This window comes from Belnapia sp. AC561, from assembly GCF_979252845.1.
Genome location: NZ_CEEDBP010000006.1, coordinates 111,226 through 221,794, shown reverse-complemented (window position 1 = coordinate 221,794; position 110,569 = coordinate 111,226). Strand labels below are relative to the sequence as shown.

The 110,569-nt window shown below is 71.0% G+C and carries 108 protein-coding genes and 1 tRNA gene (2 of these 109 running past the window's edge); 63 read left to right on the top strand and 46 right to left on the bottom strand.

Going from position 1 to position 110,569, the window contains the following annotated elements; all coding sequences use genetic code 11:
- Positions 1 to 13: the 5' portion of a TRAP transporter permease gene (locus tag AC0IW9_RS07675; RefSeq protein ID WP_471647631.1), read on the bottom strand. The gene continues 2,030 nt to the left of window position 1, outside the view; 13 of the gene's 2,043 nt are visible here — the first part of the coding sequence; the start codon lies at positions 11 to 13; its stop codon lies beyond the left edge, outside the window.
- Positions 14 to 179: 166 nt separating this feature from the next.
- Here AC0IW9_RS07675 and AC0IW9_RS07670 point away from each other — a divergent pair, with 166 nt between their 5' ends.
- The 3 genes from AC0IW9_RS07670 (at position 180) to AC0IW9_RS07660 (ending at position 1,957) form a co-directional block, all read left to right on the top strand.
- Complete coding sequence (locus AC0IW9_RS07670; protein WP_471647630.1) at positions 180 to 785, top strand: HdeD family acid-resistance protein; 606 nt, start codon at positions 180 to 182, stop codon at positions 783 to 785.
- 72 nt (positions 786 to 857) lie between these two features.
- On the top strand, positions 858 to 1,436 hold the full coding sequence (locus tag AC0IW9_RS07665; protein WP_471647629.1) for a chromate transporter: 579 nt from the start codon (positions 858 to 860) through the stop codon (positions 1,434 to 1,436).
- On the top strand, positions 1,433 to 1,957 hold the full coding sequence (locus AC0IW9_RS07660; RefSeq protein ID WP_471647628.1) for a chromate transporter: 525 nt from the start codon (positions 1,433 to 1,435) through the stop codon (positions 1,955 to 1,957). The genes AC0IW9_RS07665 and AC0IW9_RS07660 overlap by 4 nt, the downstream gene beginning before the upstream one ends.
- A gap of 7 nt (positions 1,958 to 1,964) precedes the next feature.
- Here AC0IW9_RS07660 and AC0IW9_RS07655 read toward each other — a convergent pair whose 3' ends face one another.
- The 6 genes from AC0IW9_RS07655 to hisB are packed head-to-tail and all read right to left on the bottom strand — an operon-like array spanning position 1,965 to position 5,832.
- The gene (locus AC0IW9_RS07655; RefSeq protein ID WP_471647627.1) at positions 1,965 to 2,747 is read right to left on the bottom strand and encodes a substrate-binding domain-containing protein; all 783 of its coding nucleotides are present in this window, start codon (positions 2,745 to 2,747) and stop codon (positions 1,965 to 1,967) included.
- A gap of 59 nt (positions 2,748 to 2,806) precedes the next feature.
- Positions 2,807 to 3,565 carry a 1-(5-phosphoribosyl)-5-[(5-phosphoribosylamino)methylideneamino]imidazole-4-carboxamide isomerase gene (hisA, locus tag AC0IW9_RS07650; RefSeq protein ID WP_471647626.1) on the bottom strand — a complete coding sequence of 253 codons (759 nt, stop codon included), beginning with the start codon at positions 3,563 to 3,565 and terminating at the stop codon, positions 2,807 to 2,809.
- Positions 3,565 to 4,158, bottom strand: a complete 594-nt coding sequence (locus AC0IW9_RS07645; RefSeq protein WP_471647625.1) for a GNAT family N-acetyltransferase — start codon at positions 4,156 to 4,158, stop codon at positions 3,565 to 3,567. Before AC0IW9_RS07645 ends, hisA begins: the two co-directional genes overlap by 1 nt.
- Positions 4,155 to 4,823, bottom strand: a complete 669-nt coding sequence (hisH, locus tag AC0IW9_RS07640) for an imidazole glycerol phosphate synthase subunit HisH (RefSeq protein WP_471647624.1) — start codon at positions 4,821 to 4,823, stop codon at positions 4,155 to 4,157. Before hisH ends, AC0IW9_RS07645 begins: the two co-directional genes overlap by 4 nt.
- A complete protein-coding gene (locus tag AC0IW9_RS07635; protein WP_471647623.1) occupies positions 4,820 to 5,227 on the bottom strand; it encodes a DUF2628 domain-containing protein in 408 nt (135 codons plus the stop codon). The genes hisH and AC0IW9_RS07635 overlap by 4 nt, the downstream gene beginning before the upstream one ends.
- Positions 5,227 to 5,832, bottom strand: coding sequence for an imidazoleglycerol-phosphate dehydratase HisB (hisB, locus tag AC0IW9_RS07630; RefSeq protein WP_471647622.1), 606 nt, complete (start codon positions 5,830 to 5,832; stop codon positions 5,227 to 5,229). Before hisB ends, AC0IW9_RS07635 begins: the two co-directional genes overlap by 1 nt.
- A gap of 237 nt (positions 5,833 to 6,069) precedes the next feature.
- On the opposite strand from hisB, the gene hslV reads away from it, so the two are divergent.
- The 4 genes from hslV (at position 6,070) to AC0IW9_RS07610 (ending at position 11,411) form a co-directional block, all read left to right on the top strand.
- Positions 6,070 to 6,633 carry an ATP-dependent protease subunit HslV gene (gene hslV, locus AC0IW9_RS07625; protein ID WP_471647621.1) on the top strand — a complete coding sequence of 188 codons (564 nt, stop codon included), beginning with the start codon at positions 6,070 to 6,072 and terminating at the stop codon, positions 6,631 to 6,633.
- Positions 6,633 to 7,952: an ATP-dependent protease ATPase subunit HslU gene (hslU, locus tag AC0IW9_RS07620; protein WP_471647620.1), complete on the top strand. Its 1,320-nt coding sequence runs from the start codon at positions 6,633 to 6,635 to the stop codon at positions 7,950 to 7,952. Before hslV ends, hslU begins: the two co-directional genes overlap by 1 nt.
- Positions 7,953 to 9,704 carry an ABC transporter transmembrane domain-containing protein gene (locus AC0IW9_RS07615; RefSeq protein WP_471647619.1) on the top strand — a complete coding sequence of 584 codons (1,752 nt, stop codon included), beginning with the start codon at positions 7,953 to 7,955 and terminating at the stop codon, positions 9,702 to 9,704.
- A 219-nt stretch (positions 9,705 to 9,923) separates the two neighbouring features.
- Positions 9,924 to 11,411, top strand: a complete 1,488-nt coding sequence (locus AC0IW9_RS07610) for a Dyp-type peroxidase (RefSeq protein WP_471647618.1) — start codon at positions 9,924 to 9,926, stop codon at positions 11,409 to 11,411.
- Between the two features lie 42 nt (positions 11,412 to 11,453).
- Here AC0IW9_RS07610 and AC0IW9_RS07605 read toward each other — a convergent pair whose 3' ends face one another.
- The 3 genes from AC0IW9_RS07605 to AC0IW9_RS07595 all read right to left on the bottom strand — a co-directional run bounded on the left by AC0IW9_RS07605 (position 11,454) and on the right by AC0IW9_RS07595 (position 14,287).
- Positions 11,454 to 11,972 (bottom strand): DUF421 domain-containing protein, encoded by a 519-nt coding sequence (locus AC0IW9_RS07605; protein WP_471647617.1) that lies wholly within the window; start codon positions 11,970 to 11,972, stop codon positions 11,454 to 11,456.
- A 118-nt stretch (positions 11,973 to 12,090) separates the two neighbouring features.
- The gene (locus tag AC0IW9_RS07600) at positions 12,091 to 13,533 is read right to left on the bottom strand and encodes an NAD(P)-binding domain-containing protein (RefSeq protein WP_471647616.1); all 1,443 of its coding nucleotides are present in this window, start codon (positions 13,531 to 13,533) and stop codon (positions 12,091 to 12,093) included.
- Between the two features lie 52 nt (positions 13,534 to 13,585).
- Positions 13,586 to 14,287, bottom strand: a complete 702-nt coding sequence (locus AC0IW9_RS07595; RefSeq protein ID WP_471647615.1) for an alpha/beta fold hydrolase — start codon at positions 14,285 to 14,287, stop codon at positions 13,586 to 13,588.
- A gap of 101 nt (positions 14,288 to 14,388) precedes the next feature.
- On the opposite strand from AC0IW9_RS07595, the gene AC0IW9_RS07590 reads away from it, so the two are divergent.
- Together AC0IW9_RS07590 and AC0IW9_RS07585 are read left to right on the top strand one after the other, a co-directional pair.
- Positions 14,389 to 16,089: an N-acyl-D-amino-acid deacylase family protein gene (locus tag AC0IW9_RS07590; RefSeq protein ID WP_471647614.1), complete on the top strand. Its 1,701-nt coding sequence runs from the start codon at positions 14,389 to 14,391 to the stop codon at positions 16,087 to 16,089.
- A gap of 89 nt (positions 16,090 to 16,178) precedes the next feature.
- Positions 16,179 to 16,694, top strand: coding sequence for a DUF4142 domain-containing protein (locus AC0IW9_RS07585; RefSeq protein ID WP_471647613.1), 516 nt, complete (start codon positions 16,179 to 16,181; stop codon positions 16,692 to 16,694).
- 1 nt (position 16,695) lies between these two features.
- Here the strand turns inward: AC0IW9_RS07585 and AC0IW9_RS07580 are convergent, their stop codons facing one another.
- From AC0IW9_RS07580 to AC0IW9_RS07570, 3 genes are read right to left on the bottom strand one after another with little or no spacing between them, the layout of a single operon-like run.
- Positions 16,696 to 17,946, bottom strand: a complete 1,251-nt coding sequence (locus tag AC0IW9_RS07580) for a cytochrome P450 (protein WP_471647612.1) — start codon at positions 17,944 to 17,946, stop codon at positions 16,696 to 16,698.
- 30 nt (positions 17,947 to 17,976) lie between these two features.
- A complete protein-coding gene (locus tag AC0IW9_RS07575) occupies positions 17,977 to 18,297 on the bottom strand; it encodes a 2Fe-2S iron-sulfur cluster-binding protein (RefSeq protein ID WP_471647611.1) in 321 nt (106 codons plus the stop codon).
- Between the two features lie 16 nt (positions 18,298 to 18,313).
- A complete protein-coding gene (locus tag AC0IW9_RS07570) occupies positions 18,314 to 19,546 on the bottom strand; it encodes an NAD(P)/FAD-dependent oxidoreductase (protein ID WP_471647610.1) in 1,233 nt (410 codons plus the stop codon).
- Between the two features lie 312 nt (positions 19,547 to 19,858).
- Between AC0IW9_RS07570 and AC0IW9_RS07565 the strand changes: the two genes are divergently transcribed.
- From AC0IW9_RS07565 to AC0IW9_RS07555, 3 genes are all read left to right on the top strand, one after another.
- Complete coding sequence (locus AC0IW9_RS07565; protein WP_471647609.1) at positions 19,859 to 20,218, top strand: response regulator; 360 nt, start codon at positions 19,859 to 19,861, stop codon at positions 20,216 to 20,218.
- Positions 20,219 to 20,353: 135 nt separating this feature from the next.
- Positions 20,354 to 22,219, top strand: coding sequence for a PAS domain-containing protein (locus tag AC0IW9_RS07560; RefSeq protein WP_471647608.1), 1,866 nt, complete (start codon positions 20,354 to 20,356; stop codon positions 22,217 to 22,219).
- Positions 22,220 to 22,291: 72 nt separating this feature from the next.
- Positions 22,292 to 24,010, top strand: coding sequence for an ABC transporter ATP-binding protein (locus tag AC0IW9_RS07555; protein ID WP_471647607.1), 1,719 nt, complete (start codon positions 22,292 to 22,294; stop codon positions 24,008 to 24,010).
- Here the strand turns inward: AC0IW9_RS07555 and AC0IW9_RS07550 are convergent.
- Genes AC0IW9_RS07550 through AC0IW9_RS07515 form a run of 8 tightly spaced genes read right to left on the bottom strand, consistent with a single transcriptional unit; the run spans position 24,007 to position 33,168 of the window.
- Positions 24,007 to 25,011 (bottom strand): alpha/beta fold hydrolase, encoded by a 1,005-nt coding sequence (locus AC0IW9_RS07550; RefSeq protein ID WP_471647606.1) that lies wholly within the window; start codon positions 25,009 to 25,011, stop codon positions 24,007 to 24,009. The genes AC0IW9_RS07555 and AC0IW9_RS07550 overlap by 4 nt on opposite strands.
- Positions 25,008 to 25,871, bottom strand: a complete 864-nt coding sequence (locus AC0IW9_RS07545; protein WP_471647605.1) for a fatty acid desaturase — start codon at positions 25,869 to 25,871, stop codon at positions 25,008 to 25,010. Before AC0IW9_RS07545 ends, AC0IW9_RS07550 begins: the two co-directional genes overlap by 4 nt.
- Positions 25,872 to 25,896: 25 nt before the next feature.
- The gene (gene allE, locus AC0IW9_RS07540) at positions 25,897 to 26,664 is read right to left on the bottom strand and encodes a (S)-ureidoglycine aminohydrolase (RefSeq protein WP_471647604.1); all 768 of its coding nucleotides are present in this window, start codon (positions 26,662 to 26,664) and stop codon (positions 25,897 to 25,899) included.
- 1 nt (position 26,665) lies between these two features.
- A complete protein-coding gene (locus AC0IW9_RS07535; protein WP_471647603.1) occupies positions 26,666 to 28,282 on the bottom strand; it encodes an amidase in 1,617 nt (538 codons plus the stop codon).
- A 5-nt stretch (positions 28,283 to 28,287) separates the two neighbouring features.
- Positions 28,288 to 29,913 (bottom strand): amidase, encoded by a 1,626-nt coding sequence (locus AC0IW9_RS07530; protein ID WP_471647602.1) that lies wholly within the window; start codon positions 29,911 to 29,913, stop codon positions 28,288 to 28,290.
- On the bottom strand, positions 29,910 to 31,313 hold the full coding sequence (locus tag AC0IW9_RS07525; protein ID WP_471647601.1) for an amidase: 1,404 nt from the start codon (positions 31,311 to 31,313) through the stop codon (positions 29,910 to 29,912). The genes AC0IW9_RS07530 and AC0IW9_RS07525 overlap by 4 nt, the downstream gene beginning before the upstream one ends.
- Positions 31,310 to 31,531: a hypothetical protein gene (locus AC0IW9_RS07520; RefSeq protein WP_471647600.1), complete on the bottom strand. Its 222-nt coding sequence runs from the start codon at positions 31,529 to 31,531 to the stop codon at positions 31,310 to 31,312. Before AC0IW9_RS07520 ends, AC0IW9_RS07525 begins: the two co-directional genes overlap by 4 nt.
- A 14-nt stretch (positions 31,532 to 31,545) precedes the next feature.
- On the bottom strand, positions 31,546 to 33,168 hold the full coding sequence (locus AC0IW9_RS07515) for an ABC transporter substrate-binding protein (RefSeq protein WP_471647599.1): 1,623 nt from the start codon (positions 33,166 to 33,168) through the stop codon (positions 31,546 to 31,548).
- Between the two features lie 233 nt (positions 33,169 to 33,401).
- On the opposite strand from AC0IW9_RS07515, the gene AC0IW9_RS07510 reads away from it, so the two are divergent.
- From AC0IW9_RS07510 to AC0IW9_RS07485, 6 genes are all read left to right on the top strand, one after another.
- On the top strand, positions 33,402 to 35,072 hold the full coding sequence (locus AC0IW9_RS07510; RefSeq protein ID WP_471647598.1) for an L-lactate permease: 1,671 nt from the start codon (positions 33,402 to 33,404) through the stop codon (positions 35,070 to 35,072).
- Positions 35,073 to 35,146: 74 nt separating this feature from the next.
- Positions 35,147 to 36,109: a Bug family tripartite tricarboxylate transporter substrate binding protein gene (locus tag AC0IW9_RS07505; RefSeq protein ID WP_471647597.1), complete on the top strand. Its 963-nt coding sequence runs from the start codon at positions 35,147 to 35,149 to the stop codon at positions 36,107 to 36,109.
- Between the two features lie 52 nt (positions 36,110 to 36,161).
- Positions 36,162 to 37,796, top strand: coding sequence for a GMC family oxidoreductase (locus AC0IW9_RS07500; protein ID WP_471647596.1), 1,635 nt, complete (start codon positions 36,162 to 36,164; stop codon positions 37,794 to 37,796).
- A 320-nt stretch (positions 37,797 to 38,116) separates the two neighbouring features.
- On the top strand, positions 38,117 to 39,757 hold the full coding sequence (locus tag AC0IW9_RS07495; RefSeq protein ID WP_471647595.1) for a long-chain fatty acid--CoA ligase: 1,641 nt from the start codon (positions 38,117 to 38,119) through the stop codon (positions 39,755 to 39,757).
- A complete protein-coding gene (locus AC0IW9_RS07490; protein WP_471647594.1) occupies positions 39,754 to 40,146 on the top strand; it encodes a VOC family protein in 393 nt (130 codons plus the stop codon). Before AC0IW9_RS07495 ends, AC0IW9_RS07490 begins: the two co-directional genes overlap by 4 nt.
- 30 nt (positions 40,147 to 40,176) lie before the next feature.
- Positions 40,177 to 41,793 (top strand): ABC transporter substrate-binding protein, encoded by a 1,617-nt coding sequence (locus AC0IW9_RS07485; RefSeq protein WP_471647593.1) that lies wholly within the window; start codon positions 40,177 to 40,179, stop codon positions 41,791 to 41,793.
- 65 nt (positions 41,794 to 41,858) lie between these two features.
- Here AC0IW9_RS07485 and AC0IW9_RS07480 read toward each other — a convergent pair whose 3' ends face one another.
- Entirely contained in the window at positions 41,859 to 42,623 is a 765-nt protein-coding gene (locus AC0IW9_RS07480) for an EAL domain-containing protein (protein WP_471647592.1), read from the bottom strand.
- 222 nt (positions 42,624 to 42,845) lie between these two features.
- On the opposite strand from AC0IW9_RS07480, the gene AC0IW9_RS07475 reads away from it, so the two are divergent.
- The 7 genes from AC0IW9_RS07475 (at position 42,846) to AC0IW9_RS07445 (ending at position 48,310) form a co-directional block, all read left to right on the top strand.
- The gene (locus AC0IW9_RS07475; protein WP_471647591.1) at positions 42,846 to 44,465 is read left to right on the top strand and encodes an ABC transporter substrate-binding protein; all 1,620 of its coding nucleotides are present in this window, start codon (positions 42,846 to 42,848) and stop codon (positions 44,463 to 44,465) included.
- A gap of 39 nt (positions 44,466 to 44,504) precedes the next feature.
- A complete protein-coding gene (locus AC0IW9_RS07470) occupies positions 44,505 to 44,840 on the top strand; it encodes an NIPSNAP family protein (RefSeq protein ID WP_471647590.1) in 336 nt (111 codons plus the stop codon).
- Positions 44,837 to 45,181, top strand: coding sequence for a CidA/LrgA family protein (locus tag AC0IW9_RS07465; RefSeq protein WP_471647589.1), 345 nt, complete (start codon positions 44,837 to 44,839; stop codon positions 45,179 to 45,181). The genes AC0IW9_RS07470 and AC0IW9_RS07465 overlap by 4 nt, the downstream gene beginning before the upstream one ends.
- On the top strand, positions 45,178 to 45,897 hold the full coding sequence (locus AC0IW9_RS07460) for an LrgB family protein (RefSeq protein ID WP_471647588.1): 720 nt from the start codon (positions 45,178 to 45,180) through the stop codon (positions 45,895 to 45,897). Before AC0IW9_RS07465 ends, AC0IW9_RS07460 begins: the two co-directional genes overlap by 4 nt.
- Before the next feature lie 214 nt (positions 45,898 to 46,111).
- Positions 46,112 to 46,573 (top strand): GcrA family cell cycle regulator, encoded by a 462-nt coding sequence (locus AC0IW9_RS07455; protein ID WP_471647587.1) that lies wholly within the window; start codon positions 46,112 to 46,114, stop codon positions 46,571 to 46,573.
- Between the two features lie 83 nt (positions 46,574 to 46,656).
- On the top strand, positions 46,657 to 47,535 hold the full coding sequence (locus AC0IW9_RS07450; protein WP_471647586.1) for a DMT family transporter: 879 nt from the start codon (positions 46,657 to 46,659) through the stop codon (positions 47,533 to 47,535).
- Between the two features lie 7 nt (positions 47,536 to 47,542).
- Positions 47,543 to 48,310 carry a class I SAM-dependent methyltransferase gene (locus tag AC0IW9_RS07445; RefSeq protein WP_471647585.1) on the top strand — a complete coding sequence of 256 codons (768 nt, stop codon included), beginning with the start codon at positions 47,543 to 47,545 and terminating at the stop codon, positions 48,308 to 48,310.
- On the opposite strand, the gene AC0IW9_RS07440 is transcribed toward AC0IW9_RS07445, so the two are convergent.
- Positions 48,273 to 49,016 carry a transglycosylase SLT domain-containing protein gene (locus AC0IW9_RS07440; RefSeq protein WP_471647584.1) on the bottom strand — a complete coding sequence of 248 codons (744 nt, stop codon included), beginning with the start codon at positions 49,014 to 49,016 and terminating at the stop codon, positions 48,273 to 48,275. The two genes, AC0IW9_RS07445 and AC0IW9_RS07440, sit on opposite strands and share 38 nt — an antisense overlap.
- A gap of 511 nt (positions 49,017 to 49,527) precedes the next feature.
- Positions 49,528 to 50,904, bottom strand: coding sequence for an Nramp family divalent metal transporter (locus AC0IW9_RS07435; RefSeq protein ID WP_471647583.1), 1,377 nt, complete (start codon positions 50,902 to 50,904; stop codon positions 49,528 to 49,530).
- 136 nt (positions 50,905 to 51,040) lie between these two features.
- On the opposite strand from AC0IW9_RS07435, the gene AC0IW9_RS07430 reads away from it, so the two are divergent.
- The 12 genes from AC0IW9_RS07430 to AC0IW9_RS07375 all read left to right on the top strand — a co-directional run bounded on the left by AC0IW9_RS07430 (position 51,041) and on the right by AC0IW9_RS07375 (position 61,500).
- Positions 51,041 to 51,367 (top strand): ArsR/SmtB family transcription factor, encoded by a 327-nt coding sequence (locus tag AC0IW9_RS07430; RefSeq protein WP_471647582.1) that lies wholly within the window; start codon positions 51,041 to 51,043, stop codon positions 51,365 to 51,367.
- A 194-nt stretch (positions 51,368 to 51,561) separates the two neighbouring features.
- Positions 51,562 to 52,461 (top strand): cytochrome c oxidase subunit II, encoded by a 900-nt coding sequence (coxB, locus tag AC0IW9_RS07425; protein ID WP_471647581.1) that lies wholly within the window; start codon positions 51,562 to 51,564, stop codon positions 52,459 to 52,461.
- 44 nt (positions 52,462 to 52,505) lie between these two features.
- Positions 52,506 to 54,113, top strand: a complete 1,608-nt coding sequence (gene ctaD / locus AC0IW9_RS07420) for a cytochrome c oxidase subunit I (protein ID WP_471647580.1) — start codon at positions 52,506 to 52,508, stop codon at positions 54,111 to 54,113.
- A gap of 82 nt (positions 54,114 to 54,195) precedes the next feature.
- Entirely contained in the window at positions 54,196 to 55,122 is a 927-nt protein-coding gene (locus AC0IW9_RS07415; RefSeq protein WP_471647579.1) for a heme o synthase, read from the top strand.
- A complete protein-coding gene (locus AC0IW9_RS07410) occupies positions 55,119 to 55,271 on the top strand; it encodes a hypothetical protein (protein WP_471647578.1) in 153 nt (50 codons plus the stop codon). The genes AC0IW9_RS07415 and AC0IW9_RS07410 overlap by 4 nt, the downstream gene beginning before the upstream one ends.
- A 40-nt stretch (positions 55,272 to 55,311) precedes the next feature.
- Positions 55,312 to 55,941, top strand: a complete 630-nt coding sequence (locus tag AC0IW9_RS07405) for a cytochrome c oxidase assembly protein (RefSeq protein WP_471647577.1) — start codon at positions 55,312 to 55,314, stop codon at positions 55,939 to 55,941.
- 98 nt (positions 55,942 to 56,039) lie between these two features.
- Positions 56,040 to 56,891 carry a cytochrome c oxidase subunit 3 gene (locus tag AC0IW9_RS07400; RefSeq protein ID WP_471647576.1) on the top strand — a complete coding sequence of 284 codons (852 nt, stop codon included), beginning with the start codon at positions 56,040 to 56,042 and terminating at the stop codon, positions 56,889 to 56,891.
- Between the two features lie 5 nt (positions 56,892 to 56,896).
- Entirely contained in the window at positions 56,897 to 57,247 is a 351-nt protein-coding gene (locus AC0IW9_RS07395) for a DUF983 domain-containing protein (RefSeq protein ID WP_471647575.1), read from the top strand.
- Positions 57,247 to 57,933, top strand: coding sequence for an SURF1 family protein (locus AC0IW9_RS07390; protein WP_471647574.1), 687 nt, complete (start codon positions 57,247 to 57,249; stop codon positions 57,931 to 57,933). The genes AC0IW9_RS07395 and AC0IW9_RS07390 overlap by 1 nt, the downstream gene beginning before the upstream one ends.
- The gene (locus AC0IW9_RS07385; RefSeq protein WP_471647573.1) at positions 57,930 to 59,408 is read left to right on the top strand and encodes a carboxypeptidase M32; all 1,479 of its coding nucleotides are present in this window, start codon (positions 57,930 to 57,932) and stop codon (positions 59,406 to 59,408) included. The genes AC0IW9_RS07390 and AC0IW9_RS07385 overlap by 4 nt, the downstream gene beginning before the upstream one ends.
- A 42-nt stretch (positions 59,409 to 59,450) precedes the next feature.
- Positions 59,451 to 60,227 carry a hypothetical protein gene (locus AC0IW9_RS07380; RefSeq protein WP_471647572.1) on the top strand — a complete coding sequence of 259 codons (777 nt, stop codon included), beginning with the start codon at positions 59,451 to 59,453 and terminating at the stop codon, positions 60,225 to 60,227.
- Between the two features lie 100 nt (positions 60,228 to 60,327).
- Entirely contained in the window at positions 60,328 to 61,500 is a 1,173-nt protein-coding gene (locus AC0IW9_RS07375) for a hypothetical protein (protein WP_471647571.1), read from the top strand.
- A 10-nt stretch (positions 61,501 to 61,510) separates the two neighbouring features.
- Here AC0IW9_RS07375 and AC0IW9_RS07370 read toward each other — a convergent pair whose 3' ends face one another.
- The 5 genes from AC0IW9_RS07370 to AC0IW9_RS07350 all read right to left on the bottom strand — a co-directional run bounded on the left by AC0IW9_RS07370 (position 61,511) and on the right by AC0IW9_RS07350 (position 65,178).
- On the bottom strand, positions 61,511 to 62,260 hold the full coding sequence (locus AC0IW9_RS07370; protein ID WP_471647570.1) for an SIR2 family NAD-dependent protein deacylase: 750 nt from the start codon (positions 62,258 to 62,260) through the stop codon (positions 61,511 to 61,513).
- A gap of 87 nt (positions 62,261 to 62,347) precedes the next feature.
- Positions 62,348 to 63,937, bottom strand: coding sequence for a GMC family oxidoreductase (locus AC0IW9_RS07365; protein WP_471647569.1), 1,590 nt, complete (start codon positions 63,935 to 63,937; stop codon positions 62,348 to 62,350).
- A gap of 34 nt (positions 63,938 to 63,971) precedes the next feature.
- Entirely contained in the window at positions 63,972 to 64,580 is a 609-nt protein-coding gene (locus AC0IW9_RS07360) for a DUF938 domain-containing protein (RefSeq protein WP_471647568.1), read from the bottom strand.
- A complete protein-coding gene (locus AC0IW9_RS07355) occupies positions 64,577 to 64,933 on the bottom strand; it encodes a type II toxin-antitoxin system PemK/MazF family toxin (protein WP_471647567.1) in 357 nt (118 codons plus the stop codon). The genes AC0IW9_RS07360 and AC0IW9_RS07355 overlap by 4 nt, the downstream gene beginning before the upstream one ends.
- On the bottom strand, positions 64,930 to 65,178 hold the full coding sequence (locus AC0IW9_RS07350; RefSeq protein WP_471647566.1) for a type II toxin-antitoxin system TacA family antitoxin: 249 nt from the start codon (positions 65,176 to 65,178) through the stop codon (positions 64,930 to 64,932). Before AC0IW9_RS07350 ends, AC0IW9_RS07355 begins: the two co-directional genes overlap by 4 nt.
- 125 nt (positions 65,179 to 65,303) lie before the next feature.
- Between AC0IW9_RS07350 and thrC the strand changes: the two genes are divergently transcribed.
- The 15 genes from thrC to AC0IW9_RS07275 all read left to right on the top strand — a co-directional run bounded on the left by thrC (position 65,304) and on the right by AC0IW9_RS07275 (position 80,121).
- Positions 65,304 to 66,707, top strand: a complete 1,404-nt coding sequence (gene thrC / locus AC0IW9_RS07345; protein WP_471647565.1) for a threonine synthase — start codon at positions 65,304 to 65,306, stop codon at positions 66,705 to 66,707.
- Positions 66,708 to 66,790: 83 nt separating this feature from the next.
- A complete protein-coding gene (locus AC0IW9_RS07340) occupies positions 66,791 to 68,062 on the top strand; it encodes a M16 family metallopeptidase (protein WP_471647564.1) in 1,272 nt (423 codons plus the stop codon).
- A complete protein-coding gene (locus tag AC0IW9_RS07335; RefSeq protein ID WP_471647563.1) occupies positions 68,059 to 69,387 on the top strand; it encodes a TldD/PmbA family protein in 1,329 nt (442 codons plus the stop codon). The genes AC0IW9_RS07340 and AC0IW9_RS07335 overlap by 4 nt, the downstream gene beginning before the upstream one ends.
- Positions 69,388 to 69,556: 169 nt before the next feature.
- Entirely contained in the window at positions 69,557 to 70,516 is a 960-nt protein-coding gene (locus AC0IW9_RS07330) for a Tim44 domain-containing protein (protein ID WP_471647562.1), read from the top strand.
- A 160-nt stretch (positions 70,517 to 70,676) separates the two neighbouring features.
- The gene (locus tag AC0IW9_RS07325; protein ID WP_471647561.1) at positions 70,677 to 70,841 is read left to right on the top strand and encodes a hypothetical protein; all 165 of its coding nucleotides are present in this window, start codon (positions 70,677 to 70,679) and stop codon (positions 70,839 to 70,841) included.
- 317 nt (positions 70,842 to 71,158) lie between these two features.
- Entirely contained in the window at positions 71,159 to 71,848 is a 690-nt protein-coding gene (locus tag AC0IW9_RS07320) for a lysophospholipid acyltransferase family protein (RefSeq protein ID WP_471647560.1), read from the top strand.
- Positions 71,845 to 73,158, top strand: coding sequence for a 3-deoxy-D-manno-octulosonic acid transferase (locus AC0IW9_RS07315; protein WP_471647559.1), 1,314 nt, complete (start codon positions 71,845 to 71,847; stop codon positions 73,156 to 73,158). Before AC0IW9_RS07320 ends, AC0IW9_RS07315 begins: the two co-directional genes overlap by 4 nt.
- 104 nt (positions 73,159 to 73,262) lie before the next feature.
- The gene (gene lpxK / locus AC0IW9_RS07310; RefSeq protein WP_471647558.1) at positions 73,263 to 74,252 is read left to right on the top strand and encodes a tetraacyldisaccharide 4'-kinase; all 990 of its coding nucleotides are present in this window, start codon (positions 73,263 to 73,265) and stop codon (positions 74,250 to 74,252) included.
- A gap of 5 nt (positions 74,253 to 74,257) precedes the next feature.
- Entirely contained in the window at positions 74,258 to 75,121 is an 864-nt protein-coding gene (locus AC0IW9_RS07305; RefSeq protein ID WP_471647557.1) for a lysophospholipid acyltransferase family protein, read from the top strand.
- An 89-nt stretch (positions 75,122 to 75,210) separates the two neighbouring features.
- On the top strand, positions 75,211 to 75,765 hold the full coding sequence (locus AC0IW9_RS07300) for a TetR/AcrR family transcriptional regulator (RefSeq protein WP_471647556.1): 555 nt from the start codon (positions 75,211 to 75,213) through the stop codon (positions 75,763 to 75,765).
- Between the two features lie 2 nt (positions 75,766 to 75,767).
- Positions 75,768 to 75,998 (top strand): hypothetical protein, encoded by a 231-nt coding sequence (locus AC0IW9_RS07295; RefSeq protein ID WP_471647555.1) that lies wholly within the window; start codon positions 75,768 to 75,770, stop codon positions 75,996 to 75,998.
- Entirely contained in the window at positions 75,995 to 77,029 is a 1,035-nt protein-coding gene (locus AC0IW9_RS07290) for a hypothetical protein (RefSeq protein WP_471647554.1), read from the top strand. Before AC0IW9_RS07295 ends, AC0IW9_RS07290 begins: the two co-directional genes overlap by 4 nt.
- The gene (gene devC / locus AC0IW9_RS07285; protein ID WP_471647553.1) at positions 77,026 to 78,309 is read left to right on the top strand and encodes an ABC transporter permease DevC; all 1,284 of its coding nucleotides are present in this window, start codon (positions 77,026 to 77,028) and stop codon (positions 78,307 to 78,309) included. Before AC0IW9_RS07290 ends, devC begins: the two co-directional genes overlap by 4 nt.
- Positions 78,309 to 79,013 (top strand): ATP-binding cassette domain-containing protein, encoded by a 705-nt coding sequence (locus tag AC0IW9_RS07280; protein ID WP_471647552.1) that lies wholly within the window; start codon positions 78,309 to 78,311, stop codon positions 79,011 to 79,013. The genes devC and AC0IW9_RS07280 overlap by 1 nt, the downstream gene beginning before the upstream one ends.
- An 85-nt stretch (positions 79,014 to 79,098) precedes the next feature.
- Positions 79,099 to 80,121 carry an amino acid ABC transporter substrate-binding protein gene (locus AC0IW9_RS07275; protein WP_471647551.1) on the top strand — a complete coding sequence of 341 codons (1,023 nt, stop codon included), beginning with the start codon at positions 79,099 to 79,101 and terminating at the stop codon, positions 80,119 to 80,121.
- Positions 80,122 to 80,148: 27 nt separating this feature from the next.
- Here AC0IW9_RS07275 and AC0IW9_RS07270 read toward each other — a convergent pair whose 3' ends face one another.
- The 4 genes from AC0IW9_RS07270 to xseA form a co-directional block, all read right to left on the bottom strand.
- The gene (locus AC0IW9_RS07270) at positions 80,149 to 81,156 is read right to left on the bottom strand and encodes an isopenicillin N synthase family dioxygenase (RefSeq protein ID WP_471647550.1); all 1,008 of its coding nucleotides are present in this window, start codon (positions 81,154 to 81,156) and stop codon (positions 80,149 to 80,151) included.
- A gap of 70 nt (positions 81,157 to 81,226) precedes the next feature.
- The gene (locus tag AC0IW9_RS07265; RefSeq protein ID WP_471647549.1) at positions 81,227 to 81,985 is read right to left on the bottom strand and encodes an SDR family NAD(P)-dependent oxidoreductase; all 759 of its coding nucleotides are present in this window, start codon (positions 81,983 to 81,985) and stop codon (positions 81,227 to 81,229) included.
- 61 nt (positions 81,986 to 82,046) lie between these two features.
- Positions 82,047 to 82,856 (bottom strand): M23 family metallopeptidase, encoded by an 810-nt coding sequence (locus AC0IW9_RS07260; protein WP_471647548.1) that lies wholly within the window; start codon positions 82,854 to 82,856, stop codon positions 82,047 to 82,049.
- Complete coding sequence (gene xseA, locus AC0IW9_RS07255) at positions 82,853 to 84,304, bottom strand: exodeoxyribonuclease VII large subunit (protein ID WP_471647547.1); 1,452 nt, start codon at positions 84,302 to 84,304, stop codon at positions 82,853 to 82,855. The genes AC0IW9_RS07260 and xseA overlap by 4 nt, the downstream gene beginning before the upstream one ends.
- Before the next feature lie 74 nt (positions 84,305 to 84,378).
- Between xseA and purD the strand changes: the two genes are divergently transcribed.
- Positions 84,379 to 85,647, top strand: a complete 1,269-nt coding sequence (purD, locus tag AC0IW9_RS07250; RefSeq protein WP_471647546.1) for a phosphoribosylamine--glycine ligase — start codon at positions 84,379 to 84,381, stop codon at positions 85,645 to 85,647.
- Here purD and AC0IW9_RS07245 read toward each other — a convergent pair.
- Positions 85,644 to 86,369, bottom strand: a complete 726-nt coding sequence (locus tag AC0IW9_RS07245) for an ABC transporter ATP-binding protein (RefSeq protein WP_471647545.1) — start codon at positions 86,367 to 86,369, stop codon at positions 85,644 to 85,646. The two genes, purD and AC0IW9_RS07245, sit on opposite strands and share 4 nt — an antisense overlap.
- Positions 86,370 to 86,374: 5 nt before the next feature.
- A complete protein-coding gene (locus AC0IW9_RS07240; protein ID WP_471647544.1) occupies positions 86,375 to 87,244 on the bottom strand; it encodes an ABC transporter permease in 870 nt (289 codons plus the stop codon).
- 101 nt (positions 87,245 to 87,345) lie between these two features.
- On the opposite strand from AC0IW9_RS07240, the gene AC0IW9_RS07235 reads away from it, so the two are divergent.
- Together AC0IW9_RS07235 and AC0IW9_RS07230 are read left to right on the top strand one after the other, a co-directional pair.
- Positions 87,346 to 87,422: transfer RNA gene (locus tag AC0IW9_RS07235), tRNA-Met, on the top strand.
- Positions 87,423 to 87,489: 67 nt separating this feature from the next.
- Complete coding sequence (locus AC0IW9_RS07230; RefSeq protein ID WP_471647543.1) at positions 87,490 to 89,013, top strand: MDR family MFS transporter; 1,524 nt, start codon at positions 87,490 to 87,492, stop codon at positions 89,011 to 89,013.
- A 9-nt stretch (positions 89,014 to 89,022) separates the two neighbouring features.
- Here the strand turns inward: AC0IW9_RS07230 and AC0IW9_RS07225 are convergent, their stop codons facing one another.
- On the bottom strand, positions 89,023 to 89,412 hold the full coding sequence (locus AC0IW9_RS07225) for a carboxymuconolactone decarboxylase family protein (RefSeq protein ID WP_471647542.1): 390 nt from the start codon (positions 89,410 to 89,412) through the stop codon (positions 89,023 to 89,025).
- Positions 89,413 to 89,572: 160 nt separating this feature from the next.
- Between AC0IW9_RS07225 and AC0IW9_RS07220 the strand changes: the two genes are divergently transcribed.
- The 5 genes from AC0IW9_RS07220 to AC0IW9_RS07200 all read left to right on the top strand — a co-directional run bounded on the left by AC0IW9_RS07220 (position 89,573) and on the right by AC0IW9_RS07200 (position 95,353).
- Positions 89,573 to 90,493 (top strand): LysR family transcriptional regulator, encoded by a 921-nt coding sequence (locus AC0IW9_RS07220; RefSeq protein ID WP_471647541.1) that lies wholly within the window; start codon positions 89,573 to 89,575, stop codon positions 90,491 to 90,493.
- Between the two features lie 61 nt (positions 90,494 to 90,554).
- On the top strand, positions 90,555 to 91,481 hold the full coding sequence (locus tag AC0IW9_RS07215) for an NAD(P)-dependent oxidoreductase (protein WP_471647540.1): 927 nt from the start codon (positions 90,555 to 90,557) through the stop codon (positions 91,479 to 91,481).
- Between the two features lie 213 nt (positions 91,482 to 91,694).
- Positions 91,695 to 93,794 carry an HWE histidine kinase domain-containing protein gene (locus AC0IW9_RS07210; protein ID WP_471647539.1) on the top strand — a complete coding sequence of 700 codons (2,100 nt, stop codon included), beginning with the start codon at positions 91,695 to 91,697 and terminating at the stop codon, positions 93,792 to 93,794.
- A gap of 195 nt (positions 93,795 to 93,989) precedes the next feature.
- Complete coding sequence (locus tag AC0IW9_RS07205; protein WP_471647538.1) at positions 93,990 to 94,460, top strand: MaoC family dehydratase; 471 nt, start codon at positions 93,990 to 93,992, stop codon at positions 94,458 to 94,460.
- On the top strand, positions 94,457 to 95,353 hold the full coding sequence (locus AC0IW9_RS07200; protein WP_471647537.1) for an HpcH/HpaI aldolase/citrate lyase family protein: 897 nt from the start codon (positions 94,457 to 94,459) through the stop codon (positions 95,351 to 95,353). The genes AC0IW9_RS07205 and AC0IW9_RS07200 overlap by 4 nt, the downstream gene beginning before the upstream one ends.
- Here AC0IW9_RS07200 and AC0IW9_RS07195 read toward each other — a convergent pair.
- On the bottom strand, positions 95,350 to 96,324 hold the full coding sequence (locus tag AC0IW9_RS07195) for a Bug family tripartite tricarboxylate transporter substrate binding protein (protein ID WP_471647536.1): 975 nt from the start codon (positions 96,322 to 96,324) through the stop codon (positions 95,350 to 95,352). The genes AC0IW9_RS07200 and AC0IW9_RS07195 overlap by 4 nt on opposite strands.
- Positions 96,325 to 96,447: 123 nt before the next feature.
- Positions 96,448 to 97,440, bottom strand: a complete 993-nt coding sequence (locus AC0IW9_RS07190) for a Bug family tripartite tricarboxylate transporter substrate binding protein (RefSeq protein ID WP_471647535.1) — start codon at positions 97,438 to 97,440, stop codon at positions 96,448 to 96,450.
- A gap of 80 nt (positions 97,441 to 97,520) precedes the next feature.
- On the opposite strand from AC0IW9_RS07190, the gene AC0IW9_RS07185 reads away from it, so the two are divergent.
- Both AC0IW9_RS07185 and AC0IW9_RS07180 read left to right on the top strand, forming a co-directional pair.
- Positions 97,521 to 99,173: a hypothetical protein gene (locus tag AC0IW9_RS07185; protein ID WP_471647534.1), complete on the top strand. Its 1,653-nt coding sequence runs from the start codon at positions 97,521 to 97,523 to the stop codon at positions 99,171 to 99,173.
- A complete protein-coding gene (locus AC0IW9_RS07180; RefSeq protein WP_471647533.1) occupies positions 99,166 to 100,455 on the top strand; it encodes a glycosyltransferase in 1,290 nt (429 codons plus the stop codon). The genes AC0IW9_RS07185 and AC0IW9_RS07180 overlap by 8 nt, the downstream gene beginning before the upstream one ends.
- Here AC0IW9_RS07180 and AC0IW9_RS07175 read toward each other — a convergent pair.
- The 7 genes from AC0IW9_RS07175 to AC0IW9_RS07145 form a co-directional block, all read right to left on the bottom strand.
- Complete coding sequence (locus tag AC0IW9_RS07175) at positions 100,385 to 100,708, bottom strand: gamma-glutamylcyclotransferase family protein (RefSeq protein ID WP_471647532.1); 324 nt, start codon at positions 100,706 to 100,708, stop codon at positions 100,385 to 100,387. The two genes, AC0IW9_RS07180 and AC0IW9_RS07175, sit on opposite strands and share 71 nt — an antisense overlap.
- Positions 100,709 to 100,711: 3 nt before the next feature.
- Positions 100,712 to 101,686, bottom strand: coding sequence for a Bug family tripartite tricarboxylate transporter substrate binding protein (locus AC0IW9_RS07170; RefSeq protein WP_471647531.1), 975 nt, complete (start codon positions 101,684 to 101,686; stop codon positions 100,712 to 100,714).
- Between the two features lie 27 nt (positions 101,687 to 101,713).
- Positions 101,714 to 103,918, bottom strand: a complete 2,205-nt coding sequence (locus AC0IW9_RS07165) for a sensor histidine kinase (RefSeq protein WP_471647530.1) — start codon at positions 103,916 to 103,918, stop codon at positions 101,714 to 101,716.
- Positions 103,919 to 104,003: 85 nt separating this feature from the next.
- Positions 104,004 to 105,419, bottom strand: a complete 1,416-nt coding sequence (gene pgmG / locus AC0IW9_RS07160; RefSeq protein WP_471647529.1) for a phosphoglucomutase/phosphomannomutase PgmG — start codon at positions 105,417 to 105,419, stop codon at positions 104,004 to 104,006.
- A 74-nt stretch (positions 105,420 to 105,493) separates the two neighbouring features.
- A complete protein-coding gene (locus AC0IW9_RS07155; protein WP_471647528.1) occupies positions 105,494 to 106,369 on the bottom strand; it encodes a UTP--glucose-1-phosphate uridylyltransferase in 876 nt (291 codons plus the stop codon).
- A 115-nt stretch (positions 106,370 to 106,484) separates the two neighbouring features.
- Positions 106,485 to 107,162: a J domain-containing protein gene (locus AC0IW9_RS07150; RefSeq protein ID WP_471647527.1), complete on the bottom strand. Its 678-nt coding sequence runs from the start codon at positions 107,160 to 107,162 to the stop codon at positions 106,485 to 106,487.
- A 6-nt stretch (positions 107,163 to 107,168) separates the two neighbouring features.
- Positions 107,169 to 107,906, bottom strand: coding sequence for a vWA domain-containing protein (locus AC0IW9_RS07145; protein ID WP_471647526.1), 738 nt, complete (start codon positions 107,904 to 107,906; stop codon positions 107,169 to 107,171).
- 146 nt (positions 107,907 to 108,052) lie between these two features.
- Between AC0IW9_RS07145 and AC0IW9_RS07140 the strand changes: the two genes are divergently transcribed.
- Positions 108,053 to 109,675, top strand: a complete 1,623-nt coding sequence (locus tag AC0IW9_RS07140; RefSeq protein WP_471647525.1) for a hypothetical protein — start codon at positions 108,053 to 108,055, stop codon at positions 109,673 to 109,675.
- Here AC0IW9_RS07140 and AC0IW9_RS07135 read toward each other — a convergent pair.
- Positions 109,656 to 110,569 carry the end of an NADP-dependent malic enzyme gene (locus AC0IW9_RS07135; protein WP_471647524.1) on the bottom strand. It continues 1,387 nt past the right edge of the window, so only the last 914 of its 2,301 coding nucleotides appear in the window; its start codon lies beyond the right edge, outside the window; it ends in the stop codon at positions 109,656 to 109,658. The genes AC0IW9_RS07140 and AC0IW9_RS07135 overlap by 20 nt on opposite strands.

Genomic DNA, 110,569 nt, shown 5'->3' with positions numbered 1-110,569 from the left:
TCGTGCTGCTCATTTCCGGAGGGTCCCTGCCAAACTTCGGGGGCGCCGCCCCGTTTGGCGATCCCTGTAGCGGGCTGCGCGACCGGCGCCCATCCCCCTACGGATTTGTCACCCCGCCGGGCATGGCCGCAGGATGGCCCCGGGCGTAATGCCGATGCGCAACCGGAGGAGCCTCCCCGATGTCCGATCTGCAGCCGATGCCGGCCGGCCCCGCCAGCCTGACCGGCCGTTTCCACCTGGTGCGGCTGATGGCCCGCGGCTGGTGGATGTTCCTGCTGCGCGGCCTCGCCGGGATCCTGTTCGGCCTGCTGGCCTTCCTGGTCCCCGGGCTGGGGCTGGCGGTGATGCTGGGCTTCCTCGCCGCCTGGATGGCCCTCGACGGGATCGGCACCCTGTACCAGGCGGTGAAGGGGCCGCCGGAGAAGCACGGGGTCTGGTTCTGGGTGGACGGGATCGTCTCGCTGGGCGCCGCGGTCGCGCTGCTGGTGGCGCCCGTCGCCTCGGCCCTGATGCTGGTCTTCATCACGGGGTTCTGGTCGATCGCGGTCGGCGTCATCCGGCTGGTGATGGCCTTCCGGCTCGGCAGCGTGCTGATGGGCCTGGCCGGGGCGATCGCGGTCTTCATCGGCGCCTGGCTGATCGCGGCGCCGGGACCGGGGCTGCTGGCGCTGATCTGGGTGGTGGGCATCCAGGCGCTGCTGGCCGGCGGGCTGCTGTGCTGGCTCGGCTGGCGGCTGCGCCGGGTGGCGCACGACCCGCACGGGCCGGCGATGGGGCGGGGCTGACCCGCAACCGGGGGGCATGGACCGCCCCCCGCATCCCGGCCACCATGGCGCCCCACCCGAGGAGCGCCCGCCTTGCCCGAAGCCCCGCCACCGACCCTCATTCCCACCCGGGCGGCGCTGTTCACCGGCTACCTTAAGATCGGCATGTTCGGCTTCGGCGGGGTCGCCGCCTGGGCGCGGCGGGTCATCGTCGAGGAACGCCACTGGCTGACCGAGCGCGAATACGCCGAGGTCCTGGGCCTCGGCCAGATCCTGCCCGGCCCCAACGTGGGCAATGCGGCGGTGATGATCGGCCGGCGCTTCCATGGGCTGGCGGGGGCGCTGCTGGCGACCGGCGGGCTCTATTTCGCCCCGCTCCTCATCCTGATCGGGCTCTGTCTCTTCTATGACCGCTACGGGCAGCTGCCGGCCGTCGCGCCGGTGATGAACGGCATCGCCGCCGGGGCGGCGGGCATGGTCATCGGCACCGCCTTCAAGATGGCGGGCAAGCTGAAGCTGCGCTGGGATGCGCTGGCGATCCTGCTGCTGGCGACGCTGGCGGCGGCGGTGCTGCGGGTGCCGCTGCTGCTGATCGTGCTGGTGCTGGCGCCGGTCTCCATCGCGCTGTCGCTGCGGCGGGCCGGGCTGCTCGGCGGGGCGGTCGCGCGATGACCCTCATCCTGCAGATCCTGCTGACCTTCTCCATCCTGTCGCTGGTCGCGGTCGGCGGCGCCAATGCGGTGCTGCCGGAGATGCACCGGCAGCTGGTCGAGCTGCATGGCTGGCTGGACGACGCGACCTTCTCCCAGCTCTATGCGCTGGCCCAGGCGGCGCCGGGGCCGAATATCCTGGTCGCCAGCGTCATGGGCTGGCGCATCGCCGGGTCGGGCGGCATGGCGGCGGCGACCTTCGGGATGCTGGTGCCCTCCGCGGTGCTGGCCTGGGGCATGGCCGGGCTGACCCACCGGCTGCGCGGCGCGCCCTGGCTGAAGCCGGCCCAGGGCGGGCTGGTGCCGGTGGCGATCGGGCTGATCCTGGCGGCCGGGATCACCATGGCCCAGGCCTCCTATACCCATGGCGCCATGCCGCTGGTGGTGGTCGCCGCTTCCACGCTTCTCGTCTGGCGGACCGATTATAATCCGCTCTGGGTGCTGGCCGGGGGCGGGGTGCTGGGGGCGCTCTTCCTGACCTGAGGCGGCGCTACCGCAGGGGCTCCACGCCGGTCTTGCGCAGCACCTCGCGCGCCTCGGGCGAGGCGAGGAAGGCGATCAGCGCCCGCGCCGCCTCGGGCTGGCGCGAATTGGCGGCGATGCCGGCGGAGAAGACCGTCACCTGCTGGATCTCCCGCGGGATGGGGCCGATGTAGTCGATCCCCTGGATCGGCAGCAGCTCGCTCACCTGCTGGAAGCCGATCTCGGCCTCGCCGCGGGCGACGACGCTGCCGACCCGCTCGCTGAAGATCTTGCGGCTCTTGGGCGCCAGCTCGGCCTCGAGGCCCATGCGGCGGTACATCTCGCCCTCGATGTAGACGCCGCTGGCGCTGGCCGAATAGGCGATCGACTTCGCCTCCAGCAGGGTCCGGCGGAAGCCCTCCATGGTGCCGATGTCCGGCCTCGGCGCGCCGCTTCGCACCGCCATGCCGATCAGCGATTCGGCGATATCCACCCGGCTGCCGGCCACCGCCTTGCCCGTGGCGATCAGCGCATCCAGCCCATTGGCGGCCAGCAGCAGCACGTCGGCGGGCTCGTTGCGGGCCAGGCGCTGCGGGATGGCATCCGGCGCCGTGCCCATGGAGGCGCCCTGGGCGGTGACGAGCCTATGCCCCGTCGCCTTCTCGAATTCCGGGCCGAGGATGCGGTAGGCCGCGGTCAGCCCGCCCGAGGTCAGCACATGGAGCTCGACGCCGGCCGCCCGGGCCATGCCGCCCATCGCCAGCAATGCCGCGCCCAATACCCCGCGGCGGCCGAGATGCACGATTGGCATGGTCCTGTTTCCTCCTGGCGGGTGCCGCCCGCCAGTCTGGACCGGCCGGCAGCGCCAGCCTAGACCCTGGCGGCGCTGCCCGTTGCCGCCGCCACCAGCGCCAGGGCCTTGGCCGGGTCGATCCGGCCATCGTAGAGCGCCCGGCCGATGATCACGCCCTCGATCCCCTCGGCGGCGACGGCCGCCAGCGAGACCAGGTCGTTCAGCGAGGCGACGCCGCCCGAGGCGATGACCGGCAGCCGCACCGCCCGCGCCAGGGCCAGGGTCTGTTCCAGGTTCACCCCGCCCAGCATCCCGTCGCGGTCGATGTCGGTATAGATGATGGCCGCCGCGCCGGCGTCCTCGAAGCGCAGCGCCAGCTCCTGCGCCGGCATGGTGCTGACATCGGCCCAGCCCTCGGTCGCCACCATGCCGCCGCGGGCATCGATGCCGACCGCGACCCGGCCGGGAAAGGCCTTGCAGGCTTCCAGCGCGAAGGCCGGGTCCTTCAGCGCGGCGGAGCCGAGGATGACGCGCCGCACCCCGCGGTCCAGCCAGGCCTCGACCGTGGCCATGCTGCGGATGCCTCCCCCCAGCTGCACCGGCACGCCGGGAATGGCGGCGAGGATGCTCTGCACCGCCGCCGCATTGGCCGGCTTGCCGGCGAAGGCGCCGTCGAGGTCCACCACATGCAGCCAGCCGAAGCCCGCGGCGGCGAATTGCCGCGCCTGGGAGGCGGGGTCGGCCGAATAGACCGTCGCCTGGGCCATGTCGCCCCGCTTCAGCCGGACCACCTGGCCGCCCTTGAGGTCGATCGCGGGATACAGAGTCAATACCATTAAGGAACCACCTGGCCGGTTTTGCGCCCGCGCCCGGGCTCGATCAGCTTGGTGTAGTATTCGCCCGCCACGGTCTGCCCACGCACCCGCGCATAGGCGGGGTGGACTCCCCAGCGGACATAGCCGAGCGCCCGGAACAGCGAGATGGCGGTCGTCTGCGTCTCCCGCACGTCCAGGTTGAGCACCCGGTGGCCCAGCGAGGCGGCGCGTTCCTCGACCCGCTGGATCAGCAGCCGGGCCAGTCCATGCCCGCGGCCATAGGGCGCGATATAGGCATGGGTGAGCTGGGCGGCGAAGGCCTGGGCTTCATTGTTCCGGTGCGGGCGCACGAGCTGGGCGCTGCCGACCACCATGCCGTCCAGCCGGGCGATGAACAGCTCCCGCTCCGGCACCAGCATCACGCCGCGGAAATGCCGCTCCAGCGCGGCGCGGCCCTGCGGCTCGATCCAGCCGAAGCCGCCGCCCTCGATGATGGCCGCATCCGTCGCCTCGCACAGCTCGGCGATGTCGTGGTCGTCGAGGTCGGTGACCCGCTCCACCAGGAGATGCGCCTTGGCGGCGGCCGCGGGCAGGGCGACGGTCGGCTCGCTCATGGTTCCCACCGGAGGAAATTGGCCAGGATGCGCAGCCCCACGGTGGCGCTCTTCTCCACGTGGAACTGGGTGCCGGCGATATTGCCACGGGCGACGATGGCGACGACCGGCCCGCCGTAATCCGTGGTTGCCGCCACCTCGTCGGGCGCGGCGCCACGCAATGCGTAGGAATGGACGAAATAGGCATGCTCGCCGGGGCGGATGCCGTCCAGCAGCGGGTGCTCGCCCGGGGTGAAGTCCAGCGTGTTCCAGCCCATCTGCGGCAGCGGCAGGGGGGCGCCGTCGGGGCCGCGGGGGGCCATCGGCGCCATCTCCCCGGCGATCCAGCCGAGGCCCGGGGTCACCCCGTGCTCCAGCCCGCGCTCCACCAGGATCTGCATGCCGACGCAGATGCCGAGCAAGGGCACGCCGCGGCCGCGCACCCGGTCCTCCAGGGTTTCGACCATGCCGGGCAGGGCCTGGAGGCCGCGCATGCAGGCGGCGAAGGCGCCCTGGCCGGGCAGGACGATGCGGTCGGCCGCGGCGACCTCCGCGGCATCCCGGGTGATGGCGGCCCGGATCGGCACGCCGGTGGTCTCCGAGGCACGGTCGAGCGCCCGCAGGACCGAGGCGAGGTTGCCCGAGCCGGGATCGACGATGGCGATGGTGATGGGGGCGCTCGTCATGCCGGGCGTGCCCGCGTCGTGGGGACCAGCTCGGGCTGCATCGCCAGCACCCGGGCCAGCGCCCGGTCGGCATCCTGCTCGGCCACCACATGCGCCTGGCGGAAGCCGCGCCGGGCCAGGGCGGCGCGGCGGAGGTCCTGGGCCTCGGCCCCCAGCAGCCATTGCACCGCCAGGGCGGCGACGGGCAGCAGCTTCACCGGCAGCAGCGCCGCGAGGATGGCCAGCAGCCCGACATAGATCACCGCTTCCAGCCAGAGCCGGTGCCACAGCAGCCAGGGCAGGCCGAAGAGGAAGGCCAGCCAGGCGAAGCCCTCGGGCACCAGGGCCGGCAGGCGGCCTTCAATGCGGCGTGCCCGCCGGAGGCGGCTGGCCTCGGGCGGGGTGTGAACGGTCCAGACGCGCATCAGGCCTCCAGCACCCCCTTGGTGGAGGGTATGGACTCGGGCGAACGCGGGTCGGTCTCCACGGCCATCCGCAGCGACCTTGCCACCGCCTTGAAGCAAGCCTCAGCGACATGGTGCGCGTTGGTGCCCGCCTTCAAGGTCAGGTGCAGGGTAACGCCCGCGTTGAACGCGAGGGCGCGGAAGAACTCCTCGAACAGCTCGGTATCCATCTCGCCGATCTTGTCGCGGGCGAAAGGCACGCTCCAGGCGAGGAAGGGCCGGCCGGAGATATCCACCGCCGCCTCCGCCAGGGCCTCGTCCATCGGCAGCAGGGCATGGCCGTAGCGGCGGATGCCGCGCTTGTCGCCCAGCGCCTGGCGCAACGCCTGGCCGAGGACGATGCCGACATCCTCCGTCGTGTGGTGGAAATCGATGTGCAGGTCGCCCTTGGCCTCGACGCCGAGGTCGAAGAGCGCATGCCGGCCGAGGGCGGTCAGCATGTGGTCGAGGAAGCCGATCCCGGTCGCGACATCCACCTGGCCGGTGCCGTCGAGCGACAGCCGGACGGTGATGGCGGTCTCGGCCGTGGTGCGGGTGATCTCGGCGGTGCGGGGGCGGCTGGTCATGGGGGGCATCGTCTACTCGCCGGTCGCCGCCGGGGCAACGCCGCCCGTCGGATCATTCGGCGGCCGAGGCGCCCGGTGCCATGGCATGCCGCCATCGGGCGGGATCGCCGGTGCCGGCCGGTCCCGGGCTTGCCGGTTCGCCCGCCGCGGCGACTCCGGCCGGCAGCCCCGGCCGTGCCGACTAGCCATACGGCCAGGGGTGTTGCCGCCGCCCGGGGAAAGCGCCACATCGGGCGAATGAACACCGAACCGCACGATCCCCTGGGCTGGCACGGCACCACCATCCTCTCGGTCCGCAAGGGCGGCCTGGTCGCCATGGCGGGCGATGGCCAGGTCTCGCTGGGCCAGACCGTGGTCAAGGGCAATGCCCGCAAGGTCCGCCGCATCGCCAATGGCCGGGTGCTGGCCGGCTTCGCCGGCGCGACCGCCGATGCCTTCACCCTGCTGGAACGGCTGGAGGCGAAGCTGGAACGCTTCCCCGACCAGCTCGAGCGGGCCTGCGTCGAGCTCGCCAAGGACTGGCGCTCGGACCGCTACCTGCGCCGGCTGGAGGCCCTGCTCTCGGTCGCCGACGGCAAGCGCAGCCTGCTGCTGACCGGCCAGGGCGACGTGCTGGAGCCGGAGGATGCGGTCATCGGAATCGGCTCGGGCGGCAATTTCGCCCTCGCCGCCGCCCGCGCCCTGCTGCCCGTCGAAGGCCTGACCGCCGAGGACATCGTCCGCCGCGCCATGAAGATCGCCGGTGACATCTGCGTCTATACCAACGGCAACATCATCGTCGAAACCCTGGAGGCCGCGTGATGGACACCGTCAACCTTTCCCCGCGCGAGATCGTCTCCGAGCTCGACCGCTACATCATCGGCCAAAACGACGCCAAGCGCGCCGTCGCCATCGCGCTGCGCAACCGCTGGCGCCGCCAGCAGCTGCCGGAGGGCATCCGCGAGGAGGTGGTGCCGAAGAACATCCTGATGATCGGCCCGACCGGCTGCGGCAAGACCGAGATCGCCCGCCGCCTGGCCAAGCTGGCGAACGCGCCCTTCCTCAAGGTGGAGGCGACCAAGTTCACCGAGGTCGGCTACGTCGGCCGCGACGTGGACAGCATCATCCGCGACCTGATCGAGGTCTCCATCACCCAGACCCGGGAGGCCAGCCGCAAGGGCGTCGAGGCCAAGGCCGAGCTGGCCGCCGAGGAGCGGCTGGTGACCGCGCTGGTGGGCGAGGGCGCCTCCGGCGAGACGCGCCTCAAGTTCCGCCGCATGCTGCGCGAGGGCCAGCTCGAGGCCCGCGAGGTCGAGGTCCAGGTGACCGATACCGGCGGCGGCATGCCGCTCGGCATGATGGACATGCCGGGCGCCCAGGGCATGCAGATGCAGGGCATGCAGGACATGCTCGGCAAGATGTTCGGCGGCCGCACCAAGCCGCGCAAGATGATCATCGCCGAGGCCCGCACCGTCCTGCTGAAGGACGAGGCCGACAAGCTGGTGGACCAGGAGGCGCTGACCCGCGCCGCCATCGCCAATGCCGAGAACAACGGGATCGTCTTCCTCGACGAGATCGACAAGGTTGCCCGCAGCACCGACAGCGGCGCCAAGGGCGGCGACGTCTCCCGCGAAGGCGTGCAGCGCGACCTGCTGCCGCTGATCGAGGGCACCACGGTCACGACCAAGCATGGGCCGGTGAAGACCGACCACATCCTCTTCATCGCCTCCGGCGCCTTCCACCTCTCGAAGCCCTCGGACCTGCTGCCCGAGCTGCAGGGCCGGCTGCCGATCCGGGTCGAGCTGACCGCGCTGACCCGCGACGACATGCGCCGCATCCTGACCGAACCGGAGCATTCCCTCATCAAGCAGTATACCGCGCTGCTGGGGACCGAGGGGCTGACGCTCGACATCACCGCCGATGCGGTGGATGCGATCGCCGACTTGGCGACCGACATCAACGCCAAGGTCGAGAACATCGGCGCGCGGCGGCTGGCGACGGTGCTGGAGCGGCTGCTGGAGGAGATCTCCTTCACCGCCTCCGACCGCGGCGGCGAAAGCGTCGCGGTCGATGCGGGCTACGTCCAGGAAAAGGTGGCGCCGCTGGCCAGCAGCACCGACCTCAGCCGCTACATCCTCTAGGTGGCGGCTCGCCAGAAGGTCGCCTCGCTCGGCCTGCTGCTGCCCTACCTCAAGCCCTACATCGGGCGGGTGGTGCTGGCCGGGGTGGCGCTGGTCGCGGCCTCCGGTCTCGTGCTCGGCCTCGGCCAGGGCGTGCGGCACCTGGTCGACGAGGGTTTCGGCGGCGGCAGCGCCGCGGCGCTGGACCGCACCGCGCTGGTGATGTTCGGGCTGGTCGCGGCGCTGGCGGCTGCCACCTGCGGCCGCTTCTTCCTGATGGCCTGGCTGGGGGAGCGGGTCGCCGCCGACCTCCGGCGCAACGTCTTCGACCACCTGCTGACCCTCTCGCCGGCCTATTACGAGACGACGCGCACCGGCGACATCCTCTCCCGCCTCACCGCCGATATCGCGCTGCTGCAGTCGCTGACCGGCTCCGCCATCTCCATGGGGCTGCGCAACATCCTCACCGGCGGCGGCGCCTTCGCCATGCTGCTGTTCACCAGCCCGAAGCTGGCCGGCATCATCGCCGTGGTGGTGCCCATGGTGGTGGTGCCGATGATCGCCTTCGGCCGGCGGGAGAAGCGGCTGTCGCGCACCGCGCAGGAACGCATCGCCGACCTCAGCGACACCGCGGAGGAAACGATCAACGGCCTCCGCGCCGTGCAGGCCTTCACCCATGAGGCGGTGGACCGCGCCCGCTACAGCGTCCAGGTCGAAAGCTCGGTCGCCGCCGCGCTGCGCCGCATCGGCACGCGGGCGCTACTGATCCTGGCGGTCATCCTGCTCGGCTTCGGTGCCGTCACCTTCAGCCTCTGGGTCGGCGGGCGGGACGTGATCGAGGGGCGGATGACCGGCGGTGAGCTCTCGGCCTTCGTGCTCTACGCCGTCATGCTGGCGACCTCCGGCGCCAGCCTGTCCGAGGTCTGGGGCGAGGTGCAGCGCGCCGCCGGCGCGGCCGAGCGGCTGCTGGAATTGCTGGCCCAGCGCCCCGGCATCGCCGCCCCCGCCGCACCCCTGCCGCTGCCCAGCCCGACCCGCGGCCGCATCGCCTTCGAGGAGGTCACCTTCCGCTACCCGACCCGGCCGGACCACCCGGCGCTCGATGGCTTCTCCCTGGTGGTGGAGCCGGGTGAAACGGTGGCGCTGGTCGGCCCCTCCGGCGCCGGCAAGACCACCGTGCTGCAGTTGCTGATGCGCTTCTACGACCCGCAGGCGGGCCGGGTGCGGCTGGACGGCATCGACATCGCCCAGGTGGACCCGAGCGCGCTGCGGACACGGCTGGGCCTGGTGCCGCAGGACCCCGTCATCTTCAGCGCCACCGCGCGGGAGAACATCCGCTTCGGCCGGCCGGACGCGACCGATGCCGAGATCGACGCCGCCGTCCGCGCCGCCGCCGCCGATTTCCTCGGGGCGCTGCCGCAGGGGCTGGATACGCATCTCGGCACCAAGGGGGTGATGCTGTCGGGCGGCCAGCGGCAACGCGTCGCCATCGCGCGGGCCATCCTGCGCGACCCGGCGGTGCTGCTGCTCGATGAGGCGACGAGCGCGCTGGACGCGGAATCCGAGCAGGCGGTGCAGCATGCGCTGACGGTGCTGGCGAAGGACCGCACCACCCTGGTGGTCGCGCACCGGCTGGCGACGGTCCGGCGGGCGGACCGGATCATCGTGCTGGAAGCCGGGCGGATCGTCGCCACCGGGACGCATGAGGCGCTGGTCAGGGAAGGCGGGCTGTACGGGCGGCTGGCGGCGCTGCAATTCGGTGCGGTGGCCTGAGGCCGGCACGCCCTTACGCTGGACGAGACTCATCCCGCGGCCCGGCGTTTCGCGTCATCGCCCGGGCGCCGTTGCGTCATTCCCCGCTGCCTGGGCCACGAAAAACTCACGCCTGGGTGTAGCCGGAATAATTCGTATACATTCCGTAGCTGCCATCGCGACAGTCCCGCCGCCGATCCCCTGCCGACAATCCCGGGGGCTGCATGACGGGAGGCATCGATGACCGATCTCAAGACATTGCTGCAGAAGCCCATCGCCTGGACCGAGGAGTGCAGGGACGCCGACCTGCGCGCCTTCCTCGATGACCTGCAGGCCAATATCCTCAAGGGCCATGGCCGGCATTTCACCGGCAATATCTTCATCAGCGTCGCCGGCATGGCCGGGGCGGATGTCGCGCACCTGCTGCGCAACCTCTCCGGCTATGTCACCTCCGCGCTGCACCAGCTGCGCACCGCGCGCAGCAGCGCCGGGCCGCTGTTCGACGGCGGCCCGGTCCGCTGCCTGCTGCTCGGCGCCGGTGCCTACCGGGCACTGGGCAAGCTGGCGACGATGCCGGCCGACCCTGCCTTCCAGGCGGGGATGCGCGCGAGCGGACCGGCGCTGGCCGACCCGGCCCCGAGCCAGTGGGGGGAGGGGGCCTGGCGCCCCGGCAACCCGCCGCCCGATGCGATGCTGCTGCTCGCCGACAGCAGCTTCGATGCCGTCACCCGCGACCTCGAGGCCGCGCAGGGCTGGCTGAACGGCACCGGGGCGCGGGTGCTGGGCGTGGAGCGCGGGCGGGCCCAGTTCCGCACCTTCAAGCCCGGCGCCGCGCCGGAGGGCGTCGAGCATTTCGGCTATGTCGACGGCCGCAGCCAGCCGCTGTTCCTCGCCGAGGATCTGGCGAAGGAGAAGGCGTCCTATGCGCATGAGCCGCCGCCGGTCCCGCCCGATGCCGGCTTCGATCCGGGCTTCCCGCCCTCCCAGTTCATCCTGCCGGATCCCAATGCCCGGCAGCATCCCATGGCCGCCGGCAGCTACTTCGTCTTCCGCAAGCTCGAGCAGAAGGTGCGCGGCTTCAAGCAGCGGGAGAAGGATCTGGCCAAGGCGCTCGGCCTGACCGGCGAGGATGCGGAGCGGGCCGGCGCCATGGTGGTCGGCCGCTTCGAGGATGGCACGCCGCTGACCCTGCACTGCGATGCCACCCAGGCGCCGCCGCCGAACAACTTCAGTTACGCGAACGATGCGCAGGGGCTGCGGTGCCCCTTCCAGGGCCATATCCGCAAGACCAACCCGCGCGGCGAATCCCAGCCCAAGCTGCCGCCCGGCTTTCCCGCCGAGCGCAGCCACATCATGGCCCGGCGCGGCATCCCCTTCGGCGACGTCGACCGCGACTTCGAGGACGAGGGGCATGAGCCGGAAGGCGACGTGGGCCTGCTGTTCATGGCCTACATGGCGGATATCGCGGGGCAGTTCGAGTTCACCCAGGCGAGCTGGGCGAACAACCCGAAGTTCCTCCGCGGCTTGGCGCCGGGCGAGAAGCCGACCGGCATCGACCCCGTCATCGGCCAGGGCACCGATGCGGCGGCGAAGCAGCAACTCTGGCAGGATGGCTGCACGCCGGGGTCGCAGGAGGTCGCCTTCTCCTTCGCCGACTTCGTGCGGCTACGGGGCGGCGAGTACTTCTTCGCCCCCTCGCGCTCCTTCCTGCGGCAGGTCGGGCTGTAGCGGCCGGCCCGGGCGCGGGATCGGCTGTGGCGGTCCCGCGCTCTACCGACCTTCGCCGGCAGTGCCTTCCAGCGTGCCGATGGGCCCAGCCTTGCCCGAATCCGGGATGACGCTGAGGCTGCCGTCCGTCTCCAGCACCACCGCCGCGGCCTGCCCCGGCTCGGCGATGCCGGAACTCCGCAGGGCGGCGATGACCTCCGCCCGGGTTACCCGCTGGGCCCGCATCGCGCCATCGAGGAAGCTGCTGCGATGGAGCAGCAGCGTCGGCTCCGACTTCACCAGGTCGCTGAAGCGCGGGGAGCGGACGGAAAGCCAGGCGACCAGGTATTGCAGGCCGGAGAGCAGGACGAAGGCGGCCAGCCCCTCGACCAGGGCCACCGACTTGCTGAGCAGCACCGTGGCCAGGGTCGAGCCCAGCGCCACGGTGACGATGAGGTCGAAGGCATTCAGCTTCGCCAGCGTGCGCTTGCCCGAGACGCGCAGCAGCACGACCAGGGCGACATAGGCGAGGGTGCCGACGACCAGCACCCGGAGCAGGCCGAACCAACTATCGAAGAACATCAGGGGGCCCTTGCTGCCGCATCCGCCGGGTGCAAGGCCAAGTCCATGGCGCCCCGGTCGGCTGCCAACGCGGCGGCGGGCAGGATCGATCCCGGCCCATGCGGGACCGGGCCGGCGTCTAGTCCGCCGCGATCCGGGCGGCATCCAGCGTCACCTGCGGCACGTCATAGGCGAGCAGATCGGCGTAGAGCCGCGGCATGTCGGCCTCGAACAACCCCCGCGTCACCCCCGCCGCCACCCGCGGCGCGGCGATGCTCATCGCATTGATCGAGCTGCCGGCCGGCCCGAAGGACAGGCTGGTGCCGATCCCGAAGAGGTGGAGGTCGCGGATCCAGGGCGTCTCGCCCGGCCGCTTCTCGAGGAAGCTGCTGTCGGGGGCGAGATAGGGGAAGCAGCCCAGCCGCTCGGTGATCTCGGGCGCCGTCTCGCCGGGCGGCGGTGCGTAGCGGTCCCGCCACTGCGCGACATTGCCGGCGCAATGCGCCAGCTCCGGCACCGCGCCCGGGTCCATCCGCGCCCCGGTGCCGCAGATCAGGTAATCCGCCGCGAAATCCCCCCGCGCCGTCTCCACCACCGGCCGGCCGCCGTCCATCCGCGCCCCGGTCCAGGGCCGGCCGACATGCATGGTGAAGTTCGGGAAGGCCAGCACCCGGCTGTAGGTATCCTGCGGGAAGCCCTCCCGCAGGCCGAGCACATAGGCCATGAAGCGCCAGCGCCACGCGTCCGGCATCTCCCCCATGTGCCGCAGGAAGCCGGCGAAGGTCAGCCAGCGATAGGGCTGGATGATCATCGGCGCCGCCCGGCGGCAGAAGAGCTGGACCTCCGCCGCCCCCGCCTCCAGCGCCGTCGCCGCATTGTCGAAGGCCGAGGCCCCGGCGCCCAGCACCGCCACGACCTTGCCCCGCAGCGCGGCGAAGTCGATCTCCTCCGAGGCATGGGCGCGCACCGCCGATGGCAGCGCCGCGACATACTCCGGCATCCACCAGGCGCCGACGCCCTCCTGCCCCGTGGCGATCACCACCTTGCGGGCCAGCATCGGTCCCGCGGAGGTCTCGATCCGCAGGCAGGGCAGGTCGTCGTCGGTCCGCGCCGGGCTGATCGCCCCGGCCGCGACGCCGTTCCGCACCGGTATGCCGGTGACGCGGCGGAACCACAGCAGGTAGTCCTGCCAGTTCTCCTTCGGGATCCAGGTCATCGCCTCGAAATGCGCCGCGCCGAATTGCGCCTCGTGCCAGGCCTGGTAGGTGAGGGAGGGCTGCTTCAGGTCGGGACCGATCTGGGTCTTCCAGCTCCGCAGCGTCCGCATGCGGGCATAGGTCACCCAGGGGCCCTCGCGGCCGAAGGGGGCGCGGTCCACCACCAGGATGTTGTCGACCTTGTCCCGCTTCAGCGCATGCGCGACGGCCAGGCCGCATTGCCCGCCGCCGATGATCAGGCAGTCCAGCACCGGCGCCCCGCCGCAGGTCTTGGCGACCAGCCAGGGTGCCCGCGGATGCGCGACAAGCTCCAGGTCGCGGGCCACGTCCAGTTCCAACTCGGCAAGGCTGCGCGGTGCGGGCATCGGGCTCTCCTGATGCAGCGCAACATAAGCCCAAGCCGGTGGGCCGCAACGATCAGCCCGGGATGATCGCCGCCAGTTCCGCATCGGCGGTCAGCATCGGGTAGTGGCCGGTATCCAGCTCATGCCAGCTTGCCCCCAGCGTGTCCCGGGCGCGCTGCTGATGCGCCAGCGGCGGGTTCTGGCTGCGGCGGCACCAGATCACCGCGGCGCGGCCCGGCTCCCGCCAGCGCGGCGCGGACCAGAAGTGCGGCAGGCTGATGGGCGCCACCATGGTGGCGATCGGCTGCTGGGTGATCCGCGCCAGGGTCCAGGCCCGCAGTTCGGGGTCGAGGTCGGCAAACAGCCGCCCCTCCGCATCCGCCTTCGACGGCCCGCTGGTCAGCGCGGTATTCACCGCGGTCGGCCGGTCGACGATATCCGGCAGCGCCTCCCCGTCGCGCAACGCCAGCGCATCGGCGAAGACCTCCCGGGCGATGCGCTCGGGCGCCAGCTCGGCCAGCCGCGCCATCACCATCCCGCCGGTGGAGGTCCCGGCCACCACCACCTCACCCAGGTCCTCATGGAAGAGCAGCCCGGCCAGTTCCGCCGCCTGGCTTTCGGTGGTGATCCCCGGCCGGACCAGATGCGCCCGCTCCCCGCAGCCATCGAGGCTGGGGGCCAGCACGAGATGCCCCGCCGCGCGCAGCCGGGCGGCGACGCGGGTCCAGATCCAGCCGCCCTGATAGGCGCCGTGGATCAGCAGGATCGTGGCCATGGCTTCCTCCCTTTTCCGGCATCATGGACCGGGTCCAGAAAGGTTGACAGGGGCGGTCGGTCGACCAACCCTGCCGCCAACGCCATCAGGGAAACGCACCGATGCCCAGCCTCGTGATCCGCAACGGCACCATCGTCGACGGCAGCGGCGGCAAGCCCTTCCAGGCCGATATCGCCATCGAGGACGGGAAGATCACCCAGGTCGGGGTGGTGACGGCCCGCGGCGCGGAGGAGATCGATGCCAAGGGCATGATCGTCACCCCCGGCTTCGTCGATATCCATACCCATTACGACGCCCAGGCGACCTGGAGCAGCCACCTCGACAGCTCCTCGCTCAACGGCGTCACCACCGTGCTGATCGGCAATTGCGGCGTCGGCTTCGCCCCCTGCCGCCCCGGCGCCCGCGACGCGCTGGTCAAGCTGATGGAAGGCGTCGAGGACCTGCCGGAAGTGGTGCTGACCGAGGGCCTGCCCTGGAACTGGGAGAGCTTCCCCCAATTCCTCGACGTGCTGGGCGCCCGCAACTACGACATGGACATCGCCACCCAGGTCACCCATGCCCCGCTGCGCGTCCATGTCATGGGCGACCGCGCCGCCGCCTATGCCGAGGCGACGCCCGCCGAATGCGAGGAAATGGCCCGCCTCGCCGCCGAGGGCATCCGCGCCGGCGCGCTCGGCTTCTCCACGTCGCGGGCCATCGCCCACAAGACCCTCGACGGCACCCATACCCCGACCCTCGGCACGCCGGAGATCGAGCTCGAGACCATTGGCCGCGCGGTGGGCGAGGCCGGGGCGAGCTGGCTGCAGGTGATCTCCGACTTTGACGAGCCGGAGGACGAATTCGCCCGCCTGCAGCGCATCGCCGCCGCCTCCGGCAAGCCGATGACCTTCTCCCTGCTGCAGCGGGAAAGCCGCCCCTGGCTCTGGCGCTTCCTGCTGGAGAAGGTGGAGGCGGCGAATGCCGCCGGCATCCCGATGACCGGGCAGGTGATGGGCCGCCCGGTCGGGCTGATGTTCGGCTTCGAGCTGTCCCAGCATCCCTTCGTCGCCCGCCCCGCCTGGCAGGAAGTGGCGCACCTGCCCTTCGCCGAGAAGATGGCGGCGATCAGCGCCCCCGGCTTCAAGGAGCGGATTCTCGCCGAGGATGTCCCCGACCCGGCGCTGCGGGCCCGGATGAACACCTGGTCCATGATCTTCAAGCTCGGCGACCCGCCGGACTACGAGCCGCCGGCCGAGACCAGCGTCGGCGCCATCGCCGCGGCGACCGGCCGCGACCCGGCCGCGCTCTGCTGGGAGTGGATGATGGAGAAGGGCGGCAAGGCCATCCTGAACCGCCCGATCATCAACTACGCCGACCACGACCTGGAGGCGGTGCGGGAGATGGTGGTGCATCCGCAGACCCTGCTCGGCCTGGGCGACGGCGGCGCCCATGTCGGCATCATCTGCGACAGCTCCTCGACCACCCACATGCTCTCCTACTGGACCCGCGACCGCACCCGCGGCGCGAAGCTGCCGCTGGAATACGCGGTCAAGCGGCTGACGCGGGACAACGCGCTGGCGCTGGGCCTGGCCGACCGCGGGCTGATCGCCGCGGGCAAGAAGGCCGACCTCAACATCATCGACTACGAACGCCTGCAGATCCGGGTGCCGGAGATGCGCTACGACCTGCCGGCCGGCGGCAAGCGGCTGATCCAGGAGGCCGACGGCTACGTCGCCACCATCGTCGCCGGCGAGGTGGTGACGCGGGAGGGCAAGCCGACCGGTGCACTGCCGGGTCGTCTCGTGCGCGGCGCCCAGGTGTGAATCCTTGGTTCGGTCGGCCTGCCGACTGAACCGCGGCGAAGTCCGCCCGTTTCCCGAGGGACTACCTCCTCGGGAAACGGAACCCCTTCATGCTGCATCGTCGCCTTGCCCTGCTGGGCCTTGCCACCGCCGCCACCGCCAGCCTGACGCCGCAACTGGTGCGGGCGCAGGCCGTCCAGCGCCTCTCCCCCACCGAACATGCCGCAATGACCCTGATGGCGGGCAGCCTGTCCAAGCAGACCAGCGAGCTGGCGCAGGAGCGCGCCCAGAACCGCAACGTGAAGCTTTTCGCCGGCTTCGAGGTCGCCGAGCAGGCCGCCATCGCCCAGGTGCTGACCAATGCCGCCAACCCGCCCGACGTGCCGCTGGATGCCGAGCATGCCGCGGTGCTGAAGAACCTGCAGGGCCTCACCGGCGCCGCCTTCGACGGCGCCTATGTCCAGGCGCAGCTGCTGGGGCATGAGAAGCTGCTGGCGATCCAGCAGGGCTATCTCGACAACCCCGCCCGCACGCCGGATGGCCAGCACATCGCCGTGCTAGCCCGCGCCAATATCCAGCAGCACCTGGTGATGCTGAAGGAGCTGCAGCGCACCCTGGCCGGCTGAGCTAGCCGGGGATCCGCACCGGCAGGTCGCTGATCCCATGGACGAAGGCTGAGAAGACCCGTTGCGGCTTCCCCACCACCTCGATGGTGGGGAAGCGCTTCAGGATCTCCTCCCACAGGATGGTGAGCTGCATCTCGGCCAGGCGGTTGCCGACGCAGCGATGGATGCCGAAGCCGAAGGACAGGTGCTGGCGCGGCCGCTTGCGGTCGATGATGAAGCGGTCCGGCTCCTCGATCGCCGCCGGGTCGCGGTTGCCCGAGATGTACCACATCACCACCTTCTCGCCGGCGCGGATGGTCTTGCCGCCGACCTCGAAATCCGCCGTCGCGGTGCGCCGCATATGCGCCAGCGGCGTCTGGTAGCGGATGATCTCCGGCACCATGCTTCCGATCAGCGCCGGATTGGCGCGCAGCTTGGCGTATTCCTCCGGATTCTCGTTGAGGAAGAGCACGCCGCCGCTGATCGAATTCCGCGTGGTGTCGTTGCCGCCGACGATCAGCAACACGAGGTTGCCCATGAACTCGCGCGGCGTCATGTTCCGCGTCGCCGCACCATGCGCCAGCATCGAGATCAGGTCCGGCTGCGGTGCCGCGTTCACCCGCTCGTTCCAGAGCTTGGTGAAGGCGCCCAGCATCTCGGCGAAGGCCGCCTCCCGCTGCTGCTCGTTCTCGATCAGCCCGCCCGGCATCGGCAGCGCCGTGGCGCAATCCGACCAGTGCGACAGCTTCCGCCGGTCCGCCTGCGGGAAGTCGAACAGCGTCGCCAGCATGGAGACCGTCAGCTCGATCGAGACCCGGTCCACCCAGTTGAAGGTCTCGTTGCGTGGCAGGCCCTCGAGGATCTCGATCGCCCGGGTCCGGATGATGGCTTCCATCTTCGCCAGGTTGTCCGGCGCGACGATGGGCTGCACCACCTTGCGCTGGTCGTCGTGCTGCGGCGGGTCCATGGCGATGAACATCGGCAGCCGCAGCGCCTTGTCGCGGTCGCGGATGGAGATGCCGCCATGCAGGCTGTCGCTGGACAGCACCTTGTGCGCCAGCTCGCAGTGCATGATGTCCTTGTAGGTCGTCACCGACCAATAGGGGCCGAACATGCTCTCGGCGCAGTAGTGCACCGGCGCCTCCGCCCGCAGCCGGGCGAAATAGGGCTGCCAGGCATCGTCCCGGAAGATCGCGGGGTTGCTGGGATCCAGCCGGTCCAGCGGCGTGGTGGCGGCGATGCGGGCATGGTCCATATCGACGGGGGCATTCATGGCCTTCTCCTCCCTATGGGTAAGCGCTGCTCAGTGCTGGGCCTCCGGCATATGCACGACGAGGCCGTCGAGGGCCTCCGACATCGCGATCTGGCAGGCGAGCCGCGAATTCGGCTGCGCCGTCGCGGCGAAGCCCAGCATGCTTGCCTCCTGCTCCCCCGGCGTGCCGGTCAACGCCCGCCAATCTTCCGGCACGAAGACATGGCAGGTGGCGCAGGCGCATTCGCCGCCGCAGTCGCCGTCGATGCCGGGGATCATGTTCTCGATCGCCCCCTGCATGACGGAGGTGCCGGTCTCCAGCTCGATCGTGTGTTCCCGGCCGTTGTGCTCGACATAGGTCACCCGCGGCATCGCATCCCTCCCATCCTCACGCGGCGACATCCTTCAGCGACTGCGACAGGTCGCGCAGCACCGCCGGGGCCACCTGCATCTGCTTCGTCACCAGGCTGCGCCCGGCCATGAAATCCGCCGGCGCATTCACCGCCTCCACCGCCAGCACCCGCGCCGCCGCATCCAGGTGGAAGACGGTGAAGCTGCCAGCCGCGGGGTCGCCGCGCACCACCGCCTCGGCGGGGTCGAAGGCGAGGCCGGCCATCTGCAGCCGCAGGTCGTACTGGTCGGACCAGAACCACGGCACCTCCGGCAGCGGCGGCGGCCGGCCGCAGATATCGGCCGCGGCCTGCTTCGCCTGCTCGATCGCGTTCGGCACGCTTTCCAGCCGCACCTCCCGCCCGTACAGCGGCAGCGGCCGGCGGGTGCAGTCGCCGATGGCATAGATCAGCGGGTCGTCGGTCCGCGCCGCGAGGTCCACCGTGATCCCGCCGCCGGCATCGAGCCCGGCCGCCAGTGCCAGCGCCTCGTTCGGCACCGCGCCGACGCCGACCAGCACCGCGTCGCACTCCAGAAGCCGGCCGTCGCGCAGCCGCAGGCCGGTGGCCAGCCCGTCGCGCCCCTCGATGGCATCGACGCCGGTTTCGGTCAGGATCTCGACCCCCTGCGCCCGGTGATAGGCGGCCAGGAACTCCGACAGCGCCAGCCCCGCCACCCGCGCCAGCACCCGCGCCTCGCGCTCGACCACCACCGCCGCGCCGCCCAGCGCCCGGGCCGAGGCGGCGACCTCCAGCCCGATGTAGCCACCGCCGATGATCGCCAGCCGGCGGCCGGGCCCGAGCACCCGGGCCAGCGCATCCGCATCCGCGGCGCTGCGCAGCGCCAGGACATTGCCGAGATCCTCCCCCGGCAGCCCCAACCGGCGCGGCGATGCGCCCGTCGCCAGGATCAGCCGCGCATAGGGCAGGGCGGTGCCATCGGCGAGGCGCACCTGCTGCGCCGCCCGGTCGATGCCGGCGACCACGGTGCCGAGCCGGGTCTCGATGGTGTACTGGGCATAGAAGCGGGCCGGGCGCAGCAGCAGGCTCTCGGCCGTCGCCTCCCCCTTCAGCCAGGCCTTCGACAGCGGCGGCCGCTGGTAGGGCAGGCCGGGTTCCTCGCCCAGCAGGGTGATCGCGCCCTTCCAGCCGTATTGCCGCAGGAAGGCGGCGGCGGAGCCGCCCGCATGGCCGGCACCGATGATGACGATCCCTGGCTCGGCCGATATCACCTGTGCGAGGCCTCCCTTTGGCGCAGCATCCCACACAAGCCCGCCGGCGGCGTCAAGCAAAGCGGCCCTTCGCCGCCAGCGACCTGGCCGCCCTCGGGGCCGCGGGCTTCCTCCGCGCCGGTGCCGCCGGGGTTCGGCTGATTCGGCTTGCCCTGGCGGCGGCGCAATCCCTGCGCGAAACCCGCCGGACCACGCTGCCGGTCTGAGTGAGGAATTCCGGTCACATGACCGTCATCTGCTGCGTCCCTCTCGTTGCGATGCGTTTAGGGCGCCAGAAGCCCTCGGGTTGCACGGGGCAAATCGGGACCCATCATGGACACGCGTCGCATACTGATCGTTGAAGATGACCCCATGGTCGCCCTCGACCTTGAGGGGATCGTCCTCGGCGCGGCAGAGGGACAGGCCCAGGTGGCCGTGGCCTCCTCGGTGTCCGAAGCCCGCCAGGTGCTGGCTGCACTGGCTTTTGATGCAGCCTTTCTCGATATTGACGTGCTAGATGGCAAAACCTTTGAGGTTGCGGAACTGTTGCACGAGAGGGGCACGCCCTTCGCCTTCGTCTCCGGCTCCCGCCCCGAGGATGTGCCGCCGCCGTTGCGCAGTGCCCCTTTCCTGCCCAAGCCCTACGACCCCGGCGATATCGAACGCATGTTGCGATTGCGGTTGTCGCGCTGAGGATTGGAATGCGAGACCTGAACTTTGCCGCCTGAATCCTCCGCCAGCGATAACCTTGCGGCCGCTCCCGAAGTCGCGTCGCTTCTGCAAGCCTGCGCCCCCAACCTGCCCGCCACCCCGCTGAGCTGTGCCCCCTTGCCCTGGGACGAGATGCGGCGGCTCGCCGCCCTCGATGGCTATGCCATCCTCGATACCCCGGCCGAGCGCGCCTTCGACGACGTGGTGCAACTCGCCGCCCAGATCTGCGGAACCCCCGTCGCCGTGGTCAGCCTGGTCGCCGAGGAACGGCAATTCTTCAAGGCGGAGATCGGCCTCGGCGTGCGCGGCACGGCGCGCGATATCTCCATCTGCGGCCATGCCATCCTGCAATCCGGGCTCTTCGTGGTGCCGGATACCATGCTCGACCCGCGTTTCGCCCAGAATCCCCTGGTCACCGGCGGGCCGGGGCTGCGCTTCTATGCCGGCGCCCCGCTCGAGACCCCGAATGGCCTGCCGCTCGGCACCCTCTGCGTGCTGGACCGTGTGCCGCGGCCGGAGGGGCTGACGCCGCAGCAGCAATTCGCCCTCCAGGTCCTCGCCAAGCAGGTGATGACCCAGCTCGAGCTGCGCCGCGCCCTGACGGCCAAGGACGCCAGCGAGCGCCGCTTCCGCGAGCTGGCCGATGCCATGCCGCAGATGGTCTGGTCCACGCTGCCGGATGGCTTCCACGACTACTACAACGCGCGCTGGTACGAGTTCACCGGCGTCCCCGAGGGCACCACCGACGGGGAGGGCTGGAACGGCGTCTTCCACCCCGCCGACCAGGACCGCGCCTGGGACCGCTGGCGCCAGTCCCTCGCCACCGGCGAGCCCTATGAGATCGAGTACCGGCTGCGCCGCGCCGATGGCGTCTACCGCTGGACCCTGGGTCGCGCCATGCCGATCCGCGATGCGGATGGCAAGATCGAGCGCTGGTTCGGCACCTGCACCGATATCGAGGACATCAAGGCGACCGAGGACAAGCTGCGCCTCAGCGAGGAACGCCTGCGCCTCGCCCTCAGCGCCGCCGAGATGGTCGGCACCTTCGTCTGGGACGTGCCTTCGGACCGGATCACCGCGGATGCCGGCTATGCCCGGCTGTTCTCGGTGGATCCGGCGCTGCTCGCCGCCGGCGTGCCGATCTCGACCCTGCTGCCGGCCATTCACCCCGATGACAGGGCAAAGGTCGAGGTGGCCATCGACCTCGGCCTGAAGGGCGGGCCCTTCGAGGCCGAGTATCGCCTGCCCCAGGCCGACGGCAGCCTGCGCTGGGTGATCGCCCGCGGCCGCTGCGAGCACGATGCCGAGGGCCGGCCGCTGCGCTTCCCGGGCGTGGTGGTCGACATCACCGAGCGCAAGCGGGCCGAGGAAGGCCAGGAGCTGCTGGCGCAGGAGTTGTCGCACCGGATCAAGAACATCTTCACCGTGGTGGGCGGCATGGTCTCGCTTTCCGCCATGGGTGGCTCGGGCGAGGTGCGCGACTTCGCCGGCGTGCTGCGGCGGCGGCTGATGGCGCTGGCCTCCGCCCATGAATACGTCCGCCCGCATAGTCCCGAGAGCCGTCGCGCCACCACGGAGACCTCGCTCCGCGGCCTGCTCGAAGCCCTGCTGGCACCCTATGGCGCGGCGGAGGCCGGGCGGCTGGTGCTGGAGGGGGACGACGTGCCGATCGGGGTCAAGGCCGCGACCTCGCTCGCGCTCATCCTGCATGAGCTGGCGACCAATGCCGCCAAATACGGCGCGCTCTCCTCCAGCGAGGGCTCGGTCGCCATCGACGGCAGCCTGAAGGGCGACCGCTTCGCCCTGGTCTGGCGCGAGCGGGGCGGCCCCGAGATCGCCGGCGTGCCGACGCGGCGGGGCTTCGGCACCATCCTGGCCGAACGCGGCGCCATCACCCAGCTTGGCGGCAGCATCATGCATGACTGGGCGCCCGAGGGACTGACCCTGCGGCTGGAAGTGCCGCTGGCCCGGCTGGCGCATTAGGGCTTTGGCGGCGGGGCCCGATTCCTGCCAGAACCGGGATGCCGCCGCGCATCCCGGAAGCCGCCCCGCCCCATGCTGAAGCAATTCCTCGCCTTCTACCGCCCGCACAAGCGGCTGCTGCTGCTCGACTTCGGCTGCGCCGCGCTGTCGGGCATGCTCGAGCTCGGCTTCCCCATGGCGGTGCGGGTCTTCATCGACCGCCTGCTGCCGCAGCAGGACATGCAGCTCATCGGCATCGCCGTCGCCGGGCTGCTGTTCGTCTACCTCGCCAATGCCGGGCTGATGGCCATCGTCACCTACTGGGGCCATGTGCTCGGCATCGCCATCGAGACCGAGCTGCGCCGCCGCGCCTTCGACCACCTGCTGAAGCTGTCCTTCCGCTTCTACGACAACCAGAAGACCGGCCACCTGGTCGGCCGGGTGACGAAGAACCTGGAGGACATCGGCGAGGTCGCCCACCACGGGCCGGAGGACCTGCTGATCGCGCTGCTGACCTTCCTCGGCGCCTTCGCCCTGATGCTGCTGGTCAGCCCCGGCCTCGCCCTGCTGACGCTGCTGGTGGTGCCCGCCGTCGGCTGGGTGGTGGCGCATTACGGCGGCCGGATGACGCAGAACTGGCAGGCGCAATTCGGCCGGGTCGGCGCCTTCAACGCCCGCATCGAGGAGGCCGTCGGCGGCATCCGCGTGGTCAAGGCCTTCGCCAACGAGGCGCATGAGCGCGGATTGTTCGCCGAGGACAATGCCCGCTACCAGCGCACCAAGCTCGATGCCTATCGCCTGATGGCGGTCAGCCAGACCTTGAACTACCTCGGCATGCGGCTGGTGCAGGTGGTGGTGATGCTGGCCGGCAGCATCATGATCGTCGGCGGCACGCTGTCCATCGGCGATTTCGTCGCCTTCCTGCTGCTGGTCGGCGTCTTCTACCGGCCGCTCGACAAGATCGGCGCGGTGATCGAGACCTATCCCCGCGGCATCGCCGGCTTCCGCAGCTACCTCGACCTGCTGGCGACCGAGCCCGATATCGTGGACCGCCCCGGCGCCCGCGCCGTCACCGCGCTGCGCGGCGAGGTCCGCTTCGAGGGCGTGACCTTCGGCTACACGCCGGGAAGGCCGGTGCTGCGCGACCTCGACCTCAGCATCGAGGCCGGGCGCACCATCGCGCTGGTCGGCCCCTCCGGCGCCGGCAAGACCACCATCTGCTCCCTGCTGCCGCGCTTCTACGAGGTCGAGGCCGGGCGCATCACCATCGACGGCATCGACATCCGCGACATGACCCTCGACAGCCTGCGCGGCCAGATCGGCATCGTGCAGCAGGATGTCTTCCTCTTCGCCGGGACGCTCCGCGCCAACATCGCCTATGGCAGGCTCGGCGCGACCGAGGCCGAGATCCTGGCCGCCGCCCGGCGCGCCCGGCTGGATGCGGTGATCGCCGACCTGCCGCAGGGCCTCGATACGCTGATCGGTGAGCGCGGCGTGAAGCTCTCCGGCGGGCAGAAGCAGCGGCTGGCCATCGCCCGCATCTTCCTGAAGAACCCGCCGATCCTGATCCTGGACGAGGCCACCTCGGCGCTCGACACCGTCACCGAGGGCGCCATCCAGCAGGCGCTGGCGGAACTGGCCGCCGGGCGGACCACGCTGGTCATCGCCCATCGGCTCGGCACCATCCGCAACGCTGACCGCATCCTGGTGGTGACGGAGGAGGGGATCGTCGAGCAGGGCTCGCACCGGGAGCTGGTGGCCGCGGGCGGGGCCTACCAGCGGCTGCATGCGGCGCAGGCGGTGGGCGTCTAGCTCTCCAGCAGTTCCCGCACCGCCGCCTTGATGAAGGCGGCATCCGGCGGGTTCGGCTGCGGATTGCCGGCGCGATGGCCCCAGATGCTGGGGATGGGCAGCAATTGCGCATCCTTCAGGAAGGGCAGTTCCGCCTCGTTGTCCGCCACCCGGAAATAGAGGTCGGTCGCCGAGGGCAGCAGCAGCACCCGGGCCCGGATCGCCCCGAGCGCCTTGGCCAAGTCGCCGCCGTAGCGCGCGTCGGCGCTGATATCCCCCGCATCCCAGGTGCGAAGCTGCCCGAGCAGGTCGGCTGCCGGCCGCCGGCCGAAGCGCTCCTCCCAATCCGTCCGCAGGAAGGTCTCCAGGTCCGGCGCGCCGAGCGCCGTCAGGTGCAGGTTCGCCCGGTAGAAATCCTGGCTCAGCGCCCAGCTCGCATAGACCCGGCCGAAGGCCCGCAATGCGGCCACCGGCTGGGCCGAGAACTGCCCGCGCCCGTCGTATTCCGGCGCCGCCTCCAGCACCGCCATCTGGCTCTGCAGGAAGATCCGGTTGTGCACCGCGGTCCGCGCGCTGCCGCAATTGACGACGATGCGCTGCACCGCCTCGGGGAAGGCCGCGGCCCAGTGATAGGCCTGCTGCGCCCCCATGGACCAGCCATAGACGGCATGCAGCCTCTCCACCCCGAAGACCTCCGCCAGCAGCCGCCGCTGCGCCCGGACATTGTCCCAGGCGGTCACCAGCGCCGGCCAGTCCGCGCAGTTGGAGGGCGAGGTCGAGAGCCCGTTGCTGAACATGTTGGGGATGACGATGAACCAGCGCCCCGGGTCCAGCACCCCCTCCGGCCCGATCAGCCATTCGAGGTCCGGGTGCTGCGCGCCGTAGCTAGTGGGGTACAGCACCACGTTGTCCCGCGCGGCATTCAGCGTGCCATGCGTCTTCCAGACCAGCTTGGCCCCCGGCAGCACGCCGCCCTTGTGCAGCGGCAGGTCGCCGAGTTCGAAGATGCCCTCGTTGGTCATGCCCGCATGCCTTTCAGATGGTCCGCGTGCCAACGGGCATAGCCCGGATGCACATGCGCCAGCCGCTCGCGCAGCACCGCATGCGCCTCCCCCAGCCGGTGGAAGGGGATGAAGGGATAGAGGTGATGCTCGGCGTGGTAGGGCATGTTCCACATCAGCAGCCGCATCGCCCGCGTGGTCAGCATGGTGCGGGTATTGGTCAGCCCGTTGCGGTCCTCCGAGCAGCCGGTGTGCTCGGTGAACAGGTACATCCGCAGCGCCGCCTGGCCGACGAGCTGCGGCAGCACCCAGAACAGCAGCAGCGCCCGCCCGCCGAAGACCAGGCCGACCAGCAGCAGCAGCGCCACCGTCACCGCGAGCTGCACCCGCATGGAGCGCACCACCCGCGCCGCCGCCGCTGGATGGATATAGGAATAGCCGGAGAAGTCGCCCCGCAGCGCATCCCGCATGAAGCGGAAACGCGAGGTCCAGTACCCCACCCCCAGCATCCGCGCGAGATAGCCCTTGAACCGCGTCGGGATCGGCGCCGCCAGCAGCTCCGGATCCTTCGCCGGGTCCTGGGTATGGCGGTGATGCGCCAGGTGGAACTGCTGGTAGAAGTGCCAGTTGAACAGGGACGGCAGCCCGGCCAGCCAGCCCACCACCGCGTTCAGCCGCCGGGTGGCGAAGGCGGTCTGGTGCATCGTCTCGTGCAAGGGCGCGAAGAGCGCCGCCTGCACCAGCCCCAGCAGCACCACGGCAGGTATCAGCCACACCCCCTCGGCCACCGCCACCAGCGCCCCGCTGCCGAGCAGCAGCGCGACATGGAGGACGAGCTGCACGAGACCCCGCCGGTCCGACCGGCCGGCGAGATGCATCATGGTCGAGGGAGCCGGTGCCTGCATGTCAGAAGGTGACCTCGCGGTTGACGTCCTTGTAGAGCAGGTAGGCGGCGCCGCCCCAGCCGGTGCAATAGAACTGCTGCGGCACGAAGGGGCCCATCCAGGCGAAGTCGCCGGTCCAGAGCTCGTGCCAGTCGCGGTCTAGCAGCTGCAGCCCCTGGCCCTCCAGCATCAGCAGCCCATGCTCCATGATGTGGGTCTCGACGCAGTGGAAATGGGTGCCGCGGTCGAAGCCCATGATGTTCATCTCGAAGTCCATGGACATGTCGAGATTGCCCAGCAGGTATTGCCGCCAGCGGCCGCTGTCGTCGACGCGGGTCACCGGCGTATCCTCCCGCGTGCCGAAACGGGCGCGGGGCGGATCGATGCCCTCGGCCGGGACATAGGGCCGGCTGATCCAGACCGCCTTGGCCAGCACCGCGCCCGAATTCAGCAGGCTGTAGCTGGACCCCGCCGGGATGAAGGCGAAGCCGCCCGGCTCCAGCGCCGCGCTGGCATCGTCGGCCGCGACCTCCAGCGTGCCTTCCAGCACATACAGGAAATGCTCCAGCCCGTCGTTCCGCGGCGCCGTGGTGCCGCCGCCCGGCGCCGCCTCCAGCCGGCCCTGCGCGAAGCTGGCGCCCATCTTCGGCGTGGTCTGGTAGAAGACGGAGGCCTTGTGCAGCCAGGGCACGAAGCTGGGGAACATGCCGTCCGGCGGCAGGACGGCATAGTTGCGCGTGACCAGGCTGCGGTTGTGGCCGATGACACCGGGAGGAACAGGCGCGGGCATATCAGGCTCCGAAGGTGAAGACGCTCGCCGGCTCCTCGGTGAAGCGGCGCTCCCTCCGCAGCCGGCCGGCCATCTGTTCCACATAGGGCGCGGCGGCGCAAAGCAGTTCGAACTGCCGGGCATTCAGGGTGAGGCCCGCCCGCCGGGCGATCAGCGCGATCGCGTCCCGCTCGGCAAGCGTCACGTCGGCCGGGGTCGGGTCCGGCACCGGGGGGAGGGGCGGCGCCACCGCCCCCGCGACCAGCGCCGGCCGCCGGTCCCGCCAGGGCGTCGCCCGTTCATAGGCATGGGCCAGGCGCAGCACGGTCGCATCGTCGAAGGGCCGGCCCGCCACCTGCATGGACAAGGGCAGCCCTTCCGGCGTGAAGCCTATGCACTGGCTCATCGCCGGGCCGCCGCTGACGTTGAAGGGCGTGGTCAGCGAGCCCTTCTGCCAGAAGTGGATGGTCCGCCAGGCCTCGAACCGCGAGGCGGGGCCGGGTGCCGCGGTCACCAGCGCATCGTACTTGGCATAGAGCGGCTCGAATTCCGCCAGCATGACGCGGCGCTCCCGCTGCGCCTGCATGTAGTCCTCGGCGCGGATCAGGATGGCGGCGAGCGAGCGCCCCAGGAAATCCTCCCCGAACTTCTCCGGGTTCTCCCGCAGCCCCTTCTCGTGCACGGCATAGAGCTCGGCTTCCGCCGTCAGCACCTTCACCGCGTAGTAGTCGGCGGCCGGGCGGATGCGCACATCCTCCAGCACCGCGCCGAGACCCTTCAGTACCGCAAGCGCCGCATCCATCGCCGCGCGGGCGACAGCGGGCACCGGCACATCCGTCTCGTACAGCTCCCGCAGCACACCGATCCGCAGGCCGCGGATGTCGCCGGTCAAGGCGGCGTGGTACGATTCCTTCGGCCGGTTCGCGCTGGCCGGATCGCCCGGGTCATGCCCCGCCAGGGCATCGAGCAACAGGGAACAATCCTCGGCGGTCCAGGCCATCGGCCCGGCATGGTCGTAGCTGAAGGAATTGGTCCAGACCCCGCGGCGCGAGAGCAAGCCATAGGTCGGCTTCAACCCGGAGATGCCGCACAGCGCCGCCGGGTTGCGGATCGAGCCACCGGTATCCGAGCCCATCGCCCCCAGCACCAGCCCCGCCGCGACCGCCGCGCCCGAGCCCGAGGACGACCCGCCGGTGATATGCGCAGTGTTCCACGGGTTGCGCGCCGGCGGCCAGGGCAGGTCGAAGCTCGGCCCGCCATGGGCGAATTCATGCGTCGCCAGCTTGCCCATCAGCACGCCGCCGGCCTCGTAGAGCTTCGAGACGGTGACCGCATCCTCGGTGGGCACATGGTCCTCGGCGCTGCGGGAATGGCCGGTGGTCGGGATGCCCTTCGTCCCGAAGATATCCTTCAGCCCGAAGGGAATGCCATGCAGCGGCCCGCGCGGGCCGGAGGCGGCGATCTCCGCCTCCGCCGCCTTCGCCTGCCGCATCGCCAGCTCCGGCGTCGGCCGGATGAAGGCATTGAGCTGCGGCTCGAAAGCCTCGACCTTGCCCAGCAGCTCGGTCGTCAGCTCGACCGGCGACAGCGCCCGTGCGGCAATCCGGCGGGAGGCCTCGGCGATGGTCCAATCCGTCATCGCCGTCACTCCGCCCGCAGATGGGTTGCATTGGCCGGCTCCGCCCCGAAGGGCAGGTCGCGCGGCAGCGCCGCCAGCATCGCATCGAGGTGCGGCAGGGCTTCCGCCATCTGGTTGAACTGCGGCGAATCCAGCCGCAGCGCGGCATGCCGCGCCAGCGCCGAGACCTCCGCGCCCCAGGCGGCGGCCGGGGGCGGGGCCTCCTGGCTCACCGGGTATTCCAGCGGTCCCGCGGCCGGCACCACTGGCCGCCGGCCGCGCCAGGGCGTCGCCGCCTCATAGGCCTGGCCGAGCCGCAGCAGGGTCGCCTCGTCGAAGGGGCGCGTCGCAAATTGCAGCGACAGCGGCAGCCCATTGGGGCCGAAGCCGTTGCACAGCGACAGGCACGGCAATTGCGCCACGTTCCACGGATTGGTCAGCGGCGGCGCGGCGAAATTCGCCTCCGCCCGCATCTCCGCCATGACCGGCGCCTCGCCCCAGGTGGTCGCGGTCAGCAGCGCATCCACGTCGCGCAGCGCCGCCCGCATCTCATCGGCCAGCACGCGCTGGAAGCGCTGGGCCTGGACATACTCGGGGCCGGTGATCATCGCGCCGGGCAAGATGCGGTAGCGGAAGACCTCGCCGTAATCCTGCGGCCGGCTGCGGAGCCAGTCGGCATGGATGGCGAAGCTCTCGGCCGCGCCGGTGACGCGCATCGTCGCCTGGTAGGCGGCCAGCGGATGCAGGGTCACCTCCCGCACCTCGGCGCCCAGGCCGCGCAGCACCGCGACGGCATCCTCCATGGCGGCGATCACCGGGTCGCTGGCGCGGCGGTCCGTCTCGTACCAGTGCCGCACCAGGCCGATCTTCATGCCCTTGATGCCGGCGTGTAGCCCAGCGCGGTAATCCGGCACCGGCACATCGGCGCTGGCCGGATCGCGCGGGTCGTGGCCGGCGATGGCCTGCAGCAACAGGGAACAGTCCTCGACCGTCCAGGCCAGCGGCCCGGCATTGTCGAGCGTGTAGCTCAGCGGCAGCACGCCACGCTTGCTGACGCGGCCATAGGTCGGCTTCAGCCCCGCCGTGCCGCAGAAGGCCGCCGGCAGCCGGATCGAGCCGCCGGTGTCCGACCCCATCGCCCCCGGCACCAGCCCCGCCGCGACCGCGACCCCCGAGCCGGACGACGACCCGCCCGGAAACCGCGTGAGGTCCCAGGGATTGCGCGCCGGCGGGAAGGGCAGGTCCCAGGAGGGACCGCCGGTGGCGAATTCATGCGTCGCCAACTTGCCCAGCAGCACCCCGCCGGCGGCCTTCAGGCTGGCGGTGGTCGCCGCATCCTCCCCGGCGATGTTGTCGACGCAGCGTTGCGAATGCCCCGTCGTCGGCAGGCCCTCGCTGGCAAAGATGTCCTTCAGCGCGAAGGGCACGCCATGCAGCGGGGACCGTGGCCCACTGGCCATGATCTCCGCCTCGGCGCGCCTGGCTGCCGCCATCGCCTCCTCCGCCGTGACGCGGATGAAGCTGCGGAGGACGCCGTCCATCGCCTCGATCCGCGCAAGGTAGGCCGCGGTCAGCTCGACGGGCGACAGCGTGCGGGCGGCGATCCGCCGGCCCGCCTCGGCAATGCCGAGGAAGCAGAGCTCCTCGCTCATGCGTAGGTCTCCGGCGGCCGCTTCGTGTGCCACTCCGTCGCCTGCTCATAGGCCTGGCCGATCCGCAGCACCGTCGCCTCGTCGAAGTTGCGGCCGACGATCTGCAGGGACAGCGGCAGCCCATTCGCCGCGAAGCCCGCGGGCAGGCACAGCGCCGGGTGGCCGGTCACGTTGAAGGCCGCGGTGATCGGCTGCGCCCGGCGCCAGGGCCCGTCGTCGGATTCGGCGGCCAGCGGCGCCGCCCCATGCGCCGGCGCGCAGAGGATCGCATCCACCTCGCCGAACAGCGCATCCACCTCCCGCATCAGGCTGTGGCGCAGCCGCTGCGCCTGGACATACTGCGGCCCGGTGACGAAGGCGCCGAGCATGATCCGCTCCCGCGTCGTCCGCCCATAGGCCTCCGGCCGCTGCCGCAGGTCCTGCTGGTGGATGGCGAAGGATTCCGCGTGGATGATGGTCCAGACCGCCGCCTCGAAGCGCTTGAGCGAGGGCATCGCCACCGCGACGATCTCGGCGCCGAGCTTCGCCAGCACCTCCACCGCCGCGTCATTGGCGGCCAGCGCCTCGGCATCCACGCCCGCCTCGATGTTGTAGTCCCGGGCATAGCCGAAGCGGAGGCCCTTCACCCCGTCCCGCAGCCCGGACATGTAGTCGCCGGCCGGCACCGGGGCCGAGCCGGGATCGTCCGGGTCATGCCCGGCCAGTACCTGCATCGCCAGGGCGCAATCCTCGACCGTGCGGGTCAGCGGCCCGGTATGGTCCATCCCGAAGGACAGCGGCACCACGCCCCGCCGGCTCAGCCGCCCATAGGTCGGCTTCAGCCCGACGCAGCCGGAGAAGGCCGCCGGCAGCCGGATCGAGCCGCCGGTATCCGAGCCCATCGCCAGCGCCATCATGCCGGACGACACGCCCGCCCCCGAACCCGAAGACGACCCCCCGGCGAAATGCAACGGGTTCCAGGGATTCTTGGCGCGGGGGAAGGGCAGGTCGTCGTCGCGCACGCCGCCGCGGGCGAATTCATGCGTCGCCAGCTTGCCGAGCAGCACCATCCCCGCCGCTTCCAGCCGTGCCGCCGCGTCGCTGTCGGCGACCGGCGTGTTCCGCCCGATCAGCACCCGCGAATGCGCCGTCGTCGGCAGGCCGGCGACGTCGTAGATATCCTTCAGCGCATAGGGGATGCCGTGCAGCGGCCCGCGCGGGCCCTTCTCCTTGATCTCCGCCTCGGCCGCCGCCGCGGCGGCGCGCGCCCGGTCGGCGGTCAGCAGGATGAAGGCATTGAGCTTCGGCTCCAGCGCGGCGATCCGCGCCAGGGCCTGCTCGCAGAGCGCGACCGGCGAGAGCGTGCCATTGGCGATGCCGGCGGAGGCTTCCGCGAGGCTTGGGACCGGGGGCGCGCTCATCGAGTCGCGCCCCCGGGGCGCGCGGAGCGCACCGGGCTCGCGGCCAGGTGCGGCGCCGCGGCCGGCTCGTCCGCATAGGGCGTCGGCTGGTCCAGCACCTCCACCAGCTTGCGGTACTGGTGATAGGCATCGAGCATGATGGCGTAGCGATCCTCCGGGATGCTGATCCCGGCGACGCGCAGCGCCGATTGGAAATCCAGCTCCATCTCGTCCGGCATGTCGTGTCCCTCCCTTAAGCCAGGCTGATCGGTGTCAGGTCCTGCGACCAGTTGCGCGCCTGCACGAAGCCGCGGACCTTGCGGCTCATCGCCCGCGGATTGAGGTCATGGGCGACGAAGAGGAACAGCGCCTCATCCACCACCCGCGTATGGATCTTCGCCAGGATGGCATCCTGCGCCGCCGGCTCCATCGCGTTGTAGGCAGCGGTGAACATCGGCTCCAGCACCGGGTCGGCCAGGTTGCCCCAGTTGCCGCCCGCCGGCGCCGCCATGTCGGCCTTCATGATGCGCATGAAGCCGCTGAAGGGATCGCCCGCGCCGTAGGAGACGTTGATGGCGGTGACGCCGCGCGCCTGCGCCTTGGCCGCGCCCTCCCGCCGTATCACCAGCAGGGCGTTCCATTCCACCACCTCGAAATCGACCTCGATGCCGATCTCCTTGAGGTTCTGCTGCACCACCTCGTTCATCGTCAGCGGCTGCATCTGGCCGGACCCGCCGGCCGAGATCGCCACCCTGGTCCGCAGCGGGCGGCCCGGCCCGAAGCCGGCCTCGGCCAGCAGCGCGCGGGCCTTGTCCGGCGCATACTCCAGCTTGAACGACGGCGTGCCGTACCAGGGGCTGTCCGGCGTGACGATCCCCGCGCCCTCCAGCATCGTCCCGCCCAGCATGGTCTTCATCCCCGACCGGTCGATCGCCAGGTTGGCCGCCTTCCGCACCCTGACGTCGCGCCAGGGCGAGCCCTCCAGCATCGAGAAATGCCAGGTCCAGTTGTGCGGATACTGGTTCACCACCGTGGTGAAGCCCGCCGCCCGCAGGCTGGCCAGCGCATCCGGCGGCGGCGCCTCGATGAAGTCCACCTGGCCGCTGCGCAGCGCGGCGACGCGGGTATTGGCATCGGGCAGCGGCAGCAGCACCAGCCGGGCGCATTTCGGGATGCGCGCGGCTTCCCAATGGTCCGGGTTCCGCACCAGCACCGCGCGTTCCCGGATGGCGAAGCTTTCCAGCTTCCAGGGCCCGGTGCCGACCGCCTTGTTCAGGTAGGCGTCCCAGGATTTCCCCGCCGCCTCCCAGGCGCCGCGATGGGTGATGCCGATGTAGACCGTGCCGAAGGGCACCGTGCTGTCCGGATAGATGGTCTCGAGCCAGAAGCGGTCGTCGCCCTCGGCGCCCCAGTCGGCGATGGTCGGCATCCGCAGGGCGACCTGGGCATTGGCGCGGCTGTCGAACCAGGCGGCATCCTTGCGGAAGGCGCGGTCGAAGCTGAAGGCCACGTCCTCGGCGGTCAGCCGCTTGCCGTCGTGGAAGCGCACGCCCTGGCGGATGTCGAACCACCAGCGCTTCGGATTGGCGGGGTCGATCTTCCAGCCCGTCGCCAGCCCGGGCTTGAGCGCGGAAGGGCGGTCGGCCTGGGTCAGGTCCCATTCGACCAGGAAGTTGTACAGCGTGATGCCCATGAAGCGCTGGCCCTCGCCGCCCTGGTCCGGGCAGCCGTTGGACAACGGAATGGCCGCCAGGGTCATGCCGACGCGCAATGTTCCGCCATCGGCCTGGGCCAGCGCCGGATCCCAGGCGCCCAGGGCGCCGGTGGCGAGGGCCGTGCCGAACAGGCCACGGCGGGTCAGGTTGGTATCGGGCATGCGCAAGCCTCCGGCATATGGCCGTTTGCCCTGCGAGCAGCGTGTTCTCCCGGAACGGCCGGATGGTGGCCCCGGCCCCGCGCGGCCGTCAACCCGGCATGTACTCTCGGTAATGCCACAGACTTGGGAATTACCGCTGGGTGAATAATGCGCTAGCCGGGCGCATCCGCCGGCAGAACGGCCGGCAACCGAGCCCATCAACCCAGCCCATCAACCCAGGATAAGAGCACCGCATGACCTGGACCCAGGTTTACGACCCGATGGGCAGCATCGCCCTCTCGACCGTCTTCGCCGCCCTGCCCGTCGTCGTCATGCTGGTGCTGCTGGCCTTCTTCCGCGTCGCCGCGCATTGGGCCGCCATCGCCGCCCTGGTCGTCGCCGTGGTCTGCGCCAGCTTCGTCTTCGGCATGCCGGGCGGGATGGCGGTGCGCGCCGCCGGCCTCGGCATCCTTTCCGGCCTGTTCCCGATCGGCTGGATCGTGCTGAACATCATCTTCCTCTACCGGCTGACGGTGGCGAACGGCAGCTTCACCACCCTGCAGCAGGCGATCGCCGGGGTGACGCCGGACCGCCGGCTGCAGCTGCTGCTGATCGCCTTCGCCTTCGGCGCCTTCTTCGAGGGCGCGGCCGGCTTCGGCACCCCGGTCGCGGTCACCGCCGCCATCCTCATCGGCCTCGGCTTCTCGCCGCTCGCCGCCTCGGGCCTCTCGCTGATCGCCAATACCGCCCCCGTGGCCTTCGGCGCGCTGGGCTCGCCGGTGATCGCGCTCTCCTCGGTGACGGGCATCGACCTCAACCTGCTCTCGGCGATGATCGGCCGGCAGCTGCCCTTCTTCAGCCTGATCGTGCCCTTCTGGTTGATCTGGGCCTTCGCCGGCTTCCGCGCGATGAAGGACGTTTGGCCCGCCATCCTGGTCACCGGCGTCAGCTTCGCCATCCCGCAGTTCCTCGTCAGCAACTACATCGGCCCGATGCTGGTCGACGTCATCTCCGCCCTGGTCTGCATGGCCTGCCTGGTCGGCTTCCTCCGGGTCTGGCAGCCGCGTGAGATCTGGACCAACGCCGGCCTGCGCAGCAAGGACCCGAGCGCCGATCTGGTGCAGGCCAAGCCGGTGGTGGGCGGCGCGGCGATGGACCGCGGCGCGCTGGTCCGCGCCTGGATGCCCTGGCTGATCCTGACGGTCTTCGTCTTCGCCTGGGGCCTGCCCAGCATCCGCGCCATGCTGAACGGCATCTTCACCACCAGCTTCCCGATCGACGGGCTGCACAACGCCATCATCAAGGCGCCGCCGGTGGTCGAACGCCCGATCCCCGAGCCCGCCGTCTGGGCCTTCAACATCCTGTCGATGACCGGGACGGGCATCCTGTTCGCCGCCGTCGTCTCCGGCCTGCTGATGAAGTTCTCGCCCGTCGCGCTCATCGCCGAATACGGCCGGACCATCTGGAAGGTGCGGCTCAGCCTGGTCACCATCGGCGCCATGCTCGGGCTCGGCACCCTCACGCGCTATTCCGGGCTGGATGCGACCATGGGCCTGGCCTTCGCCTCGACTGGGTTCCTGTTCCCGCTGTTCGGGACCATGCTCGGCTGGCTGGGCGTGGCGCTGACCGGCTCGGATACCGCCTCCAACGTGCTGTTCGGCGGGTTGCAGAAGATCACCGCGCAGCAGCTCGGCCTCTCGCCGGTGCTGATGGCGGCGGCGAACTCCTCCGGCGGCGTCATGGGCAAGATGATCGACGCGCAGTCCATCGTCGTCGCCTCCACCGCGACCAACTGGTTCGGCCAGGAAGGCACCATCCTGCGCTTCGTCTTCTTCCACTCCCTGGCGCTGGCCTTCCTCGTCGGCGTGCTGGTGATGCTGCAGGCCTATGTCTGGCCCTTCACCGCCATGGTGGTGGCAGGCTGACGAAATGGTGGGCGGGGCTTGCCCCCGCCCGCCGCAGCGGTCAGCTTCCGGCAAAATCCCGGAGGACCCGCTCAATGCTGACCCGTCGCGCCGCTTTCGCTCTCCCGCTGCTCGCCCCCGCCATGGCGAGCGCCCAGGAGGCCTATCCCAGCCGCGCCATCAGCGTCGTCTCCGGCTATGCCCCGGGCGGCGTCACCGACGTCACCTCCCGCGCCGTGGCCGAGCGCATCGGCCGCGAGCTGGCCGTCCCCATGGTGGTCGAGAACCGGGTCGGCGCCGCGACCGCCGTCGCCAATACCGCCGTCGCCCAGGCCCGGCCCGATGGCTACACCCTGCTGATGGGCACCTCCACGCTCGCCATCAACCCCGGCCTGCAGCCGAGCCTGACCCCGAAGGAGCCGCTGAAGGATCTCGCCCCCATCGGCATGGTCTTCCGCACCGCCTTCGTCCTGCATGTCCACCCGGACGTGCCCGCCCGCACCACCGCGGAGCTGATCGCGTATTGCAAGGCGAACCCCGGCAAGCTGAATTTCGGCAGCAGCGGCACCGGCGCGGTCAACCACCTGGCGCTGGCGCTGTTCGCCCAGGCGGCCGGGATCGAGGTGACCCACATCCCCTATCGCGGCGGCTCCCCCGCCCTGCTCGACCTCCGCGCCGGCCGCATCCAGGCGATGTTCCAGGCGGTGCTCGAGGCCCTGCCGAGCCTTGGCGACAACGCCACGCGCGGTCTCGCCATCTCCTCCGCCGAGCGCTCCACCCTGCTGCCGGACATCCCGCCCGTCGCGGATACGCTGCCCGGCTTCGACGTGGTCTTCTGGCAGGGCCTGTTCGCCCCCGCCGGTACCCCCGCGCCGATCCTGGCGAAGCTCGGCACCGCCCTGCGCACGGCGACGGAGGACACGGTGCTGCGCGCCCGCATGGCCGAGCAGGGCGTCACCATCACCACCGGCGACGCGGCCATGCTGCACCGGACCCTGGCCGACGAGACCGCCATGTGGGGCAAGCTGATCCGCGAGGCCAGCATCCGGCCGGAATAGGCGCGCCCCCGTACCGCATGCCACACTCCGGCAAAACAACCGGAGGGATCCCATGCCAGAAGGCACGACCAGGGACGGCGGCGCCGTTGCCGCCGTCCACACCACAGACGTGCTGGTGCTCGGCGCCGGCTCGGCCGGCTGCGTCATCGCCGCCCGGCTGTCGGAGGACGGCGCCACCCAGGTCGCCCTCATCGAGGCCGGCCCCGCCGCCTGGCGCGACCCCTGGATCCGCATCCCCGCCGGCTTCGCCCGGCTCTATGCCTCCGGCAAGTACGACTGGCGCTACCACACCGAGGCCGAGCCGGGCCTCGACGGCCGCAGCATCCACTGGCCGCGCGGCAAGGTGGTCGGCGGCTCGGGCGCGGTGAACGGTCTGGTCTTCCTGCGCGGCTCGCCGCGCGACTACGACCGCTGGGCGCAGTCCGGCGCGCGCGGCTGGGCCTATGACGACGTGCTGCCCTATTTCAAGCGGCTGGAGACCTGGTCGGGCGAGCCCTCGGAGGAGCGCGGCACCGACGGCCCGATCCACGCCTCCGAGGCCCGCCACAGCTCCCCCGGCGCCCAGGCCTTCGTCGCGGCGGCGCTGGCCATGGGGCAGAAGCGGGTGAAGGATTTCAACGGCGCCTGGCACGAGGGCGCCGGGCCGATGCAGATGAACGTCAAGGGCGGCTTCCGCAGCCATTCCGGCGACATGTTCCTCAAGCCCGCCCGCAACCGGCCGAACCTGCGGATCATGCCGGAGCGCAGCATCCAGCGGCTGCTGTTCGAGGGCAGCCGGTGCATCGGCGCCCTGGTGCGCGGCCCGGCGGGGCTCGAGCGCTGGGAGGTGCGGCGGCATGTGGTGCTGAGCGCAGGCGCCATCGGCACGCCGCAGATCCTGATGCTGTCCGGCATCGGCGACGGCGCGCAGCTGCAGGAGCACGGCATCGAGACGCGCCTCCACAGCCCCGGCGTGGGCCAGAACCTGCAGGACCATTTCCTGCAGCGCATGCGCTACCGGGTGAAGCCCTGCGGCACGGTGAACGAGCTGGTCCGCGGCCCCTTCGGCAAGCTGCGCATGGCCGCCCGCTACGCCTTCGACCGCCGCGGCCCGATGTCCATCGGCGCGGCGGAGGCCAACCTCTTCGCCCGCGTGCTGTCCGGCGCCGAGGAGCCGGACATGCAGTACCTCTTCGTGAATTTCACCGTCACCACCTACGAGGATGGCCCGGACCCCTGGCCCGGCTTCATGTTCAGCGCCTGCCAGTGCCGCCCCGACAGCCGCGGCACCATCTCCCTCCGCAGCGCCGACCCCGACGACAAGCCGGTGATCCGCGCCAACTACCTGGAAGCCGCGCATGACCAGCACCTGATGGTGGAGGGCGTGAAATACGCCCGCCGCCTGGCCGCGCAGGGCCCGCTGGCGGCGCTGATCGAGGAGGAGCTGACCCCCGGCCCGCAGGCCCATACGGACGAGGAGATCCTCGCCCATATCCGCCGCGACGGCGGCACCGTCTACCACCCCTGCGGCACCGCCCGGATGGGCGACGACGCCCTGGCCCCGGTCGACCCGCGGCTGCGGCTGAAGGGGATCGAGGGGCTGATGGTGGCGGATGCCAGCGTCATGCCGCTGGTGCCGTCGTCCAACATCCAGCCGGCGGCGCTGATGATCGGCGAAAGGGCGGCGGGCTTCCTGCGCGCGGCCTGAGGCGGGGAGGGGGGTTAGGATAATAATCTGGTATCCAGCCCCCCGGCTTGCTATCATTGGCTTGTCGAACTTCCCGCCTCGGCATCCTGCCGCGCAAGCGCTGGAATTCTAAATTTTCTCCCTGTAAACCCAACGAAAACAAATACTTAAGCCCAAAAATTTATTGAATTTGAGGCGAATTTTATGGAATTGAGGGAAATTTAGCCGAATTTAGTCAGATTTAGGGGAATTGAGCCGAATTTATCCGGCCCCGCAGCGCCCTTGCCGCCACCCCGGGCCACCCCCAAACTCCGGCCAACACCAACGGGGAGACAACCAAGATGCTGGGCCTGATGCAGGACCGACCGCTGCTGATCTCCAGCCTCCTGGATCACGCCGCCCGCAACCACGCCGGCGCCAAGATCGTCTCCGCCCGCCCCGATGGCAGCCTGGTGCGCCACACCTGGCCCGAGATCGCCGCCCGCGCCGCCCAGCTCGCCCATGCCCTGACCGCCCGCGGCGTCCAGCGCGGCGAACGCATCGCAACGCTGGCCTGGAACGAGCACCACCACCTCGAGGCCTACTACGGCATCTCCGCCATGGGCGCGGTGCTGCATACCGTGAACCCGCGGCTCTTCCCCGGCCAGATCGCCTATATCCTGGCCGATGCCGCCGATACCCACCTGCTGGTCGACCCGACCCTGCTCGCCGGCGCCGAGGCCCTGGTGGACAAGCTGCCGCCCAGCCTCCGCGCCATCATCGTCATGGGGACCGAGGCCGATATCCCGGCCGACTGCCCGCTGCGCGGCCGCTTCGAGCTGCTGGCCCAGGAAAGCCTCATCGCCGGGCAGCCCACGCAGTTCGACTGGCCCGAGCTCGACGAGCGCAGCGCCTCCTCGCTCTGCTACACCTCCGGCACCACCGGTGAGCCGAAGGGCGTGCTCTACAGCCACCGCAGCACCGTCATCCACGCCATCAGCACCCTGCAGAAGGATTGCTTCGCCATCGGCGCCGCCGACGTGGTGATGCCGGTGGTGCCGATGTTCCATGTGAATGCCTGGGGCATCCCCTACTCGGCCGCCGCCGCCGGCGCCTCCCTCGTGCTGCCGGGCCCGAAGCTCGACCCCGCCAGCCTGCACCGGCTGATCGAGGAGGAGGGCGTCACCTTCTCCGCCGGCGTCCCCACCCTCTGGACCGCGCTGCTGAACTGGCTGCGGGCCGAGCCCGGCCGCCGTTTCGCCGCGCCGCCGCGGCTGGTGGTCGGCGGCACCGCCCTGCCGACGGCGATCAACGCCGGCTTCCTCAAGGAATACGGCGTCTCCATCCTGCATGCCTGGGGCATGACCGAGATCAGCCCGCTCGGCACCACCAATGCCCGCAAGCCGGAGAATGCGGATTGGGACGCCGATCGCTTCCTCGACTATGCCCGCAAGCAGGGCCGCCCGCTCTTCGGCGTGGAGCTCCGCATCCGCGACGGTGCCGGGGCCGAAATCCCCCATGACGGCGTGGCCTTCGGCGAGCTGGAGGTCCGCGGCCCCTGGGCGGCGGCGGCCTACTTCAACCGCCCCGACGATGCCGCCTTCACCGCGGATGGCTGGTTCCGCACCGGCGACGTCGTCACGATGGACGACCTCGGCTGCATCGAGATCGTCGATCGCGCCAAGGATGTCATCAAATCGGGGGGCGAGTGGATCAGCTCCATCACCCTCGAGAACCTCATCATGGGCCACCCGGCGGTGCAGGAAGCCGCCGTCATCGCCATCGCCCACCCCAAGTGGGACGAGCGCCCGCTGCTGCTGGTCCAGCCGAAGCCCGGCATGACGCCGAGCGCCGCCGAGATCCTCGCCTATTACGACGGCAAGGTGGCCAAGTGGTGGATCCCGGATGCCGTCGAATTCGTCGAGAGCCTGCCGCATACCGCGACCGGCAAGCTGTGGAAGGCCGATCTCAAGACCCGCTACCAGGGGCGCGTGGCGGGGTGAGGTTCCGCTTCGACCATATCCACCTCCGCGCCGCCGACCCCGGCGCGATGGCGGATTTCTTCACCCGGCTGTTCGGGGCCGAGGCGGAGCCGGAGGGCCGTCCCGGCCGGCATATCCTCCGCCTCGACGGGCAATTGCTGCTGATCGCCCCCTCCAACCCGGAGTTTCCGGCCGGCCCCGGCCCCGCCTTCCCGCACCTGGGCCTCGAGCACATCGGGCTCGGCGTCGACGACCTCGATGACGCCTGCGCCGCCCTCCGTGCCAAGGGGGCCGAGATCACCGTCGGCCCGATGCAGGCCGGCCCCGGCTTCCGCCTCGCCTTCATCCGCGGGCCGGAGGGGGTGATGGTCGAATTGCTCGAACGCCGGCCGCAGCACGATCCTTGCTAGGCACCCGGGGCCTATTCAGGGAGCCCTGCCTTGCGCCTTCGCCCCGCCGCCGCCCTCACACGCCTGGCCCTCGCCGCCGGCCTGCTCGCGCCCTTGGCGGCGCAAGCCCAGGCCCCCAAGGTCCTCCGTGTGGCGATGACCGCCTCGGACGTCCCGACCACCACCGGCATGCCGAACAACGGCTCCGAGGGCATGCGCTTCCTCGGCTTCCCGGTCTTCGAGCCGCTGGTGAACTGGGACCTCTCCCGCGCCGACAAGCCGGCCGATATCATGCCCGGCCTCGCCACCGCCTGGACCCAGGACCCGGCGGACGGCAAGAAGTGGCGCTTCGACCTGCGCCAGGGCGTCAGTTTCCACGATGGCTCAGCCTTCTCGGCCGATAGCGTCATCTGGAACCTCGACCGCTTCTACAAGAACGACAGCCCGCAATTCGATGCCGCCGGCGCCGCGCTGGCCCGCGGCCGGGTCTCGATCCTGACCGGGTACCGGAAGATCGACGCCAATACCGTCGAGCTCGAGACCGCCCGGCCGATCTCCTACCTGCCCTATCTGCTGACCTGGATCCTCTTCACCTCGCCGCAGTCCTGGGAAAGCAACGGCCGCGACTGGGCCAAGGTGGCGACGGCCGGCGCCGCCGGGACCGGGCCTTTCCGCATCACCCGCTTCGTGCCGCGGCAATCCGCCGAGATCTCGCGCAACGACAACTACTGGGACCCGAACCGCCGCGCCAAGCTCGACCGCATCCTGCTGCTGCCGATGCCGGAGGCGAATACCCGCCTCGCCGCGCTGCGCTCCGGCCAGGTGGACTGGATCGAGGTGCCGCCGCCGGACGGCATCCCTGGCCTTCGCTCGGGCGGCTTCCAGGTGGTGACCAACAGCTACCCGCATGTCTGGCCCTGGGTCTTCGCCGCCGGCCGCGCCTCCAGCCCGACGTCCGATGTCCGGGTGCGCCAGGCGCTGAACTACTGCTTCGACCGGGACGGCATGGTGACGCTGCTGAACGGCACGGCGGAGCCGAGCGTCGGCTTCTACAAGCCGAACGACCCGCTGTTCGGGTCCCCGCAGAACCGCTACCGGCTGGATGCGGCCAAGGGCCGCGCGCTGCTGGCCGAGGCCGGCTATGGCGCGCAGAAGCCGCTGAAGCTGACCATCGGCATCTCCACCAGCGGCTCCGGCCAGATGCTGCCGCTGCCGATGAACGAGTATCTCCAGCAAAGCCTGAAGGAGAATTGCGGCGTCGAGATCGGCTTCCAGGTGGTCGAGTGGAACACCCTGCTGGCCGGCCTCAGGGCCACGCCGGATGCGCCGCAATGGCTGGGTGCCGATGCGCTGAACATCAGCCTGGTCTCCTCGGACGCCTCGCAGATGGCGCGCTGGTTCCTGTCCTCCAACGCCACGCCGGTCGGCTCCAATGCCGGGCATTGGCGGGATGCCGAGTTCGACGCCGCCTTCGCCGCGGTCGAGACCAGCACCGACCCGGCGGCCATCACCGCGGCGCTGACCAAGGCGCATGAGCGGCTGGTCGATGGCGCGCCCTGGCTCTACATCGTCCACGACCTCAATCCCCGCGCGATGACGCGGCGGGTGCGCGGCTTCGTCTCGGCGCAGTCCTGGTACCAGGACCTGACGCGCGTCGACCTGCAGTAGTCCGCCTTCGCCACGAAGTCGCCGAGGGGGCCGGGGAGACTACCTTCTCCCCGGCCTTCCCCGCCTCAGGGCACCCGCGCCGGAGCCAGCCTGCCGACCACCGGACGCCCCACCAGCCAGCCCTGCACCAGCCCGATGCCGAGCCCGCGCAGCGCGTGGTAATCGGCCGCCTTCTCCACCCCCTCCGCCACCGCCCGCATGTCGAGCGCGCCGCAGAGCCCCGCCACGCAATGCAGGATCGCCTGCTGCGCCAGGTCGCCCGCCACGTCCTGCACCAGGGACCGGTCCAGCTTCACGACGTCCGGCCGGAAGGCGGAAAGCCGTCCGAGGCCCGAGTTGCCGGCGCCGAAACCGTCCATCGCCGTCAGCACCCCGGCCGCACGGCAGGCGGCGCCGAATTGGCCGAGCGCCACCGGATCGGCCTGCTCCGCATCCTCGGTGACTTCGAGCATGAGCTGGCTGGGCGCGAAGCCGCACTTTGCCGCGGCCTCCAGCAGAGGGGCCAGCCGCCGCTCGGTGGCGGCCGCCGGCAGGATGTTCAGCGAGAGCAGCGCCCCGGTCCGCGCCAGCCCGGCCGCCGCCGCGGCCTCGATCGCGCGGAAGCGGCAGAGGCTGTCGAAGCGGTGGCGATCCGCCCGGTCCACCCGGGCGAAGACCCAGCCGGCGTCCTCCTCCTCCGGGCCGCGCACCAGCGCCTCATAGGCGAAGATGGCGCCGGTCGCGGTATCGAGGATGGGCTGGAAGGCGGTGGCGATCGGCGGCCCGATGGGCCGGCCGATATGGCCGGGGCGCGGCAGGTGCAGCAGTCTCGCGGTTCTGGCCGGACGCATGGGCGGCTCCCCTGTGTTGCGGGCATCCTGCGGGCGGCCTGTCGCCGCTGCATGTCGCGCGCCGGCCCGGGCGTGTCGCAAATGTCGCGTGAGGCGGCGCGGCGATGGGCAGGGTTGCCCAGGCTTTGGGCAGGGCGGTGGCCCGCGGCGCGCGGGGGATAGCGCTGGCGCTTGCATGCTCCTTGCATCGAGGCGGTGACATCGACTGGGATGGAACCGCAGATGACGTGCACCGGGATATTCGGAAGGCTTCGTTGGGGCCTTGCCATCGCCGCGCTGCTGGCCGCCGGCCAGCCGGCGCTGGCGCAGCAGAAGACGCTCCGCATCGCCATGACCGCGGCCGACGTGCCGACCACCACCGGCATGCCGAACAACGGCTTCGAGGGGATGCGATTCCTCGGCTATCCCAGCTTCGAGGGGCTGGTGCTCTGGGATCTCAGCCGGGCCGACCGGCCGGCGACCCTGCGGCCGGGCCTGGCCGAAAGCTGGGCGCAGGATCCGGCCGATCCGAAGACCTGGATCTTCCGGCTGCGCCAGGGCGTGAAATTCCACGACGGCACGGATTTCACCGCCGATAGCGTGATCTGGAACCTCGACCGCTTCTTCAAGACCGACAGCCCGCAGTTCGAGCCGGCCGGCAGCGGCATCACCCGGTCGCGCATCCCGATCATGGCGAGCTACCGCAAGATCGACGACCGGACGGTGGCGATGACCACCACCCGCGTCGCCAGCTACTTCCCCTACATGGCCGTCTATATCCTGTTCATCAGCCCGAACAGCTGGGAGCAGGGCGGCCGCGACTGGGCCAAGGTCGCGGCATTGCCGCCGGCCGGGACCGGGCCCTTCCGGCTCTCCCGCTTCACCGCCCGCGTCTCGGCCGAGCTGACGAAGAACGAGGGGTATTGGGACACCGCCCGCATCCCGAAGCTCGACCGCGTGCTGCTGCTGCCGATCCCGGAGGCGAATAGCCGCCTCGCCGCGCTGCGCTCGGGCCAGGTGGACTGGGCCGAGGTGCCGCCGCCGGATGCGATCCCCTCGCTGCGGGCCGCCAATTTCAACGTGGTGACCAACAGCTATCCGCATGTCTGGCCCTGGTTCTTCCAGACGGGCGGCGCCGCCACGCCCTTCCGCGACGTCCGGGTGCGGCAGGCGCTGAACTACTGCGTCGACCGCGCCGGGCTGGTGCAATTGCTGAACGACACGGCGGAGCCCTCCGTCGGCTGGCTGAAGCCCTCCGATCCGCATTTCGGCAGCCCGCAGAACCGCTACGGCTTCGACCCCGCCAAGGGCAAGGCGCTGCTTGCCGCGGCCGGCTTCACGCCGCAGCGGCCGCTGCGCTTCAAGGTGATGATCTCGGCCAGCGGCTCCGGCCAGATGCTGCCGCTGCCGATGAACGAATACATGCAGCAGAACCTGAAGGAGGCCTGCGGCGTCGAGGTCTCCTTCGAGGTGACGGAATGGAACACGCTGCTGACCGCGATCCGCCAGGGGCCGGAGGCGCCGATCCTGAACGGCGCGACCGCGGCGAACCCCTCCTCGCCCTCCTCCGATCCGGCGGTCGCGGCGCGGTATTTCCTGCAGGCCTTCGTGCCGCCCAATGGCTTCAACTGGGGCCAATGGAACGACCCGGAATTCGAGGCCGCCTTCAGCGCGCTCGAGACTGCGACCACGCCGGCCGCCTATGACGCCGCCTATGCGAAGGCGCATGAGCGGCTGGTGGACAACCCGCCCTGGCTCTTCATCGTGCACGACCTGAATCCCCGCGCGATGTCGCGCCGGGTGCGCGGCTTCGTCTCGGCGCAATCCTGGTTCCAGGATCTCGTGACGGTGGACCTGCAATAGCGGCCGATGGATCATGGCGGCGGAGAAGGAGCCGCCGCCATGATCGTCGACCTGCGCATCTACACCACCCTGCCGAACCGGCTGGCCGATTTCGTCGCCCTGTACGAGGAGCAGGCCTGGCCGCTGCAGCTCAAGCACCTCGGCCACTGCGTCGGCTGGTACACGACGGTGGAGGGCGAGCTGAATACCGTGGTGCATATGTGGGGCTACGCGGACCAGGGCGACCGGGAGAAGCGCCGCATGGCGATGGCCGCCGACCCGGAATGGGCCGCCTATCTCAAGGTCGCGGCGCAGCAGGGGGCGCTGGTGAAGATGCAGAACCGCATCATCCGCCCGACCGGCTTCTTCGAGGCCTATAAGGCCGGCAAGGCTTGATCGGCGCGCTCGCCGCCCTGCTCACCTGCCAGCTGGCCGGCGAGGTCGTGGCGCGCGCGCTGCACCTGCCGGTACCGGGGCCCGTCATCGGCATGGTGCTGCTGTTCGTGGCACTGCTGCTGCGGGGGCGGGAGGCGCCGCCGGCGCTGGACGCGACGGCGGATGCGTTGCTCGGCAACCTCGGGCTGCTGTTCGTGCCGGCGGGGGTGGGGGTGGTGCTCTACCTGCCGCTGCTGGCGCGGGACTGGGCGCCGCTGTCGCTGGCGGTGGTGGTGGGCACGCTTTCGGCCATCGCCGTCACGGGCCGGCTGGCGCAATGGCTGCTGCGGCGGCTCGGATGAGCGAACTCGGGGAAATCTGGGTCTATCTGGCGCGGGAGCCGCTGGCGGCGCTGACCGCGACCCTGCTCGCCTGGCTGGGCGCGCTGCGGCTGCAGCGGGCCTTCGGGCGGCATTCCCTGGCCAATCCCGTCCTCTTCGCGGTGGCGCTGCTGGCGGCGGGGCTGCTGGCCACCGGCATCGATTACCGCAGCTACTTCGAGGGCGCGCAATTCGTGCATTTCCTGCTTGGCCCGGCGACCGTCGCGCTGGCGGTGCCGCTCTACCGGCAGTGGCATGTGGTGCGGCGGGCGGCGGGGGTGGCGGCGCTCTCGGTCATCACCGGCGGGGTCTTCGCGGCCGGCGTCGGGGTGGCGATCGCGTTGGCGCTGCGGGCGGCGCCGGAAGTGACGGCTTCCCTGGCGCCGCGTTCCGTCACCACGCCGGTCGCCATGGGCATCGCCGAGCGGATCGGCGGGCTGCCGTCCCTGACCGCGGCGCTGGTGATCTGCAGCGGCATCACCGGCGCGGCGCTGGGGCCGCTGGTGCTGGACTGGGTGCGGGTGCGGGACATGCGGGCGAGGGGACTCGCCATCGGAACTGCATCGCATGGGATCGGCACCGCCCGGGCGCTGTCGGTCAGTGCCGCGGCGGGGGCCTTCAGCGGGCTGGCGATGGGGCTGAACGCCTTGGCCTCGGCGCTGCTGCTGCCGTTGCTCTGGCGGCTGGTCTTCGGCTGAGGACCGGTTTTCGATTCGGAATCGAATTATGCACGCAAGGCGGTCGCGGAATGCCCATTTCCGAAGTCCGAATCGGCCGATCCGATGCGAAGCCGGGCTTTTCCACAGCTTTTACGACCTCCGAAGCACGCCAGAACTTGTGGCCATGCCGTGCGATATCCTACCGTATCTAGTGGGCGGCTAAATCTGGTAGGCCCGGGATTGGGAGAACCACATGGACTGGACGGCAGAGGCTATCGACCAGCTCCGTACGTTTTGGGCAGAGGGTCATTCGACGGCCGAGATCGGCCGGCGCATGGGCATCTCGAAAAACGCCGTTGTCGGCAAGGCGCATCGTCTGAACCTCGATGCCCGGCCCAGTCCGATCCGCCGCGATGCCGAGGCGGCCGACCGCACCGCCACGGTGCAGCCCCGCCGTGCCCCGGCCAGCCCGGGCACCCCGCGTGAGGCCGCCGCGACCCGCCGGGTCGAGAAGCCCGGCGCCCAGGCCGCCAGTGCCGTCGTTCGTGCCTTCCCCCGTGCTTCCCTCCGGAGCTGCTGCTGGCCGCTGGGCGAGCCGGGCACCCCGGATTTCCGCTTCTGCGTCGCCGAGGCGACGACAGGCAAGCCCTATTGCCAGGAACATGCCGCCGTCGCCTATGTGAAGGCGCGGGACCGGCGGGAAGACGCGGCCTGATTTCTGCTGCGTCGCACAATCGGGGTTGCCGCGGGGATTGGCCGGGGCGATCCTGGACGAATGGTTAGATCACTCGCCAGCCGATGAAGGGCTGGGTCGCCGGCGTCGCCCTGCAGTTGCTGGCGCTGGCCGGATTCACCGGCATGGATACCCTGCTCAAGCTGCTGACGGCGCACTACGCCGTGCCGCAGCTCATGTGGGCACGGTTCCTTTTCAGCCTGCTGGCCGTCGCGCTGCTGTTCCGGGTGACCATGGGGCGGCTGCCCTGGCGGTCCCGGGCGCCCTGGCTGCAGGCCTGGCGCAGCCTGATGCTGGCGGGCGCCAACCTGATGTTCTCGACCGCCCTGCCGCATCTGCCGCTGACCGATGCGACCGCCATCGGCTTCGCCTCCCCGTTGTTCACCGTGGCGCTGGCGGCGGTCTGGCTGCGGGAAAGGGTGGGCTGGCGCCGCTGGCTCGGCGTCTGCATCGGGCTGGCCGGGGTGCTGGTGGCGATCCGGCCGCCCTTCCTGACCGGAGGCGCGCCGATGCACTGGGCGGTGGTGCTGCCGCTCGGCACGGCGGCGATGTTCGCGGTGTACCAGATCCTCACCCGCAAGCTGGCGGCGATCGACGATCCGCGCACCACCATCCTGCATACCGGCTTCGCCGGCGCGATCGTGACCACGCTGGTGCAGCCCTTCGTCTGGATCTGGCCCGGAGCGCTGGACTGGGGGCTGCTGGTGGTGCTCGGCCTGCTGGGCGCGGTGGGGCATGGGCTGCTGGTGCTGGCCTATGCAAGGGCGCCGGTCAGCCTGCTGGCGCCGCTGTCCTATACCCAGCTCGTCTGGGCGGTGCTGGCCGGCGTGCTGGTCTTCGGCGACTGGCCGGATGGCTGGACCCTGGCGGGGGCGGCGGTGATCGCTGCGGGCGGCATCCTGGTTGCCCTGCCGGAAGGGCGGCGCGAACCGCAGGGGAGCTAGGCAACCCATGCAGGCCGGTCGCGCTTGCGTCCCGACCGCCATTGGTCTAGCGCATGGCGTAACGCCGGAGGAGAGCCGCGCCATTTCCCACGCCAGGCTGCAGCAGCCCCAAAGCAAGCAGATCGACCGGTTGGGGCATCCGCGGGCGGCGCTGGACGCCGAATCGGTCCGCGACGCCTATCGCCGCTGGGCCGGCGTCTATGACGGTGTCTTCGGCGGCGTCTCCGGCGCGGGCCGCAAGCGCGCGGTGGCGGCGGCCAACAAGCTGCCCGGGACCCGCGTCCTGGAAGTCGGCGTCGGCACCGGCCTCGCCCTGCCGCTCTACAATGCGCAGAAGCGCGTGGTCGGCATCGACCTGTCGCGCGACATGCTGCGCCATGCGCGGGAGCGGGTGACGAACCTCGGCCTGCGCAACGTCGTCGGCCTGGTCGAGATGGACGCCGAGTCCATGGCCTTCGAGGACGCGAGCTTCGACATCGCCGTGGCGATGTTCACCGCGACCGTGGTGCCCGATGCCAAGCGGCTCTACCGGGAAATGTGCCGGGTGGTGCGGCCGGGGGGCGAGCTGCTTTTCGTCAACCATTTCGCGGCCGAGGGCGGCCTGCGCTGGTGGGCCGAGCGGACCCTGGCGCCGCTGTCCCGCGTGCTGGGCTGGCACCCGGATTTCGCCCTGACGGATCTGCTGGAAGACCCGAAGCAGGCGGTCGAGATCACCGAATGCCCGCCCTTCGGGCTCTTCACCCTGGTGCGCGTGCCGAACCTCGCCTTGGCGTGACCGCCGGCTTGCCCGCCTGGCGATGACAGGCGAGGCGCGGGCGGGGACCGCCGCCGCCACGGCGGATGACCAGGGCCGGGCCCAGCCCCGGGGCGCAGAGGCCGGCGACGGTCTGGATCGGCAGCGGGACCATGCCTCCGGCACCCCAGGCGGCACCCAGCCGGGCCAGCATCACCTTGCGGTGATAGGCGCTGCCGCGTTCGATCTCCCCTGAATGATATTGCGCGATGGCATCGGCCCAGTTGCCGGTGCGGGCGCGCAATTCCTTCAGGAAACGGATCGCGTAGCGCAGGTTGGCGGCGGGATCGAAGCCCTCGGCCGGGCTGGCGAAGGCCTCCGGGTGATAGAGCAGGTTGACCTGCATGCAGCCGACATCGACCGAGCGGCGACCGCTGGCGAGGAAAGCCTCGACCCGGGCAATGGCGGCTTCGCGCGTCGGCTCGGCATGGCCTTCGCCTTCCGCGTTCCAGCTCCAGGGCCAGGGCTCGATGCGGCCGCGCGGATCGGCCCGGCCGGTCTCGACCAGGGCGATGGCCAGCAGCAGGCCGGGGGGCAGGCCGCTGCCGCGTTCCTGGGCCTGGATGGCGAGGCGGCAGGCACTCCAGGGATCGGCGCGCGGCGCTTCGGCCGGCTGGGCGCGGGCGGCGCCACACAGCAGCAGTAATGCCAGCAGCATGGCGCCGGCCCGATAGGGAAGATCAGCCATTCCGGGATGCAACCGGGGCGGATCCAGGCTGACGGTCGGGCATTTGCTTCTACCTTTTGCTGTCCTGACCGACGTTGCAACAAGCTCCGAAGGGCCGGTTCTGGGGAGGCGCTGCCGATGCGCGTGACGACGCTTCGTGACCGCATGGTGCTGCCTGTCCTGGCCGGGGTCCTGCCGCTGCTCACCCATAACCTGGAACCATCTAGCCGGATTTCCGGGCCGGGCGGCAAAGGGTGAAGATCCAGGCGCTGGATCTGGTCCGGGCCCTGGTGATGGCGCTGCAGGAACTGGCGACCGATGCGGTCAGGCATGGTGCGCTGTCCGATGCCGGGGGCAGTGCGTTGCCGGACGCTGGAGGCGGGCGACGGAGCGGGCGTTGGTGCGGGACCTGGGGCCGCGCAGCCTCGTGACCCCGGATTTCCCGCCGGCGGGGATGCCGGCCACCATCCGCATCGTCACCCGGCCGGTCCGGCCGGGTGACGATGCCCTCGCGGAGCGAGGCCATGCCGCCTCAGCCGAAGAGGATGTCCCAGAACAGCTTCAGGTTCAGCGCGACGATCACCAGGGTCGTCGCCCAGCCGAGCACGAGTTGCCACCGCGGCGCGGCATCATCCCCGAGCCGCTTGCGATCCCCGGCGAAGAGCATCAGCGGCACCACGGCGAAGGGAAGCTGGAGGCAGAGCACCACCTGGCTGAGGATGAGGAGCTGCGCCGTGCCGCTGGTGCCATAGAGCCAGGTGACGATCACCGCCGGGACGATGGCGACCAGCCGGGTGATCAGCCGGCGGATGACCGGCGGCAGCTTCAGGCCGAGGAAGCCTTCCATCACCACCTGGCCGGCCAGGGTCGCGGTGACCGTCGCATTCAGCCCGCAGGCGAGCAGGGCCACCGCGAAGAGGGTGGCGGCGACGGCGGTGCCGACCATGGGCGTCAGCAGCTCATAGGCTTCCTGGATCTCCGCCACCTCGGTCCGGCCGCCGGCATGGAAGACGGCGGCGGCGGTGATGAGGATGGCGGAGTTCACCAGCAGGGCCAGGCCCAGGGCGACGCTGCTGTCGATGGTGGCGAAGCGGATCGCCTCCCGCTTGGCCGGAGCGCCGGGGGCCAGGGCGCGGGACTGCACCACGGCGGTATGCAGGTAGAGGTTATGCGGCATGACCGTCGCGCCGAGGATGCCGATGGCGATGTAGAGCTGGGTCTCGTTGGTGAGGATGCTGGCGCTGGGGACATAGCCCTCCAGCACCGCCGCCCAGTCCGGCTGGGCATAGGCGAGCTGCACCGCGAAGCAGCCGAAGACCAGGAAGATCAGCCCCGCCACCAGGGCTTCCAGCCAGCGGACGCCGCGGTGCTGCAGCCAGAGGATGAGCAGGGCGTCGAGCGCCGTCAGCAGCACGCCGATGATGAGGGGGATGCCGAAGAGCAATTGCAGGGCGATGGCGGTACCGATCAGCTCCGCCAGGTCGGTCGCGCAGATCGCGATCTCGGCCAGCAGCCAGAGGACGAGGTTGACCGGGCGGGGAAAGCGGTCGCGGCAGAGCTGGGCGAGATCCCGGCCGGAGGCGATGCCGATCCGGGCGCAGAGCGCCTGCAGCAGCATGGCCATGAGCGAGGAGACCAGGGCGACGCTGAGCAGGGTATAGCCGAAGGCCGACCCCCCCGCGAGGGCGGTGGCCCAATTGCCGGGGTCCATGTAGCCGACGGCGATGAGGTAGCCGGGGCCGATGAAGGCCGAGAGGCGGCGTAGCCAGCCGGCGGCATTGGGGATGCGGACGCTGCCGTGCATTTCCGGCAGGCTGACGTCCTGCGGGGCGGCGGGCGCCGGGGCCTGTGGGGCCGGGGCCTGTGAGGCCGGGGGCCTCGGCGGCAGGGGCTCGGGGCGGGTCAGCATGGGGTCAAGCCGCAGCCGACGGGTGAACAGGTCTTCAACTGTTCAGAGGTTCCTTGTTTTTTCAGTGGGTTATGATGGTATCGAGTTGCGCTCGCGACGGTTTCCTGTCAAGGGCGTAAGCTGAAGGCGAGGGTGCATGCGCGGACGGATCCGGATCGGCGACGACCAGGTTGTTGAATTGGCGGAAATGTTCCGTCTGATGAGCGACCCGACGCGGCTGAAGATCATCCTGGCCTGCCTCGATGCGCCGGCGGCGGTGGGGGAGATGGCGGAGCGGCTTGGCATCTCCGCCTCCCTCGTCTCGCACCACCTGCGGCTGCTGCGCGCGGCCCGGCTGCTGCAGGCGGAACGGCGGGGCCGGCAGGTCTTCTATGCGGTCCAGGACGAGCATGTGCGGTCCATGCTCTCGGACATGGTGGATCACGTGGCCGAGGTGGATGCCGAGGCCGAGGCCGCGGGCTGACGAAACGCGGTTTTCCGGCCCGGACTTGCGCATCCCGGCGGTGGGCTCACTTGTGCGGTGTGGTGCAGCGCGACTATGGTCCGGCCGCGCCTCCGGCCCCCGGCAGTTCGGGGACGGTGGCGCGTCTCCCGGCCAGACGGGTCGGTGAGGCAGGCATCAGGCGGCGCGCGCGTGGCGCGCGGACGGGGCACGGGATGCGGCGGTTGATCGGGCGTTCACTCAAGACTTCAGCACCGGTGCTGGCCGGGCTGCTCGGAATCATGGCCCTGTTGGCAGGTCCGGCGGCGGCGCAATCCGCGGTCGGCGCGCCGCATGCCTGGGGCATGGGTCTGCAGGAAGCTTTCGGGCCGGTGAAGGAAGCGATCCACGACTTCAATAACCTGGTTCTGTGGATCATCATCATCATCTCGGTCTTCGTAACGGCGCTGCTGGCCTATTGCGTCTGGCGCTACCGCGAATCGGCCAATCCGACGCCGTCCCGCACCAGCCACCACACGATGCTGGAAGTGGCCTGGACCGTGCTGCCGGTGCTGATCCTGCTGATCATCGCCATCCCGTCCTTCCGCCTCATTTACTATGAGGACCGGGCCCGGGACGCCGACATCACCATCAATGTCCAGGGCCGGCAGTGGTACTGGCACTATGCCTATCCCGACAGCGGCGAGCTGGCCTTCGACAGCCGGCCGATCCCGACCGAGGACCTGAAGCCCGGCGACCTGCGGAACCTGACCGTGGATGAGCCGCTGGTGATCCCGGTGGGGGCCAATGTCCGCGTGCTGACCACCGGCCAGGACGTGATCCACAGCTTCTTCGTGCCCTCGCTGGGCGTGCAGAAGTACACCATCCCCGGCCGGACGCTGGAGACCTGGTTCCGCGCCGACCACGAGGGCACCTTCTACGGCCAGTGCAACCAGATCTGCGGGACCAACCACTGGTTCATGCCGATCGTGGTGAAGGCATTGCCGGCAGCCCAGTTCCAGGCTTGGCTCGAAGACGCCAAGAAGAAGTATGCCACGAACGAGGCCGCCCCGGCGGTGATCGTCGCCCAGCCGGCGGCCGTGGCCACCACGCAGCTTGCCGAGGCCAGCCGCTAAGGCGGCGGCATCGGTTGACACACCATAACGAGGCGGACGGACCCATGGCGACCGCGGACCATAGTCATTCCCACGCAGACGGACACGAACACCACGACCACACGCCGGGGTTCGTCGGGCGATGGCTGTTCAGTACCAACCACAAGGACATCGGCACCCTCTACCTGATCTTCGCGGTCCTCGCCGCGCTGGTCGGGGTCGGGCTTTCGGTGCTGATGCGGATGGAGCTGCAGCAGCCCGGCATGCAGATCTTCGCCGATGGCCAGGGCTGGAACGCCGTGGTCAGCGCCCATGGCCTGATCATGGTCTTCTTCGTGGTCATGCCGGCCATGATCGGCGGCTTCGGCAACTGGTTCGTCCCGCTGATGATCGGCGCGCCGGACATGGCCTTCCCGCGCATGAACAACATCAGCTTCTGGCTGCTGGTGCCGGCCTTCCTGCTGCTGGGTGCCAGCATGTTCGTCGGCGAGGGCGCCGGCGCGGGCTGGACGATCTATACCCCGCTGTCGGACATCCAGTACCACCCGGGTCCCTCGATGGACATGGCGCTGTTCTCGCTCCATCTCGCGGGTGCCAGCTCGATCATGGGCGCGGCCAACTTCATCACGACCATCTTCAACATGCGCGCGCCGGGCATGACCCTGCACAAGATGCCGCTGTTCGTCTGGTCGATGCTGGTCACCGCCTTCCTGCTGCTGCTGGCCGTGCCGGTGCTGGCGGGTGCGATCACCATGCTGATCACCGACCGTAACTTCGGCACCGCCTTCTTCAACCCGGCGGGCGGCGGCGATCCGGTCCTGTTCCAGCACCTGTTCTGGTTCTTCGGCCACCCCGAAGTCTACATCATGATCCTGCCGGGCTTCGGCATCGTCAGCCACATCATCAGCACCTTCAGCCGCAAGCCGGTCTTCGGCTACCTCGGCATGGCCTATGCGATGGTCGCCATCGGCGTAGTCGGCTTCATCGTCTGGGCCCACCACATGTTCACCTCGGGCATCGACGTGGATACCCGGGCCTACTTCATGGCCGCGACGATGGTCATCGCGGTGCCGACGGGCATCAAGATCTTCAGCTGGATCGCCACCATGTGGGGCGGCTCCATCAGCCTGAAGACGCCGATGCTCTGGGCGATCGGCTTCATCTTCCTGTTCACGCTGGGTGGCGTGACGGGCGTGAAGCTGGCCAATGCCGGCGTCGACGTGATCCTGCACAACACCTACTACGTGGTGGCGCACTTCCACTACGTGCTGTCGCTGGGTGCGGTCTTCTCGATCTTCGGTGGCTTCTACTACTGGATCGGCAAGATGAGCGGCCGGCAGTACCCGGAGTTCTGGGGCAAGGTCCACTTCTGGATGCTGTTCCTCGGCGCCAACCTGACCTTCTTCCCGCAGCACTTCCTGGGCGCCCAGGGCATGCCGCGCCGCTACCCCGACTATCCTGACGCTTTTGCCGGCTGGAACTTCCTGTCCTCGATGGGCTCCTACCTCTCGGCCGGTTCGATGCTCGTGTTCCTCTATGTCTGCTACCGCACCTTCACCTCGAAGGAGCATGTGGCCGACAACTACTGGGGCGAGGGTGCGACCACCCTCGAGTGGCAGGTCAGCAGCCCGCCGCCCTTCCACACCTTCGAGGAGCTGCCGCGGATCCGCTGATCCAGGCCAGCCCCGAGAATATCCGCAGCGCCACACCCGAGAGGGTGTGGCGTTTTGCGTTGTGCAGGCCTACATCGCCCGCATGAGCGACGTCACTGCTACCGCCCCCCTGCAACAGGACCTGTCCGAGGTCTCGGATTGGGTCACCCTTCTCAAGCCGCGGGTGATCTCGCTGGTGGTGCTCACCGGGGTGGTGGGGCTGCTGGTGGCGCCGGGGCACCTGCACCCGACCCTGGCCATCGCGGCGGTGCTCTGCATCGCGCTCGGCGCCGGCGCGGCCGGGGCCATCAACATGTGGTACGACCGCGACATCGACGCGGTGATGCGGCGGACCGAGCGGCGGCCGATCCCGGCCGGGCGGATCGAACCGGGCGCGGCACTGGCCTATGGCGTCGGGCTGGCCGCGGCCTCGGTGGCGATCCTGGGGCTGGCGACCAATTGGGTCGCGGCGGGCGTGCTGGCGCTGTCGATCGGCTTCTACGTCTTCGTCTACACGATGTGGCTGAAGCGGCGGACCTCGCAGAACATCGTCATCGGCGGCGCCGCCGGGGCCTTCCCGCCGGTGATCGGCTGGGCGGCGGTGACCGGCGACGTGACGCTGATGCCGGTGCTGATGTTTGCCATCATCTTCTTCTGGACCCCGCCGCATTTCTGGGCGCTGAGCCTCTGGGCCCATGCCGACTACGAGAAGGTCGGGGTGCCGATGCTGCCGGTGACGCATGGCGCCAAGGAAACCCGCAAGCAGGTGCTGGTCTATACGATCGCCCTGGTGCCGCTGACCTTGCTGCCCTGGGCGCTGGGCTTCGCCGGCTGGGTCTATGCCGCCTCGGCGCTGCTGCTGGGGCTGGAATTCCTGCGGCAGTCCCTGGCCGTGTTCCGCGACCGCCAGGACGAGGCCGGGCGCAGCCTGACCAACGACGTACCGGCCAAGAAGGCTTTCCGCTATTCGCTGCTGTATCTCGCGCTGCTGTTCGTCGCGCTGGCGGTGGACAAGGCGCTGCTCGGATGACCCCGGCGTCCAAGGTGGTCATGACGCCGGAACAGCGTGCCGACCTCGACCGCCGGCGCCGGCAGAAGAATTGGGCCGTGCTGGGCGTGCTGATCGCGCTGGTGGTGCTGTTCTTCTTCATCAGCACGGCGCGGGTCCTGCGCGGCTGAGGCTTGCCGCGGCGCGTCCCGCCGCCATCTGAGGCGCATCATGCAGCAGTCCCCCAAGGATACCCTCAATCGCCGCAACCGCCGTATGGGCCTGGCGGTGGGCGGCTTCGTGGCCGGGATGGTCGGCCTCGCCTTCGCCTCGGTGCCGCTCTACGACATGTTCTGCCGGGCCACGGGCTACAACGGTACGGTGCAGACCGGCGGTCCGGCCGCGCCTGGGGCGGGCGAGCAGGTGCTGACCATCCGCTTCAACGCCAATACCCAGCCCAACCTGCCCTGGCGCTTCCGGCCGGAGAGCCCGGCCATGTCGCTGCGGGTCGGCGAGGAGGGGATGGGCTTCTACAGCGCGGAAAACCTGTCCGGTACCGCGGTGACGGGCATCGCCACCTACAACGTGACCCCCGAGGTGGTGGGCAAGTATTTCCACAAGACCGCCTGCTTCTGCTTCGACGAGCAGACCCTGGCCGCCGGGCAGCGGGCCGACATGCCGCTGACCTTCTGGGTCGATCCGAAGATCGGCGAGGACCCGAATACCCGCGGCATCCGCACCATCACCATCAGCTACACCTTCTTCCGTAGCCTGGACGATGCGGAACGGTCGGGCGCGCTGGCCAATGCCGGGCCCCATGTCGGCGCCTATACCGGCCCGGCGCGCACGGCGACGCCGTAACCGGGCTTGATAAGCGATGGGTTTTGGGGATTGATGCGGCGCAACCGGCGGGGCCCTTCCTGGGCCCCGGCCTCGGTGGCACGACACCAGGACGCGCAATGGCCAGCTCCGACATGACGGCGACGGCGGAAGCCGCACCGCTCCACAAGCATCCCTACCATCTGGTGGATCCGTCCCCCTGGCCGATCGTCGCCAGCTTCTCGGCCGGCGCCCTCGTGCTCGGCATCATCCTGCTGGCGCATTACGGCATCCACTGGATGCTCTACCTCGGCATCGTCGGCGTGCTGGCGACCGCCTTCATGTGGTGGCGGGACATCGTCCGCGAGTCGCGGACCCCGGGCATGCATACCCCCGTCGTGCGGATCGGCCTGCGCTACGGGATGATGCTGTTCATCGCCTCCGAGGTGATGTTCTTCGTGGCCTTCTTCTGGGCCTATTTCCATTTCGCGCTCTATCCGGACCATGTGTCCGGCTCGGTCGCGGGTGCGGTCTGGCCGCCCAAGGGCGTGCTGACCTTCGACCCCTTCGGCCTGCCCTTCCTGAACACCATGATCCTGCTGCTGTCCGGCTGCACGGTGACCTGGGCGCATCACGGGCTGCTGCACAACGACCGCAGCACGGCGATCAAGGGCCTGGCCATCACGGTGCTGCTCGGCCTGTCCTTCACCACCCTGCAGGCGGTCGAGTATGCCGAGGCGCCGTTCAAGTTCACCGGCGGCGTCTATCCCTCGACCTTCTTCCTGGCGACGGGCTTCCACGGCTTCCACGTGATCGTCGGCACCATCTTCCTGTTCGTCTGCCTGATGCGCACCATGAAGGGCCACTTCAGCGCGCAGCGGCACTTCGGCTTCGAGGCGGCGGCCTGGTACTGGCACTTCGTCGACGTGGTGTGGCTGTTCCTCTTCATCTGCATCTACTTCCTGGGTGCGGGCGAGATCGCGGAGCACTGACCGGAATGACATCCCAGGCGGCTCCGCTCCTGCGGGTCGCCCTGATGGGCCGCTGTCCGCGTTGCGGCAGCGGCCCATTGTTTTCAGGGCTGCTGTCGATGCGGGAAAGCTGCCCGAATTGCGGGCTGGACCTGCGCCCCTTCGAGGCGGGGGATGGCCCGGCGGTCGCCGGCATCTTCCTGGTGGGCGCCATCGCGGTGATCGCCGCCCTGGTGGTGGACGTGAAATATGCCCCGCCGCTCTGGCTGCATGCGCTGGTCTGGCCGGGGCTGATCCTCGGCCTGTCGATCGGCGTGATGCGCTGGGCCAAGGGGGCGCTGGTCGCCCTGCAGTATCGCCAGCGGCGGGCCGGCTGATGCCGCGGCGCATCTGGCTGCCGATCCTGGCCAGCCTGCCGGTGCTGGCGGCCCTGCTCTGGCTGGGCACCTGGCAGGTGCAGCGGCTGCACTGGAAGACCGACATGCTGGCCCGCATCGCGGCGGCCGAGGCCGGGCCACCGGTGCCGCTGGCCGGCAATGCGCCGCCCTACAGCAAGGTGGTGGCGACCGGGCGGCTGGACCATGCGCGGGAGGTCCTGCTCGGGGTCGAGGTCCGCGGAACAGCGCTGGGCGGGCATCTGGTGACGCCCCTGCTGCGTGAGGGCATGCCGCCGCTGCTGGTCGACCGGGGCTGGGTGCCGCTGGAGCGGGACCGCGGGCTCGACCGGCCCGAGGGCGAGGTCGCCATCACCGGCTATATCCGCAGCGCCGATACCCGCGACTGGAACAGCCCGAAGGACGATTCCGCCGGGCGGCGCTTCTATGTCTTCGACCCGGCCGCGATCGGGGCGGCGCTGGGGTTGCCGCCGCCGGCGCCCTTCGGGCTGGTGGCGCTGGCGCCGCCGGGGGCGCCGGCCAGGACGCTGCCGGCCGCCGCGGCCAGCCTGCCGCGGCCGGACAATCCGCATCTGGGCTATGCGATCACCTGGTACGGGCTGGCGGCCGCGCTGGTCGGCGTGCTGATCGCCTTCCTCCTCCGTCGTGACCGGGAGCCTGCCGCATGAGTGACGCCTATGGCCGCCTGAAGGCGCGCTTCGCCCGCATCGCCACGCTCGGCGAGGCCAGCGCGATGCTGCACTGGGATGCCAGCGCGATGATGCCGCCGGGCGGCGGCGCGGCGCGGGGCGAGCAGCTCGCGGTGCTGGCCGGGCTGCGGCACGAGGTGTTGACGGCGCCGGTGGTGGCCGAGGATTTCGCCGCGGCGGTGGCCGAGGGCGAATGGGATGCGGCCAACCTAGCGCTGATGCGGCGGGCGCATCTCAGGGCGACGGCGCTGCCGACCGCGCTGGTCGAGGCGATGGAGCGGGCCAATGCGGCCTGCGAGAAGATCTGGCGCGAGGCCAAGGCCGCCGCCGATTTCGCCATGGTGCGGCCGGCACTGACGGAGGTGGTGGCGCTGCAGCGGGAGATGGCGCAGGCGCTGTCCGGCGTGCTCGGCCTGTCGCCCTATGATGCGCTGATGGATGGCTACCAGCCCGGCATCGGCGCGGCCGACGTGGAACCCGTGTTTGCCGCCTACGAGGCCTTCCTGGCCGAGGCGCTGCCGCGGGCCGAGGCGATCCAGGCCTCCCGCGGCGAGGCGCTGCCGTTGCCGGGGCCCTTCCCGGTGGCGATCCAGCAGGCGGTCTGCCGGGCGATGTCGCAGCGGGTCGGGCTCGACTACGGTCATGCCCGGCTGGACGAGAGCCTGCACCCCTTCTGCGGCGGCACCCCGACCGATGTGCGGATCACCACCTTCTATTCCGAGGCGGAGGTGGGCAAGGCGCTGCTCGGCGTGCTGCATGAGACGGGGCATGCGATGTACGAGCGCGGGCTGCCGGAGGCCTGGGCGCGGCAGCCGGTGGGCGAGGCCGCCGGCATGGCGGCGCATGAGTCGCAGAGCCTGATCATCGAGATGCAGGCCTGCCGGTCGGATGCCTTCCTCGGCTTCCTCGGCGGCGAGTTGCACCGGGCCTTCGGCGGCGATCCGGCGCCCTATCAAACCGCCAACCTGGCGCGGCTGTGGCGGCGGGTCGGGCGCAGCTTCATCCGGGTGGATGCGGATGAGCTGACCTATCCCGCGCATGTCATCCTGCGCTTCCGGCTGGAACGCGCGCTGATCGGCGGCGAGCTTTCCGTCGCCGACCTGCCGGGCGCCTGGGCGGAGGGCTTCCGGCGCCTGCTCGGCGTTGCGCCGCCGGATGACGCGCAGGGCTGCCTGCAGGACATCCACTGGCACGACGGGGCCTTCGGCTATTTCCCCAGCTATACCCTCGGCGCCATGGCGGCGGCGCAGCTCATGAAGGCGGCCCAGGCGGCGGTGCCGGGGCTGGAGGCGGCGATGGCACAGGGCGACATGGTGCCGCTGACGGGCTGGCTGCGGCGGAATGTCCACAGCCAGGGCTCCCGCCTCGGCTTCCAGGACCTGCTGCGGCATGCGACGGGCAAGCCGCTCGATCCGGCGGATTTCATGGATCATCTGCGCCACCGCTACCTGTAGCCGGCACAGCGAGGCATGATCCCGGAAACGGGGGAAATGCCGATGTCCTATCAGGTCAGCGCCTACAACCTCTCGGCCGCATCCGAGAACAAGATCCACGACGACACGGTGGCCAAGCGCTTCGGCTTCACCGGGGCGCTGGTCCCGGGCGTGGAGGTCTATGCCTATGCCTGCCATGCCGCGGTGGCGCGCTGGGGGCGGGGCTGGCTGGAGCGCGGGGCGGCGGAATGCCGCTTCCAGTCGCCGGTCTATGACGGCGACCTCGTGACCGTCGAGGAGACGGTGGCCGAGCATGGCATCGGCCTGCTGGTGCGGCGGGAGGCGGCGACCTGCGCCACCGGCCGAGCCTGGATGCCGCAGGACCCGCCCCTGGTGATGGGCGAGACGCGCTGGCAGGCGCCGCCGGCGCAGCGGCCGGCGGCCAGCGAGGACTCCCTGGCGCCGGGGCTCTGGCTGGGAACGCAGCCCTTCGAGGTGACGCCAACCCGGGCGGCAGAATACCTGGCCGCGGTACGGGAGGCGGAGCCGATCTATGCCGCGGAGGGGCTGGTGCATCCGGGCCTGGTGCTGCGGCAGTGCAACCAGGCGCTGGTGCAGAATGTGGTGCTGGGCCCCTGGATCCATGTCGGCTCCGCGGTGCGGAACCTGGCGGCGGCACGGGTCGGGGATGCGCTGACGGTGCGGGCGCTGGTAACCGCCAATACCGAGCGGAAGGGGCACAAGCTCGTCGAGTTGGACGCCTGGGTGCTGCGGGGCGATGGCGTGCCGGTGGCGCGCGTCGCGCATACCGCGATCTGGCGGCCACGGCAGGCCGCTTGAGACCAGGCTGCGCCGGCAGCCAAGCGGGAGCGGTCAGAAGGCAGTCACTATTTCGTGAGATGTGCGGGTTCTCGCCCCGCTCATCGAACGGATCAAGCCCGTGCCTGCGCTCAACCGGTTCCGCCTCCTCACCCTGCATGCCGCCCTGTTCGGGCTTTCGACCGCCATGGCCGGCGGTTTCGCCGGGGCCTATCTGCTGACCCTGGGCTTCAGCCTGCCGGCGGCGCTGGCGGCCTATGGCGCGCTGCTCGTGCTGCGCTTCGGCCTCCGTGGCCTGGCGATCGCCATCGTCCGGCGGGTCGGGATGGCCGGTGCGCTCCGGCTCGGCGTGCTGATCGGCGCGGTGGAATTCCTGCCCCTGCTCATGGCCGACAGCGCGCCGGGGCTGCTGGTCTGGATCCTGCTCGTCTCGCTGGCCGAGGCCATCTACTGGCCCGCCTTCCATGCCACCACGGTGGCGACCGTCGCCGGCGACGACAGCCTCGGCCGGCAGGTGGCGGAGCGGACCATGGTCACGGCGGTGGTGGCGGTTGCCGGGCCTTTGGCGGGCGGGCTGCTACTGGCCGGTCTCGGCGAGGCGGCGGGCTTCGGCATCGCCGCCCTGGTCGGGCTGCTCTCGATCCTGCCGGTGGCGCGGCTCGGCCGGATCGAGGCGGGGCCGGTGCCGAGCCTCGGCGAGGTGTTGCGCGGCATGGACCGCCGGGGCGTGGCGACCTTCGCCACCGATGGCTGGATCTCCTCCGGCCTCGCCTTCGTCTGGCCGATGGTGATGTTCGCCGCCATGGGCTCGAGCTATCAGGCCTTCGGCCTGGCCAATGCGGCGGCGGGGCTGGTCGGTGCCGCGGTCAGCCCCTGGTGCGGCCGGGCGATCGACCGCGGCCAGCGCGACCGCACCCTGGTCCTGGTCTGCATCGCCCTGGTCGCCAGCTTCGCGCTGCGCGCCGCCGCGGCCTGGTCGCCGCTGGCGGCGGCGCTGGCCAATGTGACCGGCGCGGCGATCTGCGGGCTCTATGGGCCGGTGCTCTACAGCGCGGTCTATGCCCGGGCCCGGCGGTCCGGCGCGCCCTACCGCTTCCACCTCGCGGCCGAGGCCGGCTGGGATTGCGGCGCCGCCTGCGGGCTGTTCGTCGCGGCGGGGATGGCGGCGGTGATGCCGGTGCCGTCGCTGGCGGTGCTGCCGGCCTCGCTCGGCATCGGCGCGCTCTATCTCTGCATCCGCACGCCGCGCCCGGCCCGGCCGGCCTTCCTCGCCGAGGGGGCGCGGCCGGTCTGAAGCGCGGGTATCAGTTGGTGCCGACCGCGCCGCCCAGCATCTCCCCGATGCCGCGGTGGATGACGAGGTCGGCGATCTCGTCGAGGCCGGTCTCCTGGTTGTTGACGATGGCCAGCCGTGCGCCGTTGCGCTTGGCCAGTTCGGGGAAGCCGGCGGCCGGATAGACCACCAGCGAGGAGCCCAGCACCAGGCAGAGGTCGGCGGCCAGTACCTCCTGCCGGGCGCGGAGCATCGGCGCTTCCGGCATGGACTGGCCGAAGCTGATGGTCGCGGTCTTCACCAGCCCGCCGCAGGCACGGCAATCCGGCACGTCGCCGTCGCGGGTGAAGGCGGCGTGGAGTTCGTCGAGCTCGTAGCGTTCGCCGCAGTCCAGGCAGGCGCCGTAGGTGGTATTGCCGTGCAGCTCGATGACCTTGGCCTCGGGGATGCCGGAGGCCTGGTGCAGCCCGTCGATATTCTGGGTGATGACGGCGGCGGCCTTGCCCTCCCGCACCAGCCGCGCCACGGCGCGGTGGCCGCGGTTGGGCTCGGCGGCGCGCATGACGGGGTCGGAGGCGAAGCGGCGGCGCCAGGCCTCGCGGCGCATGGCGGCGGAGGTGCAGAAATCCTGGAACAGGATGGGCTTCATCTGATCCCAGACGCCGCCGGGGCTGCGGAAATCGGGGATGCCGGATTCGGTGCTGATGCCGGCGCCGGTGAAGACGACCACGCGCTGGGCGGCGTCGAGGAGGGCGCGGAGGGCGGATATGTCCGGGTCCATGGAGGTCTCCGAAGGCAAGGTCGGGGGAAGGTATTCCCCCGAGCCCCCATCTATTTTTGTGAGTGAAGGCACGGCCGGGACAGGGTCTTAGGCATCCTCGCGGATCATCGCCGCGCCCTTCTCCCCGATCATGATCGTCGGTGCATTGGTATTCCCCGTCGTCAGCGTCGGCATGACCGAGGCGTCGATCACCCGCAGCCCGCCGATGCCGCGCACCCGGAGGCGGCTGTCGACCACGCTGGCCGGGTCCTCCCCCATGCGGCAGGTGCCGATGGGGTGGTAGATGGTGGTGCCCTCGGTGCGCATGAACTCCAGCAGCGCCTCGTCGTCCTGCACCTCCGGCCCGGGCATGATCTCGAAGGCGCTGTGCCTGGCGATGGCCGGGGCGGCGAAGATCGCGCGGGCCAGTTTCAGGCCGGATCGCATCACCTGCTGGTCGGAGAATTGGGCGAGGTAGTTGGGGCGGATCGCCGGCTTCTCGAAGGGATTGGCCGATTTGGCGAGGATGGTGCCGCGGCTGTCCGGGCGGGTCGGGCAGATGGCGCAGGTCATGCCGGGCTCGGTCTCCAGAACGCCGAAGACGTTGCGGGCATAGGTCGCCGGGGTGAACAGCAATTGCAGGTCGGGACTGGCGAGGCCCTCGCGGGAGCGGCAGAAGACCTGGGCGGTGGTGACGCCGAAGGTCAGCGCGCCGCGGCCCTGCACGGCGTAGCGGATCGCCTCCCCGGCCAGGCGCAGCCCGCGGGCGAGCTGGTTGGTGGAGATGGCGTCCTTCACCCGGTGCTGGACGCGGGCGACGTAGTGGTCCTGCAGGTTGTGGCCGACCTGGGGCGTGTCCTGGAGGACCTCGACGCCGATGGATTGCAGATGCGCGGCCGGGCCGATGCCGGAAACCTGGAGGAGGTGCGGCGAATTAACGGCGCCGCCGGAGAGGATGACTTCCTTCGTGGCGCGCACCTCGTGCTCCACCCCGTCGCGGCGGAAGCGGGCGCCGATGCAGCGGCGGCCCTCGAAGATGAGGCGCGTCGCCGGGGCATTGGTCTCGACCTTGAGGTTGGTGCGGCCGCGGGCGGCTTTCAGGAAGGTCTGCGCGGTGGAGGCGCGGAAGCGCCCCTGGCGGGTCATCTGCGAATAGCCGACGCCTTCCTGTTCCCGGCCGTTGAGGTCCTTCCGGAAGGGATGGCCGGCCTGCTGCGCCGCTTCGACGAAGCGGTGGGTCAGCGGCAGGACGGTGCGGTAGTCCTCCACCTTGAGGACGCCGCCCTTGCCGCGCACCGTGGGGTCGCCCGGGCCGTAATCCTCGGACTGGCGGAAATAGGGCAGGACGTCGTCGTAGCTCCAGCCGCGGCAGCCCATCTGCGCCCAGCCGTCGAAATCCGCCGGGTTGCCGCGGACATAGAGCATGCCGTTGATGGAGGAGGAGCCGCCCAGCACCCGGCCGCGCGGCCAGCGGATGGCACGGTCGCCGCTGCCCTGCTCCGGCTCGGTCAGGTAGTTCCAGTTGACCCGCGGGTTGTAGATCAGCTTCAGCATCCCGGCGGGGATGTGGATCCAGGGGTACCAGTCCGACGGCCCGGCCTCGAGCAGGGTGACGCGGGCGCCGGTCTCGCTCAGCCGGCTGGCGACGACGCAGCCGGCCGAGCCGGCGCCGATGACGAGGTAGTCGGTTTCCAGCATGGCTTTCTCTCCCCTTGGCGGGGAGGGTGGCGCATCAGGCCAAAGGGGGAAAGATGGTCTGGCGGAAGACCAGGGTCAGGTTGTCGGCGGGCATCGGCGTGACGGTGGGCGGGCCGAAGCCCTGCGCGGCGGCGGCCTCGGCCACGGTCTCCAGGTCGCGGATGCCCCAGGACGGATCGCGGGCGCGGAGGTCGGCGTCGAAGGCGATGTTGCCGGGGCCGGTATGGGCGCCGCCGCGCCGGTAGGGGCCGTAGAGGATCAGCGGGCCGCCGGGCGGGAGGCTGCGCGCGGCGCCGCGCAGCAGGCCGAGGGTCGCGGCCCAGGGCGCGATATGGATCATGTTGATGCAGATGAGGGCATCGGCCGCGGGCCAGTTGTCGCCGGTCGCATCCAGCGCCAGGGCGGGGCGGATGTTCGCCTGGCTGGCGGCCCAGGCATCGATGCTGGCGCGGGCCTCGGGGCTGGGATCGCTGGGCTGGAAGGTCAGGGCGGGGAGAGCGGCGGCGAAGTGGAGGACATGCTCGCCGGTGCCGCTGGCGACTTCGAGGATCAGGCCGGCGGCGGGGAGGTGGTCGCGCAGGATGGCGAGGATGGGGTCGCGGTTGCGCAAGGTGGCGGGGGCGTAGCGGCGGGGGTCGGTCATGCGAGACCGATGCAGAGGGCGAGACGCTCGCGGATCAGGTTGAGCTGCTCCGGCGTGACATGCGACGTCGTCGGCTTGATCCGCCGCTTAGAGGTGGTGGTGACATGGTGGGGCAGGGCGAAGCAGGGCTTGGTGCAGCCATTCTCGGACGTCGGTGCGATCAGCACGGCGAGGCCGACCGGGGCGAATTCCACGTCCTCGGTCAGCGGCACCAGGATGGTATTGGGGTAGCCCTGGTCGAAGAGCGACTCATCCTCGAGGACCACCGCCGGGCGGCGCTTGTTGGCTTCCTTCGGCAAGGCGCCGCGCCAATCCGCCACCACGATCTGGCCGGCCCGGAGCGGCAGGTTCACGGTGGGTCGATGATGCTGGTGGGAGTGCCCCAGAACTCGCAGAATTCCTGTGCTTCCGGCGAGGAGGCGATGTAGTCCGCGACTCGCTTGGTCTCGGCCCGGATGCGCTCCTTGCGGACCCGCTTCGCCTCCGCGGTGGCGATCTCCCGCACATAGGTCGCCAAGCCGATGCCACGGGCACGGGCAGCGGTTTCCAGCATGGCCTGGATGTCGTCGTCGAGGCGGATGGAGACCGGGGTACCCATGGTGGAGGCCTTGGTTGCTGCGCCGAATGTAGTTGGTCGGTGTAGTGGGTACAAGAACTACAGATCCGTCCTGCTCGCACCGGCGATTTCCGGCTTCCACGGCGGAATGCTAGGCTGCCGCCCGCATGCGCTACCTCAGCACCCGCGGCCAGGCCGCGCCCCGTGATTTCGAAGCTGTCCTCCTTGCCGGCCTGGCGGAGGATGGCGGGCTGTTCCTGCCGGAGACCTGGCCCAGCCTGTCCGCCACCGAATGGCGCGGGCTGCGCGGCCTGCCCTATGCCGAGCTCTCGGCCCGGCTGATCCATCGCTTCACCGGCGAGACGCTGGCCTTCGAGATGCTGCGGGAGATGACCGGCGCCGCCTATGCCGGCTTCGGCCACCCCGCCGTCGCGCCGCTGGTCCAGCTCGATACCCGGACCTTCGCGCTGGAGCTGTTCCACGGGCCGACGCTCGCCTTCAAGGACATGGCGATGCAGCTGCTCGGGCGGCTGTTCGACCATGCGCTGGCCAAGCGGGGGGCGCGCATCACCATCGTCGGCGCCACCAGCGGCGATACCGGCTCGGCGGCGATCGAGGCCTGCCGTGACCGCCGGGCGATCGACATGGTCATCCTGCATCCCGAAGGCCGGACCTCGGAGGTGCAGCGGCGGCAGATGACCACGGTGCTGGCGCCGAACGTCGCCAACCTGGCCGTCCAGGGCAGCTTCGACGATTGCCAGGATCTGGTGAAGGCGATGTTCGCCGACGTGCCCTTCCGCGAGGAGATGGGCCTCGGCGCGGTCAATTCGATCAACTGGGCCAGGGTTGCGGCGCAGATCCCCTATTACGCCTATGCCGCGCTGGCGCTCGGCGCGCCGGACCGGCCGGTGGCCTTCTCGGTGCCGACCGGCAATTTCGGCAACGTGCTGGCCGCCTGGGCGGTGAAGCAGATGGGCCTGCCGGTCGAGCGGCTGATCATCGGCGCCAACCGCAACAACATCCTGGCCCGCTTCATCGCCGCCAACGACATGTCGATCCGGGGCGTCGAGCCCAGCCTGTCGCCGAGCATGGATATCCAGGTCAGCTCCAACTTCGAGCGGCTGCTGTTCGAGCTGCTCGGCCGCGACGGGGCGGCGACCGCCGGGGTGATGCAGCGCTTCCGCGCCGAGGGGCGGATGCCGGTGCCGGATGCCGCCTGGCGCGAGGCGACGGCGTTGTTCCGCGGCTTCACCCTGGACGATCCGGGGACGCTGGCCGAGATCCGCCATCTCTGGGCCTCGGCCGGCTATCTGGCGGACCCGCATACCGCCATCGGCACCGCCGCGGCGCGGGCGCATGCGCCGGAGGACCTGGGCATCCCGGTGGTGGTGGCCGCCACCGCCCACCCGGCCAAATTCCCCGATGCGGTGGAGAAGGCGACCGGCTTCCGCCCGCCGCTGCCGCCGCGCCTGGCCGATCTCTATGATCGGGAGGAGCGCTTCTCGGTGGTGCCGGGGACGCTGGCCGAGGTCGAGGCCTTCGTGCGGGCGCACGCAAGGCGCAACGGCTGACCGCCAGCCGGGCGATGCGAAACCCGCCGCGACCGCCTACATAGGGGGCAAGCATTCCCCCAAGCCCCGTCAGGAACCCCGCCTTGTCCGCATCCGATGCCGTCCGCGTCACCCGCCTGCCCAATGGCCTCACCGTCGTCTCGGAGACCATGCCCCGGGTCGAGACCATCTCCTTCGGCGCCTATGTCTCGGCCGGGACCCGGAACGAGACCGCGGCGGAGAACGGCGTTTCCCACTTCCTCGAGCACATGGCCTTCAAGGGCACCGAGAAGCGGGACGCCGCGGCCATCGCGCGGGAGATGGAGAATGTCGGCGGCCACCTGAACGCCTATACCGCGCGGGAGCAGACCGCCTACTACTGCAAGGTGCTGAAGGAGGATCTCGCCCTTTCCGTCGATATCATCGGCGACATCCTGACCCATTCCACCTTCATCCCGGAGGAGCTGGAGCGCGAGCGGGGCGTGATCCTGCAGGAGATCGGCCAGGCGAACGATACGCCGGACGACATCGTCTTCGACCACTTCCAATCGACCGCTTACCCGGACCAGCCGATGGGCCGCCCGACCCTCGGCACCGAGGACGTCATCAAGAAGATGAAGCGGGCGACGCTGACCGACTACATGCAGCACCACTACGGGCCGGAGCGGATGGTGGTGGCCGCCGCCGGGGCGCTGGAGCATGAGGCGCTGATCGGGCTGGTGCAGGAGCATTTCCGCGACCTGCCGCAGGTGGCGCCGCCGCCGCCGGAAGCCTCCCGCTACATCGGTGGGGAGTTCCGCGAGGAGCGCGACCTCGACCAGGTGCATATCGTGCTCGGCTTCCCCTCCACCGGGTACAAGGACCGGCTGCACTACCCGACCCTGCTGCTGAGCACCCTGCTGGGCGGCGGCATGTCGTCCCGCCTGTTCCAGGAGATCCGGGAGAAGCGCGGGCTGGTCTATTCGATCTATTCCTTCGCCCATCCCTTCGACGACGGCGGGCTGCTCGCCGTCTATGCCGGGACCGGGGAGAAGGAGGTGGAGGAGCTGATGCCGGTGACGCTCGAGGAGCTGCGCAAGGTGCAGACCACGGTCACCCAGGATGAGCTGGACCGCGCCAAGGCGCAGCTCCGCGCCAGCCTGCTGATGAGCCTCGAGAGCACCGGCAGCCGGACCGAGCAGATCGCCCGGCAGATCCAGGTGCATGGCCGCATCATCCCGGTGGAGGAAACGAAGCGGAAGATCGCCGCCGTCACCATCGAGGAAGTGCAGGAAGCCGCCTTCGAGGCTTTCCGCGGCAAGCCGACGCTGGCGGCGCTGGGCCCGGCGGGCAAGGTGCCGACCTTGTCCGAGATCGCCTCGAGGCTGGCGGCATGAGCCACGCCGCGACGCTTCAGGATCTCGTTGCCGCGGCCCGCAAGGCCGGGGCGGATGCGGCGGATGCGCTGCTGGTCTCCTCCGCCTCGCTCTCGGTGCAGCGGCGGCTGGGCAAGATCGAGCAGCTCGAGCGCGCCGAGGGTTTCGACCTGGGCCTCCGCGTCTTCGTGGGCAAGCGGCAGGCGATCGTCGCCTCGACCGATGCCTCGCCGCGCGGCTTCGCGGCGCTGGCGGAACGCGCGGTGGCGATGGCGCGGGTGGTGCCGGAGGACCCGCATGCCGGGCTGCCGGATGCGCCGGATGGGCTGACCTCCTCGGCGCTGGAGCTCGAGGACCCCTACGAGCCGAGCGCCGAGGAACTGATCGCCCGCACCGCGGAGGCGGAGGATGCGGCGCTGGCCGTCGCCGGGGTGACCAATTCCGAGGGCGCCGATGCCGGCTTCAGCCGCTACACAGTGGCGCTGGCGGCGAGCAACGGCTTCGCCGGGGAGTATGTCCGGACCAGCCATTCCATCTCGGCCACCGCCCTGGCGGGGCAGGGGACGGGGATGGAGCGGGACTACGACTATTCCAGCACGGTCTTCCTCGCCGACCTCGACGATGCCGCGATGATCGGCCGCCGGGCCGGGGAGAAGGCGGTGGCGCGGCTCAATCCCTCGCGGCCGAAGACGGCGCGGATCCCGGTGGTCTACGACCCGCGCGTGGCGACCTCGCTGCTCGGGCACCTGACCGGGGCGATCAACGGCGCGGCGGTCGCGCGCGGCACCAGCTTCCTGCGGGACAAGCTGGGACAGCGGGTGATGGCGGCGGGGCTGTCGGTCATCGACGACCCGACGCGGCGGCGCGGGCTGCGCAGCCGGCCCTTCGACGGGGAGGGGATGCAGGGCATCCGGCGCTCCATCGTCGAGGATGGCGTGCTCACCACCTGGATCCTCGACTGGCGCAGTGCGCGGCAGCTCGGCATGGCCTCGACCGGGCATGCCAGCCGCGGCACCGGCGGCCCGCCCGGTCCGGCGGCGACCAACCTCTGGCTGGCGCCGGGGAGCATGACCCCGGAGGTGCTGATGGCCGACATCCGGGAGGGGCTCTACGTGACCGAGCTGATCGGCATGGGGGTGAACGGCGTCACCGGCGACTACAGCCGCGGCGCCGCCGGCTTCATGATCCGCGACGGCGCCCTGGCCGAGCCGGTGAGCGAAGTGACCATCGCCGGCAACGTCATGGAGATGCTGCTGCACATGACCCCGGCCGACGACTTGGTCTTCCGCCGGGGCACCGATAGCCCGACGGTGCGGGTCGAGGGGCTGACGATGGCCGGTGGCTGACAAACCGGGGCGGGCGCGACGGCTGCCCGCCCCGCTGTGTCAGTCAAGCCTGGGGGCTTCCTTGGGGCCGGTGCGGATGCTGTCCGCTGAATTCCTCGGCCCCCCTGTCGCAATGGCCCGGCAGACATCCTATATTGCCGAGAATTCATAAACCGGAGAAACCCCGAACATGCGTCGCCCTTTCCTCCTGCTCGCCGCCGTCGCCATGGCGCTGGCCCCGATGCTCGCGGATGCGCGGCCCGGGGGCAGCAGCTCCATGGGGAGCCGTGGCAGCCGGACCTATAGCGCCCCGCCCGCCACCAATACGGCACCCAGCACCGCAAGGCCGATGGAACGGACGATGGAGCCCTCGCGGCCTGCGTCGCCCATGGGCCAGCAGGCGGCACGGCCGCCGATCGGCCAGCCCAATCCGGCCGGTGGCTTCTTCTCGCGCTCGCCTTTCATGGCCGGGCTGATGGGCGGGTTGATCGGCGTCGGCCTGGGCGGCCTGCTCTTCGGGCATGGCATGTTCGGCGGCTTCAGCGGCTTCGCCTCGATCCTCGGCCTGTTGCTGCAGATCGGCCTGATCGTGCTGATCGTCCGCTTCGCCATCGGCTGGTTCCGCCGCCGCCAGGAGGCCCAGCAGCCGGCGCTGGCCGGGATGCCGCGCGGCATGGAGCGCCAGGCGATGAACGAGACCCGCGGCCCGATGGGCGGCGGCGGTGGCGCCCGGCCGAGCAGCGACATCCAGGTGTCGCCGGCCGATTTCACCGCCTTCGAGCATACGCTGCGGGTGGTGAACGAGGCCTGGTCGAAGCAGGACGAGGGCGCGATGCGCTCGGTCGCCACGCCCGAGATGATGCGCTACTTCGGCGATGACCTGGCGGACCTCGCCAAGCGCGGCCTGCGCAACGAGACGCGCGACGTCAAGCTGGAGCAGGGCGACCTGGCCGAGGCCTGGCGCGAGGGCAGCCGCGAGTTCGCCACCGTGGCGATGCGCTTCTCGCAGATCGATGTCACCCGCCGCCTCAGCGACGGCGTGGTGGTGGAGGGTGATCCGCAGCGGCGGACCGAGGCGACCGAGCTTTGGACCTTCGTGCGGGTCCAGGGTGGCCCCTGGCTGCTCTCGGCGATCCAGCAGACCGGCTGAACCGGCTTCACATTACGGTCACACGCGCGCCGTCGTCCCGAAAGGGGCGGCGGCGTCGTCGTAATTGTGGTGCAGCGGGGCCAAATCATGGCATGAAGATGGCAGCGTATGCTGTATTCGCCATGAGCCTGGAGGGCCTCCGATGATTCCGCTTTGCTTCATGGCTGTTCTTGCGGCTCTGGCTGGCCTGACGACGGTGGGTCTGGCCCTGGGCCCGCTGGCGGCGACGGCATCCACCGCATTGCTCGCGGCCCCGGCCTTCGGTGCGGTATCCCTGGCCAGCGGCCTGGCGGCGGCCGTCGTGGCGATGCGGCGGTATGGCTGAGGCGCCGCCGCGCCAAGACGACGTTCTTATTCCGGCATGACTTCGGGCTGCGCCGGCGCCCTGCCTGACCGCCCACTCTGGACGCGAAAATTTCGCGGTGCTAGCGCTGCCTGAGGGCGGTTCGAGGCCCTGAGCCGATCGGGGCAGCCTGCGCGTGAGCCATCCATTCCAGACCTCCTGGCACGGCGATGCCGTCCTGCTCCGCGTCGCGCGGGGCCCTGGGGACATGCGGCCGTGACAGGCGGGATGTGCCGGCATCTGTCCCCAGGTCCTTCGTCCTTGGGTGCTAGCGGCCCGGCTGCCGCGCGAGATCCTGCATGCTCCGCCGGTTGATCCGGCATCCGGCCACCCAGGCTGCCCTGGCCTGGCTTCTGGGGCTGTATCTGGTGCTGGTCTTCCGCACCACGCGCTGGACCCTGCAGGGCGAGGCCAATCTCCAGGCGGCGCTGGGGCCGGGAAATGCGCCGATCCTGGCTGCCTTCTGGCATGAACGCCTGCCGATGATGCCCATGCTCTGGCTGCGCGCCCGGGCGGCGGAGCCGCGGCTGGCCGGGGTCCAGGCGCATGTGCTGGTGTCCCGGCACCGGGACGGGCGCTTCATCGGGGAGGTCGTGCGGCGGTTCCGGCTGGTGATGGTGCATGCCTCCACCTCCAAGGGCGGGGCGGCCGGGCTGCGCGCCTTGCTGCGGGTGCTGGGCGCGGGGGATATGGTGGTGATCACTCCGGATGGGCCGCGCGGGCCGCGGCGCCATGCGGCCCCAGGGGTGGCGCAGCTTGCCGCCTTGGCCGGGGTGCCGGTGCTGCCCTGCGCGGCGCGGACCACGCGGGTGCGGGTGATCCCGAGCTGGGACCGCATGGTGCTGCCGCTCCCCTTCGCCCGCGGCGTGCTGGTGATCGGGCCGCCGGTGGCGGTGGACCGGACCATGCCGCTCGCGGCGCTGCCGGCGATCGAGGCCGCGCTGACCGCGGCCTGCGAGGTGGCCGATGCCTGGGCCGCCGCCGCGTGACGGTCGCTGCCCTGGCCTGGTGGGGGCTGGCCACCCTGGCCTCGCCCCTGTTGCCCTTCTACCTGCGGCGCCGCCTGGCGCAGGGCAAGGAGATGCCCGGGCGGCTGGCGGAGCGGCGCGGCGGTGGCGTGGCGCGGCCAGCCGGCCGGCTGCTGTGGCTGCATGCGGCCAGCGTGGGGGAGACTTTGTCGATCCTGCCGGTGCTGGAGGAATTGGCGGCACGGGCGCCCGAGGTCACGGTGCTGCTGACGACGGGCACCGTCACGGCGCTGGAGGTGCTGGACAAGCGCCTGCCGGCGGAGCGGCGCGGCCGGCTGGTGCATCGATTCGTGCCCTTGGACGTGCCGGGCTGGGTGGCCCGCTTCCTCGATGGCTGGCGGCCGGATGCGGCGGGCTTCGTCGATTCGGAGCTGTGGCCGAACCTGATCTTCGCGGCGCGGCGGCGCGGCATCCCCTTGGCGCTGGTCAATGGGCGGCTCTCGGCGAAATCGGCCCGGCGCTGGCGCTGGGCGGCCGGGCTGGGGCGGGAGATGATGAAAGCCTTCGCCCTGGTGCTGGCGCAATCCTCAGGGGATGCGGCCCGCTTTACCGCCCTGGGGGCGCCCCGGGTGCTGGACCGCGGCAACCTGAAGGAGACGGCGGCGCCGCTGCCGGCGGACCCCGGGGCCCTGGCGGCGCTGCGGGCGGCGATCGGCGACCGGCCGGTGCTGCTGGCCGCGAGCACGCATCCCGGCGAGGAGGCCATCGTGCTGGCCGCGCATCGGCTGCTGGCGCCGGAGCTGCCGCAGCTTCTGACCCTGCTGGTGCCGCGGCATCCGGCGCGGGGGCAGGAGGTTGCGGAACTGGCCCAAGGCATGGCCCCAGGATTGGCTGTCGAACGGCGCAGCATCGGCGCGCTGCCGGGGCCGGATACCGCGGTCTATGTGATGGATACCCTGGGGGAGCTGGGGCTGGCCTATCGGCTGGGCTCGGTCGGGCTGGTCGGCGGGTCGCTGGTGCCGCATGGCGGTCAGAATCCGCTGGAACCGGCGAAGCTGGGCTGCCCCATCCTGCTCGGTCCCTGGACCGGGAATTTCACCGAAGTGGTCGACCGCCTGCTATCCGCGGGCGGCGCGGTGCGGCTGGAATCGGCCGAGGCGGGGGCGCTGGCGGCAGCCGCGCGGGCCGTGCTATGCAATTGGGACTATGGCCGAAATCTGGCACAGGCCGCCGCCGCGACCGTCGCGCCGACAGCCGGGCTGCCCGGTGAGGTCGCCGATGCGCTCCTGCGGCTGATGCCCGGAACCGGGGCCGGAACCGGGTCTGGCTGACGCCGCACCCGGGAAGGAGCCGCGGGCTGCGCCGTTCCGGGACCCGTGGTGGGTTCCGGTGCTTGGGACGAGGACCGGTCTGACCCTGATGGTGATCATCGAATATGCGCGCCCCTGAGTTCTGGGGGGGCGATGGCTCCGGGCTGATGCCCCTGCTGCTGTCGCCGATCGCCTCGATCTATGGCGCGGCGACGGCGCGGCGGATGGCGCGCCCGGGCTGGCAGGCGCCAGTCCCGGTGATCTGCTGCGGCAATGCGACGGCGGGCGGGGCGGGCAAGACCACCGTGGCGCTGGACCTCGGCCAGCGGCTGGCGAACCGGGGCGTGGCGGTGCATTTCCTGCTGCGCGGCTATGGCGGCCGGCTGAAGGGCCCGGTGCGGGTGGACCCCATGCTGCACGACAGCCAGGCGGTGGGGGATGAGGCACTGCTGCTGGCGGCGGAGCGGCCGGCCTGGATTTCGGTGGATCGCGCCGCCGGGGCGCAGGCGGCGGTGGCGGTGGGGGCGCAGACCATCCTGATGGATGACGGGCTGCAGAATCCGAGCCTGCTGAAGGACCTGTCGCTGCTGATCATCGACGGCAATTTCGGCTTCGGCAACAACCGGATCATCCCGGCGGGGCCGCTGCGGGAGCCGGTGGCGGTGGCCGCGGCGCGCTGCCGGGCGGCGGTGATCATCGGCGAGGACGAGACCAATGCGGCGGCGCTGCTGCCGCCGCGGATGCCGGTGCTGCGGGCGCATCTGCGGCCGGGGCCGGAGGCGGAGCTGCTGGCCGGCCAGCCGGTACATGCCTTCTGCGGCATCGCCAATCCGAAGAAATTCTTCGCCACCCTGGCCGAGGCCGGGGCGGTGGTGGCCGGGCGTTCCGCCTTCGCCGACCATTATCCCTTCGATGCTGGCGACATGCGGGACATCCTGGCCGAGGCCGAGGCGCTGCGGGCCATTCCGGTGACGACGCGGAAGGATTTCGTCCGCATCCCGCCGGCCTTCCGCAGCCGGGTGACCGTGGTGACGATCCGCCTGGAATGGGAGGATACGGCGGCGATCGAGGCGCTGCTGGACCCGCTGGCGCAGCGGGTGCCGATCCCGGCCTGAGACCCATGAAGCGGTTCCAGTATCGGCTCGAATACGCGGCGGCGCGGCTTGCCTTCGGCCTGGCGCGCTGGCTGGGGCCGGTGCGGTCCTCGGATTTCGGCGGCTGGTTGGCGCGGCTGCTGGGGCCGCTGCTGCCGGTATCCCGCGTGGCGCGGGGCAATCTGGCGCGGGCCCTGCCGGGGCTGACGGTGGCGCAGCGGGCGGCGGTGCTACGGGGCATGTGGGACAACCTCGGCCGCACGGTGGCGGAGATGCCGCATATCGCCGCGCTGCGCTGGGAGGTGGCCGGGGCCGAGCATCTGGCGCCCATTGCCGCCAAGGGCGGGCCGGCCATCATGATCTCCGGCCATCTCGGCAACTGGGAGGTTCTGCCGCCGGCGCTGGCGGCGATGGGCATCCGCATGGGCAGCGTCTACCGGGCGGCGGACAACCAGGCGGTGGATGCGCTGGTGAATGGCTTCCGTGCCAGGGCCATCGCGGGGGAGCCCCTGCCGCTATTCCCCAAGGGCTCGGCCGGGGCCCGGGCGGCATTGCGCTTCCTGGCCCAGGGCGGCGTGCTGGGCATGCTGGCCGACCAGAAGCTGAACGACGGGATCGCGGTGCCGCTGCTGGGCCTGCCGGCGATGACGGCGCCGGCCCCGGCGCAATTGGCGCTGCGCTTCGGCTGCCCGGTCATCCCGGGGCGGGTGGAACGGCTGGGCGCCTGTCGTTTCCGCATGGTGGTGGAGGCGCCGCTGCCCATGCCGGGGGGCGACAAGCAGGCGGCGATCCAGGCCCTCACCCTGGCGATCAACGACCGGCTTTCGGCCTGGATCGCGGAGCGGCCGGCGGAATGGCTCTGGCTGCATCGGCGCTGGCCCGCGGCCTGACGATTGCGTCACTTCGGGTAGTATACCGGCTGGACGGTTGACGGACCGTCCAGCCGGTATAGTAGACTGCCGGAATGATGGATGGCTCGATGATTCCCCAGACCGATGCCCGGACGCGCATCCTCGATGCGGCGGAGGCGTTGGTCCGCGCCAAGGGCGTGGGGGGGCTGACCCTGGAAGCGGCGGCGAAGGTGGCAGGCGTCTCCAAGGGGGGGCTGCTGTACCATTTCGCCTCGAAGGAAGCGCTGCTGACCGGGCTGCTGGGGCGCATGGCCGAATTCGTCACGGCGGATTTCGCCGAGGGCGTCGCCGCCCAGCCGGAAGGACCCGGGCGCGTGGCGCGGGCCATGCTGAACTGGGGCTTCGGCCTGGCGCCGGAAGCCAGGAACGAGCGCTGCGACCGCGCCGCCGCCGTCTTCCTCGCGGTCTTCCACCATGACCCGGCGCTGCTGGACCCGATGCGGGCGGTGGTGGCGGACATGCGGGCCGCGGTGATGGCGGATGGGCTGCCGCCCGGCCATGGCAGCGCGATCATGGCGGCCGGGGACGGGCTTTTCATGGCCCGGGTCTTCGGCATGTACACCCCGACGCCCGAGGAGATGCAGCAGATGCATGCCGCGCTCTCCCGTCTGCTGGAGGCCTGACCATGCGCTTGCCAACGGCGTTGTTCGGCGCCTTCCTCACCATGGCACTGGCCGGCGCGGCGGCGGCCGGCAGCCAATTCCATCCGGCCATGCCCGGGCTGTTCGGGCTGATCGGCGAGTTCATCCGCTGCGGCGATCCGCCGGATGGGGCGCTGCTCTCCTTCGACGTGATCGATGAAGCGGAATTCCTGGAACTGCTCGAAGGCTCGGCGCCCGAGGCGCCGACCCCGTGAAGCCGCTCGGCTGGCTGCTGGGCGGCCTGGCGCTGGCCGGTGTCGTGGGCGGTTTTGTCTGGTCGCGGCATGAGGCGGAGGGGCGGCCGGCGGAGCCGGTGGCGGTGCCGGCCGGACCCCTGGGCGTCGGCGCCCTCGGGCGGGTGGAGCCGGCGGGGCGGATCCGCACGCTGAACCAGCCCGGTGGGCTTTCGGTGACGCGGCTGGACCGGCTGCTGGTGACCGAGGGCGACCGGGTCTCGGCCGGGCAGGTCGTCGCCGAATTCGGCGATGCGGCGCAGAAGGATGCGGCCATTATTCAGGCCGAGGCTTCCCTGGCGCAGTCCCGGGCCTCGCTGGCCCGCATCCGTGCCGCCGGACGGCCGGAGGAAATCGAGGCGCAGCGGGCACGGATCGAGGCGCTGCGCTTCGCCGAGAGCAGCCTGCGGCGCGATGCCGAGCGGGCGGAGGCGCTGGTGCCCTCGGGTGCCGGCGGCAAGGCGACGGCGGAACGGGCGCGTTTCGCGGCGGCGCGGGCCGCGGCCGAGCGGGCGGAGGCGGATGCCACGCTGCAGCGGCTGCTGGTGCCACGGCCGGAGGATCTCGCGGTGGCGGAGGCCGAGCTGGCCATGGCCCAGGCGGGCGTGGCCAAGGCCCGGGCCGATGCGCTGCTGGCCCGGGTGGTGGCACCCATCGCCGGGACCATCCTGAAGGTCCATGCCCGGCCGGGCGACCAGGTCGGCAGCGACGGGCTGCTGGAAATGGCGGATCTCGACCGGCTGGACGTGGTCGCCGATGTCTATGAGACCGACCTGCCCCGGCTGCGGCCGGGTGCGGCGGCCGAGGTGACGGTGCCCGGCGATGCGCGGCGCTATGCGGCGACGGTGCGGGAGATCGGCTGGCTGGTGCGCCGGACCACCCAGGCGGGGACCGACCCGGTGGCGGCGGTGGATGCGCGCACCGTGGAGGTGCGGCTGGCGCTGTCCGAGGAAGGCCGTGCGGCGCTCGAGCGGCGGACCAACATGCAGGTCCAGGTGGCGATCCGGCCATGAACGCGATCCCCGGCCCGCCGCGGCGGGACGCACTGCTGCCCTGGGCGCCGGAGCTGACGGGGGAGGCCGAGGCACCGCCCGAGCCGGCGCCTGAACCGCCCCGGCGCTGGCGGCCCTTCGCCGGCTTCAGCCTGCCGCTGCGGCTGGCCTGGCGGCAGCTGCTGGCGGAGCGGGCCCGGCTGCTCTCGGCCATCGCCGGGGTGATGTTCGCCTGCGTGCTGGTCTTCATGCAGCTCGGCTTCCGCAGCGCGCTGTTCGACAGCGCTACGGCCCTGCCGCGGGCGATGCAGGGGGAGCTGTTCCTGCTGCATCCGCAGACCCAGGCCCTGTTCCGGCCGGAGCCGATGCCGCGGGTCCGGGCCTTCCAGACCCTGGCCATCGAGGAGGTGGCGCAGGCGGTGCCGATCTACCTGGCGCAGAGCAGCTGGCGGAACCCGGTGGATGGCAGCAAGCGTGCCCTGCAGATCGTCGGCTTCGATACCGAGGCGGGGGCGGTCGCCTTCCCTGGCCTGGCGGCGCTGGTCGATGCGCTGAAGCGGCCGGATACCATGGCCTTCGACGACCGCTCCCGCCCCGAATTCGGGCCCATCGCGCGGATGCTGGCCGAGCACGGGCCCTTCATCGGTCAGGTCGGCAACCGGCGTGTCGAGGTGATCGGCACGGTGAGCCTCGGCGCCAGCTTCGGCGCGGATGGCAATGGCGTGGTCAGCGAGACGAACTTCCGCCGGCTGGTGAAGGAGCGGGGCGCGAGCAACACCGACCTGGTGGCGCTGCGGCTGCGGGATGGCGCCGATATCGGCGCGGTACAGGCGCGGCTGTCGCGGTTGCTGCCGGGCGACGTGGTGGTGCTGACCCATGCGCAGCTGGTCGCCTGGGAGCGGAACTACTGGGAGACGGCGACGCCGATCGGCTTCATCTTCGCCTTCGGCAGCCTGATGGGGCTGATCGTCGGAATGGTGATCGTCTACCAGATCCTGTTCAGCGACATCGCCAGCCACCTGTCGGAATATGCGACGCTGAAGGCCATGGGCTATTCCAACGGCTACCTGCGCCGGGCGGTGATGGGCGCGGCGCTGATCCTGGCGGTGCTCGGCTTCATCCCCGGGCTTCTGGCCTCGGTCGGGCTGTACCGGGTGGTGGAGGATGCGACCTTCCTGCCGATCGCCATGGATACGACGCGTGGGGTGGTGGTCTTCGGGCTGATCTTCGGCATGTGCGCCATCGCGGGGCTGCTAGCGATGCGGAAGCTCCGGGACGCCAATCCGGCGGATATGTTCTGATGGAGGCCCCGGTCTCGCTTACCGGCGTGTCCTATGCCTATGGCACCGGCGATCTGGCGCGGCCGGTGCTGCGCGGCGTGGACCTTGCGGTCGGCCCCGGCGAGATCGTGCTGCTGACCGGGCCGTCCGGTAGCGGCAAGACCACCCTGCTGACCCTGATCGGCGCGCTGCGGGCGATGCAGGAGGGCAGCTGCCGGGTGCTCGGCCAGGAGCTGGCCGGGGCGAAGGAGGCGCAGCGGGTGCTGCTGCGGCGGCGGATCGGCTTCATCTTCCAGCAGCACAACCTGCTCGGCTTCCTGACCGCGCGGCAGAACGTGGCGATGGCGCTGGAGCTGGATCCCGCGACGGACGAGGCCGGGCGGCTGGCGCGGGCCGGGCGGATGCTGGAGGCGGTCGGGCTCGGCGACCGGACCGAGGCGAAGCCGGCGCAGCTTTCGGGCGGGCAGCGGCAGCGCGTCGCGGTGGCGCGGGCGCTGGCCGGCGAGCCCGGGCTGATCCTGGCGGATGAGCCGACCGCGGCGCTCGACAAGCAATCGGGCGGCGAGGTGGTGCGGCTGCTGCGCGAGCTGGCGAAGCAGCGTGGCGTGCCGATCCTGCTGGTGACGCATGACCCGCGCATCCTGGATATCGCCGACCGCATCGTGGCGATGGAGGATGGGCGCATCCTGCCCACGGAAAAGGCAGATCCGGTGCGGGCAGCCTGAATCGGTCCGGTCTTTTCGTTGACAGAGCGAAGCGGCAGCGGCGACCATCCTGGCGGGACTTTCTCGACAGGGTAGGCAAAGAATCATGCTGGGACGAGGCTTCGCTGCCGCGGTCGCGCTCGCTTGCGCGCTGTTCGCCACTTCACCCGCCCGAAGCCAGCAGACGCTGGAGGCCATCAAGGCGCGCGGCCAGCTGGTCTGCGGCATCGGCACCGGGGTGGCCGGCTTCGGCCTGCCGGATAGCCGCGGCGTCTGGCAGGGCATGGATGTGGACCTCTGCCGCGGCCTGGCCGTCGCCATCTTCAACGACCCGAACAAGGTGCGCTTCGCGCCGCTGTCCTCCTCGACCCGCTTCACCGCGCTCGGCGCCGGGGAGGTGGACGTGCTGTTCCGCACCAGCACCCAGACCATGCTGCGCGACGTGACGCTCGGCCTCAGACATGTGGTGACCTACTTCTTCGATGGCCACGGCTTCATCGTGAAGAAGGACAGCGTCGCCAAGGTCTCGGAGATGCGGGACGCCACCATCTGCCTGGTGCAGGGCACGACGAACGAGCAGGTGACGGCGGATTACTTCCGCAGCATCAACACGCCCTTCCGCCCGGTGCTGTTCGAGCGGACCGACCAGGCGACGGCAGCGCTCCAGGCCGGCCGCTGCGACAGCTTCGGCACCGATGCCTCGCAGCTCGCCGGCGTGCGGTCCACCATGGCGAACCCGGCCGACTGGACCATCCTGCCGGAGCGTTTCAGCAAGGAGCCCTATGGCGCCTATATCCGTCGCGACGACCAGCAGTGGTTCGACGTGGTGCGCTGGTACACCACGGCCCTGATCGAGGCGGAGGAGCAGGGCCTGACGCAGAAGAATGTCGAGGAGCAGCGCCGGACCAGCGTCAGCCCGAATACCCGGCGGCTGCTGGGCGTGACGCCGGAACTGGGCGAGGCGCTGAAGCTCGACCGCGCCTGGGCCTTCAACGTGGTGAAGGCGTTGGGGAATTACGGCGAGATCTACGACCGGTCCTTCGGCCCCAATACCAGCATCGGCCTGCCGCGCGGGCCGAACCGGCTCTGGACCGAGGGCGGGCTGATCTACGCCTTGCCGATGCGGTGACGATGGGGCGGTAAAGGTAGGGCGGCGCTACGCCGCCTTGCCCTTCTGCAGATGCGGGTAGTTGGTCCGCTGGAACCACTCGGAATAGGCCTCGACGGTGATCGGCTCGTACTTCGCGGGACGGTCGGGGCCCTGGCAGCTCGGCAGGCATTCGAGCAGCGTCTTCGGATGGGCGTTCAGGAAGAAGGGGATCGCGTAGCGCTCCTCGCCGGAGCGGTTGATGGCGCGGTGCGGGGTCGAGACGAAGACGTCGTTCGACCAATGCGCCAGGATATCGCCGGTATTCACGACGAAGGCGCCCGCCATGTAGGGCACGTCGCACCAGGTCCCGTCCTTGAGCCGGATCGAGAGGCCGCTGACCGGGTTGGGCGGCAGGAAGGTGGCGAAGTTGCCATCCGTGTGCGGCGCCAGGCCGAACTCGTTGTCCTCCAGCACCTCGGTATGCGGGTAGTGCGAAAGGCGGAGCGTCATGCCGGGCTTGGCGAAGGTGGCGTCGAAGTGGTCGGCCGGCATGCCGAGGGCACGGGCATAGAGCGGGACCAGCGTCCGGCCGAGGGCCTCCATCGCATGCATGTAGGCCAGCGTATCTTCGCGGAAGCCGGGCAGGTTCTCGGGCCATTGGTTGCGGTTGCCGGGCGGGCGGCCGAGGCGCTCGGCCTCGTCGTCCGATTCCCGCTTGAGGAAGAAGGCCTCGTTCAGGTTGGGCTTGGTATTGACGTTCACCTTGCTGGTGCGCGTGGTGCTGCCCTTCATCGGCAGGTAGCCGACGGTTTCCTGATTGACCTTGAGCTTCAGCTTCTCGTCCAGCGGCTGGTCATGGAAGCGCTTGGCCGCGGCGAGGACGCGGTCGATCGCCTCGGGCGGGATGCCATGGCCGGTCAGGAAGTAGAAGCCGACCTGTTCGCAGGCATAACGCAGCTCGCCGGCAATGCGCTCGAGTGCGCCTGGCTCGCCGGCGAGCCAGGCGGAGACATCGATGACCGGCATGCTGCCGACCATCCGGGGCAGGCGCGGTTCGGGGGCGGCATCGGTCATCGGGTCTCTCCAACGGCTGTCGGAGAAAGGCTAGGATGATGCTGCGGTGCGGGAAAGGCCCTGGCGGATTCTATACGGTTCCGCCATCGACCACGAAGTGCTGCCCGGTCACCATCCGGCTGTCGTCGGCCGCCAGCCACAGCACCATGCGCGCGATATCCGGCGGATAGAGCCGTTCCTTCAGGCATTGCCGGTTCATGTTGTCGGCCTCGCTTTCCGGCGTCGCCCATTTCTCGAGCTGGCGTTCGGTGAAGATCCAGCCGGGGACGACCTCGTTCACCCGGATCCTGTCGGGGCCGAGGTCGCGCGCGAGGCCGCGGGTCAGGCCGCGGATGGCCGCCTTGGCGGTGGTATAGGCGGGCATCCCGCCCTGCAGCTTCATCCAGCTGACCGAACCCATGTTGATGATGGCGCCCTTGCCGAATTCCTTCATCATCGGCGCGACCGCCTGGGCACAGAAGAAGTGGTGGCGCAGGTTGGTATGCATGCGCTCGTCCCAGTAGTCCGGCTCCACCGTCTCCAGCCCGTGCCGGTCGTCGCGGGCGGCGTTGTTCACCAGGACGGAGATGGGGCCGAGCTGCTTCCGGATCTCGGCGATGGCGACGCGCAGCGAAGGAATGTCGCGCAGGTCGCAAAACAGGAAGGTGGCACCGGTGCGGGCGGCAGTGGCTTCGCCGGCGGCCTTGTCGAAATCGAGGAAGGCGACGCGGGCGCCCTGCGCGGCGAAATGCTCGACCATGACCGTGCCGATGCCGCTGGCGCCGCCGGTGATCAGGACGACACGGCCCTGGAGGCTGGGGTATTGGGCGAATTCGGATGCGGTGCTCATGCGGTGGCTCCGTCGCGCGGCTTTGCGTGCCTGCCCTGAACCGTTGGAAAGCCTGGGGGTTTCAGCCGGTTACCGGTGGCAACACGGGCTGGGCATCGAGCCAGGTGGTGTACCAGGAGAAGCCGAAATGCAGGTGCGGGCCGGTGACGCGGCCGGTCGCGCCGATGGCGCCGATGCGCTGGCCGGCCGAGACCTGCTGGCCCTCCGTCACGTTCTGCGCCGACATATGGGCATAGAGGGTATTCACCCCGTGCCCGTGGTCGATGACGACGATCTTGCCGAAGAAGAAGAAGTCGCCAGCGAGCGTCACCGTGCCGCCGGCGGCGGCCAGCAGCGGCGTGCCGGTCGGGGCGGCGATGTCGAAGCCGAAATGCGGCTGGCGCGGTTCGCCGTTCAGGATGCGCTGGCTGCCGAAGACGCCGCTGATGCGGCCATGGGCGGGCAGGATGAAGCCGGCGGCGAAATCGGTGCGGGGACTGTCGGTGGCCCGTGCTGCGGCCAGCCGCTCGCGCTCGGCGGTGATGCGGCGAAGGGCTTCCGGGTCCGGCGTGACCTGGGCGGGAGGCAGGCCGGTGATGCGCTGGGTCGGCCAGTCCCGCCTGGTGACGGCAAGGCGCTGGGTTTTGCTGCGGCCATTGGGGGCGGTGAGTGTGAGCATCGCCTCGGGGCCATGGTCGCGGCTGAAGCCGAAGGCGTATTCGCCGCCGGGTCCGACCCGGAGGCCGCGCCCATCCAGCGCCAGGCGGGTGCCGGGGGCGACGCGGCCATGGGCGAAGCCGCCCTGGGTCAGGCCCTCGGCGGGAATGGCGGCCAGCGCGGGACGCGCCAGCAGTAGCGCGGGCAGGGCGAGGGCGGTGCGGCGGCGGATCATAGCAGGGTCTCCTGCGTCGGCTTGCTGCCGCGGCGGCGGGCCGGTCTGGTGCCATCGGCGGTGGCGCCGATCGGGCCATCGGCGAAGGTGAGGGTCAGCTTCGCCCCCAGCGGGACGGCGGCGGCGGCCGTCAGCGGCGCGCCCTCGGCATCCTGCACCAGGACGAAGCCACGGGAGAGGACGGACTGGTAGGAGACGCCTTCCAGCCGGGCGACCAGGCCTTCCAGCCGGGCGCGCTTTTCCCGCACCAGGGCCAGCACCGGCGTGGCGGCGAAGCGGGCCAGCGGCGGCGCGGCCTGACGGCGGGCCTGGATGCGGTGCCAGGCGGCGCCGGCGCGGCCATCCAGCAGGGCGAGGGTCGCACGGCGGGCGGCGATCTGCTCGCGCGGATGCGGCAGGCGCGGGGCGAGGCGGGCGAGGGTGGCGCGCTTGCGGTCGATCAGGCCGGGCAGGGCAAGGGAGAGGCGCTCGCCGCGATCCTCCAGCCGCTGGCGCATGGCGCCGAGGATATTGGGCAGGTCCGGCAGGCCGCGCTCGGCCAGCAGCAGCCGGCGGCGGGCGCGGTCCAGCACGGCGCGGCCGAGCTGCAGCAGCCGCGCCTGGGTCTGGGCCAGGTCGGCGAGCAGGTCGGCGCGAGCGGGGATGGCCATCTCGGCGGCCGCCGTGGGGGTGGGGGCGCGGCGGTCGGAGGCGAAGTCGATCAGGGTGGTGTCGGTCTCATGCCCGACGGCGCTGATGAGGGGGATGGGGCTTTCGGCGGCGGCGCGGACGACGATCTCCTCGTTGAAGGCCATCAGGTCCTCGAGGCTGCCGCCGCCGCGGGCCACGATGATGACATCCGGGCGCAGGGCACCCTCCAGCCGGCCGAAGCCGCGGATGGCGGCGGCGATCTGCTCGGCGGCGCCGGCCCCCTGGACCGGGACCGGCCAGAGCAGGATGCGGCGGGGGAAGCGGCGGAGGATGGTGGTGCGGATGTCCTGGATGACGGCACCGCGCTCCGAAGTCACCACGCCGATGACCTGGGGGAGCATGGGCAGGCGGCGCTTGCGCTCGGGGGCGAACAGGCCTTCCTCGAGCAGGCGCTTGCGCAGCATCTCGATCCGGGCGAGCAGCGCGCCCTCGCCGGCGTATTCGATCCGGTCGATGACGAGCTGGTACTTCGATCGGTCGGGGTAGGTGCCGATGCGGCCGGTGGCGATCACCTCGATGCCGTTCTCCGGCTTGATCGAGAGGCGACCGACCGAGGTTTTCCAGATGACCGATTCGAGCTTCGCCGATTCGTCCTTCAGGGAAAGGTAGATATGGCCGGAGGGATAGCGCTTCAGCTCGGTGATCTCGCCGCGGACCCGGACGCGGCCGAAATTCTCCTCCAGCGTGCGCTTGATGGCGCCGGCGATCTCGGAGACGGCGAATTCGGGGATGTTGGCGCGAGGGGCGGGCGTGTCCATCGGGGTACCTTATGCTAAGGCCGCCCGGCTTAGGAGGCCCCCGGCCGTAACGGCCGGGGCTGAAAGGGTTGGCGATGAAGGTATTGGTGGTCGGCGGCGGCGGGCGGGAACATGCGCTGTGCTGGGCGATCGCGGCCTCGCCCATGCTGGGGAAGCTGTGGTGCGCGCCGGGCAATGCCGGAATCGCGGCCGTGGCGGAGTGCGTCGCCATCGGCGCCGAGGATGTGGCGGGGCTGGTCGGCTTCGCGCGGGCGCAGGGCGTCGACCTTGTCGTGGTGGGGCCGGAGGCGCCGCTGACGCTGGGGCTGGCCGATGCCTGCGCCGCGGCGGGGCTGAAGGTGTTCGGTCCCAGCCAGGCGGCGGCGGCGCTCGAAGGCTCCAAGACCTTCACCAAGGAAGTGGCGGACGCGGCCGGGGTGCCGACCGCCGCCTGGGCACGGTTCGAGGACGCCTCGGCCGCGCGCGCCCATATCCGGGCGCAGGGCGCGCCGATCGTGGTGAAGGCGGATGGGCTGGCGGCCGGCAAGGGCGTGGTGGTCGCGGCGACGGTGGAGGAGGCCGAGGCCGCCATCGGCGACATCATGGAGGACCGGGTCCATGGTGCCGCGGGGGCTGCCGTGGTGATCGAGGAATGCCTGATCGGGCAGGAGATCTCCTTCTTCGCCCTGTGCGACGGCGAGACCGCGCTGCCGCTGGGCGCGGCGCAGGACCACAAGCGCGTCGGCGATGGCGATACCGGGCCGAATACCGGGGGCATGGGTGCCTATTCGCCGCCGCCCATCTTCACCGAGGCACTGCGCGAGCAGGTGATGGCGGAGGTGGTGCGGCCGACCCTGGCCGAGATGGCGCGGCGGGGGACGCCCTTCCGCGGCGTGCTCTTCGCGGGGCTGATGCTGACCGCGGCCGGGCCGAAGCTGATCGAGTTCAACGTGCGCTTCGGCGACCCGGAATGCCAGGCGCTGATGGTCCGGCTGCGGTCCGACCTGCTGCTGGCCCTGCTGGCGGCGGCCGATGGCGAGTTGCGGAATTTCGACCTGCGCTGGGACCCGCGGCCGAGCCTGACGGTGGTGATGGCCTCGGCCGGCTATCCCGGCGCCTATGCCAAGGGGACGGAGATCCGCGGGCTGGAGCGGGCGGCGGCGGTTCCGGGGGTGGAGGTCTTCCATGCCGGGACGGCGCGGCGGGCGGATGGGGCGATGGTGGCGGCCGGCGGCCGGGTCCTGGGGGTGACGGCGGTGGGGGCAGACCTCCAGGCGGCGCGGGATGCGGCCTATGCCGCGGTGGATGCGATCGACTGGCCGGAAGGCTTCTGCCGGCGGGATATCGCCTACCGGGCGCTTTAGCCCAGCACGTCCTGGACGGTTCCGTCGGCGACGATCCTGCCGGCGTCGAGCTTGATGGCGCGGGTGCACCACTGGCGGACGATGCTCATGTCGTGGGTGGCCAGCACCATGACCTCGGCCTTGGTGACGAGGCCCTCGATCTTGGCCCGGGCGCGGTCGAGGAAGTCGGCGTCGCCGGCCATGAACCACTCGTCCATCAGCAGCACCTCCGGGTCCATCACCGTCGCCATGGCGAAGGACAGCCGCACGCTCATCCCGGCGGAGTAGGTCCGGACCGGCACGTCGAGGAACTCGGCCAGGCCGGAGAAGGCGCCGACCTCCTCGGCGAGGTCGGTGCTCTGGGCCTCGTCCAGGCCGCGGAACAGGCCGCGCAGGATGATGTTCTCCCGCCCCGTGGCATTGGCGTCCATCCCCGCGCTCGGGTCGATCAGCGCGCCGATGGTGCCGGCGACCTCGAGCCGCCCGGCGACCGGCTCATACACCCCGGCCAGGGTCCGCAGCAGGGTGGTCTTGCCGGCGCCGTTGTGGCCGACGAGGGCGACGCGTTCCCCGGCCTTGATGTGGAAGTCGAGGTCGCGCAGCGCGGCGACGACGATCCGGCTGGCCTCGTCCTGGCGCAGCCGCAGCGGCGAGTTGGCGAGGATGCGCTTCTTCAGGGAGCGGGCGCCGATGTGGTAGAGCGGGAACTCGATCGAGACCGCCTCGGCCAGGATATGGGGCATCGTCATTACACCCAGAAGGCGATGCGGCCGCGGAAGCGGATGAAGAAGGCCAGCGCCGCCCCGACCATGACGGCGGTATAGGCCAGGGCCGAGACCCAGACCAGGATCGGCGCGCCGCCCTCGACCAGCGGCCCGCGGACCGTCTCCATGAGGGCGTAGAAGGGGTTCAGCGGCAGCCAGGCGCGACCTGGGCCCAGCAGCTCGGGCTTCCACAGCACCGGCGAGAGGAAGAAGGCCAGCTGCATCACGCTGCCGATGATCGGGGGGATGTCGCGGAAGCGGGCGCAGAGCATGCCGAGCAGCAGCGCCAGGGCGCAGGCATTGATGCCGAGCAGCGCCAGCCCGGGGATGGCCAGCAGCGCCTCCCAGCCCGGCCAGGCGCCGGTGGCGAGGAAGACCAGCAGGATGATGGGCAGGTTGTGGGCGGCGATGATGGCGTTGCGGTGGACGCAGCGCATGGCATGGACGGAATAGGGCAGCGGCATCTGGCGGATGATGCCCTCGGCGCTGGTCAGGCTGGTGCAGGCGTCGCTGACGACCTGGCTGATGGTGTTCCAGATGATCAGCGAGACGGCGAGGAAGGGCAGGTAGGTCGCCAGCTCCATCTTGAAGAGCGAGGAGTAGAGCAGGCCGAGGCCGCCGATCATGACCGCGGTCGACAGCGTCAGCCAGAAGGGGCCGAGGACCGAGCCGCGGTAGCGGTTGCGGATGTCGAGGCTGCCGAGGGCGACCGAGAGCCGCCAGCGCCGGGCGCCGGTGGCGATATCGGCCAGCGCCACCGCCCGCCGCCGCGGCAGGGCGGCATCGAAGACGTAACGCGTCTCGGGACGCACCTCGGGCAGGCGCGGGGAAGGGTCCAGGGCGTGGTCCAGCATGGCCGCGCCTATAGACCCTGGCGAAGGCGGGGGCCAGGATATGGAGCGGCACGATCCAGCATCTTGCATCCCGCGGCGAAAGCCGTCATACCGCGCGCCGCGCCTGGGTAGCTCAGCTGGTTAGAGCACGGCACTCATAATGCCGGGGTCGCCGGTTCAAGTCCGGCCTCAGGTACCACCCTTTTCGGGCGCGATTCTCCCCATCCTCCTTCCGGACGGCGCCGTCCGTAGCCGAAGGACAGCGCGTGGCCGCTCCTACTCCGACCGATGCGGCGCCCGTGCCGCCGGTGCGCCTGCGGATCGTATTGACCGGGGCCCTGCTGGCGATGCTGCTGGCGGCGCTGGACCAGAACATCGTCAATACCGCCATGCCCCGGATGGTGGGCGAGCTCGGCGGGATGGCGCATCTGTCCTGGGTGGTCACCGCCTTCATGCTGACCTCGACCACCACGACGCCCTTGTACGGCAAGCTGTCGGATATCTATGGCCGGCGGCGGCTGTTCTTCTTCGCCATCACGCTGTTCCTCGGCGGGTCGCTGATGTGCGGCGCGGCGCAATCCATGGGGCAGCTCATCGGCTTCCGCGCCTTGCAGGGCTTAGGCGCCGGCGGGCTGCTGGTGCTGGCCCAGGCGGTGATCGGCGACGTCGTCTCGCCACGGCAGCGGCCGCGCTACCAGGGGCTGTTTTCCGGCACCTTCGCGCTGGCCAGCGTCGCCGGACCGCTGCTGGGCGGGCTGATCACCTCCATGCTGTCCTGGCGCTGGGTCTTCTACGTCAACCTGCCCATCGGCATCCTGGCCCTGGTGATGATCGCGCTCGGGCTGCGGACGCCGCCTTCGGGCAAGCCGCGGCCGATCGACTATGGCGGCGCCGTGCTGCTGGCGGGGGCGACGACGGCGCTGCTGCTGTTGCTGGCCTGGGGCGGCACCGAATTTCCCTGGGCCTCCCTGGCCAGCGCCGGGCTTGCCGCGGCCGCCGCCATCCAGGTCGGGCTGTTCCTGTGGTGGGAAGCACGGGCGCCGGAGCCCCTGATCCGGCTTTCCCTGTTCCGCAACCCGATCTATGCGCGGGGCGTCGCCGTCAGCGGCATGATGACCTTCGCCATGCTGGGCTCGACGGTCTTCCTGCCGCTCTATTTCCAGCTCGTGCTGGGGATGAATCCGGCGGTCGCCGGGGCGATGATGCTGCCGCAGGTGGCGGGCATGCTGCTGTCCTCGGTGATCGGCGGACGCATCGTCACCCGGCTCGGGCGGACCAAGCCCTTCCTGCTGGCCGGGCTGGGGCTGGAGGCGGTGGCCCTGGGCAGCCTGGCGGCCTTTGCCTTCATCGGGGCGGCGCCGGCTGCCTTCCTGATATCCATGGGGGCGCTCGGCCTGGGAATGGGCATGGGGATGCCGAACCTGACGACGGCGGTGCAGAATGCCGTCTCGCACCGGGAGCTCGGGGCCGCGACCGGGGCGATGGCCTTCGTCCGCTCGCTCGGCGGTGCGCTCGGGGTCGCGGCCTCGGGCACCATCATGGCCGCGCGGCTGGCGGCGGCGCTGGCGGAGGCCGGGGCGACGCTGGATATCGGCCGGCTGACGGAGCAGGGCGTGCATGCCCTGTCCGCGCTGACGGCGGCGCAGCAGGCCGGGATCAGCGCCGCCTACCGGACGGCGCTGACCGGCAGCTTCCTGCTGAGCGGGGCGGTGATGAGCCTGGCCTTCTTCCTGGTGCTCGGCCTGCCGGAGCTGATGCTGCGGAATGCCATCGAGGATGCCGCGGATTAGCGGCAGCGATCAGGGCGCAGCGGCGAATTCGGCCTCCTCGAAGACCTCGCGCGCCATCTTGAAGCCCTCGCCGGCCGCCGGCACGCCGCAATAGACGCAGCTCTGCAGCAAGACCTCCTGAATCTCGGCCCGGGTCGCGCCATTGGTCAGGGCGCCGCGAACATGGATCTTCAGCTCGTTCGGCTTGCCGAGGGCGACCAGCATGCCGAGGTTGACCAGGCTGCGGGTCTTCCGGTCGAGGCCGGGCCGGCCCCAGACCTCGCCCCAGCAATAGCGCAGCGCCAAGTCCTGGAAGGGCAGGTCGAAGCCGGTGGCATTGGCCAGGGCGGCATCATGGCGCGCCTGGCCGATCACCTCGGCGCGGATGCGGCTGCCCTGGTCGAGACGGTCGTCGCTCATGCTGGTTCGGTCCTGTCCGCGGCGGATAGGGCGGCAGGGTCCCGCGCGGCGGGGCGCGCAACAAGCAGGATATGCCGAACGGGCGTTGCCGGGGCGGCAACGCGCGCCGGATACAGGAACGCTTGAACCGCCGGCGGCGACGGCGATTGGGAGGGTTGCGATGGACGAGCGGGCGCTGCGCTACTTCCTGGCGGTGGTCCGGCAGGGCTCCATCCGGGGTGCGGCCGGGGTGCTGAACGTCGCCGCCTCGGCGATCAGCCGGCAGGTCGCCGACCTCGAGGCGCGCTGCGGCCTGCCGTTGCTCGAACGCCTGCCGCGCGGCGTGGTGCCGACCGAGGCGGGCAAGGCGGTGGCCGACCATGCCCTGCAACGGGCGGAGGATACCCGGCAGCTCGAGGACCACCTGCAGCAATTGCGCGGCCTGCGGCAGGGCGCGGTGCGGATCTGCTGCGGCGAAGGCTTCGTCGGCGACCTGCTGGAGAATGGCCTGCCGGGCTTCGCCGCGCTCTACCCGCAGATCCGCACGCGGCTGGAGCTGGCCGGCACCCGGGGCGTGCAGGCCAGCGTCGGCCGGGGGGAGGCCGATGTCGGCCTGGCCTACAACCCGGTGGCCGAGACCGCGCTGCGTTCCGTCGCGGTCGCCCGGCAACCGCTGCATCTGGTGATGGCGCCCGGGCATCCGCTGCGCGACCGCAAGCGGATCGGCCTGAAAAGCCTGGCGCGGGAGGCGGTGGCGCTGCTCAGCGAGGGGCATGGGGTGCGGCTGCTGCTGCAACGGGTGGAGGCCGACCAGCGCTTCCATCTGGTGCCGGTGCTGGAAACGAGTTCCATCGATGTGCTGCGGCGCCATGCCATGGCGGGACAGTCGATCACCTTCCTCCCGGCCTTCGCGGTGGCGCCGGAGGTCAAGGCCGGCCTGCTGATCCTGCGGCCGCTGACCGATGCGCTGCTGGTGGAGGCGAGCGCGCATATCCTGGTGCGAAGCCGGCGCCGGCTGCCGGTGCCGGTCGAGCGGCTGCTTGGAATCCTGGCAGAGGGGATGGAGGCTTTCCGGGCCTCCCCGCCCGTGGCGGAGGCGTGAGGGACGGAAGCGTTGCCGCCGCCGCAACGGCTGTTCGCAAGACGCCGCTTGTGGTGGTGCGGTGCCCTGGGGGACATCGGGGGCGCGGCCTGGAACAGGGATATTCGGAATGACCATCGGCATCGTCGGCGTCGTCGGCCTCGGCAACATGGGGCTGCCCATGGCGGTGACCCTGGCCCGGGCGGGTTTCGCGGTGATGGGCTTCGACGTGAGTGCCGAGCGGCGGCAGCTGGCCGCAGCGCAGGGCATCCGCGCCGTCGCCGAGGTGGCGATGCTGCTGCGCGAGGCGGATGCGGTGGTGTCCTCCTTGCCGCATGGCCGCGATGTCGAGGCCCTGGTGCGGACGCCGGCCGGCTTGCTGGAGCGCCGCGGCCGCCGGGTGCTGCTGGTCGATACCTCGACGGCGGATCCGACCACGAGCCGGCGGCTGGCGGCCCTGCTGGAGGCCGCGGGCCATGGCCACCTCGATGCGCCGGTCAGCGGCGGGCCGGCGGGTGCCGCCACCGGCCAGCTCACGATGATGATCGGCGGGGCGGAGGCGGATTTCGCCGCGGCGCAGCCGGTGCTGGCGGCGCTCTCGGCCAAGGCGGTGCATGTCGGCCCCTCCGGCGCCGGCAACGTGGCGAAGCTGATCAACAACATGCTGGTCGCAGCCCACCTCCTCACCAATGGCGAGGCCTTCCGGCTGGCCGAGGCGGCGGGCGTGAAGGCGGAGGCGGTGCTGGAGGTGGTCAATGCGGCGACCGGGCGCAGCGCGGTCAGCGAGGTCTTCTTCCCGAAGTGGATCCTGCCGGAGGGTTTCGACAGCGGCTTCTCGGCCGGGCTGATGCGCAAGGATGTCGGGCTGGCGGCGGCGCTGGCGCAGGAGGTCGGGATCGACCTGCCCCTGAGCGCGATGGTGGCCGCGCTCTGGGCTGGCAGTCGCGCGGCGGTGCCGGATGCCGCGGACTTCACCCGGATCGCGGCGCTCGACCGGCGGCAGGACTAGGCTGCGGACCTCAGCACGGGAGCGTGATGACAACCCGCCAATGTAACGTATAAAATGGTCGGGAAGGCCGGACGCCCCGGGCGGGGCGCGTGAGCCGGCCCATACACGCGACCCAACGCGCCGGACCGAGGATCTGCATCTGCGGTACTGCCACGCCAGGGCAACGATCACCGGTATCGCAGCGTGACCGGGCATGCTCGCCCCCCTCCGGGCTTGCGAAGCCATCTTGTCGCGCTGGTGCTCGCCGTGCTGCTGCCGGCGCTGGTCATCGGCGGGGCCTCCGCCTGGCGGCTGGCGCTGAGCTACCGCCAGTCCTTCGAGGCGCGGCTGATGGATACCGCCCGGGCGCTGGCGCTCTACCTCGATAGCGAGATCGAGGCGCATGCGGCGGCGGCGGCGGCGCTTGCCTCCTCCCCCTTGCTGGACGGCGATGACCTGCGGCCCTTCCGGGACTGGGCCAGCGGGGTGGGCCGGACCATGGGAAGCTGGGTCGCGGTGAATGCGACCGAGCCGGGGTTTCGCCAGCTGGTGAATACCGCCCTGCCGGAGGGAGCCCCCATGCCGCCGCCCTCGCCGCCGGGCGAAGGGGCCTGGACCGTCATCAACCGGGTGATCGCAACCGGCCGGCCGGCCGTTTCGGATTACTTCCAGGGCCGTGCCACGGGGCGGCGAATCGTCGCGGTGGCGGCGCCGGCGCTGCGCCAGGGCGAGGTTACCCGCGTGGTCCTGCTGGTGATGGACCCCGCCCGGCTTTCCGAAAGGCTGCGGGCGCTGGCTCTGTCCGGCGACGCCTTCGCCTCGGTGGCGGATGGCCAGGGACAGATCGTGGCAAGGTCGCGCAATTTCGACCTGGCGCAGGGGAAGGTGCCGGCCAGCCGCGAAGTGTCCGAAACGGAACGCGCCCGGGGCATCTTCACCACCCGCTCGATCGAAGGGGAGCAGGCGCTCTACGCCAGCCAGAACCTGCGGAGCGCGGCGGGCTGGACCCTGGTGGTGGCGGAACCCTATGACCGCTACCGCGCGAGCTGGCTGGGCCCGCTGGCGATCCTTGCGGCCGGTGCGGTGGCGGTGATGGCCCTGGGCCTCGCCGTGGCGGCCCTGCTGGCCCGCCGCATCCTGACCCCGGTGCGGCTGCTGGTGGACCAGGCGGTGGCGGTGGCGGCCGGGCAGCGCGCCCTGCCGCCGCCCGGCACGCCCCCTGCCAACGTGGCGGAATTCGAGGCGCTGCGGGTGGCGAGCGAGGCTGCCGCGCGGACGCTGGAGGCGCGGGAGGCGGAGTTCCGCTCCATCTTCGAGACCGCGGCCGCAGGGGTGGTCGAGATCGATGCGCGGAGCCTGCGGTACCTGCGGGTCAACCGCCGCTTCTGCACGATCTCCGGCCGGACGGAGGCGGCGCTGGTCGGAGGCGGGCTGCGCCCGGATGATATCTGCCATCCCGATGACCTCGGCCGGAATGCCGTATCGGAAGTCCTGGCGCAGGGGATCGAGGCGGAGGCGGAAGTCAGGCTGCTCCGGCCGGATGGCGCGGTGGCCTGGGTGCGGGCGAGCGCGGCGGTCTCCGCCCGCGCGGCGGATGGCAGCCCCCTGCGGATCGTCAGCGTGGTGCGCGACGTGACCGAGCGGCGGCGGGCGGAACAGGCGCGGGAGCTGCTGGCGCGGGAGGTGGACCACCGGGCGAAGAATGCGCTGGCGGTGGTGCAGGCGGTGGTCCGGCTGACGCCGAAGGATACGCTGGCGAGCTATGCCAAGGCGGTGGAAGCGCGGATCAACGCCCTGGCGCGGACGCATACGCTGCTGGCGAATGGCCGCTGGGCGGGGACCGAGCTGCATAGCCTGGCGCGGGCCGAGTTGGGCGCCTTCCTGCCGGACCCGGCCAAGGCGTCACCCGGCAAGGGCGGCACCACGCTCGCCGGGCCGGTGGTGATGCTGTCGCCGGCGGCCTCCCAGGCGATCTCCATGGTGCTGCACGAACTGGCCACCAATGCGACGAAATACGGGGCCCTGTCTGCGCCGGGTGGTGCGGTGCATCTGCACTGGTCGGTCGATGAGGCGCAGGGCCACCTGACGCTGAACTGGGAGGAGCGGGGCGGCCCGCCGGTGACCGGTCCGCCGGCACGCCTCGGCTTCGGCTCCAAGGTCATCGAGGCGACGATGCGCGACCAGCTCGGCGGCGAGGCGAGCCAGTGCTGGAAGGCGGAAGGGCTGGTCTGCCGGATCCAGGTGCCGCTCGAGCGAATCCTGGCGGGGCTGGAGCCGAAGGGCGAGGCGTCGGCCGCGATCCACGCCGGGAGCGAAGCGGCACCGGGGCACTGACCCGGAGGCCAGGGTTGTCCGGTGCCGGGAGTTGCGGCACCGTCAGGCGCAAGCGCGGCGGCAGGCGCAGGTAAGGAAGGGGAAGCGGCATGTTCGATCCGCGGGGAATCGCTGTCCTGCAAGGCGGCACCAGGGCTGCGGCCGTGGCGCAGCCCCAGGCGCCGATGCAGACGCCGCTGCAGGCGGGCTGACGCCATGTCGGGCCTGTACTTCGAGGAATTCGAGATCGGCCAGGTCTTCCGGCACCGGATGCGCCGGACCATTACCGAGGCCGACAACGTCTTCTTCTCGGCGCTGACGCATAACCCGGCGGCCCTGCACCTCGACGAGGAATACTGCCGGACGGAAACCGAGTTCGGCCAGCGCATCGTCAACAGCGCCTTCACCCTGGGGCTGATGGTCGGCATCACCGTCGGCGATACGACGCTCGGCACCACGGTCGCCAACCTGGGCTGGGACGAGGTGCGGTTCCCGAAGCCGCTGTTCCACGGCGACACCATCCGGGTCGAGACGGAGGTGCTGTCCAAGCGGCCCAGCAGGTCGCGGCCGGGGCAGGGGATCGTCGAATTCCTGCATCGAGCCTTCAACCAGAAGGGCGAGCTGGTGGCGCATTGCAAGCGCTCCGGCCTGATGCTGGGGAAACCCGGGCTGGGGAAGCCGGCATGAGCCTGCCGATCCGGTCCTGGCTGTTCGTGCCGGGCGACAGCGAGCGGAAGCTGGCCAAGGGCGGCGAGAGCGGCGCCGATGCGCTGATCCTCGACCTGGAGGATTCGGTGGCGCCGGCGCGGAAGCCGGTCGCGCGGGAGATGGTGCCGGATTACCTGCGGGCCCATGCCGACCGGCGGCCGCAGCTCTGGGTGCGGATCAACCCGATCGACGAGGGTGGCCTGGCCGATGCGGCGGCGGTGGTGCGGGCGGCACCGAATGGGCTGGTGGTGCCCAAGGTGAATGGGCCGGACGACCTGCTGCGCGTCTCGCACTGGCTGGATGCGCTGGAGACGCGGGATGGGCTGCCGCCGGGACGCATCCGTCTGCTGTCGGTGGCGACGGAGACGGCCGCGGCCGTGCTGCGGCTGCCGGAATACGCGCGGACCGCGGTGCCGCGGCTGGCGGCGCTGACCTGGGGGCAGGAGGATCTGCCTGCGGCGATCGGCGCGACCGGCAACCTCGATGCCTCCGGCGGCTTCGCGCTGACCTATCGCTACGCCCGGTCCGCCTGCCTGCTGGCCGCCGTCGCGGCGGGGGCGCAGCCGGTGGATACGCTGGAGCAGGATTTCCGCAACGAGGCCGCCTTGCAGGCAGCCTGCGCGGCGGCGCGGCGGGAGGGCTTCACCGGCAAGATCGCCATCCACCCGGCCCAGGTGGCCGCCATCAACGCGGGCTTCCGGCCGACGGCCGAGGAGGTCGCCTTCGCCCGCCGCGTCGCGGAGGCCTTCGCCGCCAATCCCGGCATCGGCACGGTCGGGATGGAGGGGCGGATGCTCGACATGCCGCATCTGCGCCAGGCGCAGCGGGTGCTGGCGGCGGATGCGGCCTTCGGGGAGGCAGCGGGCGGCTAATCCGGCTTCGCGCCGGAGGCCTGGACCAGGGCGGCGACCCGGGGCAGCTCGGCCGCCTGGAAGCTGGCGAATTCCTCCGCCGTGCTGCCCACCGGCTCGTAGCCGAGCTGGATCATCTTCTCCCGCGTCTCGGGCTGGGCCATGGCGGCGGCAATCTCGGCCGAGAGACGGTTGACGACCGGTGCCGGCGTGCCGGCCGGGGCGAAGACGCCGAGCCAGCTGCCGAAGGCATAGCCGGGCAGGTCCCGGCCGATGGTTGGCGTCTCCGGCAGTTGCGGCGAGGGCTCCCGCCGGCTGAGGCCGAGGGCGCGCACCTGGCCGGCGCGCACCTGCTGCAGCGCCTCGATCACCGGGGAGAAGATCAGGTCGATCCGGCCGGCCACGAGCTCCGCCATGGCCGGGGCGCCGCCGCGGAAGGCGACCTGGGTGAAGCGCACCCCGGCCTGCTGCTCGAACAGCACCGCGGCGAAATGCTGCGAGGTGCCGGCGCCGCCGGTGCCGCAATTGAGGCCGCCGGGCCGGGCCTTCGCCAGGGCGATCAGCGCCGCCACGCTGCGGGCCGGGACGGAGGGGTGGACTACCAGCAGCACCGGGCTGAGCACCACGAGGGAGACCGGGGCGAAGTCCCGCGCGACGTGGAAGGGCAGGTTGGGGAACAGCGCCTGGTTGACCGCATGGGTGCCCATGGAGCCCATCACCAGCGTATAGCCATCGGGCGTGGCACGGGCGGCGGCCTCGGAGGCGATATTGCCGCCGGCACCGGTGCGGTTCTCCACCAGCACGGACTGGCCGAGCGCGGGGGTGATGGCCTGGGCGACGATGCGGGCGGTGGTATCCGTGCTGCCGCCGGCGGCGAAGCCGACGAAGAGGCGGATCGGCCGGTCCGGTGACCATTGCTGGGGGCGGGCGTCGTGGCTACGGGCGGCGAGGGGCAGCGCGGCAAGCGCCGGCAGCAGGCTGCGGCGATACATCCTGGATCCTCCCTGGGGCCCAGGCCGTCGTTGCCCTTGGGCCTTATTGTCGCGGGCGTCGTTGCGCCGCGAGGGGGTATCCTCGGCCGTTGGCCCGGCCGCTGTCGAGCAAAAGGCGCGGGGTCAGAAATCCGCCCGGATGCCGGCCTGCTTGATGATGGCGCCCCATTTCGCCTGTTCGCGGGCGAGATAGGCATCGCCCTCGGCCGGGGTATTCACCACCAGGGCGAAGCCGAGCTCGGCCAGGCGCGGCTGCAGCGCCGGCTCCCGCGCCGCCTTGGCGAGCGCATCGTGCAGCCGGGCGATGGGCGCATCGGGCGTCGCCTTCGGGGCCGAAAGCATGGTCCAGGTATAGACGTCGTAATCCTTCAGGCGCGGGTCGCTCTCGGCCATGGTGGGCACGTCCGGGAAGGCGGCGAGGCGGTCCTGCACCAGGGAGGCCAGCGGGCGGACCGTGCCGGCGCGGATATGCGGGGCGGCGCCGGGCAGGTCGGCGAAGACCATCTGCACGTTGCCGGCGAGCAGGTCCGCCATGGCCGGGCCGGTGCCGCGATAGGCGACATGGGTCATGCCGGTGCCGGTCATCAGCCGGTAGAGCTCGCCGCCCAGGTGCAGCGGCGTGCCGTTGCCGGCCGAGCCGTAGTTCAGCTTCCCCGCATTGGCGGCGGCATAGGCGTGGAATTCGGCGAGGGTCTTCGCCGGGAAATCCGCGCGGACGACAAGGATATAGGGGACGGTCGCCAGCAGCGAGACGACGCGGAAGGAGGCGGCGCTGTCGAAGGGCACCGGGTCCATGGTCAGCGGCGCCATCATGAAGCTGATGCTGCCCATCAGCACGGTATAGCCATCCGGCTTCGCGGTCAGGACGCTACGGGTGCCGATGGTGCTGCCGGCGCCGGCGCGGTTCTCCACCACCACCGGCTGGCCGAGCGCGGCGGACATGCCGGGGGCCACCAGCCGGGCCGCGATATCGGGTGAGCCGCCGGGGGCGAAGGGCACCACCATGGTGACGGGGTGGTCGGGGAAGCCCGGTTGGGCCAACGCCGGCTTAACAAGGAGGGCAGGGGCAGCAAGGAGGGCTGGCGCGGCGAGCAGGGCGCGGCGGGTCGGGCGCATGGGCGTTCCTCGGCGTTTGGCGGAGGATGCCATGGGACGGCGCTACCCCCAACCCAGGGTGAATGTGATAGGACTGCGGCATGTCTCAAGCCGCTGTGATCCCGCCCGGTGTGGTCCCATCCGGCGAAGCCTCCCTGCTGCGCCGGCTCGGCACCCTGCGGGAGGATGCGGGGCGGCGGCTGCTGGGGGTGCAGCTGCGGCCGGTGGCGGCCAATCTGCGCGGCTTCATCGAGAGCGTCGCGGTCGATTCCGCCGGCGTCATCTGGGTATCCGGCTGGCTGGCGAAGGACCAGCCGCTGGAGTTTCCGGCCGTACTCTTCGATGGGAAGAAGCATGCGGCGGCGGTGTCGCTCACCAGCTTCCCGCGCGCCGACCTGCCGGACCATGCCCGTGCGGTCTTCGGCGCCATGCTGACGGCGTGGCAGCCCGGGCCGGGCGAGATCGAGCTATACCTGTTCTTCGGCGAGGGGCTGGCCTTCTTCCAGCGTGGGCTGAAGCCGGTGCGGGTGCTGGAGACCAAGGCGGCGCTGGAGCAGTTCGAGCAGATCCGCGGCACCTGCGACCGCGCCACCGCGCTGCCGCTGCAGCGGATGATGACCTCCGCCGAAAGCTGGATGCCGGATACCGCGCGGGCCGGGGGCAATGCCCAGGCCAGCGTCGATAAGGTGCTGCTGCTGGGCGGCTTCGGCTGCCTGGTGGAGGGCTGGGCGCTGAGCCCGACCAAGCGGGTCGAGCGCTTCGCCATGAAGTTCGGGGATGCGGTGCTGCGCTCCGACCCGCTGACCACCTACCACAAGGCGCGGCCGGACCTGTTCGAGACCTTCCCCGACTACGGGCCGCTGCTGGACCGGGTCGGCTTCGTCGCGGTGTTCCGCGGGGCGATCGACATCGACGACGTCAGCGAGCCGATCCTGAAGCTGATCTTCACCGATGGGACCTCGGCCAATCAGGTGGTGCCGGCGGCGGTGTTGCGGCGGATCGGCCATTCGGTGGCGCCGGAGGCGGCGCTGGCCCTGTTTCCCTCGCTGCGGCACGAGCGGTTCTTCACGGATTTCGCCCGTGCCCTGCAGCGCGATGCGGCGGCGCGGCTGGGCGGCTGCGAGGCTTGGCGGGTGGCACCGGCGGCGCGCGTGGTGGTGCTGGCGGTCCCGGCGGATCGCAGCGACGCCTTCCTGCTGGCGGAGCAGCTGCGCCAGGCCGGTCTCGGCCTATCCGGCGCAGGTCTGGTCTTCCTGGCGGAGCGCGGCGGCATCCGGCCGGAGATCCTGGCGATCTTCGCGGGGCTCGAGGCCGGGCTGGGGGCGCCGTGCAGCCTGCTGTTCGTGGAGGACATCCGCTACGCCTTCCATCTGCTGCCGGAGGCCTTGCGGGCGGTGGCGGCGCAACGCTTCGTCTTCATCGGCCAGGGCGTGTTCCTGGCGCCGGAGGGCTGGCGGGCGGCGCTGGCGGTGCTGGGCGGCGAGGATGACTCGCTGCATGTCTTCGACCTGGCGGCGGAGCAGCAGGCGCCGCTTTCCGCCGCGGATTGCTTTGCCTGGATCACGGCGGGCTTCGCCGCGCTGCTGCCGACCGTGCCGCTGTTCCTCGGCGGCCAGCATGGCGACAACGGGCTGGGCCGGGCGCCGGGTGGGACGCGCCTGCATCCCGCGGCGGGCTGGCGGATCGGCGAGGCGGCGGTCGGCTCGGCGCTGACCGGCTGGGTCAATGCGGCGCTGGAGGCCGGGCATGGGTGAGCAGGCCGATCCGGGACGCATCGCGGTGCTGTCGCATGTGCATCCTTCGCTTTCGCGCGGCGGGGCGGAGATCGCGGCGCATACGCTCTTCACCGGCCTCAGGGAGATCGGGGTCGATGCCACCTTCATCGCCGCCTGCCCGGAGCAGGACCGGGCGCGGCTGCGGCTGGGCTCGGCGCAGGAACGCGTGGTGCATGTGGACGCCGGGGGCTACGACGCCTTCTACCATATCGCGGCCCCGGACGTCCTGGCGCAGCTCGGGCGGATCGTCGCGGCGGACGGCATCCGGCTGCTGAACTTCCACCACTTCATGAATTTCGGCGTCAACACGATGCGGGCGCTGGGCGTGCCGGCGGTGCTGACGCTGCATGAGTTCCTCGCGGTCTGCCACCACTCCGGCCAGATGGTGACGCGGCCGGCGCGGCACCTCTGCGCCGAGGCGACGGCCGAGGCCTGCGCCACCTGCTTCCCGGAGCGCGGCGCCGGCCGCTTCGCCATGCGCCGGCGCTTCCTGCTGGAAGCGCTGGGGGCCTTGCAGGGCTTCGTCTCGCCCAGCCACTTCCTCGCCGGGCGGATGGCGGACTGGGGCCTGCCGCGGGAGCGGATCGTGGTGATCGAGAACGGGCTGCGCGATGCCTCGCCGCCGGCGCCGCTGAAGCCGGCGGGGGAGGAGCCCTGGGTCTTCGGCTATTTCGGCCAGATCAACCCCTTCAAGGGGGTGGAGCTGCTGCTGGAGGTGGCGGCGCTGGTCGAGGCGGATGCCGAGCTGGCGGGGCGGGTCCGCATCCGCATCCATGGGGTGATGATCGGCCAGCCGGCGGAATTCGTGGCGCGTTTCCAGGCGGCGGTGGCGCGGCATGCCTGCCTCGATTTCGTCGGCGCCTACGACAATGCCTCGGTCGGGCGGCTGATGCGGGCCTGCGACTACGTGGTGGTGCCGAGCACCTGGTGGGAGAATTCCCCGGTGGTGATCCAGGAGGCCTTCCAGGCCGGGCGGCCGGTGCTCTGCAGCGACATCGGCGGCATGGCGGAGAAGGTGGTGGATGGCGTCTCCGGCCTGCAGTTCCGCGTGGGCAACCGGCAGGACCTGTTGCGGGCGATGCGGGCGGCGGTGCAGCCAGGGGTGCAGGCGGGGCTTTGCGCCGGGCTGCCGGCGGTGAGCGACCGGGTGGCGATGGCGCGGGCCTATCTGGCGGCCTTCGCCGGTTTCGCTACCCCGTCCGCCAGCGCGGCGCCATCCAGGCCCTCGCCCGCATCGGGCCCCGTCCCGTCTGCACCCTGACCGGCACCAGCCGGTAGTCCGCGCCTTCATAGGCGGCGAGGCGGGCACAAGCGGCGGGACCGGCGCGCAGCAGGGCGCCCTCGGTCACCGTGCCGGGCCGCGCGACCAGCGTGGGATAGGGCGTGCCGCGCAGCGCCACCCGGGCATAGCCGGGGAGGCGGGCGGGACGCAGGCGGCGGGGCAGCGCCGGCTCCCCGCTCTGGCGGGCCAGCACCCGGGGGTCGAGCAGGGTGCCGTAGAGGAAGAGCAGCACCCGCTACTCGACCTTCATCTGGAGCTCCGCGACCAGGGGCCGGATCTGGGCGATCTGGGCGCGGACCGCAGCGCCGAAGACCTCCGGCGTGTCGCCGCCCGGCTCGGCGCCGAGCTCGGTGATGCGGCGGACGACGTCGGGGTGCTGGGCCGCCGCGGCGATTTCCCGGTGCAGCCGGGCCAGCACCGGCGCCGGGGTGCCGGCCGGGGCGAAGAAGCCGTTCCAGCCGAGCAATTCGACGCCCGGAAAACCCTGTTCCCGCACCGTCGGCACATCCGGCAGCGCCTTGGCGCGGCTGGCGGCGAGGGTCGCGATAGGGCGCAGGACGCCGGCGCGGATATTGCCGAGCGAGGAGGAAAGCTGGTCGCCGCCGAAGTGGATGCGCCCGGCCAGCATGTCCTGCACCAGCGGCGCGGCACCGCGGAAGGGGATGTGGTCCATCGGGATGGCGCCATCGCGCTTCAGCACCTCCCCCACCAGGTTGATGGTGCTGCCGGGGCCGGTGGAGCCGTAGAAGACATCCCCGCGGGGCTTGGCCCAGGCGATGAATTCGCGCAGGTCCTTGGCCGGCACCTGCGGGTTCACCAGCAGCATCATCGGCACGTTGGCGCCCATCGAGATGGGGGCGAAGTCACGCTCGATGGAATGCGGGGCGCGGCCGGCGAATTCCAGCGCGGCGGTGGTGCTGCAGAAGGTCAGGTTGTGGAACAGCAGCGTGTGGCCATCGGTCGACTTGGCGACGACATCGGCACCGATCGAGCCGCCGCCGCCGCCGCGGTTCTCGACCACGACGGATTGGCCCAGCGTCTCGGTCAGCCGCTGGGCATAGAGCCGGGCCAGCAGGTCCGTCGTGCCGCCGGCCGGGAAGGGCACGATGATGCGGATGGGACGGCTCGGCCAGGCCTCCTGGGCGCGCAGGCCGGGGCTGGCCAGCAGGCCGGCCGCGAGGGCCGCCACATGGCGTCTGGTGATGGGCATCCCGGTCTTTCCTTCCCTTGATTGCAGTCAGGATGCGGAGGGGGCGGGCCCGGCGTCAATCGGCAGCGCCCGGGTCGCGGGCAGGATGATGGTCATGCGGGTGCCCTGGCCGGGGACGGACGCGACCTCCAGCGTGCCGCCATGCGCTTCGACGAAAGCCTTGGCGAGCGGCAGGCCCAGCCCGGCGCCGCCCGCGCGGCGGCGCAATCCTTCGTCCAGCTGGCGGAAGGGCTCGAAGGCGCGCGGCAGGTCGTCCGCGGCCATGCCGGGGCCCTCGTCGGCGACCCAGATGCGATAGCCGAGGCGGGCATCGAAGCTGGCGCCCAATTCCACCCGGCCGCCGGCGGGGGAGAATTTCACGGCATTGGCCGCGAGGTTGGCGATGGCCTGGCGCAGCCTGCCGGCATCGCCCTGCAATGCCGGCAGGCCGGGCGGTGGCGCCGGGCGGTCCAGCCGGATATTGCGGGTTGCGGCCTCGGGCAGGACCAGCCCCGCGGCTTCGTCGATCAGCTCCGGCAGCGAGACGCGCGCCTCCGCCAGGGTCAGGGCGCCGGATTCGACCCGCGCCTGGTCGAGCATGGCATTGAAGACGCCGAGCAGGTGGTGGCCGGCGCCGATGACGTGGCCGGCGAATTCGAGCCGGTCGGCCTTCGGCAACTCCTCCGTCCGCAGCAATTCGGCAAAGCCGATGATGGCGTTCAGCGGGGTGCGCAGCTCATGCCCCAGGGTGCCGAGCAGCAGGCTTTTCGCCCGGCTGGCGGCCTCGGCGCGGTCCTTCTCGGCCGCGAGACGGGACATGGCCTGGGCACGGCGCCCGGCCTCGAGGGCGACCGCGGCAAGATCGGCGAGCGAGGCCATGAAGCCCTTGTCCTCGGCGGTCCAGGTGCGTGGGCGCAAGGGGCTGCAGGCGGAGACGATGCCGAGCACTTCCTGTCCGGTGCGGATCGGCGCCGTCAGCATCGCGCCGATGCCGAAGGGGCGGATGTAGACCTCGCGCAGATGGACGATGCGGTCATCGGCCAGGGCATCTTCCGCGGCGATCTGCCGTCCCGCCTGCAGCGCGGCCTCGAAGCCGGGCGGGAATTGCAGCCGTTCCAGCCTTTGCCGCTTGGGATTGTCGGCCGGCAGGGGCTGGCCATGGGCATCGACCACGACGACCAGCGCCAGATCCTGCTCCATCGGATCATGCAGCCAGACGCCGGCATCGCAACTGCCGAGGCCCTCGATGGCGGCGACGGCGATCCCGGCCATGGCGGTGGCGAGGTCCTCACCCGCTTCCGGCATCGCGGTGACGATGCGGGTCAGCAGCGCCGCCTGGCGTCCGAGCAGGGCGGTGCGCGCCGCGGTCTCCGCCTCCGCCCTGCGGCGTTCCGAGATATCCTCGATGACGACGACGGCGCCTTCCGGCCGGCCTTCCGCATCGCGCAGCGGCGCGGTGGAGATGGCGACGGGCAGGCGGCTGCCGTCGCGGCGCATGCGCTCCGCCTCGACGCCGACCAGCTTCTCGCCCTGGGCGGCGCCCAGGGCACGGGCCTTCGCGATCGCCTCAGGCGGGACATGCGGACCGAAGCGGCCGATGGCCTCCGCGGCGGTCCAGCCGAAGACCTGCTCGGCAGCCGGGTTCCAGTCGGTGACGAGACCGGCCGCGTCGATGGTGAGGAGGGGAAGGGGAATGGCCTCGACCACCGCGTGGAAATGGCCGGCGAGGCGGGCATGCCGGTCAGCGAGCACCCCGGCCTCGATATCCTGGCGAAGTACCTGCGACGCCATCACGGCGAGGTCGGCCAGCGCCGTCATGTCGACCGGATCGACGCCGCCCGGCCGGGGGCTGGTATCCATGCAGCAGAGCGTGCCCACCGGCCGGCCCGACGCATCCCGCAGGGGCACGCCGGCGTAGAAGCGGATGCCGGACTCGCCGGCGACCGCCTCGGAGTCGCGGAATTCGGGATCGGCCCTGGCATCGGGCACCACCATGGGGGAGTCCATGGCGATGGCGGCACCGCAGAAGGAGCCCTTGCGCGGCAATTGGCCGGTCTTCAGGCCGATCGCCGAGCGGATGCAGACGATGTCGTCGCCGACCAGGGTGATGGCCGCCAGGGGCGCCTTCAAGAGGCGTGCCGCGATATGGACCAACCGCTCCGCCGGCAGTTCCCCTCCGGCGGCGCCCTTGCGCTCCGAGGCCGCGGCATCGAGCGCAGCCGCTATCCGCCCCGGACAGCCTTCCACACCCATGGCGCATCCTTCCTCACCATGGGCAGAATTCCCGATGCGCGGACAGGTTGCAAGCGCCGCGGCAGGATGACGTCAAAAGGTCGCTTCAGTGTCCCGCATTGGCCCCGGAGAAATCCGGCGCGGCGAGACCGCTGGCGGTCAGTTGCTCGACCAGCTGGGTCTTCAGGCGCTCCAGTCCCGCCTCGGAGGAGGCTTCGCAGCGGGCGACCAGCACGGCCTGGGTATTGGAGGCACGCAGCAGCCACCAGCCGTCCTCGGTCAGCACGCGGACGCCATCGACCGCCTGGACCTTGGCACCGGATGCGGCGAGGCGGTCCTTGACCTCGGAGACGACGGCGAATTTCCGGTCCTCGGCGCAGTCGAAGCGCAGCTCCGGGGTATTGATGACCTGCGGCAGGGCGGCGCGGACCTGCGAGACCGTCTCGCGCATCCGTGCCACGATGCCGAGCAGGCGAACCGCGGAATAGGGCGCGTCGTCGAAGCCGTACCACTTGTCCGCGAAGAAGATATGGCCGGACATCTCGCCGGCCAGCGGGCTGCCGGTCTCCGCCATCTTGGACTTGATGAGGGAGTGGCCGGTCTTCCACATCAGCGGCGTGCCGCCGGCCTTGGTGATCTCGTCGAAGAGGACCTGGGAGGCCTTCACATCGGCGATGATGGTGCCGCCGGGGTGGGACTTCAGGACGTCCCGCGCCAGGATGACCAGGAGCTGGTCGCCGAAGAGGATATGGCCCTCGTTGTCGACGATGCCGATGCGGTCGGCGTCGCCGTCGAAGGCGATGCCCAGGTCGGCGCCGGTGCGGGCGACCTCGGCGATGAGCTGCTCGAGGTTCTTCGCCACGGTCGGGTCGGGATGGTGGTTCGGGAAGGTACCGTCCACGTCGCCGTTGATGACGGTATGCTCGCCCGGCAGCCGGCCGGCGAGGACCTTGGTGATGTCGCAGCCCGAGCCATTGCCCGGATCCCAGACCACCTTCAGCTTGCGGTCGCCGCCGTCGTAGTCCTGCAGCACGCGGTCGGCGTAGTCATGGGCGATGTCGACCTGGCGGTCGCTGCCCTCGGTGGAGACGGGCACGACGTCGCCCTCGGCGGCCATGCGGCCGATCTCCTGGATCTGCGCACCGAAGAAGGGCTTCTTGCCCAACATCATCTTGAAGCCGTTGTAGTCCGGCGGGTTGTGGCTGCCGGTGACCATGACGGCGCCGTCGGCTTCCAGCTTGTAGCCGGCGAAATAGAGCATCGGCGTCGCCACCAGGCCGACGCGCAGCACCTCGAGGCCGCAGGCGCGGAGGCCGGCGACCAGCTGCGGCTCGAGGTCCGGGGAGGAAAGGCGGCCGTCATAGCCGACGGCGACCTTGGTACCGCCGCCGCGGACGAGGATCGAGCCGAAGCAGCGGCCGATGGCGAAGGCATCCTCCGGCTGAAGGGTTTCGCCGATGATGCCGCGGATGTCGTATTCCCGCAGCACGGTGCCGTGGAACTGGTGATTGAAGACGGACATCGGGGGATCCTGCGGGGAGGGATGGCCGGGTCTGGCCCGGCCATGACGTTAAATGAGGACTCAGTATCGCCGGGTCAGGCGTATCGTTTCATGATATCCCGCATGGCCGGGGCCATGTCCGGGCGCGCCAGGGCGAAGGCGACCTGGGCTTCGAGGTAGCCGGCCTTGTCGCCGCAGTCGAAGCGCTTGCCCTGGTAGCGGACGCCGTGGAAGGGCTGGTGGCCGATCAGCTTGGCCATGCTGTCGGTCAACTGGATCTCGTTGCCGGCGCCGCGCTCCATCTTGGCGAGATGGCCGATCACCTCAGGCATCAGCACGTAGCGGCCGATGACGGTGAGGTTGGAGGGCGCCTGATCGACCGGCGGCTTCTCCACCAGGCCCTTGACCTCGACCAGGTTGCCGGTGCTGGCGCCGGGGTCGATGACGCCGTAGCGGTTGACGATCTCGCGTGGCACTTCCTCGATGGCGACCACGTTGCCGCCGGTCGCGGCATAGGCGTCGGCGAGCTGCTTGGTGCAGGAGACGTCGCACTGCATGAGGTCGTCGGGCAGCAGGATGGCGAAGGGGTCGTCGCCGATGAAGGCCCGGGCACACCAGATGGCATGGCCGAGGCCGAGCGGGACCTGCTGGCGGGTGGTGATGATGGAGCCGGGCGGCAGCGCCTGGGCATGGAGCATGTCCAGCTCCTTCTGCTTGCCGCGCTCGATGAGGGTCTTCTCCAGCTCGAAGGCGACGTCGAACTGGTCGACGAGCATCACTTTGCCGCGCCCGGTCACGAAGCAGAATTCCTCGATCCCGGCGGCGCGGGCTTCCTCCACCGCGTATTGGATCAGCGGCTTGTCCACCACCGGGAGCATTTCCTTCGCCATGTTCTTGGTGGCGGGCAGGAAGCGGGTTCCGAGACCGGCAACCGGGAAAACGGCCTTCTTCAGCGGCTTCTGGGCGGGCAAGGGCCTCTCCTGGCGTAGTTGAAGGGTGGGGCGTTCAGGGTGCGCAAGATACAGGGCAGACATGCCACGCGCCCCGGCCCCGAGCAATGGCCGCGGCAGAACACGACCTGGTTGCTCACGGAAGCAGCAGGTCACGCGCCTGGTTGATACGGGCGGCCAACCAGTCGCTGCCCCCATGATCAGGGTGGGCGGATCGCATCAGCCGGCGATGCGCGGCGCGGATGGCCTCGGCCGTGGCGCCCTCGTCCAGGCCGAGCACGGCCAGGGCCTCCGGCCGGGTCATCGGGCCATCGGGCGCGGGGGGGGCGGCATCCCGCCAATCCGGCTGGGCGCGGTCGAGCCAAGCTTCCAGCAGCGGCACGCTATCGGAATCGGTGCCGCGGCATTCGGCGAGCAGGGCAAGGGCCTCGGGCAGGGTCAGCTCGGCCAATTCCCGCCCGGCATGGGGACCGCGCAGGATGCGGCCCGACATCTGGCCGGTCCCGTGGTCGAGCTGCATGGCAAGGGTGGCGGTTTCCACCGTGCTGGCATCCGCCGGAGGCTCCCGCGCGAAGCGTCGCGCGGCCAGCCAGCCTTGCAGCCGGCGCCACAGGATCGGGGCGAAGAACGCCAGGCTCCAGACGAATTGCAGGCCGCGGCCGGTGACCAGGATCAGCAGCAGCGCGGCACCGCCGACGATCGCCAGAAGCACCAACCCGGCCTTGCGGATGGCAGCGGGCGGGGCGGTGGCGAGGACGCGCAGCAGCCAGAGACCGAAGATCAGCCCGCCGGTGCCGAGTGCCAGCCAGACCACGACGGGTCAGCCGCCCTTCGGCGCGGGAAGCTGCCCGGCGATGCGCTGCGCCGCTGCGCCGGGCAGCCGGGTGAGGGCGGCGCGGCCGCCGGCGGCATAGGCGGCGACGGCTCGCAGCAGGTCCCGGAGCCCGGCGGCACTGGAGGCATCGAAGGGCGCATAGGCGCCGCCGGAAACCTTGGCGATCTGGCGGAAGGCCTCGGCGGAGCGGGGATTGCCGCCTTCATGGAAGGCGAAGACCGGCGTGCCATGCAGCCCGAGCTGGCCCGCGGCATGGCACAGCGGGTCGAGCGGTTCCTCCACCGCGTCGCCGACCAGGACCAGGGCATGGATGCGGTCCCGCTTGGTCTCGCCCAGGACATGGTCCAGCACCCGCTGGATCTGGGTCTGGCCACCGAGGCACTGCACCCCGGTCATGCGCCGGGTCAGCTCCGCCGCATCGGTCAGGAAGGGGGTGGCGGCGAATTCCTGGAAGCCGCGGAAATAGGCCAGCTGCACGGCGAGGCCCCCGAGGTCACGGGTCGCCAGGAACATCTCCCCCTGGAGCTGGCAGGCGCGGTCCCAGCTGGGCTGGCGGGAGGCGGTGGCATCCATGGCGAAGACCAGGCGGCCGCGGCGGCCGCTGGCCGGGCGGACCTGCGGCAGGCTTTCCACCTTGCGGAGGAATTCGGCAACGGCGGAAGGCCCAGGCTTGGCGGGCAGGTTGGTCATGCGGCGGAGATGGGCGGGCGGGGCGGCCTGCACCAGGGGAGGCACCCCGGGATCAGCCGGAGATGAGGCTCAGGCGGCAATCAAGGGACGGTTGGTTGCACAAAAATCCGGGTGGCGCAGGATGGGCGTGCGACAAATGGGTCAGACCACGGGCCGGACCCTGAGGCATGGAGGCGAGTATGCGGTGGCTCCGCAAGATCGGGTTGCTTGGCGGGATGGCCCTGGCGCCGGTGGCGTTGTCCCAGGTGTCGCTGGCCCAAGTGTCACTGGCCCAGATGTCACTGGTTCAGGGCAAGCCGCCGGTGCTTGCGCCCAGCCCGGCCCCGGCCCCTGCTCCGGCTCCTGGCGGCAAATTCGCGCCGGCGCCGGCGCCCGCCCCGCCGGTGGCACCGCAGGTCGATAAATTCGCGGCACCGCCGGCCCTGCCTCCGGCCACCCAGGCGGTGCCGCCGTCGGGCGGCAAGTTCAGCACGCCGCCGCCGGTGGTTGTGACTCCCGCCCCGCCGCCCGCCATGCCGCCGGCCGCCGCGCCGGCCCCGCCCATCCCGGCGAACGAGCCGCCAGCCCTTGGCCAGTTGCGGGCGCTGCTCGGGCCGGAGACCGTGCTGACCTATGCCCGTGCCGAGGTCACCGACCCGGCGACCGGGGCTTTGCGCCTGACGGATGTCCTGCTGAAGCGGCCGGATGGGCAGGTTGCGGCGCAGGAACTGACGCTCGACCGGTTGCGGCCGGATGGGATCGCCGGTGCCACCGCCCAGGGCATCACCGTCACGGCCGAGGACGGCACCGTGACGCTGGTCGGCAAGATCGAGTTGCGCGACCTGGCGGTGACCCGGCCGGCGCCGGGCGCGCAGCTGCGGCCGGACCAGGTGGCGCTCGGCTTCCTGCGGCTGGAAGCGCTGGCGGTGCAGGGCGCCCGGCCGGTGGCGATGACCGAGATCGTCATCCAGGACTACCTGCCGGGCCGGGTCGGCCGGGTCAGCGTCACCGGGCTCGATGCCCTGGTCCCGGAGGCCGGCGTGCTGGACCGGGTGAAGATCGGCCGGATGGCGCTGGAGGGGATCGACCTGCGCAGCGTGCTGACGGCGCTGGCCGCCGGCGACGTGCCGCCGCGGCCGGAGGCGGATTACTCGCTGGCGATCGAGGCGGTGACCCTGAGCCAGGGGGATGCGCCGGTCGGCTCGCTGGGCGCGCTGCGGATGGGCGGCGTGCAGGGCAAGGGCGTGCCGGACACCGGCCGGCTGACCCTGGAAGGGCTGCGGGTGGAACCCTTCCCGCTGATCGAGGACTGGCTGAAGAAGCTCGGCTATGCCGCGCTGACCGGCGATCTGTCGGCGGAGACCCGTTTCGATGCGGCGGCCGGGCGGCTGGAATTGGTCGGCTTGCTGTTCGGCGTGCGCGACGCGGCGGCCATGGGGCTGTCCTTCACCCTGGACGGGGTATCGGCGGAATCGGCGGCGAAGATGGACTTCCAGAATGCCCGACTGGCCGGCTTCGGGGCGCGCTACCTCGACCAGTCCCTGCTGCGGCGGCTGGCGGCGGTGGAGGCGGGGAGTTCCCGCCGGACCGAGCAGCAGATCCGCGATGGCTGGGCCAACCAGGCCGCCGGGGCCATGGGCGGCGGCGGCGCGGTGACGCCGGTGCTGGCCGCGGTGCAGCGGCTGCTGCGGGGCCAGGCGACCGAGGTGACGATCACCGCGGCCCCGCCGAAGCCCGTGCCGGTGACGGAATTGCCGCCCCTGGCCCTCGGTGGCCCGCCGGCGATGCAGCGGGTGCTGGGGATCACTGCGACGGCGCGGTGAGCCCCTCGGCACTGAGCCCATTCGCCTGGTGCACCGCGAGGGCCGTCATGTTGACGATGCCCCGCGCGGTGACGCTGGGGACCAGGACATGGATCGGCTTGCGCATGCCGAGCAGCATGGGGCCGAGCTGCAGCCCATCGGCCGCGGCCTTCAGCAGGTTGAAGCTGATGTTCGCGGCATCGAGGCCCGGGAAGACCAGCAGGTTGGCCATGTCCTTCAGGGGTGAGGCCGGGACGGCGCGGGCGCGGATGGCCGGGACCAGGGCGGCATCGGCATGCATCTCGCCATCCACTTCCAGCTCCGGGGCACGGGCGCGGATCAGCGGCAGGGCCTGGCGCATGAGCCGGGCCGAGGGCGCGTTGGAGGCGCCGAAGGAGGAATGCGAGACCAGCGCCACCTTGGGGACGATGCCGAAGGCCTCGACCTGTTCGGCCGCCAGCAGGGTCATCTCGGCGATCTGCTCGACGGTCGGCTCGACGATCAAATGGGTGTCGACGAAGAACAGGGTCACGCCGGAGACGATGACGGCCGAGAGGGCATAGACCCGGTTCACGTCGGGCCGCTTGCCGATGACGTCGTAGGCATAGTGCCATTGCCGCATCCAGGTGCCGGTGCCGCCGGCCAGCACGGCATCCACCTTCCCGGCTTCGAGCAGGAGGGCGGCGGAAACGGTGGGGCGGTTGCGGACGCGACGGGCGGCGGCATCGGGCGGCACCCCGCGGCGGCCGACCTTGTCCTGATACAGGGCGATCAGCGGCTCGAAGACCGCGTCGTCCTGTTCCGGGTCCAGCACCTGGACGGATTCGGAGAAATCCATCCGGAGGCCCATGGCCTTGGCCTTGGCCTCGATGACGGCGCGGCGGCCGATCAGCACCGGCTCGGCGATGCCGTCGT

Coding starts and splice junctions, on each gene's coding strand:
- AC0IW9_RS07670 (WP_471647630.1), top strand. CDS start 180: ATGTCCGATCTGCAGCCGATGCCGGCCGGCCCCGCCAGCCTGACCGGC.
- AC0IW9_RS07660 (WP_471647628.1), top strand. CDS start 1,433: ATGACCCTCATCCTGCAGATCCTGCTGACCTTCTCCATCCTGTCGCTG.
- AC0IW9_RS07655 (WP_471647627.1), bottom strand. CDS start 2,747: ATGCCAATCGTGCATCTCGGCCGCCGCGGGGTATTGGGCGCGGCATTG.
- hisA (WP_471647626.1), bottom strand. CDS start 3,565: ATGGTATTGACTCTGTATCCCGCGATCGACCTCAAGGGCGGCCAGGTG.
- AC0IW9_RS07645 (WP_471647625.1), bottom strand. CDS start 4,158: ATGAGCGAGCCGACCGTCGCCCTGCCCGCGGCCGCCGCCAAGGCGCAT.
- hisH (WP_471647624.1), bottom strand. CDS start 4,823: ATGACGAGCGCCCCCATCACCATCGCCATCGTCGATCCCGGCTCGGGC.
- AC0IW9_RS07635 (WP_471647623.1), bottom strand. CDS start 5,227: ATGCGCGTCTGGACCGTTCACACCCCGCCCGAGGCCAGCCGCCTCCGG.
- hisB (WP_471647622.1), bottom strand. CDS start 5,832: ATGACCAGCCGCCCCCGCACCGCCGAGATCACCCGCACCACGGCCGAG.
- hslV (WP_471647621.1), top strand. CDS start 6,070: ATGAACACCGAACCGCACGATCCCCTGGGCTGGCACGGCACCACCATC.
- hslU (WP_471647620.1), top strand. CDS start 6,633: ATGGACACCGTCAACCTTTCCCCGCGCGAGATCGTCTCCGAGCTCGAC.
- AC0IW9_RS07610 (WP_471647618.1), top strand. CDS start 9,924: ATGACCGATCTCAAGACATTGCTGCAGAAGCCCATCGCCTGGACCGAG.
- AC0IW9_RS07605 (WP_471647617.1), bottom strand. CDS start 11,972: ATGTTCTTCGATAGTTGGTTCGGCCTGCTCCGGGTGCTGGTCGTCGGC.
- AC0IW9_RS07600 (WP_471647616.1), bottom strand. CDS start 13,533: ATGCCCGCACCGCGCAGCCTTGCCGAGTTGGAACTGGACGTGGCCCGC.
- AC0IW9_RS07595 (WP_471647615.1), bottom strand. CDS start 14,287: ATGGCCACGATCCTGCTGATCCACGGCGCCTATCAGGGCGGCTGGATC.
- AC0IW9_RS07590 (WP_471647614.1), top strand. CDS start 14,389: ATGCCCAGCCTCGTGATCCGCAACGGCACCATCGTCGACGGCAGCGGC.
- AC0IW9_RS07585 (WP_471647613.1), top strand. CDS start 16,179: ATGCTGCATCGTCGCCTTGCCCTGCTGGGCCTTGCCACCGCCGCCACC.
- AC0IW9_RS07580 (WP_471647612.1), bottom strand. CDS start 17,946: ATGAATGCCCCCGTCGATATGGACCATGCCCGCATCGCCGCCACCACG.
- AC0IW9_RS07575 (WP_471647611.1), bottom strand. CDS start 18,297: ATGCCGCGGGTGACCTATGTCGAGCACAACGGCCGGGAACACACGATC.
- AC0IW9_RS07565 (WP_471647609.1), top strand. CDS start 19,859: ATGGACACGCGTCGCATACTGATCGTTGAAGATGACCCCATGGTCGCC.
- AC0IW9_RS07555 (WP_471647607.1), top strand. CDS start 22,292: ATGCTGAAGCAATTCCTCGCCTTCTACCGCCCGCACAAGCGGCTGCTG.
- AC0IW9_RS07550 (WP_471647606.1), bottom strand. CDS start 25,011: ATGACCAACGAGGGCATCTTCGAACTCGGCGACCTGCCGCTGCACAAG.
- AC0IW9_RS07545 (WP_471647605.1), bottom strand. CDS start 25,871: ATGATGCATCTCGCCGGCCGGTCGGACCGGCGGGGTCTCGTGCAGCTC.
- allE (WP_471647604.1), bottom strand. CDS start 26,664: ATGCCCGCGCCTGTTCCTCCCGGTGTCATCGGCCACAACCGCAGCCTG.
- AC0IW9_RS07535 (WP_471647603.1), bottom strand. CDS start 28,282: ATGACGGATTGGACCATCGCCGAGGCCTCCCGCCGGATTGCCGCACGG.
- AC0IW9_RS07530 (WP_471647602.1), bottom strand. CDS start 29,913: ATGAGCGAGGAGCTCTGCTTCCTCGGCATTGCCGAGGCGGGCCGGCGG.
- AC0IW9_RS07525 (WP_471647601.1), bottom strand. CDS start 31,313: ATGAGCGCGCCCCCGGTCCCAAGCCTCGCGGAAGCCTCCGCCGGCATC.
- AC0IW9_RS07520 (WP_471647600.1), bottom strand. CDS start 31,531: ATGCCGGACGAGATGGAGCTGGATTTCCAATCGGCGCTGCGCGTCGCC.
- AC0IW9_RS07515 (WP_471647599.1), bottom strand. CDS start 33,168: ATGCCCGATACCAACCTGACCCGCCGTGGCCTGTTCGGCACGGCCCTC.
- AC0IW9_RS07510 (WP_471647598.1), top strand. CDS start 33,402: ATGACCTGGACCCAGGTTTACGACCCGATGGGCAGCATCGCCCTCTCG.
- AC0IW9_RS07505 (WP_471647597.1), top strand. CDS start 35,147: ATGCTGACCCGTCGCGCCGCTTTCGCTCTCCCGCTGCTCGCCCCCGCC.
- AC0IW9_RS07500 (WP_471647596.1), top strand. CDS start 36,162: ATGCCAGAAGGCACGACCAGGGACGGCGGCGCCGTTGCCGCCGTCCAC.
- AC0IW9_RS07495 (WP_471647595.1), top strand. CDS start 38,117: ATGCTGGGCCTGATGCAGGACCGACCGCTGCTGATCTCCAGCCTCCTG.
- AC0IW9_RS07480 (WP_471647592.1), bottom strand. CDS start 42,623: ATGCGTCCGGCCAGAACCGCGAGACTGCTGCACCTGCCGCGCCCCGGC.
- AC0IW9_RS07475 (WP_471647591.1), top strand. CDS start 42,846: ATGACGTGCACCGGGATATTCGGAAGGCTTCGTTGGGGCCTTGCCATC.
- AC0IW9_RS07470 (WP_471647590.1), top strand. CDS start 44,505: ATGATCGTCGACCTGCGCATCTACACCACCCTGCCGAACCGGCTGGCC.
- AC0IW9_RS07460 (WP_471647588.1), top strand. CDS start 45,178: ATGAGCGAACTCGGGGAAATCTGGGTCTATCTGGCGCGGGAGCCGCTG.
- AC0IW9_RS07455 (WP_471647587.1), top strand. CDS start 46,112: ATGGACTGGACGGCAGAGGCTATCGACCAGCTCCGTACGTTTTGGGCA.
- AC0IW9_RS07450 (WP_471647586.1), top strand. CDS start 46,657: ATGAAGGGCTGGGTCGCCGGCGTCGCCCTGCAGTTGCTGGCGCTGGCC.
- AC0IW9_RS07445 (WP_471647585.1), top strand. CDS start 47,543: ATGCAGGCCGGTCGCGCTTGCGTCCCGACCGCCATTGGTCTAGCGCAT.
- AC0IW9_RS07440 (WP_471647584.1), bottom strand. CDS start 49,016: ATGGCTGATCTTCCCTATCGGGCCGGCGCCATGCTGCTGGCATTACTG.
- AC0IW9_RS07435 (WP_471647583.1), bottom strand. CDS start 50,904: ATGCTGACCCGCCCCGAGCCCCTGCCGCCGAGGCCCCCGGCCTCACAG.
- AC0IW9_RS07430 (WP_471647582.1), top strand. CDS start 51,041: ATGCGCGGACGGATCCGGATCGGCGACGACCAGGTTGTTGAATTGGCG.
- coxB (WP_471647581.1), top strand. CDS start 51,562: ATGCGGCGGTTGATCGGGCGTTCACTCAAGACTTCAGCACCGGTGCTG.
- ctaD (WP_471647580.1), top strand. CDS start 52,506: ATGGCGACCGCGGACCATAGTCATTCCCACGCAGACGGACACGAACAC.
- AC0IW9_RS07415 (WP_471647579.1), top strand. CDS start 54,196: ATGAGCGACGTCACTGCTACCGCCCCCCTGCAACAGGACCTGTCCGAG.
- AC0IW9_RS07410 (WP_471647578.1), top strand. CDS start 55,119: ATGACCCCGGCGTCCAAGGTGGTCATGACGCCGGAACAGCGTGCCGAC.
- AC0IW9_RS07405 (WP_471647577.1), top strand. CDS start 55,312: ATGCAGCAGTCCCCCAAGGATACCCTCAATCGCCGCAACCGCCGTATG.
- AC0IW9_RS07400 (WP_471647576.1), top strand. CDS start 56,040: ATGGCCAGCTCCGACATGACGGCGACGGCGGAAGCCGCACCGCTCCAC.
- AC0IW9_RS07395 (WP_471647575.1), top strand. CDS start 56,897: ATGACATCCCAGGCGGCTCCGCTCCTGCGGGTCGCCCTGATGGGCCGC.
- AC0IW9_RS07390 (WP_471647574.1), top strand. CDS start 57,247: ATGCCGCGGCGCATCTGGCTGCCGATCCTGGCCAGCCTGCCGGTGCTG.
- AC0IW9_RS07385 (WP_471647573.1), top strand. CDS start 57,930: ATGAGTGACGCCTATGGCCGCCTGAAGGCGCGCTTCGCCCGCATCGCC.
- AC0IW9_RS07380 (WP_471647572.1), top strand. CDS start 59,451: ATGTCCTATCAGGTCAGCGCCTACAACCTCTCGGCCGCATCCGAGAAC.
- AC0IW9_RS07370 (WP_471647570.1), bottom strand. CDS start 62,260: ATGGACCCGGACATATCCGCCCTCCGCGCCCTCCTCGACGCCGCCCAG.
- AC0IW9_RS07365 (WP_471647569.1), bottom strand. CDS start 63,937: ATGCTGGAAACCGACTACCTCGTCATCGGCGCCGGCTCGGCCGGCTGC.
- AC0IW9_RS07360 (WP_471647568.1), bottom strand. CDS start 64,580: ATGACCGACCCCCGCCGCTACGCCCCCGCCACCTTGCGCAACCGCGAC.
- AC0IW9_RS07350 (WP_471647566.1), bottom strand. CDS start 65,178: ATGGGTACCCCGGTCTCCATCCGCCTCGACGACGACATCCAGGCCATG.
- thrC (WP_471647565.1), top strand. CDS start 65,304: ATGCGCTACCTCAGCACCCGCGGCCAGGCCGCGCCCCGTGATTTCGAA.
- AC0IW9_RS07335 (WP_471647563.1), top strand. CDS start 68,059: ATGAGCCACGCCGCGACGCTTCAGGATCTCGTTGCCGCGGCCCGCAAG.
- AC0IW9_RS07330 (WP_471647562.1), top strand. CDS start 69,557: ATGCGTCGCCCTTTCCTCCTGCTCGCCGCCGTCGCCATGGCGCTGGCC.
- AC0IW9_RS07325 (WP_471647561.1), top strand. CDS start 70,677: ATGGCTGTTCTTGCGGCTCTGGCTGGCCTGACGACGGTGGGTCTGGCC.
- AC0IW9_RS07320 (WP_471647560.1), top strand. CDS start 71,159: ATGCTCCGCCGGTTGATCCGGCATCCGGCCACCCAGGCTGCCCTGGCC.
- lpxK (WP_471647558.1), top strand. CDS start 73,263: ATGCGCGCCCCTGAGTTCTGGGGGGGCGATGGCTCCGGGCTGATGCCC.
- AC0IW9_RS07305 (WP_471647557.1), top strand. CDS start 74,258: ATGAAGCGGTTCCAGTATCGGCTCGAATACGCGGCGGCGCGGCTTGCC.
- AC0IW9_RS07300 (WP_471647556.1), top strand. CDS start 75,211: ATGATTCCCCAGACCGATGCCCGGACGCGCATCCTCGATGCGGCGGAG.
- AC0IW9_RS07295 (WP_471647555.1), top strand. CDS start 75,768: ATGCGCTTGCCAACGGCGTTGTTCGGCGCCTTCCTCACCATGGCACTG.
- devC (WP_471647553.1), top strand. CDS start 77,026: ATGAACGCGATCCCCGGCCCGCCGCGGCGGGACGCACTGCTGCCCTGG.
- AC0IW9_RS07280 (WP_471647552.1), top strand. CDS start 78,309: ATGGAGGCCCCGGTCTCGCTTACCGGCGTGTCCTATGCCTATGGCACC.
- AC0IW9_RS07275 (WP_471647551.1), top strand. CDS start 79,099: ATGCTGGGACGAGGCTTCGCTGCCGCGGTCGCGCTCGCTTGCGCGCTG.
- AC0IW9_RS07270 (WP_471647550.1), bottom strand. CDS start 81,156: ATGACCGATGCCGCCCCCGAACCGCGCCTGCCCCGGATGGTCGGCAGC.
- AC0IW9_RS07265 (WP_471647549.1), bottom strand. CDS start 81,985: ATGAGCACCGCATCCGAATTCGCCCAATACCCCAGCCTCCAGGGCCGT.
- AC0IW9_RS07260 (WP_471647548.1), bottom strand. CDS start 82,856: ATGATCCGCCGCCGCACCGCCCTCGCCCTGCCCGCGCTACTGCTGGCG.
- xseA (WP_471647547.1), bottom strand. CDS start 84,304: ATGGACACGCCCGCCCCTCGCGCCAACATCCCCGAATTCGCCGTCTCC.
- purD (WP_471647546.1), top strand. CDS start 84,379: ATGAAGGTATTGGTGGTCGGCGGCGGCGGGCGGGAACATGCGCTGTGC.
- AC0IW9_RS07245 (WP_471647545.1), bottom strand. CDS start 86,369: ATGCCCCATATCCTGGCCGAGGCGGTCTCGATCGAGTTCCCGCTCTAC.
- AC0IW9_RS07240 (WP_471647544.1), bottom strand. CDS start 87,244: ATGCTGGACCACGCCCTGGACCCTTCCCCGCGCCTGCCCGAGGTGCGT.
- AC0IW9_RS07225 (WP_471647542.1), bottom strand. CDS start 89,412: ATGAGCGACGACCGTCTCGACCAGGGCAGCCGCATCCGCGCCGAGGTG.
- AC0IW9_RS07220 (WP_471647541.1), top strand. CDS start 89,573: ATGGACGAGCGGGCGCTGCGCTACTTCCTGGCGGTGGTCCGGCAGGGC.
- AC0IW9_RS07205 (WP_471647538.1), top strand. CDS start 93,990: ATGTCGGGCCTGTACTTCGAGGAATTCGAGATCGGCCAGGTCTTCCGG.
- AC0IW9_RS07200 (WP_471647537.1), top strand. CDS start 94,457: ATGAGCCTGCCGATCCGGTCCTGGCTGTTCGTGCCGGGCGACAGCGAG.
- AC0IW9_RS07195 (WP_471647536.1), bottom strand. CDS start 96,324: ATGTATCGCCGCAGCCTGCTGCCGGCGCTTGCCGCGCTGCCCCTCGCC.
- AC0IW9_RS07190 (WP_471647535.1), bottom strand. CDS start 97,440: ATGCGCCCGACCCGCCGCGCCCTGCTCGCCGCGCCAGCCCTCCTTGCT.
- AC0IW9_RS07185 (WP_471647534.1), top strand. CDS start 97,521: ATGTCTCAAGCCGCTGTGATCCCGCCCGGTGTGGTCCCATCCGGCGAA.
- AC0IW9_RS07180 (WP_471647533.1), top strand. CDS start 99,166: ATGGGTGAGCAGGCCGATCCGGGACGCATCGCGGTGCTGTCGCATGTG.
- AC0IW9_RS07170 (WP_471647531.1), bottom strand. CDS start 101,686: ATGCCCATCACCAGACGCCATGTGGCGGCCCTCGCGGCCGGCCTGCTG.
- AC0IW9_RS07165 (WP_471647530.1), bottom strand. CDS start 103,918: ATGGGTGTGGAAGGCTGTCCGGGGCGGATAGCGGCTGCGCTCGATGCC.
- pgmG (WP_471647529.1), bottom strand. CDS start 105,419: ATGTCCGTCTTCAATCACCAGTTCCACGGCACCGTGCTGCGGGAATAC.
- AC0IW9_RS07140 (WP_471647525.1), top strand. CDS start 108,053: ATGCGGTGGCTCCGCAAGATCGGGTTGCTTGGCGGGATGGCCCTGGCG.